The sequence below is a fragment of the Roseovarius sp. A46 genome (genome assembly GCF_004126395.1).
Lineage (GTDB): Bacteria > Pseudomonadota > Alphaproteobacteria > Rhodobacterales > Rhodobacteraceae > Roseovarius > Roseovarius nitratireducens.
In genome coordinates this window covers 1-109,161 of record NZ_PVWS01000003.1, presented here as the reverse complement: position 1 = coordinate 109,161, position 109,161 = coordinate 1, and the positions used below count along the sequence as shown (strand labels likewise).

Sequence of the window (109,161 nt, the reverse complement as noted above, 5' to 3'; positions counted from 1 at the left end):
GATCTTTCCGGCGCGGCGGGCGGCGCGGATGAACCCGGTGGAGGCGCTGCGCTATGAGTGAGCCGATGCTGCGTCTCGAAGGGGTGGAGAAAGGATACAACCGTGGCTGCGTGGGCGAGATCCTCGTGCTTCAGGGCGCGAACCTACAGGTTCGCCGCGGCGAGATGGTGGCGCTGGTGGCCCCCTCGGGGGCGGGCAAGTCGACGCTGCTGCACATCGCCGGGCTGCTCGACACCGCCGACGGCGGCGTGGTCGAAATCGGCGGGCAGACGGCCACCGGACTGGGCGACCGGCGGCGCACGGCGTTGAGGCGGCGCGGGATTGGTTTCGTCTACCAGTTCCACCACCTGCTGCCGGAGTTCTCGGCGCTGGAGAACGTGGTGCTGCCGCAGCTCGCCAATGGCGTGCCGCGCCGCGAGGCCGAGGCACGGGCGCGGGAATTGCTTGACGAAGTGGGCATCGCCGACCGCGCGGATCACCGCCCCGCGGCCATGTCGGGGGGCGAGCAGCAGCGGGTGGCGTTCTGCCGGGCGCTGGCGAACCGGCCCGGCCTGCTTATGGCCGATGAACCCACCGGCAACCTCGATCCCGGCACCGCCGATCAAGTCTTTGCCGCGCTGGAGCGGCTGGTGCGCGACGCGGGGCTGGCGGCGCTCATTGCCACGCACAACCTCGATCTCGCGGCACGGATGGACCGTGTCGTACGGCTCGACAAGGGCCGGGTGGTGACGGAATGAAGTGGCTGGTTGCAACAATGGCAGTCGTGGCTGCGGGCGCATCCGCCGCGCAGGACGTGCGCATCGGCGAGCAACTCTACGCCCGCTATTGCAGCGCCTGCCACGGCGAAACGGGCAAGGGCGACGGCCCGATGAAGCGGGTGCTGACGCCGCACCCGCCAGACCTCACGCGGCTGGCCGCAAAGAATGGCGGGACGTTCCCGCGCCGCAGGGTGATCTGGCGGATCGACGGGCGCGACCCGATCCTCGCGCATGGCAACGAGATGCCCGTCTATGGCGACCTGCTGGCGGGCGACACGCTCGATATCCGCGACGAGACCGGCGAGACGCTCCATAGCACGCAGCCGATGGCCGACCTTCTGGCCTATCTCGAAAGCTTGCAGGGCGGGTAGATCGCACTATCTGCGCCCCAAACAGCGGAGGAGAAACCATGCGTACTGTCATCTTGTCCATCTTGTTGACGATCCTGGCCGCCATGCCGCTCAGGGCCGACGAGAACGCCGCCCGCGATGTCATCTCGGGGCAGATTTCGGCCTTCGGGACCGAAGAGATTGGCCGCGCCTTCGGGTTCGCAAGCCCCTTCATTCAAGAGAAATTCCAGACGCCAGAGACATTCGGCCGGATGGTGCGCGAGGGCTATCCGATGGTGTGGCGGCCCTCGGAGGTGACGTTCCTTGAGGCACGCGAGATCGGTGGCAAGCTGTGGCAGGAGGTATTCCTGCGCGATGCCGCGGGGCGCGGCTGGATCGCCGAATACGAGCTGGTCGAGGTCGACGGCGAGCTGCGCATCAATGGCGTGCGCATCCGCGAGGCCCCAGAACAGAGCGTGTGAGCGCCGCGCGGGGCACCGTCACGGTGGCCTGAGACCCGGTTAACCGGGCGTTGATAGCTCCTTTTCCCGTCACGCGGCCCGCAAGCGGCAGATGGAAAGGGACCCCCATGAACAAGGCAATCACCCAAGGCATCGTCTTCATGCCCCAGCCCTTTGCGGCGGGGCTCGATCAATGGTCGAGCGGCGATGGCCGACCCGGATCCGACACTTACGAGAACGCGCCCAACGCGGCCTTTGTGCCCGCCGATCAGGATTTCGGCGGCGCGCTGGAATTGCAGAAGGTCGAAAGCGTTCAGCGCCTACGCTACATGGGCGAGACGCCGATCCTGCCGGGCTGTTACCTGCGCGTCCGCGCGCGTGTGAAGGCGGTCGCGGGCAACCTCCCGGATGCGCGCATCGCCGCCTTCGCCGGGGATGCGGGCGGCGGGGCGCTGCCCGGCGTGGTGGTGACCGGGCCGCAGGTGACGCTGACCACGTATGGCGAGGTGGTCGAGATCACGGCCATCGTCGGCACCGGGCAGCGCGCTGGCGTGGACATGGTCTGGGGCCCACAGGCCATTTTCGGCCATTTCGGGATCGACCTCACCGGCCCCTCGGGCGGGGTGGTGCGGATCGACGATATCGAGATCGAGGACGTGAGCCGCTTCTTCCTGCGTGACGTGATCGCCACCGTGGACGTGCGCGACTTTGGTGCCATCGGCGACGGGGTAACGGACGATCACGCCGCGTTCGAGGCTGCCGATACGGTGGCGGGCGGCCGAGAGATCATCGTGCCCGCGGGCACCTATTTCCTGGGCCAGAGCACCACGATCCAGAGCCGCATCCGCTTCGAGGGAACGCTGATCATGCCCGACGAGGCGATCCTCGCGCTGACCAAGAATTACGACCTGCCCGCCTATATCGACGCCTTCGGCGACAGCGAACTGGCCTTCAAGAAGGCGTATCAGGCGCTCCTGAACAACGCGGGCCACGTGACGCTCGATCTTGCCGGGCGCAAGATCGCGCTGCGCGAACCGGTGGACATGGCCGCCGCCGTCGGCAACCGCACCACCTACAACCAGCGCCACGTGATCCAGAACGGGCAATTCTCGGTCTTTCCCACGCCCGCCTTCGACACCGAGGTTGTCACCTCGCAGGCGACCTACAATCCCGAAACCGCCGTCAAGGAGCTGACCGGCGTGGTCGACGTGGCCAACGTGCCGGTCGGCGCGCTGGTGGAGGGCAACGGCGTGGGCCGCGAGGTCTATGTCACCGCGCGCAACGTGGCGGCGGGGCGGATCACGCTGAGCCAGCCGCTGTTTGACGCGGCGGGCACGCAGGTCTTCACCTTCCGGCGGTTCAAGTACATGCTGGATTTCAGCGGCTTCCAGGACGTGTCGCGGATGGTGTTCTCGGAAGTGGATTTCCAGTGCACGGGCGATTGCAGCGGCGTGCTGTTACCGCCACAGGGCTCTGCCAACCATTTCCGCGACTGTTTCGTCACGCGACCCAAGGACCGCGGCATCACCAGCCACGGCGAGGGCGACCAGGGCATGATGATCGACCGCTGCCAGTTCATTTCGGACGAGGCCCCGCTGCTGGTGAGCGAGCGGCGCACCATCGGTTTCAACGCCAATGCCAATGACCTCAAGGTGCGCGACAACCGCGCAACCTTCTTCCGGCATTTCGCGGTTCTCGCAGGATCAAGCTCGCTCATCAGCGGCAATCATGTTTTCCAGGGCGATTCCGCCTCGGGTGGGGTGCGCAGCGCGGGCTATGTGCTGACCCGCACCAACAATCGCGGCACGATCACCGGCAACTATATCGACAACTGTTTCATCGAATGGGGCAACGAGCACGATTTTGCCCCCGATTTCGCCAGCGAATTCTCGTTCAGCGCACTGAGCATCACCGGCAACGTGTTTCTCGCCAGCGACATGGCACCGTGGTTTACCTACATCACGGTCAAGCCGCACGGGCCGGGGCATTTCCTCGACGGTATGACGGTGACCGGCAACACGTTCCGCGCCATTGGCTCGATCAGCCGGGTGGAAGCCGTGGATACGAGCTTTGCCGATCTCGATTACGACCGCGTGCGCAACATCACCTTTGCCGAGAACAGCTTCCACAACGTGGATATCCACGCGCAGAGCCCGCTGGTGATGGAGCATGTCGAGGCCAGCGCCGCGGCCACGTGGGTGGTGACACCGGCGCCGCGGCTGCCGTTCGGGGCGTGGGCGCAGGTAGTAGAATCGGTGTTGCCCGAGGGCGCGCTGCGCAACGGTATCGGCGATGCGGTGCATGCCAGCCCCTGGTTCGAGGGGCGGCAGGGGCCGGAGAACGACCGGATCAACCTGCACTGGCCGCAGGCTGTATCGGGCAAGGTGATCCTGAAGGTGCGCATCGACGACGCGCTCTGAGCCGTCAGAAGGTGCGCCACAGGCCAAGCTTGAACCCACGCTCGCCGCCGCCCGTTAGCGGCTCGGTCAGCCCAAGTTCGATTTGCATGCCGGGCCGCGCCTCGTAGACGACGGAGGGGGCGAGGCGCAGGTAGTCGCGCCCCTGTGCCGGCACCCCCGCCTGAAGCTGTACTATCCCCTTGACGCGGTCACCGAGAGACAGCCCGGCGGTAACATCGGTCTCGTAGGCCGTCGTGCCACCCTCGAAAAGGATCGCCCGGGTGTCGGCATTGAGCCAGCCGTGGCGCTCACCGATGGAAATGCCACGCCCGACCGAGAAGACGGGGCGCAAGGCGGCTTCCTGATCCACCTGGCCCGCGCCGACCTCCAACGCCACCCGGAGTTGGCGCTCGGAGCGGCCAAGCGGCCAGCGCAAGAAGGCGATGGCCTTGGACATGCGCCCCGCGTCGCCGCCGAGATCGACCCCCAAAGTAAGCCGCTCGGTGGCCCCATATTCGGCAAAGAGGCTGAAGCTCTGACTGTAGAGGCCGAATTCATCTGGCCCCTCAACCGTCCCGGATGCCGCGAGGAACCCCTCGCCCTCGGCGCGCGGCCATGCCCCACCTTGCACCGCCGTGGCAAGCCACGGCAGCAGCGCGAGAATGGCAAGCAAGCGTCCGGGCATGGCAACCTCCACCTTGACCGTCGTCAAAAAGGGTAAACCGAAGGTTAAGACCGGCGCGGAATTTACCGGCACGCCGGGGCGTGCTACCCAGTCAACAGGAGGACAGCGCCATGCTCACCATCAGTTCCGACAACACCCACCAGACCGTGCTCACCACGTTCGAGGTCACCCCCGGCACCTGCCAGGACCTGCTCGACCTGCTCACCGATGCCTACCGCGAGGTGATCTCGAAACAGCCCGGCTTCATCGCCGCGGCGCTGCACGTGAACGACGCGCAGACCCGCATCGCCAATTATTCCCAATGGCGCGCGCGCGCGGATTTTCAGGCGATGCTGCGCGGCGAGGAGATGCGCAGGCGCAACCGCCACATCAACGAGCTGTGCAAGGGATTCGAACCGGTCATGTATGACGTGGCAGCCGTTTTTTGATGAGCGGACAGCCGCCGGAAAACGACGATCTCACAAGCGAGATCCGCGCCCTGCGCATCGAGCTGGCACGCCTCAACAACCACCGCTTCGTGCGCATCCACAACAACCTGCCGCGCCTGCTCACGTTCAATTTCGCGCGCGGGCTGGCGCTGGGGCTGGGCACTGTGCTGGGCGCGACGGTGCTCTTGTCGGTGGTGGTCTGGTCTCTCAGCCAGATCGAGTTCCTGCCGATCATCGGCGAATGGGCGGCACAGATCGCCGAACAGATGCGCGCGCAAGAGTAAGCGCGCGAGTCGTGATCTGGATCAAGGCGACAAGGCCCCATTCACGCCAGACTGCGGCAAAACAACGCGAAAGGACCAACCCCATGTATTCCCACGTTCTGGTACCCGTTTCCTTCGATGTCGAGCGCGACAGCGCCGGTGCCTTCGCCGTCGCGCGCCTTCTGGCGGACGACAATGGCCATATCAGCCTGCTGCACGTGATCGAGCAGGTGCCCGGCTACGCCGCCGCCTACCTGCCCGCCGGCTACCAGAGCGAGGCGCGCAAAACCATTGAAGCGCGCCTCGCGGAACTGGCCGCCGACCTGCCGAACGCGAGCACCCATGTGATCGAAGGACATTCGGGGCGCACCATCCTGGACTGGGCCGAGAGCCACAAGCCCGATTGCATCGTGATCGCGAGCCACCGCCCCGGCATGCAGGATCTGCTCCTGGGCTCGACAGCGGCCAAGGTCGTCCGTCACGCCGCCTGCGCGGTGCATGTAATCCGCTGACCGGAAAGCTTGCCAAACGACCGCCCGGGCACCATCTGACGTGTTGACCAACACGGACAGGAGGATACCGATGCAATGCCCGATTGACGGAACCGAACTGGTTCTCGCCGAGCGCGCCGGGGTCGAAATCGACTATTGCCCGAAGTGCCGCGGCGTCTGGCTCGACCGGGGCGAGCTTGACAAGATCATCGACCGTTCGGCCGCGGCGGACGCGCCACCGCCACGCGACCACCGCGGCGGCGATTATCGGGACGATCACGGCGGCAAACCGCGCAAGAAACGCGGCGGGTTCCTCGAAGACCTGTTCGACTTCTAATGCCCCGCTTGCCCCGCACGCCGGGGACGACTAGCAAGGCGGTCATGGCCTACGCCCTGACCGCCTTTCTCGTTTTTGTCATCGCACTGCTGACCCTCATTCCGCAGGCCTCGGGGCCCGTGGGTATACCCGGATTCGACAAGATGGCGCATCTCGCAGCCTTTGCCGTGGTGAGCGCGCCGCTCGCATGGCGTTTCCCGCACGTCTGGCGGGGCGTGGCGCTCGCCGCGCTCGCGTATGGCGGGATCATCGAGATCGTGCAGCCGTTCATGGGCCGCGCGGCGTCATGGGGCGATCTGCTGGCCGACGGGGCAGGCGCGTTTGTCGGAGCCTTCATCGCGTCACGGATCGGGAAACGGCGGCGCGCGAGGGCGGGTTTCGCGAAACCGAACAACAGGTGATCCTGTGAACGGACCCGGTCCCTGAGTAACAACACCTGAACCAGAAATGGTGGGGCCTCGGCGTTCGATCCCACGGTTTGATGGTGCGATCCTGTCTCAGGAATGGGAGGAAGCATCATGGGACAGGTTCGCCCCCCATGCGCCCGCCACCGACGCGATACCGACAGGATACCGACGCGCCACAGCCCCGATTTTCACCCGTCCCCCGTCGTCCCCGCACCCGGCACCGGCAGCGCGCTCTCGCTCTCCGGAGCCAGTTCCTCGAAGTCGAAATTATCGAGCCGCCGCGCCCGCCGCCCGGCCTTGTCAGCCGAAATCTTGATCTCCGAGACGTCCTTGGCGTGGCTAACGTTGCTTGTACTGATCGTTCACGTACCTTCTGTTTTTGTGAATTCAGTCGCCGTAAGTCGTCGCGTTTCTTTTTCGATACTCTTCGGAGATCCTATTTCAGTCTGATTGGAAACCACGCCCATGGCTTCGAATTTCCGTGCGGAAGGAAGAATCCGGCCCTCCAAGGACCCAACCGCCCGGTTATAGTTATCTACGGATTGTCCTAGACTTTTCCCGACGCGTTCAAGGTGTTCTGCAAACGTGCTTAGGCGATCGTATAGTTCTTTGGCCAGTCTTTGAACCTCAGCAGCATTTTCGGCCATCTTTTCCTGCTGCCAGCCATAGGCAATAGCCTTGATTAGCGCCATCAGCGTGGTTGGAGATGCGATTAAAATTTTTCTTTCAAAAGCATATTCGATCAATCCTGGGTCGTGCTCCGCGGCAGCCGAGACAAATGTTTCACCGGGAATGAACATAACGACGAAGTCAGGTGTTGTCGGAATGGCGTCCTGATATGCTTTTGAAGCTAGAAGCTTTACATGTTGGCGTACTTGGTTAGCATGTCGTATAAGATGTTCTTGCTGTTGCTCTGGCTTTTCGAGAGCATCAAGATATGCCTCTAATGGAGTTTTTGCATCAATGACGATGCTTTTCCCACCGGGAATCTTCACTATCGCATCCGGGCGACGAAGTCCTTCCTCTGTGCTAACTGATGACTCAGAAACAAAATCAACATTTTCAACCATACCTGCCAATTCAAACACTTGCCTTAATTGCATTTCGCCCCATCGTCCTCGAGTTTTGGGAGCGCGAAGCGCTTGGACGAGCCGTCTAGTTTCCTGACCCAAGTTTTGTTGTCCCTTGGTCAACTCTAACACCTGAGCCTTGATCGCGCCGTAGGCTTCGTTTCGAGCTTTTTCAATTTCATTAATCCGCGTATCAAATTTCCCGAGTTTTTCGCTCAGAGGTTTTACCAACTCTTGTATAGCAGTCTGACGCTTGATCAGGTCTTCTTCAGCAGTTGTTTTGTGTGCTTGAAATCGTTCTGAAACCAGTTCAAGGAAACGCTCGGAATTGGATTTGAGGACGCCGCTAGCAAGATTGGCAAATTTTTCTTCCAGTTCCTTTTTCATTCCATTGATCTCTTCCAAACGTGCTTGGTGGCTGTTCTTCAAGGTTTCCAACTGACCCTTGAGTTCAAAATTCTCGGCGTTTTTACTTTGTATTGTCAGATTTGCGTCTTTGAGCTCCTGCTCGACTATCGGTAACCGCTCGACATTTGATTTTTGAGCGGCAAGTTGCTCCCGAAGTTCAGCAACATTTTCTCTTTGCTTTGCAATTTTTCGAATTGACATTAACAAGAGCACTAAAGTTATCAAGAATATGATAACTGAGATCATTTGTAACGCAAAGGAACTCAAAAACTCGAATGGCAAGATATTTCTCCCGTTGTGGTTGCTATGGTATCATGTGACATCCACAATGAAAGTAAAGGCTCGAAGTCCTGACGTTTGGCTAAAATTATGTTCGCCCGAAAAGCCGTTCGATGTCAGTTAGTTGCAGCTCCACATAGGTGGGCCGCCCATGGTTGCACTGGCCCGAGAGCGGCGTGCGCTCCATCTCGCGCAGGAGTGCGTTCATCTCGTCGCCGCTCATCCGGCGGCCCGAGCGCACCGACCCGTGGCAGGACATGCGCGACAGCACCGCGTCGATCCGCGCGCCGAGCAGACCGCTTGCGCCTCCATCGTGCAACTCGTCGATTATGTCGCGCAATAGCGCCTCGGCGTTCACCTCGCCGAGGATCGCGGGTGTCTCGCGCACAACGATGGCCCCGGGGCCGAAGGGCTCGATCCCGAGGCCGAGCGTGGCGAGATCGCCGGCGTGCTCGCCAAGCAGGGCGCAGTCGGCTTCCGACAATTCCACCACCTCGGGAATGAGCAGCGCCTGCGCGGCGATGCCCCTCTCCGCAGCCTGACCCTTGAGTCGCTCGTAGACCAGCCGTTCGTGGGCGGCGTGCTGATCGACGATGACCATGCCGGTGTCGGTCTGGGCGATGATATAGTTCTCGTGCACCTGCGCGCGCGCGGCCCCCAGCGGGAGGGCGGTGGCGGGCGTGTTATCCGTCGCCGGGGCCGCGTCCTCGATCCGGGCACTCCAGTCCCCGGCCATCTCGGCGAATCCCGGTGCCTGCGCCTGGTAGGCGGCCCCGCGCGCCTGCGGCGAGGGACGATCCATCTGGTAGACGCGCGCGCCCGCCGGTTCGGGCCGCATCGCGCCCAGCGTCGCCCCCGCCACGGTCGAGGACGCCCGGTGTCCTGCCTCGGCCAGCGCGTGCCGCAGCGCCGAGACGACGAGGCCCCGCGCCACCCCCGGCTCGCGGAACCGCACCTCGGCCTTGGCGGGATGCACGTTCACGTCGACCAGCCTTGGCTCGCAGTCGATGAACAGCGCCGCCGCCGGGTGCCGGTCGCGTGCCAGCACATCCTGGTAGCCCGCCCGCAGCGCGCCGATGAGCATCCGGTCGCGCACGGGCCGCCCGTTGACAAAGAGGTACTGCGCCACCGCCGCGCCGCGCGAATAGGTGGGCAGCGCCGCGAATCCCGACAGCCGCAACCCCTCGCGCGTGGCGTCGATGCGGATGGCGTTATCGGCGAACTCGGCCCCGAGGATACGCCGCAGCCGCCCCTCCAGCGCGTCGAAGAGATCGCCCGGCTCAGCGTCGGCGCGAAAGGTCACGCGCCCCTCGCCGCCGCCGGACACGTCGCGCAGCACAAATCCCACCTGCGGTGCGGACATGGCGAGCCGCTTGACGGTGTCGGAAATGGCCTGCGCCTCGGCGCGCTCGGAGCGCAGGAACTTGAGCCGCGCGGGCGTGGCATAGAACAGATCACGCAGCGTGACCGTGGTGCCGCGCCCGCGCGCCGCCGGTTTTACCGCACCCATCCGCCCGCCCGTCACGGCGATCTCGGCCGCATCAAACCCCTCGGCCCGTGCGGCGACACTCAGCCGTCCGACCGCGCCCAGCGAGGGCAGCGCCTCGCCGCGAAAGCCGAAGGAATGGATGTCGAGCAGGTCGGAGCCGTCGATCTTGGACGTGGCGTGGCGTGCCAGCGCGAGGGCCAGGTCATCGGGTGCGATGCCGCAGCCATCGTCGCTCACGCGGATCAGCGTCTTGCCGCCATCGGCCTGCGCGATCTCGATCCGGCGCGCGCCCGCGTCGAGCGCGTTCTCCACCAGTTCCTTGACCGCCGAGGCGGGCCGTTCGATCACTTCGCCCGCGGCGATGCGATTGATCGCGGCCTCGTCGAGCTGGCGAATCGTGGGACGTTGGGCGCTTATATTGGGGTTCGGCCTGTTCATGCCGCAATACTTAGCATGACATCGGGCGATTCTGCCAGCCTGCCGGACACGGAAAAAGGCCCCGGGCGCGAACGCCCGGGGCCGGCTTCTCTCAGGGCTGACAGGGAAGAGGAAGTCTCAGCCCCTGGAGAACTCGGGGTAGGCCTCCATGCCCAGCTCGGCCATGTCGAGACCGTTGATCTCTTCCTCTTCGCCCACGCGGATACCGACGGCAGCCTTCAGGATGAACCACAGGATCAAGCTGGCCACGAAGGTAAACACACCGTAGGCGGCGATGCCCAGAAGCTGCGTCGAGAGGCTGGCATCACCGTTGTAAAAGACCACGGCGATGGTGCCCCAGATGCCCGCGAGCAGGTGCACCGGAATGGCCCCGACCACGTCGTCGATCTTGAGCTTGTCGAGCATCGGCACGGCAAAGACCACGATCACGCCACCCACGGCCCCGATCCACAGCGCGCCAAACAGCGTCGGTGCCAGCGGCTCGGCGGTGATCGACACGAGGCCCGCCAGCGCACCGTTGAGCACCATTGTCAGGTCGGGCTTCTTATACATCACCTGCGTCAGGATCAGCGCGGTCACGGCACCGGCCGCGGCGGCCATGTTCGTGTTGGCAAAGATGCGGCTCACGTCCGAGACGTCACCCACGGTGCCCATCGCCAACTGCGAGCCGCCGTTGAAGCCGAACCAGCCCAGCCACAGGATGAACGTGCCCAGCGTGGCAAGCGCCAGGTTCGAGCCGGGGATCGGGATGACCTTGCCATCCTTGCCGTATTTGCCGATGCGCGGCCCCAGTACGATGGCACCGGCCAGCGCGGCCCAGCCACCCACCGAGTGCACGATGGTCGAGCCGGCGAAGTCCGAGAAGCCCGCTTCGGACAGCCAGCCCCCGCCCCACTGCCACGAGCCCGAGATCGGGTAGAACACGCCGGTCAGCACGACCACGAAGGCCAGGAACGGCCACAACTTGATCCGCTCGGCCAGCGCACCCGACACGATCGAGGCGGTCGCGGCCACGAACACCAGCTGGAAGAAGAAGTCCGAGCCGATCGACGCATAGTCAAGTGCGGCATCGGCGGCGGCCACTCCCACCGGGTCCAGTACCGTCGGCACGAAGAAGCTGCCGACATAGCCGTTGAAGTCGCCCGGATACATCAGGTTGAAGCCCATGAACCAGTACATGATCGCGGCAACCGAATAGAGCGCGATGTTCTTGGTCATCTGCATGGTGACGTTCTTCGAGCGCACCAGTCCGCCCTCGAGCATGGCAAAGCCGCAGGCCATGAAGAACACGAGGAAACCCGCCATGCAGAACAGCAGGGTGGTCATGATATAGGGGCCGATCTCGTCAAACCCCGGTGCGGCCGCCTCTGCCGCCTCCTGTGCGAGCCCCATCGAGGGCAGCGCCAACAGCGTCGCGGCAAGGCCGAATTTCAGTGTCGGTTTCATGTTTATTGTCCTTTCCCTCGCGCGCTCTTAAAGCGCGTCCTCGTTGGTCTCGCCCGTGCGCACGCGCAGGGCCTGCTGAATGTCGAGCACGAAGATCTTGCCGTCGCCGATCTTGCCGGTGCGCGCGGCCTTGGTGATGGTCTCCACGACCTGGTCGGCCATCCCGGCCGACACGGCGACCTCGAGCTTGATCTTGGGCACGAAATTCACGGCATACTCGGCCCCGCGATAGATCTCGGTGTGGCCCGATTGTGCGCCGAAGCCCTTGATCTCGGTGACCATCATGCCGCGGACACCGATGCCGGTGAGCGCCTCGCGGACCTCCTCGAGCTTGAATGGTTTGATCGTTGCGATGATGAGTTTCACGTCTTCCCCTTTCGGTTGGCGCGCGTGATCCGTGCGCTTTGCAGGTGCAGAAAAATCGTTCTGCCCCTGTTTGGGAAAGGGAAATGAGGGATTTCCGGCGCGGGGATGCGCTTGAATTGTTCAAAATTTGGGCGTAATGCATGATATGCTTAATTTTTATGCATAATGAGAACGCACGCAACGCGGGCCGGGGTCTCTACATTCCCGCGCGCGCGCGCTAGAGTGTACGCAGAGAAACGCGGCCGGGCAGGGCAGGCATGGGCAATTCAGGACGACGAAAACCGCCGCTCGCGGCCCCCAAACGCTCACGCGCAGGCGGGGGGCGTGCGCGCAAAAGCACGCGCCGCGCGCCGCGAAGGCGGTCGCGCAACCCGCTGGTGCGGCTGATGCGGACGGTGCTGCGGCTCTTGTGGCGGCTGGTTTGGGGCATCGGCTGGCGCATGGGCGTGGTCGTGCTGCTCGTTACCGGGCTCGCGGTAGCCTATACCTACACCACGCTGCCCGCCTACCAGACCCTGATGGACGGGCGCGCGCGCGGCTCGGTGACACTTCTCGACCGCGATGGCGAGGTGTTCGCTTGGCGCGGGGACCAGTTCGGCGGCGTTGTCACCGTCGACACGGTCAGCCCGCATTTGCGCGATGCCGTCATCGCGACCGAGGACCGCCGCTTTCACTACCACCCCGGCGTCGATCCCATCGGCATCGCCAGCGCCATCCGCATCAACCTGAGCGAGGGGCGGGGGCCGCTCTCCGGCAACGGTGGATCGACCATCACGCAGCAGACCGCCAAGCTGCTGTGCTTCGGCGAGACCTACGACGAGACCCGCTGGAAGAGCGAGGCCGAGTATGTGTCCTACTGCCGGCGCACCTCGATCTGGCGCAAGGTGCGCGAAGCCGTCTACGCGCTGGCGATGGAGGCGAAATACACCAAGGATCAGATACTCACGATCTATCTCAACCGCGCATATCTGGGGGCAGGGGCCTACGGTGCCGAGGCCGCGGCGCAGCGCTATTTCGGCAAGTCCGCGGCCGAGCTGAACCCGTCGGAGGCGGCGATGATCGCGGGGCTTCTGACGGCGCCGTCGGCGCTGGCCCCCACCGCCAATCTGGAACGCTCGCAGGACCGCGCCTCGGTGGTCATCGGGCTGATGCGGGAGCAGGGCTATCTGAGCGCGGACCAGGCCGAGGCGGCGCTGGCCCGCCCCGCGCAACTCTCGGAGGCGGCAGAGCAGCAGGCCGGCGGCTATTTCGCGGACTGGGTGATGGGCTCCGGGCCCGAGTTCCTGACCCGCGACACCACCGAGGATGTCATCATCCGCACCACGCTCGACCAGCGCATCCAGCGCGCCGCCGAAACGGCGATGAAGAGCACCTTCACCGACAAGGTGCGCGAGGAATCAAAGGCGCAGGCGGCCATCGTGGTGATGTCGGCGGACGGCGCGGTGCGCGCGATGGTCGGTGGGCGCGACACGACCGTTATCGGCGCGTTCAACCGTGCCACCATGGCGAAACGCCAGACCGGCTCCGCCTTCAAGCCCTTCGTCTATGCCACGGCGCTCGAGCTGGGGTTCGACCCCAACACCGTGGTGATGGACGAGCCCTACTGCCTCGATATCCCCGGCTCGGGCCGTTGGTGCCCGGAAAACTACAGCCGCGACTACAAGGGCCGGGTGACGCTCACGCAGGCGCTGGCCCAGTCGATCAACGTGCCCGCGGTCAAGATCGCCAGGCGCGCGGGCCTCGACAAGGTGCGCCGCGTGGCGGGCGACTTCGGCATCGAAAGCGATCTCGCGGACGGCCCGGCGCTGGCGCTCGGTGTCTCCGAGAGCACGCTGCTTGAGATGACCGGCGCCTATGCGGGCATCCTCAACGGCGGCTCTTCGGTCACGCCCTATGGCCTGACCGAGCTGCGGCTCATGGGCGAGCAGACACCGTTGATGTCGCGCGAGACCGGGATCGGCGAACGGGTAATCCGCGAGAGCGCGGCGCGCAAACTCGTTTACATGATGAGCCGCGTGGTCGAGGCGGGCACCGGCCAGCGCGCGCGCCTTCCGCGCCGCGAGGTGGCGGGCAAGACCGGCACCACGCAGGCCGCCCGCGATGCGTGGTTCCTGGGCTTCACCGCCGATTACGTGGCGGGCGTATGGATGGGCTATGACGACAACACCCCGCTCACCGGGGTGACGGGCGGCGGACTGCCTGCCGAGATATGGCGCGAGACGATGACGCGCGTCCACGAGGGCCTGCCGCCCAAGCCCCTGCCGATGCAGCGCCCGGCGCCCCGTTCCAGTTCGTCAGAGCCGCTTCCGCAACAGCGCGCGCCTGTAGTCCGTGGCAACCCGATCGAGACCATCCTGCGCAGCCTGTTCGGGAATTAGCGGTCGGGGGGCAGCGAAGGCCGTGTCTGCGCCTGAAGCGAAGGGTCGCGGCTGGTGCCAATGCGCGGCTCATCGCTGCACCCCGCCAGTCCGCTCAAGGCCCCCGTGTCCACGCCACCTTGTTCAGCCCTGCGTGCTGGGCTATCACCGCCACCCGAGCCGACAGGATGGATGCGATGCGCGCCGAGACCCAGACCCTTGTGACCGAGATCGAAAAGTCGCTGGAACTTTTGCGCCAGCGGCTGGGGTGGGAGACCGCGCGCCACCGGCTAGAGGAATTCAACGCCCGGGTCGAGGACCCCACGCTCTGGGACGATCCCGCGCAGGCGCAAAAGCTCATGCGCGACCGGCAGGCGCTGGTGGATGCGCTCACCACGCATGACAACATCAAGCAGGAGCTCGAGGATCAGCTCGGCATGATCGAGCTGGGCGAGGCCGAGGGCGACGAAGAGGTGGTGGCCGAGGCCGAGGAGGCACTGCGCGCGCTCGCGAAAACCGCCGCCGCCAAGGAGCTCGAAGCGCTGCTCGACGGCGAGGCGGATGCCAACGACACTTTTCTCGAGATCAACGCCGGGGCCGGCGGCACCGAGAGTTGCGACTGGGCGGCGATGCTGGCGCGGATGTATGTGCGCTGGGCGGAAAAGCGCGGCTATACCGTCGAATTGCAGTCGGAATCGCCCGGGGAAGAGGCCGGGATCAAGTCCGCCGCCTACAAGATATCGGGCCACAATGCCTATGGCTGGCTCAAGTCCGAATCGGGCGTGCACCGGCTGGTGCGCATTTCGCCCTTCGATTCGGCGGCCAAGCGACACACCTCGTTTTCCTCCGTCTGGGTCTATCCGGTGGTGGACGACAATATCGAGATCGAGGTGAACCCCGCCGATATCCGCATCGACACCTACCGCTCTTCGGGCGCGGGCGGGCAGCACGTCAACACCACCGACTCGGCGGTGCGGATCACCCATATCCCCACCGGTATCGTGGTGACGTCCTCGCAGAAATCCCAGCACCAGAACCGCGACATTGCCATGAAGGCGCTGAAATCGCGGCTCTACCAGCAGGAACTCGACCGCCGCAACGCCGCCATCAACGAGGCCCATGACAGCAAGGGCGACGCGGGTTGGGGCAACCAGATCCGGTCCTACGTGTTGCAGCCCTACCAGATGGTCAAGGATCTGCGCACCGGACACGAGACCTCGGATACCAAGGGCGTGCTCGACGGCGATCTCGACCCGTTCATGGCCGCGACCCTCGCGCTCAACGTTTCGGGCAAGAGCCGCGCCGAGGCACAGGGAGAGGACTGAGCGCCGCGGATTCGTGGAGGCGGACGCCGATTGGTGCTTTCATCCGCCGCAGTGAATGTCTAGATAAGGCCAATGATGTTGCCGGGGGCGCGTCCCCCGTGACTAGGGAGAAGAGAGATGCTCAACAATATCGGCCTTCCTGGCCTTCTGCTCATCGCCGTGGTGGTGCTTGTGCTCTTCGGGCGCGGCAAGATCTCGTCGCTGATGGGTGAGGTCGGCAAGGGGATCACCTCGTTCAAGAAAGGCGTGTCCGAGGGCACCAAGGAGCTCGAGGACGAGACCGAATCCACCGAGACCGCGCGCGACGTGACGCCTGCGGACAAGGGCAAAGAAAAAGACAAGGTCTGATACCCCCATGTTCGACCTGGGCTGGACCGAGCTTTTGCTCATCGGCATCGTCGCGCTGATCGTCGTCGGCCCCAAGGATTTGCCCGGCATGTTCCAGGCCTTGGGCAAGTTCGTGGGCAAGGCCAAGGGCATGGCGCGCGATTTCAGCCGCGCGATGAACGATGCCGCGGATCAATCCGGCGTGGGCGACATCCAGAAATCGTTCAGGGCCGCCTCGAACCCGATGAAGACGGCGATGAACGAGGTCAAGAAGACCACCGACGGCGTGGCCAGCGACATCGACAAGGCCGCCCGCCCGCCGCTCGATCCCGAGCGTCAGGCCGCCGCTGACAAGATTCGCGAGAAATCCACCGAAATGGCCAATGCCCGTCGCGCCGCCGAGGCCGAGGAAAAGGCAAAGGCAGAGGCGCAGGCAGCGCCCGCAGATACTGCGACGGACACCGCCACCGCCGCGCCTGCTGATGACAGCGCCGGCGACAAGGCCGGGAACAAGGCCAAGAACAAGGCATGAGCATGCGCGATGACGAGCTCGAGGACAGCAGCGCCCCGCTGATCGAACACCTGGCCGAGCTGCGCACGCGCCTCATCCACTCGGTGCTGGCCTTCATCGTCGGCATGGTGATCTGTTTCACTATCGCCACCCCGATCTTCAATTTCCTCACCGCGCCGCTGTGCCAGGTGCTGGCCGACCGGGGGCAGGATTGCGACCTGATCTTCATCTCGCCGCAAGAGGGCTTCTTCGTCGCGATCAAGGTCTCGCTTCTGGGCGGGTTCATCCTCGCCTTTCCCTATATCGCCAACCAGATGTGGCGCTTTGTGGCGCCGGGGCTCTACCGCTCGGAAAAGGGCGCGTTCCTGCCGTTCCTCATCGCGTCCCCGTTCATGTTCTTTCTTGGCGCGGCGTTCGCCTTCTACGTCGTCACGCCGCTGGCCTATGACTTCTTCCTCGGCTTCCAGCAATTCGGCGGCGAGGGCGAGGCCGTGGAAGGCGGGCAGAATGCCGCGCCGCTCTCGGTGGTGTTCCAGGGCTCGGCGCAGGAATATCTCAACCTCACGATCAAGTTCATCGTCGCCTTCGGCCTGTGCTTTCAGCTTCCGGTGCTGCTCACGCTGATGGGCAAGGCGGGGCTGGTAAGCGCGCCGGGCCTGCGCTCGGTGCGCAAATACGCGGTTGTGGGCATCCTGCTCCTCGCCGCGCTGGTGACGCCGCCGGATGTCATCACCCAGATCATCCTCTTCGTCGTGGTCTATGGCCTCTACGAGGTGTCGATCCAGCTTGTGCAGCGCGTCGAGAAGAAGCGCGAGGCGGAATTGCGCGAACAGGGCCTTTGGTTCGACGATGACGACGACGAAGATGTCACCGACGATGAGGATGTTGACGACGATCCGCTCGCCGGGACCGACGAGGACAAGGACAAGACCTGAATGACGACCGACCCGCTCGACCGGATCGCCGCGGCGCTGGAACGGATGGCCCCCGCGCCGCTCACCGCACCGGATTTCGACGCGGCCGACGCCTTCGTCTGGCACGTCTCGCCCGACCGGCTGGAGCCCGTCGCGACGGTCAACCGGGTGGACATGTCGCTCCTCGTGGGGATCGACCGGGCGCGCGACACTTTGCTGGAGAACACACGCCAGTTCGCCCGCGGCCTGCCCGCCAACAACGCGCTTCTCTGGGGCGCGCGCGGCATGGGGAAATCGAGCCTCGTCAAGGCCGTGCACGCCGCCGTGCAGGCCGGGGGGCTGCCGCTCAAGATCGTGGAATTGCAGCGCGAGGACTTGCCCTCTGTGGGCCGGTTGCTCAATCTTCTGCGCGGCTCGGATGCACGCTTCCTGCTGTTTTGCGACGATCTCAGCTTCGGTCATGACGACGAGCATTACAAATCATTGAAAGCCGTGCTCGACGGCGGGATCGAGGGACGGCCCGAGAACGTGCTGTTCTACGCCACCTCCAACCGCCGCCACCTGATGCCCCGCGACATGATCGAGAACGAACGCTCCACCGCGATCAACCCCTCCGAGGCGGTCGAGGAAAAGGTGTCGCTGTCGGACCGGTTCGGCCTGTGGCTCGGCTTCCATCCCTGCGATCAGGATGCTTACCTGTCGATGATCCGGGGCTATTGCGACGCCTACGGGGTCGAGATCGACGACGACACCCTGCGCGCCGAGGCGATTGAATGGCAGGCCACCCGCGGCGCGCGCTCGGGCCGCGTGGCGTGGCAGTTCTTCACCGATCTCGCCGGGCGTCGCGGCGTCCGGGTGTGAACCGCGCCAGCACCCCGATCACCAGCACGGTCAGCACGATCCGGTAGATATGGTGCAGCGTGACAAATGCCGGATTGGCGTTGAGGCTCAGCGCCACCAGCGCCATTTCCGTCACGCCCCCGGGTGCGAGGCTGATGACCAGCACATCCACCGCCTCGCCGGTAAGCGCGTGCAGCCCCGCCGCCAGCGCGCCCCCGATCGCCAGCATCGCCCCCACGGCCATGAGCGCAAGCCCCGTCCCGCGCGCCAGCAGCCCCCGGCTCATCCCCGTGAACCGCATCCCCAGCGCCGTGCCCAATACCATCTGTGCCACGTTCACCAGCCATTGCGGCACCTCAAGGCTCAGCCACCCGGTGAGCGACAGCACCGCCGCCAGCGCCATCGGCCCGGTCATCTGCCCGGCGGGCAGGCGCAGCACGCGACCCAGCACCACGCCGCCGAGGACCGCCAGCGCGATCACCGGCAGGTCTGACCAAGGCACATCGCCGCGCGCCAGCGTCACGCCCCCAGCCGAGCCCACGGGACCGCCCAGCCACAGCGACAGGCCCAACGGCAGCACCGTCACCACCACGATGATGCGCAGGAATTGCTGCATCATCAGCCGCGTCACGTCCGCCCCCGCCGCCGCGCCCATCTCGATACTCTCGTAGAGCCCGCCGGGCGCACTCGCGTAAAACGCGGTGACGGGGTCATAGCCGCCGAGGCGGCGGTAGATCGCATAGCCCGACCCGTGCGCCAGCCCCACGAACAGCGTCACAGCCCCGAAGCTCAGCGCATAGTTCCGCGCCTCGGCAAAGAGGGCCGGCGTCACCTGCGCCCCGATCATCAGCCCGATGATCGCGATGAACCCGATCCGCAGCGCTGTCGGGAACCGGTACCCCTCGGGCAGCCTGTGCGGCAGCACCGTGGCAATGAACGCCGCACCCACGAGCGGCCCCAGCATGAAAGGCAGCGGCGTGCCCACCGCCCGCGCCGCCAGCCCCCAGAGGACAGCAAGCGCCAGCAGTGCGAGGGTGGTCAGAATCTGTGGCATGATCCTTTGAACCACCGGCGCGGGGCAGGGGCAAGGGGGCGACGGCGGGCGCGGTGGTTCTGGCCGTGAGGGGACATTCGAGTTAGCCGTGCATTGACGGGCCGCGGCGCGGCGATCCAACGCTCTTGCTGCCGCGCTTAATGGTGGCCAAATCCGAAAAAGAGCCGAGCGGCGCGCAGGTTACAGCCACATCGCCGTGCCGTGGGTGCGGCCCGGCGATGCGCGGCGGCGTGCAAGCACACCTCGATTCCGCGCATTGGCACCTAGCCCCGGTCGGTCCGCTCCAGCGCAAAACAACCCGCGCCCGTCGGCCCGCCCCGTCTCAGCCGACAAACGCCACCTCCCGGTCAAACGGCATCTCGCGCAGCCTCTGCCCCGTGGCGGCAAAGATCGCGTTCGCAAGCGCCGGCGCCGCGGGTGGCACCGGCGGCTCGCCGATCCCGCGGATCTTCCCGGCGGTCTCCAGCCCCCGCACCACGATCTCCGGGCACTCACGGAGCCTCATGGACCGGAACGTGTCGAAATTCTGCTGCTCCACCGCACCATCCGCATAGGTGAGCGCCCCGTGCATCGCGTGGCCGAGGCCCCAGACCACGCCCCCCTGCATCTGCGCCTCGAAATTCACCGGATCGACGATCCGTCCCACGTCGGCGGCCACCCAGACGCGGGCAACCCGCAGGCCCTCGCCTGTCTCGCCTACCTCCACCACCTGCGCGCAGGGCACCCCGAACGACAGGCAGAACCCGATGCCGCGCCCCTGACCGGCGTTCAGCGCGCCGCCCCAGCCCGACATCTCGCCCACCGCCTCCAGCACCGCGCGCGAGGGCGCGTGGCTACACAGCCGCAGCCGCTCTTCCAGCGGGTCGGCCCCGGCGGCGTGGATCAACTCGTCGAGCAGGCAGTCGTGAAAGAACCCGTTGGTGGATGCCCCGACCGACCGCCAGCTTGAGATCGGCGCAAGCGCCGGCGCGCGGTATCCCGTCACCCGGTAATCGGGGATGGCAAAGGGCTGATCCCACGCGCCCGCGACGATCTGCAGATCGGGCCCCGGCGTTGGGATCGCCTGCCGTCCCATCTGCGAGGCGATGATCGAGGGCATGGCGATGCCAAGGTCATAGGCCACAACGCGGCCCCCCGACACGCGCCCGCGCCCCCGCGCCATCGCGATCTGACGGGGAAACTCGTGGCCCATATCCTCCTCGCGCGAATAGGTGAGCTTCACCGGCCGCCCCGGCACCGCCATGGCCAGGTGCGTGGCGTGGCGCACCACCGCGTCCTCCAGCCGATGGCCAAAGCTGCCCCCCGCCACGCGCACATGCACATGCACGTCGTCTGCATCCTGCCCGGTGATCGCGGCAGCATTGTCCTGCACGAAGCGGGGCACCTGCGTGCCCGTCCAGATATCCGTGCGCTCCGGGGTATAGCGGACGGTGGCATTGAGCGGCTCCAGCGGCGCGTGGGCGAGGTAGGGCGCGCGATATTCCACGTCGATATCCGCAGCCCCGTCCAGCGCCGCCTCCATATCGCCGTCGTCGCGCAACCGGCTGTCCTGCCGCTCGGGGGTGAAACCCTCCGCGAGTGCCTGCCAATGGCCCTCCATCCCGACGGGGTAGGGGGCCGGGGCCCAGTCGCATTTGATCGCCCGCGCCGCCTGCATCGCGCGCCAGGTGTTGTCGGCGATCACGCCGACGCCGCCAGGCACCTCGACGATCTTTTCCACGCCGCGCATCGCCTCGGCCTCGCGCGCGTCAAGGCCGCGCAAACCTGCCCCCTGCGCCGGGTTCAGCCGGATCGCGGCATGCAGCATCCCGGGCTGTTCCTCGTCGATGCCATAGGCTTGGCGACCAGTGGATTTAGGCACGATATCAATGCGCTGCACGGGCCGTCCCACCAGTCGCCACGTCGACGGGTCGCGCAGCACCACATCCGTCACCGGCTCGGTCCGCGCGGCCTCGGCGGCGAGGCTTTCGTAGCGCAACCTCGTGCCGTCAGGCAGGATCACTGCGCCGCCTTCTGTGCCGAGCCGGTCAACGGGCAGCCCGTGCAGCCGCGCGGCCGCCGCCTTCAGCGTCTCGCGCGCCACCGCCCCCGCGCGGCGCAGCTTTTCATACCCGTCGGGCACGGTGGTCGAGCCGCCGGTGATCTGCATGCCCAATAGCTTCATCGGCGCGTCCATCACGTCGCGCGCGCTCTCGGCCAGCCAGCCCTGGTCGGTAGACCTGAACGGCACCGCCTCGTCCGACAGGGCGGTGTTCCAGTAGGCGCGGTCGGGCGGTCCGAACTCCGTCGCCACCTGCGCCGGGTCAACGTCCAGCTCCTCGGCGATGAGCATCGCCTGCACCGACACCGCCCCTTGGCCCACATCGGCGCGCGGGGTGATGAGGGTGATCGCGTCCCCGGTGATCCGCACATAGGGCGTCAGCGCCGCCGCCCCCTCGGGCAGATCGGCCATGAGCGGATTGTCATAGGGCGTCCGCATGCGCCAGACGCCAAAGGCGACGCCGCCCGCGACGGCCACCGACCCGACCAGGAATGTCCGCCGCGCGATGGTTTTCGCCCGCCCCATCTCAGGTGCCCTCGCGCATGGCGCGGGCCGCCGCCTTCACCGCCGCGCGGATGCGCGGATAGGTGCCGCAACGACACAGGTTGCCCGACATGGCGTTGTCGATCTCGGCATCGCTCGGCTCCGGCACCTCGGCCAGCAGGCTTGCCGCCTGCATGATCTGCCCCGACTGGCAATATCCGCACTGCGCCACCTGGTGCGCGATCCACGCCGCCTGCACCGGGTGCGGCGCCTCGGGCGTGCCCAGCCCCTCGATGGTGGTCACATCGCCCCAGACATCGCCCACCGGCACCTGGCAGGACCGCACGGCCTGCCCGTCGATATGTACCGTGCAAGCCCCGCATTGCGCGATCCCGCAGCCGTATTTCGGCCCGTGGACGCCCAGCACGTCGCGCAGCGCCCACAGAAGCGGCATCTCCGGCTCCAGCTCGTCGAGCGTGTGATCGGTGCCGTTCACGGTCAGGCGCATGATGCAGGGGTCCTTTCCGGTTCTCTCACGCGAAAGGATAAACCGTTCGGTTCAGGTGTAAAGCGCGACGTGGCGACAGGCGCCCGCCCGCCGTCACGTTCCCGCGAGGCCCCTCAACCGGTGCAGCGCATGACACACCCTTCCACTCCCGGCCGCACGGTGCGGCGCGTCGGGGTCGGGATTATGCAATGCCGGGTTTGCAGGCAGGACAGCGCGCGCGCAAGCGAGGTTTGGCCTTGGCCGGATGATCGGCGAGTTGCCCCGCGCGGAACAAGGTTCTCGCGCGGCCTTTGGCTACCCCGCCTTCTTCAGGTCGGTGATCAGCGCACCGATATCGCCATTTCGGCGGTCGAGCATCGCCCCGATCTCGGTGCGCTCGCTCAGCCGCAGGCTGATGCCCTCGATTACCATGTCGAAGAACAAATCCTGCCCCGAGCGGTCCGACACCAGAAAGCTCACCTCGAAGGGCGATTCCCCGCGCAGGTAGACCATCGAGCGCACCTCGTGCCACGATTTCACCTCGCGCACGTCCTTGACCTCGATCCGCCCGCCCACGAACTCGTTGAAACGCTTGCCGTATTTGCGGGAGATGTAGCTGCGGAACGCATCGGTATAGGCGCGCATCTGTGCCCCGGAGAGGCGGTTGGCATCCGCCCCCAGCGTCGAGCGCGCGATGATTGACACATCTGCATAGCGCGCGAAGATGCGCTCGAAATCCACGATCATCCGCGACAGCGACTGCCCCGAGGCGATCACCCGGTTGATGTCACTTACAACCTGGTCGATGAGCGTGCGGGCGCGCGCTTTGGTCAGGGCGCGGGCGGTGTCGGGCAGCGCGACCAGCCCCATCGCGGCCAGCCCGGCGGACATAAAGAAACGTCGTGTCGGCTTACTCGTCATAAGGATCCTCCAACGGGGTCGAAGCGGCGGCACCGCCACCGGCCGTGCCGTCATAGGGATCGGTATAGGCCGCACCCGTGGTGCCGCCAACCTTGAACCGTCGATTCTGCAGGTAGATCGAGCGCGACAGCGCGTAGCTGTCCTCGCTCTCGTAGAGAATCTGGTCGATCGTTTCCGTGAACCGCTCGCGCCGCGACAGGCCCGAGGCCACGCCCGCCGCGGTGCCGGCGAGGTTCTCGGGGCTGTCCAGCACATAGGTGAGCGGGTTGGTGAACAGGTCCGCGAAAATGCCAAAGGTGTGCCGCGTCGTCGACGGTCCGAGGAACGGCAGCTCGATATAGGCGCCCTCGCGCACGCCCCAGACATGCAGTGTCTCGCCGAAATCGGTGTTGGTGGGCGCGGCCATGCCCATCTCGCTGGCCGGATCGAACACGCCGCCGAGGCCCACGGTGGTGTTGACCACCAGCCGCGCGGTGTCCTGCAACGCGCCGCGCATGTTCAACTGCAGGATGTTGTTCACGATGTCGGCGGGCAGCGACAGGTTCTCGGCGAGCCGGATCACGCCGGTCTCGATATCGTCGGGCACCACGCTGGTATAGCCCTTGGACACGGGCCGCACCAACACCCGGTCAACCCCGCGGTTGAACTCGTGCATGCGCCGGTTCTCGGCCTCGTAGGGGTCGAACACGTCCCGCGTGGCGGCAGGGTCCTGCGCGGCGCAGCCCGCGACGAGCGTCGCGGCCGCCAGGATCAGGGCGGGGATGGCACGGCGGAAGGTGCAAGAAATCGGCGGGGTCACGGCAAAAATCCACGTCCTGAGTCGAATGCTTTGTTACATAACCGATCGCCCGCGCAAACCCACCCCTGACCGACGATCGGTCACATTCCTGTGGCAGAATGGCGACATGCGCCCTGACGTCACGCTAATGCGCCGGTCCGGGCAGGCACGCCTTTCCCATTGAGACCCGCGCCACGCAGCAGACATCCCGAGGGGGCTTTTCATTACCCCGTGCCGCCGCTAGCGTCAGGGCAAATCGCGCCACAGGAGAAAGCGACATGAGCCAGTTCGAAACCAGACTTGCCGAGATGGGCGTGACCCTGCCCGAGGCGCCGATGCCCGCCGCCAATTACGTGCCTTACGTGCAGGTGGGCGAGATGCTCTACGTCTCTGGCCAGATCGCCAAGGACGGCGACCGCCTGCTCACCGGCAAGCTCGGGGCCGACATGGACGTGGCGGCGGGCGCCGAGGCGGCGCGCGTCTGCGCCATCGCCCTCCTGGCACAGGTCAAGGCCGCCTGCGGCGGCGATCTCGACCGGCTGGTGCAGGTGGTGCGGCTCACCGGCTTCGTCAATTCCACCCCGGATTTCACCCAGCAGCCGCAGGTCATCAACGGTGCGTCCGATTTCCTCGGCGAGGCGCTCGGCGAGGCGGGCAAGCACGCCCGCGCCGCCGTCTCTGCCGCGGCTCTGCCCTTCGGCGTCGCGGTCGAGATCGACGGGATATTCCGCGTCCGATGACCCCGCTGCCCGAGGCGTTCCTGGCTGTGCCGCTGGCGCATCGCGGCCTTCATGACCGCGACGCTGGCCGCCCCGAGAACTCGCGCGCCGCGGTCCGCGCGGCGGTTGCGGCAGGCTATGGAATCGAGATCGACCTGCAAGCCAGCCGGGACGGCCAAGCGATGGTGTTCCACGATTACGACCTCGAGCGGCTCACGTCCGAGACGGGCCCTGTGCGCCGGCGCGACGCCGCCCAACTCGCGCAAATCCGCCTCAAGGGCGGCGACGAGGGCATCCCCGACCTGCCCGAGATCCTCGCCCTCGTCGCCGGCCAGGTGCCGCTCCTTGTTGAGCTCAAGGACCAGCATGGCCAGATGGGCGAGACGGACGGTGCGCTCGAGTCCGCCACCGTGGCGGCGCTTACGGATTATGCGGGGCCGGTGGCGGTGATGTCCTTCAACCCGCACATGATGATCGCGATGGCCGCGCGCGCGCCGCAGGTCCCCCGCGGTCTCGTCACCGGCGCCTTCTCCGCCGAAAACTGGCCGCTCCTGCCCGAGGAGACCCGCGCGCGGCTCCGCGCCATCCGCGATTACGACGCGGCGGGCGCGGGTTTCGTCAGTCACGAGGCGGGCGATCTCGACAGCCCGCATCTCGCCCGCCTGCGCGCGCGCGGCGCGCCGATCCTGTGCTGGACCGTGCGCAGCGCCGAGGCCGAGGCGCGCGCGCGCCGCGTGGCCGATACCGTCACCTTCGAGGGATACCTCCCCGATCTGCCCGCTTGATGCGCGCGCCCGATGCGCCAGATACACATGCGTCCGCACGCAACCGGGGACTTGCGAGGATGAGCGAGACCGAGCTGACCGTCACCGCCCATGACAGCATCCACGCCATCGGCGCGGAGGCGTGGGATGCCTGCGCCTGCCCCGAGGCCGAGGGTGGCGACCGCCCCGAGGATCCGTTCACCACCTACCGCTTCCTCGCGGCGCTCGAGGACAGCGGCTCGGTCGGTCCCGGCAGCGGCTGGCATCCGCATCACCTGACGGTGACGCGGGCGGATCAGGTGATCGCCTGTGCGCCGCTCTACCTCAAGGGCCACAGCCAGGGCGAATACATCTTCGACCACGCCTGGGCCCATGCCTACGAGCGCGCGGGCGGGCGCTACTACCCCAAGGCGCAGATCGCCGTGCCCTTCACCCCGGTGACCGGGCGGCGGCTGCTGACCCGCCCGGGGAACGAGGACGAGGGGCGCGCGGCACTCCTGCAAGGTGCCACGGCGCTGGTGGCGCAGAACTGGCTTTCGTCGCTGCACGTCACCTTCTGCACCGATGACGAGGAAGCGGCGGGCGAACGGGCAGGGCTCCTGGCCCGGCAGACACAGCAATACCACTGGCACAACCGTGGCTATCGCGATTTCGACGATTTCCTCGGGCATCTCTCGTCGCGCAAGCGCAAGACCATCCGCAAGGAACGCGCCCGCGCGCTAGCCTTCGGCGGCGAGATCGTCTCGCTCACCGGCGACGATATCCGCCCCGCGCACTGGCAGGCGATGTGGGATTTCTATCAGGACACCGGCGCGCGCAAATGGGGCACGCCCTACCTCACCCGGGCCTTCTTCGATCTCGCACAGGACCGCCTGCGCGACGACGTGCTGTTGGTGCTCGCCCTGCGCGGCGGCCGCCCGGTGGCGGGGGCGATGAACCTGATCGGGCGCTCGGCACTCTTTGGCCGATACTGGGGCTGCGCCGAGGACCACCCCTGCCTTCATTTCGAACTGTGCTATTACCGGGCCATGGATTTCGCCATTGAACACGGGCTGCAAAGGGTAGAGGCTGGCGCGCAGGGCGAGCACAAGCTCGCCCGCGGCTACCTGCCCCGGGCCACTCATTCGCTGCACTGGCTGCGCGACCCGGGCTTCGCCGAGGCGGTGGCACAGTATCTCGATGCCGAGCGCGCCGCCGTCGAGGAAGAGATCGAGATCCTCACCGGCTTCGGCCCCTTCCGCAAGACCTCGATGGAGGACCACGAATGACCGAGAAACTCAGCAACACCGCCCGCAAGACCACCCTCGATCCGCTCCTGGAAAACGGCTGGTCGATGGTCGAGGGGCGCGACGCTATCGCCAAGACCTACAAGTTCGGCGATTTCGTCGAGGCGATGGGCTTCATGACCCGCGCCGCGCTCTGGGCCGAGAAATGGAATCACCACCCGGAATGGTTCAACGTCTACAACCGCGTCGAGGTCACATTATCGACCCACGATGTGGGCGGCCTGAGCGCGCTCGACGTCAAGCTCGCGCGCAAATTCGACGGCCTTGTGGACTGAGACCGGGGGGGTCGAGTATCTGGGCCAGGAAGAAACCCGGCGCGGCTTCATCTTGCTGAAAATATCCCCGGCCTGACGGCACGAGAAGGGGGCGCGGTGCGAGGATCAGCGCCCCCGCACCAGCGCCGGCAGTCACATCGCCGCGAGCAGCGATTCGCCCGCGGTGGCCTCGCAGGTGCCGGGGCTTTCCTCGACATGCAGCACCGTCACGCGGCCGTCCTCGACCGCCATCGCATAGCGCTTCGAGCGCCCGATGAGCCCGGCGGGGGGCGCGTCGAAATCCATGCCGATCGCCTTGGTGAATGCGCCCTGCGGGTCGCCCAGCATGGTGATCCCGGCCTCCGCCGCGCCGGTGGTATCGCCCCAGGCCTTGACCACGAACGGGTCGTTGACGCTCACGCAGACGATCTCGTCCACGCCCTTGGCGTCGAAACCGTCCTTGGTGCGCATGAAGCTCGGGACATGGGCCGAGGAACAGGTGGGGGTGTAGGCACCCGGTACGGCAAAGATCACCACCTTGCGCCCCTTCGTCAGGGCCGACAGGCTCACCGTTTCGGGGCCGCCCTCGCCCAGTTTCAGCAGGTCCGCGTCGGGCAGCTTGTCGCCGGTGGATATGGTCATGGTCGCTTCCTTTCTCCTGTCGCGTTGCCGTTTGATGTAACAATAGGCCGGTGCTAGGCAAGAGGCCACGGCAAAGATAGGCGGGAGACGGGGATGACGCACGTGGTGGTGATCGGGGCCGGGCAGGCCGGGGCGTCGTTGGTGACGCGGCTGCGGACCCAAGGCTTCGACGGTGCGATCACGCTCATCGGGGACGAGCCCGTGCCGCCCTACCAGCGGCCGCCGCTGTCCAAGAAATACCTGCTGGGCGAGATGGCGCTCGAACGCCTCTTCCTGCGCCCCGAGAGCGCCTATGCCGAGGCCGGGATCGACCTGCGCACCGGCACCCGCGTCACCGCCATCGACCGCGCCGCGTGCGAGGTGGTGATGGGCTCCGACCGGCTCGGCTACGACACGCTGGTGCTCGCCACCGGCTCGCGCCCGCGCCGCCTGCCCGCGGCCATCGGCGGCGATCTGGGCGGCGTGCACGTCGTGCGCACGCTGGCGGATGTCGATGCGATGGCGCCGGGGGTGGTGCCGGGGGCGCGGGTGCTGATCGTCGGCGGCGGCTATATCGGGCTCGAGGCGGCGGCGGTGGCGGCAAGCCGCGGCATGTCCGTCACCCTCGTCGAGATGGCCCCGCGCATCCTGCAACGGGTGGCCGCGCCCGAAACCTCGGACTATTTCCGCGCGCTGCACACCCGCCACGGCGTCGATATCCGCGAGGGCGTCGGGTTAGAGCGGCTCGTGGGCGAGGGGCAGGTGACGGGAGCCCGACTCACCGACGGCAGTGCGCTGGAGGTGGACATGGTGATCGTCGGCGTCGGCATCGTGCCCGACACCGCGCTGGCCGAGGACGCGGGGCTCGCCATCGACAATGGCATCGCCGTGGACGCGCAGGGCCGCACCGACGACCCGGCGATCTGGGCCGCGGGCGATTGCGCCTCGTTTCCATACGGGCGCGAACGGCTGCGGCTGGAAAGCGTGCCCAACGCCATCGACATGGCCGAATGCGTGGCCGACAACATCACCGGCGCGGGCCAGGACTACGTGCCCAAACCGTGGTTCTGGTCGGATCAATACGACGTGAAGCTCCAGATCGCCGGGTTAGGCACCGGCTATGACCGGATCGTGACGCGGGCGGTGGGCGATGCGGTGTCCTTCTGGTACTACGCGGGCGACCGGCTGCTCGCGGTGGACGCCATGAACGATCCGCGCGCCTACATGGTGGGCAAGCGGCTGATCGAGGCAGGGCGCAGCGCCGATCCGGACCGCGTCGCCGACCCCATCACCGATCTCAAGGCGCTTCTGAAGTGAGGATCATCGGCGGCGCGCATCGCGGCCGGGCGCTGGCCAGCGTTGGCAAGGGGGATGCGGCGGCGCATCTGCGCCCCACCTCTGACCGGGTGCGCGAGGCGCTCTTCAACGTGCTGGCGGGCGGCTATGGCGATCCCGTCACCGGCGCGCGCGTGCTCGATCTTTTCGCCGGCACCGGCGCGCTCGGGCTCGAGGCGCTGTCGCGCGGCGCGGCACAGGCCAGCTTCGTCGAGAGCGGGCGCAAGGCGCTGTCGGTCCTGCGCGACAACATCGGGCGCTGCGGGGCAGGGGATGCCGCGCGGGTGTTCCCTCTCGATGCACGCAGGCCCGGCCCCAACCCGGACGCCCCCCATGATCTCGTCTTCCTCGACCCCCCCTATGGCAAGGGTCTGGGCGAGGCGGCGCTCGCGGCGGCACTGGCGGGCGGCTGGATCGCTGCCGACGCGCTGATCGTGTGGGAAGAAAGCGCCCCCATCATTCCCCCCGAGGGCCTGCGCCTGATCGAGGAGCGCCGCTACGGCGACACGGTGATCCGGTTTCTTGGCCGGGGCTGAGGGGGTGCAACGCGGTGCGGTGTTGCCAGTGGCAGATTGCGTCGCGCGGCGGGTGATTGGCCTGTTCCTGCCATTCGCCACCCGCCCCGCGCGGGACAAGGCGTGCTTGCACGCCGCCGCGCGAGCGCCCGACCGCCCCCTCGGGCGGGCGCTCCTCGACGCCGCAAATAGCTGTGATCATTGAATTATCTTTCACCATAAATCGCATAACACAAACCGAACTGCGCCCACCCGGCGGCCGGGCGCTCGCGCGGCCCCTCAAGCCTTGCGCTGAAAGTCCCCTGCCGACTGTTCCGACCCGTCATAACCCACACCTTGGCCTTCCACCCCACCATCTGACCGTGTCATACGGGCCTATCGACCCAACACCCTGACCCCTCCTTCCATCCGCCATCCTCTATCAGCCAAACAACACGCGAGCCCCCAACAAAAAACCGGCCCGCACGAGGGCGGGCCGGGACGAGGTGTCGTCATTGCTGACGAGGAGGACACCGGTGCCTTGTCCTCACCAGTCCGTCGGACCTTTCTGGGCGAACTGGTGGACAAGGAAGTCAATAAAGGCGCGCACCTTGGGCTGGGTAAATCGGCCCGGCGGGTAGACGGCATAGATACCCTGCGTCTCCATCGGCAGGTCGGGCATCGCGTCCTCCACCTGGCCCTCGGCCAGCGCCCGGGCATAGAGGAACGACGGAAGATAGGCGATCCCCAGGCCCGAGATCGCGGCGTTGAGCAGCGATTGCCCGTCATTGACGCTCAGGCCGCCCGCGGTACGCACCTGCCGCTTCTCGCCCGAGGGCGCGGTCAGCTTCCACACCGCGTTGCCGCCCTGGCTGGAATAGTGCAACAGCTTGTGCTCGTTGAGATCGTCGATCTTCTGGGGCCGTCCGTATTTCTTGAAATAGGCGGGGCTCGCGATCATGCGGCGGGTGGTGTTCGACAGCTTGCGCGCGCGTAGCGTGCTGTCCTCCAGGTCGCCGATCCGCACCGCCATGTCGAAGCCTTCGGAAATCAGCTCCACATAGCGGTTGTTGAGCACCATGTTGACGGTGATATCCGGGAAATCCTCGAGAAACTGGCCCAGAACCGGGCTCAGGTGATTGACGCCGAAATCGGTGGCCACCGAGATGCGCAACAGCCCCGAGGGGTCCGACTGCATCGAGCTTACCAGCGCATCCGCCTCGCCCGCGTCGTTGAGCACCCTGAGCGCCCGGTCGTAATAGGCCAGCCCGATCTCGGTGGGACTGACCCGCCGCGTGGTGCGGTTGAGAAGCCGTGCACCGAGGCGCGCCTCTAGCGAAGAGACATGCTTGGACACGGCGGATTTCGAAATACCCATCTTGCGGGCCGCGTCGGTAAACCCGCCCTGGTCCACCACCGTGGCAAAGGCCTCCATTTCCGTCAGGCGATCCATACTGCTACCTCATTCTCCGATCACCTGATGGTGTGGCGGAAAAATCAGGCGCAACTGCGGCGCGCGACTGACAATATCGGGGTGTTGTCGGAATTATCGCCGCACCGGAAACACCGAAACACGGCAAATTGAGGCGATGATCTGTCCTGCGGGGTATGCTTTGCCCGAGTTGTGGTCGCATTCAGGGCGGATATGCCATGAAACCGCATATCGTAGTGACATTCGCCGCCGCGCTGTCGGCCAGCGCCTCCACTTTCGCGGGCGACCCCCCCGCGCCGGAGGGGGCCGTTCAGAGCGCCGCGGCCAGCCGTGTGCCCTGGTCTATGGCGCGTTTCGCGTCCAACTCGGCGGCGACATCCGCGCCGCCGATCACGTGGACCGTGACGCCACGGGCCTCCAACGCATCGGCCAGGCTGCGCTCGCTCAACTGCCCGGCGCAGAGCACGATCGTGTCGGCCTCGATCAGCGTCGGGTTTTCCCGCGCCTCGCCGAAACTGATGTGCAGCCCGTCGCCGTCGATCCGCTCGTAATTGACGCCGCTCACCATCTCGACCCCCTTCATCCGGAGCGCCGCGCGGTGAATCCACCCCGTGGTCTTGCCCAGCCGCTTGCCGGGCCGCTCGGCCTTGCGCTGCAACATCGTCACGGCACGCGCGGGCGGCTCGGGCTGCGGCCCTTGCGGGGCCAGCCCGCCACGCACGTCTGCCGGGTCGCCCACCCCCCATTCCTCGCGCCAGAGCGCGATATTCTCGGTCGGGCTCTCGCCCGCGTGGACCAGGAATTCCGCCACGTCGAAGCCGATCCCACCCGCGCCCACCACGGCGACGCGCTTGCCCACCTTTGCCTTTCCGCGCAGCACGTCGATGTAATTCACCACGTTGGGGCCGTCCTGTCCGGGGATGCCCGGGTCGCGCGGGATCACCCCGGTGGCGATGATCACCTCGTCGAAGCCTGCGAGGTCATTTGCGCGCACATCCTGCCCCAGCTTCACCTCGACACCTGCCTCGGCGACCATCACGCCGAACCAGTCCACCAGCCCGTGAAACTCCTCCTTGCCGGGGATCACGCGGGCCATGTTGAGCTGCCCGCCGATCTCGCCCGCGCGGTCAAATAGCGTCACGCCATGCCCGCGCCCCGCCGCCGTGATTGCCGCCGACAGCCCCGCCGGCCCCGCGCCGACCACCGCGATGCGCTTGGGGGCCTCGGTGGGCGCGATCACCAGCTCCGTCTCGTGGCAGGCGCGCGGGTTGACGAGGCAAGAGGTGAGCTTTCCGCTGAACGTGTGATCGAGGCACGCCTGGTTGCAGGCGATACAGGGTGCGATGGTCTTGCTGCGCCCCTCGGCGGCCTTCTTGACGAACTCCGCATCGGCGAGGAAGGGCCGCGCCATGCTCACCATGTCGGCCACGCCCTCCGACAGCAGGCCCTCGGCCACCTCGGGCGTGTTGATCCGGTTCGAGGTGATGACCGGGATACCCACCTTGCCCATCAGCTTTTGCGTGACCCAGGCCCATCCCGCCCGCGGGACGCTCGTGGCAATCGTCGGCACCCGCGCCTCGTGCCAGCCGATCCCGGTGTTGAGGATGGACGCGCCCGCATCCTCCACCGCCTGCGCCAGTTGCACCACCTCTGCATGGGTGCTGCCCTCGGGGACGAGGTCGATCATGCTCAGGCGATAGATCAGGATGGAATCCGGCCCCAGCGCCGCGCGCACCCGGCGCACCACCTCCAGCGGCAGGCGCATCCGGTTCTCGTAAGAGCCGCCCCAGCGATCCGTGCGCTTGTTGGTGTGGGTGACGAGGAACTGGTTGAGGAAATAGCCCTCGCTGCCCATGATCTCGACACCGTCATACCCCGCCTCGCGGGCGCGCTCTGCCGCCGTGACGATATCGGCGATCTGCTTCTCGATCCCCGCCTCGTCCAGCTCCGTGGGCGTGAACGGCGAAATCGGCGACTTGATGGCCGAGGGCGCCACGCATTCCTTGCCATAGGCATAGCGCCCGGCGTGCAGGATCTGCATGGCAATGAGCCCGCCCGCGTCGTGCACCCGGTCGGTGACAATCCGGTGATTGGCGATATCCTCGGGCGTGAACAGGCCCGCTGCCCCGGGAAACACCCCGCCCTCGCGATTGGGCGCCATGCCGCCGGTGACCATCAGCCCCACACCGCCCCGCGCGCGCGCGGCATAGAATTCCGCCACCCGGTTCCAGTCGCGCGTCTCCTCCAGCCCGGTATGCATAGAGCCCATGAGCACGCGGTTCTTCAGCGTGACATGGCCCAGATCGAGGGGCGCGAGAAGATGCGGATAATCGGTCATGGCTCTCTCCCTTGGCTTATCCCCGTGATGCCTCGCCTGCGCGCGCTTGTCACCCGTGAACGCTGCGTTACCGGCGGCGGCGGGTCTGCGCCCCGCCGTGTGGGTATTTGTGCCAAGAAGAAGCCGGGATGGGTGTGACGTCAGTCCTGTTCGTCCGCAAAACTCAGCGCCGCCCAGTTGCGTCGCTCATTCACCACCTGCAGGATCACGACATCCGACCCACCCTGACGGAAGAACACGAGGTGTTGCCCGGTTTTCAGCGATCGTGCACCCGGCACGAAGACGGACCGGTCGCGCCCTGTCCCCGGTGCGGCCACCGCGCGGGCGAAACATTCGAATATCCCGGAGATATAGGCTTCCGCTTGGGCCGGTCCCCATGTTGCGCTTGAATAATCCCAGATGTCATTCAGGTCGGCCATCGCCGCCCGTGTCAGGCGAAATCCCGTCACGCCGATGCTTTGCGCTTGGCAGCGAGGAAGCGTTCGGGATCGACGTCGAGGGTTTCACCGCTCGCCGCCTGCCTGTCGGCCTCCTCAAGGCTGGCCTTCAGTCTGTCGAACTCCAGTTCCGCCTCCTGACGTTCCAGCATCCGCAACCCCGCGCGCACCACGTCGCTGGCCGAGTTGTAGCGGCCGCTTTCCACGGCGCGAGCGATGAACTCGTTGAAGTGGTCGCTGAGCACGACCGAGGTGTTGCGGGGCATGGGGTATCTCCTTTGACCGCAATATACCAATTCCTGGTATCCGGTTCAATCTGCCCGGCCCTCACTCCTCCCCGTCCACGCGCCCGCGCAGCGCCTTGACCTCGCCGCGCTGCTTCTTCGCCGCAACGCGCTTGCGCTTCTGGTTGGCCGAGACCCGCGTCGGGACACGTCGCTTGGGCTTGACCGTGGCTTGCCGGATCAATTCGGCCAACCGGTCACGCACGATCTCGCGGTTGCGGGTCTGGCTGCGGGTCTCGTCGCATTGCAGCACCACCGCGCCTTCCTTGGTCCAGCGCCGCCCCGCCAACCGCCGGAGCCGCGCCTTCACGGGGCCGGGCAGGTTGGGCGAGCGGTCCGCCTCGAAGCGCAGCTCGACCGCGCTCGCTACCTTGTTGACGTTCTGCCCGCCGGGACCCGAGGCGCGGATGAACTGCTCGGTCAGCTCCCAATCCTCGATGGCGATGTCGTCGGTAATCCTCAGCATGGGCAGATCCGGTTAACGCGGCGGTCGCAGGTTGGCGTGAACCGTGCGGTTCGAGCCGCGAACCTACAGGTTGAAAAGGGCCGCCCCGGTTCGGGACGGCCCTCCAGAAGTCACGGAGGCGGGCCGGTCAGGCACGCGCCAATCCGGGTGGCTTTCGCCTCGGGGCTGCCCTAGACGGCGGCCTCCCGGACTGTCCCGACACCTCGCTCCAATACCTCTATAGACACTGGACCACCTCCTTTCGCTTTGTTGAACCTGAGACAAGCGTGCCACAAATTCCGCCCATGTCAAAACAAAATCATGTGGCGGGGGAAAAATCCGACGCAGGATGCTGATTCATTCGGCCTGCAGCACCGCCACGCATTGCCTCGGCAGGTCGGCCATCGTCAATTCGCGCCGGGGCTTGGGCTTGGGCGCGTCCGGGTCGGGCGGCGGCGGGTTCAGGATGTTGCGCACCCATTGTTGCGCCTCGGCACAGCCATCGCCCGGTGGCGGCGCGGCCTGTTCCACGCAACCCCTTGCATTTTCAGGACAATTCAGCCGCACATGGAAATGGTAATGGTGCCCCCACCACGGCCGCACCTTGCGCAGCCAGGCGCGATCCCCGGTTTCATTCTTGCACATCTGCACCTTGGCCCCGGGAAAGATGAAGATGCGCGCGGTGCGCCGATCCTTGGCCGCGGCCTTGACGATCTCGTGATGCGCGCGTGTCCAGTTGCCGTTGGTATAGGCACCATTCTCCCTTCTCATTGAAATCGAAGAGATATTTTCCCGCGCCGCGCGGTTCAGTGCCAGATCGTCGGCGGGCCGTAGCCAGATATCCGCGTCCAGCCCCATCTGGTGACTGCGATGCCCCGACAGCATCGGCCCTCCGCGGGGCTGGCTGATATCGCCGACGTAGAGCCCGTTCCAGCCCGGCTGCTCTGCGGCGTGGCGGGATAATTTTCGAATGAGATCAATGGTTTCAGGGTGACCCCAGTTGCGGTTGCGGCTCAGGCGCATGGCTTGCCAGGTGGGGCCGCTTTCAGGCAGGGCCACTGCCCCGGCGAGACAGCCCTTGGCATAGCTGCCATAGGCGGCCGGCGCATGCTCGCTTCCGCGCGGCTGTGCGCCAAAAAGTTGTTTGGCATGAACCCCTTGCATCGAGGCGGGGATGCTCTGGCTCGACAAGATGCCGGGGGTGGGCGCGCGTTCCTGCGCATCCATGCACCCGCCAAGCGCCAGTGATGCGATGAGTGCGGCGATGCATCTCATGATATGCGATCTCCCTCGGACCTGACCCATCTTAGCAGCAACAACCCGATCACGAAAAGCCCGATGACCGGCGCGATGCCGATCCGCGCGCTGCCTGACATGGTGGTGACGAGGCCGATCAGCGCCGGGGCGAGAAAGGCGGTAGCCCGTCCCGACAGCCCGTAAAGCCCGAAATTCTCGGTCGGGGCGGCGGGATCGGTGTGGCGCACCATGAGGGTCCGGCTTGCCGCCTGAAGCGTGCCGCCCAAGCCCCCGATCAGCACGCCGCAACCAAAGAATACAGCATCCGGAAGGGCCGATCCCTCGGCCAGCGGGACGCCGAATATCTGGCTCCGGTCCATCCCCACGATCGTCACGCAGACCGCGATCAGCCCCCAGATCGCCGCGACAATAACCGGCTTGGGCCCGAAGCGGGCATCCAGCTTGCCGCCCAGCCAGCTGAACAGCGCCGCCGAGATCGCGCCGAGGATTCCGAAGATACCCACCGAGGTGATCGACCAGTTGAGCACGAGAATGGCGTAGGTGCCGCCGAAGCCGTAAAGACCGTTGAGCGCATCGCGGTAGAACATCGACGAGCCGAGATAGGCGCTCAGGCTCAGGCGATGGCGCAAGCCCTTGATCGTGTTGACAAGAAGCTCGAGTGCGTCGCGCATGCCTCGCCCCTGCCGCGGCGGGCCGGTATCGCGCACCCACAGGAAATAGGGCACCATGAAGAGCGCGAACCACAACGCCGTGAACGGCCCGACAAAGCGCGTCCCCTCGCGCGCCGCTGCATCCAGGCCGAAAGCCGGGTCGAGGCCGATCAGGGTCTTGCCGCTCGGCTGTTCGACGAAGAGCGCCAGCATGAGCAAGAGCGATACCACCCCGCCCGCGTAGCCAAAGGCAAAGCCCGAGCCCGAAAGCGCGCCGACCTCTTCCTCGTTACCGAGCGACGGAAGCTGCGAGTTGATGAATATGAGCGCGTATTCCGCCCCGATGAAGCCGACGCCGAAGGCCAGCAGGCCGAACCACAGGTTCGACCCGTCGGGCATCATCCCCCAGATCGACGCGGCCCCGACCACGTACATGAGCGAAAACACCATGATCCACGGCAGCCGCCGTCCCGTGGTGTCGGCGAAGGCGCCCATGATTGGCGCACCAAGCCCGATGATGAGCCCGCTGACCGTCAACCCGGTGGACCACAGCGCCTGCGCGCGCGCGTCCGCCGCGTGCTCGGGCAGGCCGGTATTCATGTAATACTCGGCGGCGACAGAGGCGAAATAGGGGCCGAAAATGAAGGTGATGAGGAGCGTGTGATAAGGCTGGCTCGCCCAGTCGAAGAAAAACCAGCCCCAGATGCGCTTGCGCGTCGAGATCTCCGCCATGCCGTCCCCTGCCCGTTTTCCGCGATAAGACAGGCTCGGGCGCGGGCTGGCAAGCTATTCCTCTATGGGGTCCTGCATCGGCGGCCAGGGGCGCGCGGCATCGGCCTCGATCCACGCTCGGACCCAGCCGGGCAGGGGCGGCGCGGCGAGCCCGGGGTGCCCAAGCGCGTCCAGCACGTCGGCAGGCGGCACGATCCCTTCGCGCCCGGTCATAGCCGCACGGTAGAGGATGTGGTTGGCGCACTCTCCGTCACGCCGCCACATGGATTGCTCAAGATACATGAACCGCGCATCCCACGACAACAGCCGCGATCGCATCTCGATCCGGTCGAACATGCGGACGCGGCGGCGATATCGCACGCTCGCCCCCGCCATCGTCAGCCCCCAGCGTTCGCGCCGCAGCACCGCGATCAGCCCGACGCGCCCGGCAAGCGGGATGCGACCTAGATCGTAGAGCGTGAGCGTGCGCCCATTATTGAGCTCGCGCCACAGGTCGATATCCCAGGGCAGGCAGGTGTGGTGCGAAACATGGGTTCCGGTGACCGGCAGCGGCGGGTCGTTGCGGTGGCGCCAAAGTTGCCAAAACAGGCGTATGACGGGATACATGGGGCGTCTCCGGTGGTTCCGGCGCGGCCTTGGCAGGCGGTTGGCCCGGCGTCAACCGCGACCGCGCGTCAGGCTTGCGCTCGCGCCCGAGCCCGCATAGGTCTTGGGGCGTTCAGACAAGAGGGCCAGGCCACCATGCAATCGCTTTTCCAGATCCTGATGCTGCTGCTCGATGTGCTTTGGTTCTTCGTCATCGCGCACGTCGTCATGTCTTGGCTCATCAATTTCCAGGTGCTGAACCTCCGGCAGCAACTGGTGGCGCAGATCTGGTACGCGCTTAACCGGCTGCTGGAGCCGCTCTATGCTCCGGTGCGTCGCATCCTGCCGAACATGGGGGGCATCGACCTCGCGCCGCTGGTGGTGCTGATCGGGGTCTACGCGCTGCGGATCATCCTGATGAACAATGCGGCGGCGTTTTACTGAGGCAGGGTCTTGTTCACCGAATCTTAGTGTGAAACACTTCCCGTAAGAGCAGATAATAAAATCTTACAGGACTGCCATGCCGAGCGCTGCCACGCTTTTGCGCGATGTCTTCGGGTTCGACGCGTTCCGTCCGGGGCAGGAAGAGATCGTCCACACCGTCGCCACCGGCTGCAACACGCTCGCCATCATGCCCACCGGGGGCGGCAAATCCCTGTGTTTCCAGCTACCTGCGATGATGCGCGAGGGGGTGACGGTGGTCATCTCTCCGCTCATCGCGCTGATGCGCGACCAGGTGCGGGCCTTGCGCGCGGCAGGGGTCGAGGCGGGCGCGCTCACCTCCGGCAATACCGAGGAGGAGACCGCCGAGGTCTGGGCCGCGCTAGAGGAGCGGCGGCTCAAGCTGCTCTACATCGCGCCCGAACGGCTCGCCGCCGGTGCGGCGCTCGGGATGCTGCGGCGCATTGGCGTCAGCCTGATCGCCGTGGACGAGGCGCATTGCGTCAGCCAGTGGGGCCATGATTTCCGCCCCGATTACCTGCGTATCGGAGCGCTTCGGCGCGCGCTCAATGTGCCGCTTGCCGCCTTCACCGCGACCGCCGATGCCGAAACCCGTGACGAGATCGTGGCCAAGCTCTTCGACGGACAGCCGCCGGAGGTCTTCCTGCACGGCTTCGACCGGCCCAACATCCATCTCGCCTTTGCTGCCAAGGACAAGCCGCGCCAGCAGATCCTGAGCTTTGCCGCCGCACGCAAGGGACAATCCGGCATCGTCTATTGCGGCACCCGTGCCAAGACCGAGAGCCTCGCGCAGGCGCTCTCCGAGACCGGGCACAACGCCTGCGCCTATCACGGCGGGATGGAGGCCGATCGGCGCCGCCATGTCGAGCACCGCTTCAACACCGAGGACGGGCTGATCGTGGTGGCCACGGTCGCCTTCGGCATGGGCGTGGACAAGCCCGATATCCGCTGGGTCGCCCATGCCGACCTGCCTAAATCCATCGAGGCCTACTACCAGGAAATCGGGCGCGCCGGGCGCGACGGCGCACCTGCCGAGACGCTCACCCTCTATGGCCCCGACGACATCCGGCTGCGCCGCACGCAAATCGACGAGGGACTCGCCCCGCCTGAACGGCGCGGGGCGGATCACGGGCGGCTCAATGCGCTTCTGGGTCTTGCCGAGACGCTGGAATGTCGCCGGGTAGCGCTGTTGCGCTACTTCGGCGAGCAGGCCGCGCCCTGCGGTCATTGCGACCTGTGCGAGACGCCGCCCGAGACATTCGATGGCACCGAGGCGGTGCAAAAGGCGCTCTCGGCGATCCTGCGCACCGAGGAACGCTTTGGTGCCGGGCATCTGATCGACATTCTGATGGGCAATCCGACGGACAAGGTGCGCGCGCGGGGGCATGACGATCTGCCCACCTTTGGTGTGGGCCGCGACATGGACCGGCGCGGCTGGCAGGGGGTGTTCCGGCAGATGATGGGGCACGATCTGGTACGCCCCGATCCCGAACGGCACGGTGCCCTGGTGATGACCGAGGCCGCCCGCCCGATCCTGCGGGCCGAGATCCCGATCCGTCTGCGCCGCGAGGTAGCGGAGCGCACGCCGCGCCCGGCGGTCAAGGCGCTGGTGTCGGAGGAGGACGCGCCGCTCCTGTCGGCGCTCAAGGCGAAACGCCGCGCGCTGGCCGAGGCGGCGGGCGTGCCCGCCTACATCGTGTTCAACGATCGCACGCTGATCGAGATGGCCGAGACCCGGCCCGCCGATCTCGACGCGATGGCCCGGATCGGGGGCGTGGGCGCGACCAAGCTGGAGCGGTACGGCGCGGCATTTCTCGAGGTCATCAACGGCGCGGTGGAAGAGGTGCATCCGACCCGGCGCAAACTGGCGGGGCGCGCGGCGGGCGAGGTCTATGACCGGCTGATAGAGGTGCAGCGTGACTTGGCGCGCGGCGATTGTGGCACGCTGCGCCCCCTGTCCTGCACCCATTCCACCCTTCGCCAGATCGCCGAGCGGCGGCCTTCGACGCTTGAGGCGTTGGAACGCCTGCCCGGCATGGGTCCGCAAAAGGCCGAACGTTTCGGCCCGGCCTTTCTGGACGTTCTGCGGATGGCGGGCTAACTCACACCCGTTGCCGTCACGAGAGGGATTTCGCGCATGCTGGTTGTCGTCTCACCCGCCAAGAAGATGGACATGAGTCCCGCTCACGGTATCACGCCCACGTGCCCCGCCTTTCGCACCGAGGCCGAAGAACTGGCGCAGGTGGCGCGCGGCCTCGACGCGGGCGAGTTGCAAAAGCTGATGAAGATCAGCGACAGCCTCGCCCGGCTTAACGTTGACCGGTTCTCCGCGTTCGGCACGATGGAGGTGAAGCCCGCCGCGCTCGCCTTTGCCGGTGACACCTACCAAGGGCTGGAGGCCGGCTCGCTGGACCCGGACGAGATGGCCTGGGCACAGGATCATTTCCGTATCCTGTCGGGGCTTTATGGTCTCTTGCGTCCGCTCGATGCCATCGAGCCCTATCGTCTGGAAATGGGCAGCCGTCTCGCGACTGATCGTGGCAAGACGCTTTACGACTACTGGGGTGACAAGATTGCCCGGACGCTCAAGGCGCAGGCCGAGGAGATCGGCACCGATACGCTTGTGGACTGCGCGAGCCAGGAATATTTCGGCGCGGTCGATCTGGCCGCGCTCGGGCTGCGGGTGGTGACGCCGGTTTTCATGGAAGAGCGGGGCGGCGAGCCAAAGATCGTGAGCTTCTATGCCAAGCGCGCGCGCGGCGCGATGGCACGTTTCATCATCCAGAATCGGTTGTGTGACCCGGAGAGCCTCTCTGATTTCGACACCGGTGGCTACCGGCACGCGCCCGCCTTGTCAGCGCCCGACCGGCCCGTGTTCCTGCGCGATCAACCCGCTGCCTGAGCTGCCGTGCCTTCGGGCGGGCGCAACGCCGGGTCTGCCGCCGCGGTGATGTGCTCGACGATGGCCGCGCGCTTGAGCGGCTTGGGCAGGTAGTGATCGAGCCCGGCGGCGAAGATATCGGCATCGTCCCCCGACATTGCATGGGCGGTCATCGCCACAATCGGTACGTGCCCGCCCGTGTTGGCCTCGATCATGCGGATGGCGCGGGTGGCATCCTTGCCGTCCATCTCGGGCATGGATATGTCCATGAACACGATATCGGGCACCACGCTCTGAAAAAGCGCGACCACCTCGCGCCCGTTCTCGGCGAAGGTCAGGTCGATATCGAGCGTCTGAACCATCTTGGAAAAAACGAGGCGGTTGGTCTTGTTGTCCTCGGCGGCGAGCACCCGCATCGCGCGCGGTGTGACGGGGGCGCGGTTCTTGTCGCACCCGTCACCGGCTGACGCGATGACAGGACCCGGCGCGGAGAGCGCGGCAAGCGCGGTGATGAGATCACGCCGCGCCACCGGTTTCTGGAGCACCGCCTGAACGTCGCCATACGCTGGATCCTGGGCGGCGCTGCCGGAATTGGTGCTCAGCACGATGATGTGCATAGCATACCCCCCCGCACGCAGCGCGGTGGCAAGCTCGAACCCGTCCATACCCGGTATGTGGTGGTCGCAGATGACCAGATCGGGCGCGTCGGCGGCGACAAGATCGAGCGCGGCGCGGGCATCCGCACAGGCGGTTACCTGCCGGCCGAGTGCGCCAAGCTGGCGTTCAAGCAGGGCGCGGCAAGTATCGTGCGGCTCGACCACCAGCGCGCGTGTGAGTGCTGGATCGGGGCCTGCGTCCTCGGGCATGGCTACCTCGGCCGAAGGCAGGGGCAGCGAGAACCGAAGGTCGAGCCGCCCCCCTGTTCCGACTCGACCCACAGATCCCCGCCCATCAGCCGCACAAGCTTGCGCGAGATGGCGAGGCCCAGCCCGGTGCCTTCGAACTTGCGGCTCTGCGCGTCGTCTGCCTGGTTGAATTCGCCGAATATGTGATCGAGCTTGTCGGGTGGAATGCCGATGCCGGTATCCTCGATGGCGATGCGAATATCGGCGTCAGCCCCCTCGTCGGCCTGCATGCCGGTGACGCGGATCATCACGTGCCCGGCCTCGGTGAACTTGACCGCGTTGCCCACGAGATTGGTCAGGATCTGGCGGATACGCCCCGGGTCGCCGATGAACTGCGTCGGCAGGAACAGGTCGTAATCCACCAGCAGGTTGATCCCACGATCGCGGGCATGGGCCTGCATCAGCGTGACAAGCTCGTGAATGCAACGCTCCAGGTCGAAGGGCTCGGGATGCAGGACGAGCCTGTCGGCCTCGATCTTGGAATAGTCCAGCACGTCGTTGATGATGACGAGAAGAGCCTCTGCCGAATGCTTGATGGTGTTGACATAGAGCTGCTGCTCGTCGTCGAGCGTGCCCTCCATCAGCAGGTCGGCCATGCCCACAACTCCGTTCATCGGTGTGCGGATTTCGTGGCTCATGTTGGCGAGAAAGGCGGATTTGGCGCGGTTCGCGGCCTCGGCACGGCGGCGGGCCTCTTTCAATTCCTTCTCGTAGCGGATCGTGGCGGTGATGTTCTGCACCAGGCTAACCATGTCGCCGCCTGCGCCGCGCCGGTCGGTGAGGCGGATATAGTGCCCGTTCCACAACCGGATTACTTCGGGCTCGGGGGCGGGACCCTGCCAGCGGTCGAGCATGCGCTCGCGCCAGGCATGCGGACTCATGTCGCCGATATTGACGATGCCCTCCTCGGTGATGACCTGCAAAATCTCAATATAGCTAACGCCTGGCCGAACCGCCTCGACCCCGTCGAACACGGCAAGCCAGGCGTCGTTGGCGGCGATCATCCGGCTATCGGCATCGAAGAAGGCGAAGCCGTCCTCGATGGTCTGGATCGAGTGCCAGAGCCGGCGTTCGGCGATCTCTATCTTCTCATGGGCGACGCTGAGATCGGATTTGACGCGCTGGTTCTCGTTGCGCACGGTCTGGACTTCGGCGCGTGTCTCGGTGATCTCGTGACTGAGCGCGCGGGCGTGCAGCCCGAGCTTGCGGTTGGCGGCGTGCAGTTCCGCCTGTTTCTGTTCCAGCAGACGTTCGGCGGCGAGGCGCGCGCGCCGTTCCTCTGCCAGCTTGTTTGCCAGGCTCATGCCTGCCCTCCGCCGCGCCGGATCGTGGTCATCCCACAATCCGGCATCGTCGTGAACAAGCGGTTAAAGCTAGAAAATAAAGGCTCAGAGCGTCTCGATGGCGAGCGCGATGCCCTGACCGCCGCCGATGCACATGGTGATGAGCGCGCGTTTGCCCCCGGTCCGCTCGAGCTCGTAAAGCGCCTTGACGGTGAGGATTGCCCCGGTGGCGCCGACGGGGTGGCCGAGTGCGATGGCGCCGCCATTCGGGTTAACGCGGGCGGGGTCGAGACCGAGGCCCTTGTTGACCGCAAGTGCCTGGGCTGCAAAGGCTTCGTTGGATTCCACCACGTCGAAATCCGAGGCCGACAGCCCGGTGCGCGCCAGCAGTTTTTCCACCGCCGGGACCGGGCCGATGCCCATTACCTCGGGGCGCACCCCGGCATGGGCATAGCCCAGAACCCGGGCGCGCGGCTTGAGGCCCGCGCCCTCCGCAGCCTCGGCACGGGCAAACACGAGCGCGGCGGCACCGTCGTTGATTCCGCTTGCATTTCCGGCGGTTACGCTGCCGTCCTTCTGGAACACCGGGCGTAGACCGGCGAGCGCCTCGGGCGTCGTGGGCTTGGGGTGCTCGTCGGTGTCGAAGGGGACCATGTCGCGCTTCACGCGCACCTCGACCGGCACGATCTGCGACTTGAACCGCCCCTCTTCGATGGCGAGCGCGGCGCGGCGCTGGCTCTCGAGTGCGAAGGCGTCCTGGTCGGTGCGGCTAACCCCATGTTCCGACGCGACATTTTCTGCCGTCACGCCCATGTGGCCGGTGCCGAACGGACAGTTGAGCGCGCCGAGCATCATGTCGCGCGTTGTTACGTCGCCCATCTTGGCGCCCCAGCGCTGATCGGGGATGATGAAGGGCGAGCGGCTCATGTTCTCGACACCGCCGGCGAGGCCGAAATCGGCATCGCCCAATATAAGGGATTGCACAACGGAAACAATGGCTTGTGCGCCGGAGCCGCAGAGGCGGTTGACGTTCATCGCGGGCGCCGTGTCGGGAATGCCGGCGTCGATGGCGCTGACACGGCTGACATACATGTCGCGCGGCTCGGTGTTGATGACATGGCCGTAGACCACGTGACCGATCTGCCCGCCCTCGACGCCGGATCGCGCAAGTGCTTCTTTTGCAACGATAGTTCCGAGCGTCGTGGGCGGCGTGCCCGCGAGGCTGCCGCCGAACGTGCCGATGGCGGTGCGGCAGCCGTCGAGAATCACGATATCGGTCATGGGGGTCCTCCCTGTCTGGTTGCATGGAGAGTAGCCACAGGGCGGTCGCGAAGGCAACGGTGACATGGGGGCACATCGGGCGAACCTGCAGGTTCAGCGCACGAACCGGGAGGTTCGCGGGGGAAGCGCGCGGCTTGTCAGGGAATGGGTAAGGTGGTTGTCTGGACAACGCCCCGATATCCCCTTGCGCGAGTGACATGTGATGATGATCCGGACCCATGACGACATCGACGCGGCGACACTCACCACCGCGGAGAAAACCCTGCTGGAGAATTGCCGGGCGGGGGAGCCGACAGTTCTGGGGGATGGCAAGCTGCCCGCTGGCCCGAGCGATGCGCGGACCGTCCGGGCCGACATCCTGCGCTATCTGATCTGCGGGGGGTGCGAGACCTGCCCGACGCAGGATGCGGGGGTGGCTCTGATGGGGGCCTATGTGACGGACACGCTCGACCTGGATTTCGCGACTGCAAAGGGGGTGACTGGACTTCTCGCTTGTCGCTTTGAGACCCAGATCGAGGCGCTGCAAGCGCGGTTCGAAATCCTGAACCTTAGCAAAAGCCACCTGCCGGGGCTGAACGCGCAGGGCGCGCGGGTGACGGGTGATGTTTTCCTGCGCGAGGTGACGGCGACCGAGCAGGTGACCCTGGCTGGTGCTGAAATCGGCGGGCAGTTGGCTTGCGATGGTGCGCGGTTCAAGACTGCAAAGGGTAAGGCGCTGAACGCGGAGGGCGCGCGGGTGACGGGCGACGTGTTCCTGCACGGGGTCACGGCGACGGGGAAGGTCAGCCTGTCCGGGGCCGGAATCGGCGGGCAGTTGGCTTGCGAGGGGGCGCGGTTCGAGAACGCGGAGGGCACGGCGCTGAACGCGCAGGGCGCGCGGGTGACGGGCGCCGTGTTCCTGAGCGGGGTCACGGCGACGGGAGAGGTGAGCCTGTCCGGGGCTGAAATCGGCGGGCAGTTGGCTTGCAACGGTGCGCGGTTCGAGGCTGCGGAGGGCGACGCGCTGAACGCGCAGAAGATGGAGGCTGTGGCAGTCATCTGGCGCGAGGTCGAGGCGGTCAGCGGGGCGGTGGGCCTGAACGGGGCCAGGGTCGGGGACCTGGCGGATGACACGGCGAGTTGGGAGAAGATCGGGCACCTCCATCTCAACGGGTTTCGGTATGAGCGTATTCACGGACCAATGGATACCCGGATGCGGTTGAAATGGCTGGCTAAGGATGCCGTTGCTGCCGAAGAGTTTCGCCCGCAGCCCTATGAGCAGCTTGCCCATGTGATGCAAAGCATGGGGCATACAGGCGACGCGCGGCGGGTACGGTTGGAGAAGGAAATCCTGCTCGCGCGAGACTGGAAACGCCGCGCACTTGAGGAACAACGCGACCTACGTGAGCGGCGCGATGCGCAGGTGACGCCGTCAGATCATCACGAGATTCAGAACCGGCTGGCCAGACTTGGGTTGGAACTGCGCATCAGGCCGCTCTGGCATGGAGCGCTGCGCACGATGGTCGGGTATGGTCATGCGCCACAAAGGGTGCTGATTTGGTTGATTGGCACGATTGCCGTGATGGGATCGTTCTATCTCTGGGTCTGGAACTTTGGCGGCATGGTTCCGAATTCCGACATTATCCTCACCTCGCCGCACTGGGCGCAGGCGATGGCGACCAATCCCGACATGCCTGCCTTGGCGTGGGAGGCGTCGGAGGTGGGGCAGCATTACCAGACCTTTGCCGCCGCGACCTATGCGGCGGATGTGTTCATCCCGCTGGTCGATCTGGGGCAGGAGGCGGCCTGGACCGCGACCACGGCGACCGCATGGGGCAGCGTGGCATGGGTGCTTTCGTGGTTTCTCAAGCTGTTCGGCTGGATCGTCACCGCCGTCGGGGCGGCGGCGATCACCGGGATCATCCGGCGGGAGTGAGGGGCACGCGACCGGTGTCGTCCAGAAGCCAGCAGTCGCGACCCTCGAACACCGCGGGCCAGAGCGCGCGGCCAAACCCGGCGCCGCCGTCGAGGTCGATGCGGTTGCCGAAATGGGCGGGGTGGTCGAGCGCGGTGTGGCCGTGGACCACCAGCCACGGGTGCGGGTCGGGGTGGTCGAGAAACCCCGCGCGGATCCACATCAGATCGTCGGGGCCCTGGGCGTCGAGCGCGAAACCGGGGCGGATCCCGGCGTGGACGAAGAGCAGCGGCCCGGCCTTGTACCAGAGCGGCAGGGAGGCAAGCCAGTCGCGATGCGTCTGCGGCACCTCGGTCCGGGCCTCGGCATGGGCCACCTCCGGGTCGGCTGCGGCGACGCCGTAGGAGGCGAGTGTCGCGGCCCCGCCGAGGTGGAAGTGGAGCCACGCAAGTCCCGAGGACACGCGCGGCGAATGCAGTGTCGCGCTGTCGAGGAAGTCCAGGAACATCTGGTCGTGATTGCCGCGCAGCACCGTCCACGGGCGGCCCTCGGCCTGGCCCAGCATCAGCCGCTCGATCACCGCGCGGCTGTCGGGGCCGCGATCCACGAGATCGCCGAGAAACACCACCCGCGCGCCCGGCCCGCCATCGCGGGCGATGCGGTCGAGCGCCTCTTCGAGAAGGGCGTCCTGCCCGTGGATGTCGGGGATTGCATAGATCGGATCGGTCATGGCGGCATGTAGAGCGCGGGTGGGGCGCGATGTCCAGAGGCGCGCCCATTCACGGTGTCACGCTGCCCGATGGCGGGGGGGGATGGGTGACGTGATGAATGGCCTGGAGCGGACCCTCACAGCTTGGTGCCAATGCGCGGAGTAAAGGCGCGTTCACGCGCCGCCGCGCAGCGCCCGACCGCCCCCCGGGCGGGCGCTTTTGTGACGTCTAACTCCGCACAATTGTTGCAGTATTTGGTACCATAAAGCGAGGACCACATCCGGTTGAGCGCCCACCCGCGGTCGGGCGCTGCGCGGCACCTCGACTGTTGCATGGAATGGCAGGAATAGGCCAACCGCCGCCGCCCGGTTCCGCGCGTCAGGTGGCGGCCCTAGCCCAGGAACCGCGCCGCCGCCTCGCCGGAGAGGTAGCTCACCCGCCCGCCGCTGATCGTGGCCGTGACCCGGCGGGTGGCCGGGTCGATCACCGTGAGGTCGGCGCGCAGGTCGGGGCGCAATTCGCCGCGGTCGCCGAGTCCGAGCATCCGCGCGGGCCCGCGTGAGACGAGGGACCATGCCGCCGCGAGGTCGCAGATGCCGGCATCGACGAGGGCAAAGGCCGCGCGGGCGAGCGAGGGCGGGTGGTAGTCCGAGGCGAGCGCGGTGACGAGACCGGCGGCCACCATCTCGCGCGCCCCGGCGTTGCCCTTGTGCGATCCGTCGCGCACGAGGTTGGGTGCCCCCATCACCACCGCGTCTCCCAACTCGCGGGCGGTCTCTGCCGCGGCCACCGTCTCGGGGAACTCTGCGATGCGCGCGCCGCGGGCATGGGCGGCGTGGCGATCCCCGGCGGTGGTGTCATCGTGGCTGCCAAGGCGCACGCCTTGGGCGGTGAGCCGCGCGGCGAGGGCGTCGAGGGCGGCGGGCACCTCGGCGGCGTTGCCGTGCAGGCGCTGCAGGAGCGCGAGATGCGCCTCGGGGCTGCGTCCGGCCTTGAGCGCCTGCCCGGTGAGGCGCGGTGGGCGTTTGTCGGCAGCCAGCGCCGCGTGGGGGACATGGTCGTTGAACACCACGTAGCCGACGCGGTGGCGCGCGACCATTTCCTCGAGCGCAGGGTAGGCATCGAGAAACGCGGTTTCCAGCCGAAGCTGGACGCGCAGGTCGGTGGCGAGCCCGTCGCGCGCATGATCGAGCGCTGAAAGCATCCGGGCGGCGAACTCTGGCCCGCGCATCCCGCCCTCCCAGCTGACGAACTGCGCCAGCATCGCGGTGGAGATGCCGCTTGCCGCCAGCTCGGCCTCGGCGGCGGGCAGGCCGAGGGCGGGCTCGGCGAGGGCGCCGCGGCGCGGGGCGAGGTGATGCTCGAACCCGTCGCCATGCGCGTCCACCATCCCCGGCAGCACGAGAAAGCCTGACAGGTCAACGCGGCGCGGGGCGGGATCGTCGGTTATCAGCCCGTCGCGCAGGCTGAGCGGGCCGGGGCCGGGGCCGTCGGGCCAGAGGAACTCGGCCCCCGTCAGCGTGAGCGCGGGCAGGTTCATTTCTCGTCGCGCCCGAAGATCACGTCGGCAAGTGTCAGGTCGGGATCGAAGCGGCCATGCGCGAGGAACTCTGTCACCTGCGCGATGACCAGCGGGTTGTTCATCATGAAGGTATGCGTGACCGGCAGGGTGATGTGATCGGCCATGCCCTCTACCCGGGTGGAGGCGACCGAGACCTTGCCATCGTCCGGCCCCGCGATCAGCGAGGAGAAATACGGGTTGAGCGAGCGGTTGCCCGCGATCACGCCGAGCTCGAAATCCACCGGCGGCAGGGTCTCGGGCAGGCCCTCGGGCCCGGTTTCAAGCTGCATCCCCGCCGGGCCGTTGAGCCAGCGAAAGAGTTCCAGCCCGCCCAGTTCGTCCACCAGCTGGCTGCCGTGGTTGGGGGGGGCGAGCATCACCACGCGGCCCAGGTTGGCGGGGCGCTGCTCGGCCAGCCAGACGCGGAGCAGGATGCCGCCCATCGAATGGGTGACAACATGGGTGGTGGTGTCGCCGCAGACGCGGAAGGCGAAGGGCAGGATGTCCTCGGCCAGCCGTGCGATGCGGTCCTCGGTGGAGGGGTAGCCGGGGCTGTAGACGTCAAGGCCGCGTGCCTCGAGCGTCTCCTGCATCACGAGGAAGGACGCGTCGCTGCGCGCCAGCCCGTGCAGCAGCACGACGCAATCAGCCCGCGCCGGGGCGGCGGCGAGGGTGAGGGACAGGGAGAGGAGGAGGGCGCGCCCGATCATGGGTTCGAGATAGGGGGAAAGGGGGCAGGAGGGAAGAGTGCACCGAGCCGGTGTGGAGATTTCGGCGGGTGATGGGGCCGGGCACGTGGTGGACAATGAGGCGGTGCGGGGGGACGGAGAATGGCCTGGAGCGGACATTCGAGTTAGCCGTGCATTGACGGGCCGCGGCGCGGCGATCCCACGGTGGTCCTGCCGCGCTTTATGGCAGCCAAATCCGAGAAAGGCCTGAGCGGCGCGCAGGTTGCAGCCATATCGCCGTGCCGTGAGGGCGGCCCGGCGATGCGCGGCGGCGCGCAAGCGCGCCCCTATTCCGCGCATTGGCACCAAGCTGTGAGGGTCCACTCCAGGCCATTCACACCGCTCCCCACGCCCGCATATGGTCGTGCGGGCCGGTAGTCCGTCTCGGGCGGCTGGCGCTACGGCTGTCCTCTCACGCCTTCATCAGTGCGGGCAGGTCGCCGGTGAGGCCCGCCGCCTCGCGGATGAAGCCGCGGCGCAGGGCGGGCATGTGGCCGATGGCGCCCATGCCGAGATCGCGGGCTGCGCGCAGGAGCGGGTTGTCGTTGGAGAAGAGCCGGTTGGTGAGGTCGGTGGCCATCGCCAGCGTGGCCGTGTCGAAGCGCCGCCATTGCTGGTAGCGTCGCAGAACGTCCGCCGCGGCGATATCCTCGCCGCGGCGCGCGGCTTCGGTCAGGACCTGCGCCAGCGCCGCCACATCGCGCAGCCCGGCGTTGAGCCCTTGCCCCGCGATCGGGTGCATCCCGTGCGCCGCGTCGCCCACGAGCGCGAGGCGGGGGGCGATGAAGCTCTGGGCGACGGTGAGCGAGAGCGGGTAGGTGTAGCGCTTGCCACGGAGCCGGATATCGCCGAGGAAATCGCCGAAGCGCGGGCGCAGCACCTCCATGAATTCGGCATCGGAGAGGGCGGCGAAGCGCGCGGCGGTGGCGTCGGTCTCTGACCAGACGATGGAGCTGACATTGCCGGGCAGCGGCAGGATGGCGAGCGGGCCGGGGGGCATGAAGAACTGGTGCGCGATGCCGTGATGGGGCAGCGCGTGCTCGATGGCGGCGACGAGGGCGGTCTGGCCATAGCCCCACCCGGTGCGTTTTATCCCCGCCCGCGCGGCGGTGCCCGAGGCCCGCCCGTCGGCCCCGATGAGCAGACGCCCGCGCAGCGCCTTGCCCGAGGCGAGGGTGACGGACACGCCGGTGGCGTCTACCTCTTGCCCCGTCACCGTGTCATTCGAGACCTGTGCGATGCGGGGCTCCTCGGCCATCGCCTCCATCAGCGCGCGGCGCAGGAAGCGATCCTCGAGCATGTGGCCCATCGGGCCTTCCTCGATCTCGGCATGGTCGAAATGCATGAAGAAGGGCGACGCCCCCTGGTCCGCGCGCCCGTCAGAGACCTTGATTTCCAGCATCGGCTGGGCGTTTTCCGCCACCCGCTCCCAGACCCCGAGATTGCGCAGGAGCCGCACCGAGGCCAGCGCCAGCGCATAGGCGCGCCCGTCGAAGGCGGCGTTCTTGCGCGCGGGTTCGGGCAGGGCGTCGATCACCGTGCTGGAAAGCCCCGCCCGTGCCGCGGCGAGCGCGAGGGCCGGGCCGTTGAGCCCGCCGCCGACGATGAGGAGATCGCTGTCATGGTCCATGCCCCTAAATATGTCGGTGCGCGCGGGATTGTCCATGCGCCGCTCTGCCGCTAGCAAGGAGCGGAGCACGAAAAACGGGAGCGGGCGATGCAGGACTGGCTGATGATGAGCGCGGGCGATCTGGGGCGGGGGATCGGTCGGGGAGAGATCGACGCGGAGGCGCTGTGCGATACCTACCTGGCCGCGATCGCCGCGCATCCCGCGCGCGACCGCATCTACAGCGCGGTGACCGAGGACCGTGCCCGCGCCGAGGCGGCGGCGGCGGGCGCGCGCGCGAAGGCCGGGCAGCGGCGCGGGTCGCTCGATGGGGTGCCGGTGTGCTGGAAGGATCTCTTTGACAGCGCGGGCGTGGCCACCGAGGCGGGATCGGCGCTTCTGAAGGGGCGGGTGCCGGGGCGCGACGCGGAAGTGCTGCGCAACGCCACGGCGGGGGGGCTGGTATGCCTGGGCAAGACGCATATGAGCGAGTTGGCGTTTTCCGGGCTGGGGCTCAACCCGATCACCGCGACGCCGCCCTGCGTCAACGACGCAGAGGCCGTGCCGGGCGGGTCGTCCTCGGGGGCGGCGGCGAGCGTGGCCTTTGGCCTTGCTGCCTGCGGGATCGGCTCTGACACGGGCGGGTCGGTGCGCATCCCCTCGGCATGGAACGACCTGGTGGGGCTAAAGACCACCGCGGGGCGGGTGTCCTGCGAGGGCGTGGTGCCGCTATGCGCGCGTTTCGACACGGTGGGGCCGCTGGCGCGCAATGTCGAGGATGCGGCGCTTGCCCTCGCCGCTATCGAGGGCGGACGGCCCGCCGATTTGCGGGGCGCGTCGCTGAAGGGTGCGCGGTTTGCCGCGCTGCAAACGGTGGTGATGGATGATCTGCGCGAGGGCCCCGAGGCCGCCCACGCCGCTGCCATCGCGACGCTGCGCGAGGCCGGGGCGGTGATCGACGAGATCGCCGCGCCGGAAGTGGCCGAGGCGATGCCCTTGTCACCGGTGCTTTATACGGGCGAGGCCTATGGCCTGTGGCGCGACCAGATCGAGGCCGCACCGGAGAAGATGTTCGCGCCGATTCTCGAACGGTTCCGCGGCGGCAAGGCGTTCTCCGCCGCCGATTACGTGGCCGCGTGGCGCAAGCTCGACAGCTTGCGCGCGGCGTGGCACGCGCGGGTGGCGGGGTATGACGCGGTGCTCATGCCCGCGGCGCCCAACCTGCCGCCCGATCAGGCGCGGCTGATGCGCGACGACGCGTACTATGTCACCGAGAACCTGCTGACGCTGCGCAACACGCGGGTGGGCAACCTGATGGGGCTGTGCGCGGTGACGCTGCCAACGGGGGTGCCAAGCTGTGGCATCATGCTGTGCGGCAAGCCCAATCAGGAGGAGCGGCTGCTGCGCGTCGCTGCGGCGGCGGAGGCGGCGCTTGGCGGCGGCATGGCCGCGGAAAATTGAAAATTTTCCGGTCCGGACTCTTTTCAAGAGTCCGGGGCGCGCGGGCCCTCAGCCGGCCTTGAAATCTGCGGCGATGCGCAATTCGCGCAGCGGGCGCACGCGGGCGATACAGGCGGCATAGACGGGATGCGCCTTGTAGGCGGCGAGCGCCTCTTCGTTGTCGAACTCGGCATAGACGACGAGATCGACCCGGTCGGCGGATATGGCGTCGCTCTGGAGGTTGCGGCCCACCTCGAAATGGCTGGAATGCGGGATATCCGCGAGCATCATCAGCCCCTCGCGGATGTGCTCGACATCCTCCGGGTTGGTGGCGGAAAAGAAGACGATATGGCGGATCATGGGTTCAGTCTCTCGGGCGGGACGCTTTTTCATTCAGGCCGGATGTGCCCTGGCGGCGCGCCAACTCTGTCATCACGTCATCCAGCGCCACCCCGCGCGATTGCAGCATGACGAGCAGGTGAAAGAGGACATCCGCCGCCTCTGCCGTCAGGCCCTCGCGGTCGCCCTTGACCGCCTCGATGATCGCCTCGACGGCCTCCTCGCCGAATTTCTCGGCGCATTTTTCCGGGCCTTTCGCGAGCAGTTTCGCGGTCCAGCTATCGGACGGGTCGGCGCCGGCGCGGTCGGCGATGATGCGGGCGAGATCGTCGAGGGTCATCGCGAAAGCCTCATCGGGATGCCCGCGGCGGCCATGTGGGCCTTGGCTTCGGCGATGGAATAGGTGCCGAAGTGAAAGATCGACGCGGCGAGGACGGCGGAGGCATGGCCCTCGGTCACGCCCTCGACGAGGTGGTCGAGCGTGCCGACGCCGCCGCTTGCGATCACCGGGATGTCCACCGCGTCGGCGATGGCACGGGTGAGGGGAATGTTGAAGCCTTGCTGCGTGCCGTCGCGGTCCATCGAGGTGAGCAGGATTTCGCCTGCGCCCTTGCTTGCGACAAGCCGGGCAAAATCGACCGCGTCGATGCCGGTGGGTTTGCGGCCGCCGTGGGTGAAGATTTCCCACTTGCCGGGCGCGACGGTCTTGGCGTCGATGGCCACCACGATGCACTGGCTGCCAAAGCGGTCGGCGGCGCGGGCCACCACGTCCGGGTCGGCCACGGCGGCCGAGTTGAAGCTGATCTTGTCGGCACCCGCCAGCAGCAGCGCGCGCACGTCCTCGGGGGTGCGCACGCCGCCCCCCACGGTGAGCGGGATGAAGCATTGTTCGGCGGTGCGGCGGACCACGTCGAACATGGTGCCGCGATTCTCGTGCGTGGCGTGGATGTCGAGGAAACACAACTCGTCCGCACCCGCCGCGTCATAGGCGCGCGCGGCATCGACCGGGTCGCCCGCGTCGCGCAAATCGACAAAGTTCACACCCTTGACCACGCGGCCATCGGCGACGTCGAGGCAGGGGATGATCCGGGTCTTGAGCATATTGTTGCCGTTACAGGAATTTCACGGCGTTGTTTATGGGCATTCCGGTCCGGATGCCAGAGGATGCGCGCATTATCTGTTCCGGAATCGAGGGAGTTTATCATGAAGCGTTTTCTTGCGGCGGCGGCGATGGTCATGGCGGGGCTTCCCGCGCTGGCCAGCAGTGACGATATCGTCAAGGTCAAGTCCTTCTCGGACGTGGGCACCACGATGGACCGGCTGGAAGCGGCGGTGACGGGCGCGGGGGCCAACGTATTCGCGCGCGTGGATCACACGGCGGGCGCGGCGTCGGTCGATATGGAGCTTGCGCCCACGCAGGTGCTGATTTTCGGCAACCCCAAGATCGGTACGCAGGCGATGCAGGACGACCCGGTGGCCGGGCTGTTCCTGCCGATGAAGGTGCTGGTCTATCGCGACGGGGCGGGGCAGGTGTGGCTCGCCTACGAGGACCCCAAGGAGATGTTCGACGACCTCGCGATCGACGATGACGCCGAGTATATCAAGATGATGACCGGCGCGCTGGGCAAGCTGACGGCGAAAGCGGCGGGGCAGTAACGTCCTTGCGCCGCGCTCAGCCCTTGAGCGCGGCGAGTGCGGCGCGCAGGTCGAGCGCGCCGTCGTAGAGCGCGCGGCCCGAGATGGCGCCGTTGAGCGATGCGCCGCAATCCCTGAGCGCGATCAGGTCGTCGAGCGAGGACACGCCGCCCGAGGCGATGACGGGGATCGACACGGCGCGGGCAAGCGCTGCTGTCGCCTCGACATTTGGCCCCTGCATGGCGCCGTCGCGCTCGATATCGGTGTAGATGATCGCGGCGACGCCCGCGTCCTCGAATGAGCGCGCGAGGTCGGTGGCGTCGACCTCTGTCACCTCGGCCCATCCCTTGGTGGCGACGCGGCCCGCGCGCGCGTCGATGCCCACGGCGACCTGTCCGGGAAAGGTGCGGGCGGCCTCGCGCACGAGGCTGGGGTTCTCGACCGCGATCGTGCCCAGGATGACCCGCGCGAGCCCCTTGGAAAGCCACGCCTCGATGGTGGCCATGTCGCGGATGCCGCCGCCAAGCTGCGCGGGAACGCGGGCCTCGGCCAGGATCGCCTCGACCGGGGCGGCATTGACCGGCGCGCCGGCGAAGGCGCCGTTGAGATCAACGAGGTGCAGCCATTCGCAGCCCGCCTCGACGAAGGCGCGCGCCTGCGCCGCCGGGTCGTCGTTGAATACGGTGGCGCGGTCCATGTCGCCGCGCAGGAGGCGCACGGCCTGCCCGTCCTTGAGGTCGATGGCGGGGTAGAGGATCATCGGCGGCGCCCTTCGCTGACAGTGTCGGGCGCGCTTATGCAGGCGTGGCGCGGGATTTGCAACGCGACCCGACGTCAGACTTGATTTGGCCCCGGCCTTGGGCTCAGGTTTTGCCCGATATCTCAGGGAGGAGACGAGATGCGTAAACTGGTGATGATGGCGGCCGTTCTGGGCCTTGGTGCGGGAATGGCCTCTGCCGAGCCGCTTCTGGGCATGTGGCAGACGGCCAAGGATGACAACGGGCATTTCGGCCTCATCCAGGTGGCCCCCTGCGGCAACAAGCTGTGCGGCAAGCTGGTGAAGTCCTACGACGAAAACGGCAACGAGACGCAAAGCGACAATATCGGGCGCAATATCATCTCCGAGACAGTCCCCGTGGGCGGCGGCGAATACAAGGGCAAGGTCTACAGCCCCGACCGCGACAAGACCTACAATTCCAAGCTGGAACTGAAGGGCGAGCGCCTCGAGGTCAGTGGCTGCGTGATGTTCATCTGCCGCGACGGGGGCACCTGGCGCAAGATGCAGTGAGCGCCGCGCGGTTTCGCGCGCCGCCGCGCCGCGCTATGATGGCGGCATGAGTGACACCGACCTGCCCGCCGCGCCCGCGCCCGCCATTCTCGAAGCCGCGCTCTATGCCGCCGACCTGGACGCGGCGGAGCGGTTCTATGGCGGGGTGCTGGAGCTGGAACGGGTCGTGCGGGTGGGCGCGCGGCACGTTTTCTATCGCGTGGGCGACGGCGTGCTGCTGATCTTCAACCCCGGAGAGACGTGCAAGCCGCCCTCGAACCCCGACATGCCGGTGCCGCCGCATGGCGCGCAGGGGCCGGGGCATTTCTGTTTTGCGGTGGACGGCGCGGCGCTCGACGCGTGGCGCGCGCGGCTGGAGGCGGCGGGGGTGGAGATCGAGGCGGATTTCCACTGGCCGAATGGCGCGCGCTCGATCTATTTCCGCGATCCGGCGGGGAATTCTCTGGAGATGGCCGAGCCGAAACTGTGGGCGCGGTAGCATGCGGGGGCTGGGTCTGGTCTGTAGCTGCCGTTGCCGTGAGCCGTGTCATTGCATGTCCGCGGGCAGGCGATCCAACGGTTCTTCAGGGCACTTTATTTCTGCTTTCCCGAAAAACATGCAATTGGCGAGCTAGCTTAGCCAAATCGCCTGTCCGGGGGGCGGACATGCGATGGCGCGGCGGCCTTCGGCCTTGATTCCGCGCCGGGACCAGACGGCAACGTCCGCTCAAGGCCATTCGCGACGCGCGCCCAGCCGCATGTCCGCAGCATGTCACGCCCGACCACCACTTGGCACCAGTGTGCCGGGTGTCGGGCACCTGCGGATCAAGGTCCACTCACAGCGTTGCGCGCGGCCTTTCAGACCTCGCCATCCGGGCCGAAGACCGACCAGCCGGTGCGCGCGGCCAGCCGTTCCATCGCCTCTGTGCCGAGGTGGGAATTGCCGTAGTGGTTGAGCCCCGGCGACCACACCGCGACCGAGGCCACCCCCGGCACGATGGTCAGAATCCCGCCGCCTACGCCGCTCTTGCCCGGCAGGCCCACGCGAAAGGCGTAATCGCCCGATCCGTCGTAATGCCCGCAGGTCATCATCAGCGCGTTGATGCGGCGGATGCGGGCCTGTGACACGAGGCGGGGGGCGCCCGCGCCGCCCACCAGAAAGAGCCCGGCATTGGCGAGTTGCGTGCAGGTCATCTCGACCGCGCATTGGTGGAAATAGGTGCCCAATGTCATCTCGGGCGGGTTGCTGAGGTTGCCATGCGAGCGCAGGTAGTGGGCGAGCGCGAAATTGCGGTGGCCGGTGGCGGTCTCGGAGGCGGCGACGCGGTCATTGATATGGATTGCCTCGTCCCCCGCCGCCGCGCGAATGAAGCGCAGGAGCGCGCCCAGCGCCTCGCGCGGGGTGGCGCCTTCGAGCACGGCATCGGTGGTCACGATGGCGCCCGCGTTGATGAACGGGTTGCGCGGGCGGCCCTTCTCCAGCTCCAGCAGCAGCATGGAATCGAAGGAATGGCCCGAGGGCTCGCGCCCGACGCGATTCCACAAACGGTCGCCCAGCCGACCGAGGGCGAGTGCCAGCATGAACAGCTTGGAGACCGACTGGATCGAGAACGGCACAGCCGCGTCGCCCGCCGTCAGCGTGGGCTGTCCGGGCCGCGCGATGGCGATGGCGAATTGATCGGGGTCGATGGCGGCGAGTTCCGGGATGTAGTCGGCCACCTTGCCGCGGTCGCGGCTGGCGCGGGCCTCTGCCGCGATCTCTTGGAGGATCGCGGGGAGTGGGTCTGGTGCCGTGTCCACGGCCATTCAGGGCCGCCAGCGCAGGAAATTGGCGATGAGGCGCAAGCCGGTGGCCTGGCTTTTCTCGGGGTGGAACTGCGTGCCGAGAATGGTGTCGCGCCCGACGATGGCGGTGACGCGCGCGCCATAATCCACATGCGCCACGAGATGGGCGGGGTCGTCCACACGGAAATGGAAGGAATGCACGAAATAGGCGTGATCGCCTGTCGCGATCCCGTCGAGCACCGGGTGGGGGTGGTCGATCACCAGATCGTTCCAGCCCATGTGCGGCACCTTGAGGGCGGGGTCGGCGGGGGTGATCGCCTCGACCGTGCCGCCGATCCAGTCGAAACCGGGGGTTTCGCCGTATTCCATCCCGCGCGTGGCCAGCATCTGCATCCCGATGCAGATGCCGAGGAAGGGGCGGCCCGCCCGCGTGACCGCGTCCTCTATGGCCTCAAAGACGCCGCGATGATCGTAGAGTTCGCGGCGGCAGGCGGGGAAAGCCCCGTCACCGGGCAGCACGATCCGGTCCGCGTGGCGGATGGTGTCGGGGTCGGCGGTGACGATGACCTCGCCCGTCCCCGTTTCGCGCGCCATGCGCTGAAACGCCTTTTGGGCCGAGTGCAGGTTGCCGCTCTCGTAATCGACGATGACGGTGGTCATTATTTACAAGCTGCCCTTGGTGGAGGGGATCGCGTCGGATTTGCGCGGGTCGCTCTCCATCGCGTCGCGCAGGGCGCGGGCGACGGCCTTGAAGGCGGCCTCGGCCATGTGGTGGCTGTTGATCCCCGCGAGCGCCTCGACATGGAGGGTGATGCCGCCATGCGTGCTGAACGCCTGGAAGAATTCGCGCACGAGTTCGCAATCGAACGTGCCGATTTTCGCGGTGGGCAGGTCCATGTTCCACACCAGATAGGGCCGTCCCGACAGGTCGAGCGCGGCACGCACGAGCGCGTCGTCCATCGGCAGCAGGCAAGCCCCGTAGCGGCGGATGCCGCGCTTGTCGCCGATGGCGTGGGAGAGCGCCTGCCCGAGGGCGATGCCGACGTCCTCGACGGTGTGGTGATCGTCGATATGCAGATCGCCCTCGCAAGCCACGGTCATGTCGATCAGCGCGTGGCGCGCCAACTGGTCGAGCATGTGATCGAAGAAGCCGACGCCGGTGCGGTTGTCGTAGCTACCGGTGCCGTCGAGCGCGATCTCGACGGTGATATCGGTTTCGGCGGTCTTTCGGGTGATCCGGGCGTTGCGCATGGGGCCTCCGCTATTGCGTGGATGCTCTATACTGCGGGCCGCGCCCGCGCGAAAGGGGCAAGCGCCGACCGGACAGGGCGGTTCGCCCCGTCAATCCCGTGATGTGGTCTTGGGAAAAATGGAGCGGGCGAAGAGATTCGAACTCTCGACCCTTACCTTGGCAAGGTAATGCTCTACCCCTGAGCTACGCCCGCGTCCTTGGGTGAGGTGGGAGATACAAAGCCTCGGCTGGGGCTGCAAGAGGAAAATTGCAGGCGCGGGGCAGAAAATTCGAAACGCGCCAGCCGCCCGTGCCGCTTGTCAATCCATCGGCCCCGGCGCATTCTGGCACAGGGCAGGGAACCGAGATGGTGAACGATATCGTAACCGGGCTTGGCGGGGTCGGGCTGTTCCTGCTGGGCATGGAAATCATGACTGATGCGCTGCGCCAGGTGGCGGGGCGCGAGTTGCGGCAGGCGCTGGTGCGGCTGACCGCCTCGCCCTTGCGCGGCGTGGCGACGGGGGCGGCGGCCACGGCGGTGATCCAGTCCTCCACCGCCGTCTCGCTCATCACCATTGGCGCGGTCGGCGCGGGTATCCTGAGCTTTGGCGCGTCCCTGGGCGTGCTCTACGGGGCCAATATCGGCACCACGATGACCGGCTGGATCGTCATGGTCCTCGGGCTGAAGCTCAAGCTAGGGACGCTGGCGCTGCCGCTGCTCTTTGTCGCCGCCATGCTGATCCTGCTTGGGCGGGAGCGTGTGGCGCGGGCCGGGCGCGGGCTGGCCGGGTTCTGCCTGTTGTTCATCGGGCTGGACATGATGCAGGCGGCGACGGGCGGGCTCGGCGCGTGGCTGTCGCCGGAGGTGCTGCCGGGGGATGGCTGGGGCGGGCGGCTCCTGCTGGTGCTGATCGGGGCGGGGATCGTGGTGCTGATCCAGTCCTCCTCGACGGCACTGGCGCTGGCGCTGGTGTTGCTGGGCGCGGGGGCGCTGGGCTTTGCGCAGTCGGCGGCGCTGGTGATCGGCTTCAACATGGGCACGACGGCGACGGGGCTGCTGGCCTCGCTGGGCGGCGGGCGCGCGATGCGGATGACGGCGCTGGCGAACCTGCTGTTCAATATCGGCACGGCGGCCTTGGCGTTTCCGCTGCTCGACCTGGTCACGCCGCTGCTGCATGCCGCGTGGCTGGGCGCGGATGACCAGACGGCGCTGGTGCTGTTTCACACCGGGTTCAACCTCGTCGGTGCGGCGGTGTTCCTGCCGCTGACGCAGCACTTTGCCGCGCTGGTGGAGCGGTTGGTGCCGGAGCGCCCGGTGCCGCTGGCCGAGGGGCTGGATCGGCGGCTGCTGGCCGACGAGGGTGCGGCGCTCGATGCCGCGCAGGCGGTGGCCGACCGGCTGCGGCGCAAGCTGTTTGCGGCGCTGGCGGGGGCACTGGGGCCGGAGGGAGACCTGCGGGCGCTGTCGTCGATCACGGTGCAGGGGCGTGACGCGGTGGCTGCGCTTGGCACGTTCCTGTCGCAGGTGCGCATCGCGCCGGACCGCGCCGACGACGCGGCGCGCCACGCCGCACTCCTGCATCAGATCGACCATTTCCAGCGGTTGTTGGGGCGGTGCGGGCAGCGCGATCGTCTCGCCACCCTGCGGCAGGAGACGCGGCTCGCCCGCGAGGTGGCCGTGGTCGCCGCCGCGCTTCGTCAGGACCGGATGCGCGAACGGCTGGTGGACCTTATCGAGCGCCGCGGGCGTCGTTATCGCCGCGGTGTGTTGTTGCAGGAACATGTGGGCCTTGTGGCCGTGGCCGAGGTGTTCGAGCGCACCGATGCGCTGCGCTGGCTGGTGCGCGTGACGCACCACGCGGCCCGGCTGTCACGGCATGCCCGCGAGGGGCGCTGACGGCTGCTCCCCCGGCGCTCTTGGGGAGAAGAGGAAGGCGCCGGGGGGAGGTGGCGGCGCCTCTCAGAGGTTGCCGCGCGACAGCTCACCGGCGATGTGGTCGGCCTGCCGGATGGCGAGGGCGACGATGGTGAGCGTCGGGTTCTCGGCCGCGCCGGTGGTGAATTGCGACCCGTCCGAGACGAAGAGGTTGGGCACGTCGTGGGTCTGTCCCCACTTGTTTACCACCCCGTCGCGCGGGTTCTCGGACATGCGGTTGGTCCCGAGGTTGTGGGTCGAGGGGTAGGGCGGCGTCGGGAAGGTGCGCGTGGCGCCCACCGCGTCATAGATTGCCGCGCCGCGCTCGTAGGCGTGGGTGCGCATCGCGACATCGTTGGGGTGATCGTCGAAATGCACATTCGCCACCGGCAGGCCGTGCTGGTCGGTGACGTCGTGGTTGAGGGTGACGCGGTTGGTTTCCTGCGGCATGTCCTCGCCGACGATCCACATGCCGGCCATATTCTCATACGCGTCGAGCGCGGTGGTGAACTCGCGGCCCCATGCGCCGGGATCGAGGAACGCCGCCATGAAGGGCAGGCCCAGCGACAACGTTTCCAGCTCGTACCCACCGACGAATCCGCGCGAGGGATCGTGGCGCGCCTCGTCCTGGATGATGCCCGCCATCGTGGTGCCGCGCCACATCTTCACCGGCTGTTCGAACACGCCGTAGACCGAGCCGGTCATGTGGCGCATGTAGTTGCGCCCGACCTGGCCCGAGGAATTGGCGAGCCCGTCGGGGAACATCGACGAGGCAGAGTTGAGCAGCAGGCGGGGCGATTCGAAGGAATTGCCCGCGACGCAGACCGCGCGGGCGCGCTGCATCTGGAGATTGCCGTCGGCGTCGAAGTATTCCACGCCCGTGACCTTGCCGCTGTCATCGTGCAGGATGCGTGCGACATGCGCCTTTTCGCGCACTTCGAGATTGCCGGTGGCCTCGCCGCGCGGAATATCGGTGTAGGCCGCCGACCATTTCGCGCCCCATTTGCAGCCCTGGAAGCAGAACCCGGTCTGCTGGCAGGCCATGCGCCCGTCATATTCCTCGGAGTTGATGGCCATGCGGCCGGTATGGACCTCCTTGTAACCGAGCGCCTTGGCGCCCGCCTCGAACACCTTGTAATTGTTGCAGCCGGGCAGGCCGGGCAGCCCGTTGGTGCGGGTCACGCCCAGTTTCTTCTCGGCCTTGTCGTACCAGGGGGCCATCTCGTCGCCGTCGATCGGCCAGTCCGCGAGGTTGGCGCCCTGCACGTCGCCGTAGTTCGTCGCCGCCTTCCATTCATGGTCCTGAAACCGCAGGGACGCGCCCGCCCAGTGGGTGGTGGTGCCGCCCACGGCCTTGACGATCCAGGCCGGAAGCCCCGAGAAATCGCGCGCCACGCGCCAGTCGCCCGAGGTGGTGCGGGGATCGAGCCAGGCGAGTTGCCCGAAGCTTTCCCATTCGTCGTTGACGTAATCCTCGGGCAGGTAGCGCCCGCCCGCCTCGAGCGCCACCACGGACACGCCGCGTTGCGCCAGTTCATTCGATAGCACGCCGCCGCCGGCGCCGGTGCCTATGACGACGATCACATCGTCGTCGTTCATGTCAAAAGGTGCAGCCATAGTCTTTCCTCCCTTGATGGCTATGGCTCAGAGCCAGGTGATGTCGTCGAAGCCGCGGTTGATGTAGCCGCCCTTGGAATAGGACTCGCCCTCGTAGCCGAAGAGGGGCCAGACCGCTTTCTGGTTATAAAGCCCGGTCACGAGCCCGCCGCGCACCTGCTGGAAGAAGGCGCTGTCCTCCATCCCGCGCAGGATGTCGACGCGGTCGCGCTCCCATCCGACGCTGAGATAATCGGCGTGGCCCTTGCCTTGTGCCGCGGCGTCGAGCGCGGCGATGCCCGCCTCGACGGTGTCGGCGACCTCTGCGTCGTCGTAGCCCTTGACCGCGATGGCGTAGTATTCGTCGCCCACGTGATCGTGCGGGTAGATGTCGCGCGCCATCTGGATCAGCGTGGCCATGCTGTGCGGCTGGAGCGCCTTGGTTTCGAGCGCCCATGCGGCATCGGGGCTGGCCACGAAGCCCGCGCCCACCACGAAGCTTGCCCCGGCGGCCATGCTGCGCGAGAGCAGCTCGCGCCGCGTCAGGCCCCTTTGCTGGCTGATATCTTTCATCGTCTTCCTCCCTTGAATGAAACGGGGCGGCCCTCCCCGGCCGCGCCCGCGCCTATTTGAACCGCCCGCCCCGTTGCAGAACCTCGATCTCGTAGCCGTCCGGATCGGCCACGAAGAAGAACTTGCCGACGAGTTTGCCGTCGGGGGCGAATTCCACGATCTTGCGCGGCGCGAGGCCCTCGTCGGTGAAGCGCGCGTGCTCGGATTCCAGATCCTCGACCAGAACGGCTAGGTGGCCATAGCCGTCGCCGAGATCGTAGGGCTCGGTGCGGCCCTTGTTGACGGTCAGCTCCACCTCGAAGGGGCTCTCGTCGTTGGACATGTAGACGAGGGTGAAGTTTTCGAAATCGAGCCGGTCGGCCACCTCGAGCCCGAATGCGCGCTTGTAGAAATCAACCGACCGCGCCTCGTCGAGAACGCGGATCATGCTGTGAATGGCTTTGGCCATCATGCCCTCCGGAACGTTGCAGTTGGTTTGGAAAGTTTACCAACGCGGGCGCGGGGGCGGGTAGTAAGGGGTTACTACAGGGGGAATGGGGCACCGTTGTTGGCGGCCTGAGGGGTCGGGACGCACTGAAAGTCTGGCGGAGCCGGAAGCCGGAACTTTATCCCGGCTCCTCTTCGAAGCTGTTGGCGTCAGCGGGAATCAGGACTCCCGGTAACTTGCTTCGCGTCCAGATGTGAGTGGCGCGTGTGAGATCAATCGGCGGCGAAAGCGAACCGCCTTTGATTGACAAGGTCTGTTCCGCAGGATCGGCGTGCGAAATCCTGCTTCCGCATGTCTCACAGAACGAACACTCGAGTTGGCCCCCGCGTGCGGTGGGGCGCGACCATGTTTTGGTCTTTCCTGCAACAATCCGCACCGCATCGGACGGAACAATGACAGAGATTCCAAACGCCGATGACGATTGCTTGCGGCACTCGGTGCAATGGCAGACGTAAATGTCGATCGGCGTTGCATTAATCTCGTAACGCACGGCCCCACACTGGCACCTTCCCGTGAGCATGCGATCAATCCTCTTCCAGACCCTGGTTGGATGTCACGGTACAGGATATGCGACAATTCCGCGGACTGACCGCAAGGTCCGTCCAGATCCCGGGGGCAAGGAGCCATCCGCCCCGGATCACCCGCAAGCCTGCACCGCGTTCCCGGATGTCATTCTGCCGCGATCTGCTGCGTCCGGGCCTCGGGCGGGGTCTCGCGGTGGACGAGGCAGGTGCAGCGCAAAAGCGAGGTGAAATTGGCGGGCTCGCCGTGCAGCTCGAGCACCTCCGAGTGCAGTCTCGACACGAAGGCGGGGGTGCTCAGACCCTCGCCCGCGGCGATCTCGTCGAGGATTTCCCAGAAGGATTTCTCCAGCCGGATGCTCGTGCTCTGGCCGTTGAGGCGCATGCGGCGGGTTTCCAGCGTGTAGCGGTCCGGGTCCTGCCCGGCAAAGAGTTGGCACATGTCTCGGTCCTCCCTCGTCCGGCGGGCGGTCCCCCTGCGCGCCGGACCTCAGTACCAGATAGCATCATGGCCGATTTTTTCCACGCGGGGAAGCCCGCCGCGCGCTCAGCCCCGTTGCCGCCGCTTCTGGCGGACCAGGTTGAGCGCCTCGACCGCGCCGCCAAAGAGCATCGCGGCGTAGATGAAGCCGCGCTCGACGTGGAAGTGGAAGCCGTCGGCCACCAGCGCCATGCCCACCATCAGCAGGAAGGCGAGCGCCAGCATCTTGGTGGAGGGGTGCGCTTCGATGAAGCGCCCGATCGGGTTGGCGAAGGTCATCATCACCGCGATCGACACCACAATGGCGGCGATCATCACCTCGATGTGATCGGCGATGCCCACGGCGGTGATGACCGAGTCGACGGAGAACACGAGGTCAAGCATCATGATCTGCACGATCACGCCGGTAAAGGCGGCCTTGGCCACGCCTTCCTCGAGTGTGTCGTGATGCTCCTTGCCTTCGACCTCGTCGAAAATCTCGGATGCGCCCTTGTAGAGCAGGAACAGCCCGCCCGCGACCAGGATCACGTCGCGCCACGAGAGGCCGAAGCCCCGGATCGTGGCGAAGGGCTCGGACAGGCCCATGATCCAGGTGATCGAGAAGAGCAGCCCGATGCGCAGTACCAGCGCGCCGGTGAGCCCGAGCATCCGCGCGCGGGCGCGTTGCTCCTTGGGCAGTTTCGCGGCGGCGATGGAGATGAAGATCACGTTGTCGATGCCGAGCACGATCTCGAGCACGGCAAGGGTGAGGAACGAGGCCCAGACGGCCGGGTCGGCGAGCAAGTCGAGCATGATCGTTCCTTCTGGTTCAGGTCAGCGCGTGGCCGAGGCTGGCCAGCGCGGAGATGGCGATCATGGCGAAGGTGAGGATCATGCCCGCGCGGCGCAACAGCATGATCTGCGGTGTGCGCCCCAGCCCGATGGCGTGTATCACCCGCCCCGCGAGCAGCATGACCCCCAGCAGGTGCACCACCCAGAGCGGCGCGCCCTGCAATTCCGCAAGCGCCAGCAGGATCAGCCCCATCGGCGCGTATTCGGCGAAGTTGCCGTGGACGCGGATGCGCTTGGCGAGCATCTTGTCGCCGCCATCGCCGAGCGTCACCCGAGCGGTGAAGCGTGTGGTGATAACCCGGATGCTGAGGATCACGAACAACAGGCCAAGAAGGCCCGCATAGAGCGGTGTGACGGTGAGCGACATGTGCGGCCCTTTTTCTCAGGTGTAGGTTTGCGCCTCGGTTGGGGGCAGGGTGAAATCCTCGCTGTGCACGATCACGCCCTCGTCGGTCAGCAAGAGCAGGCCATAGGCCCCGGGCTCGGCGATCGAGAGACTGGAATCCTGGTAGCCGAGCGCCATCGGCATCTGGTGGCAGGGGCTCTTGAAGATCGCCACCGGGATGCCGCCCGCCGATCCCTGGATCGTGCGGTGGATATGGCCCGAGACGATTTGTGCCACGTTGCCCGCCGTGTTGAGCCGCGCGACGAGGTCGGCGCGGTTCTTGAGCCCGATCCAGTCCATGCCCTTGAAGCCGGTGTCGATGGGTGGGTGATGGGTAAAGACGATCAGGCGGCGGTCGTCCGCCCCGGCGAGTGCCGCGTCGAGCCAGTCGAGCCGTGCCGCGCAGAGCCAGCCGGAATGGGTATCGTCGGCCTCCTCGTTGAGCGTGTCGAGGCAGATCAGGCGATAGCCGGGCAGGTCCGTGACATGCTGGATGTGGCCCGTATCCATCCGGTCGGCATCGGGAAAGGCGCCGAGGAAGGGCGCGCGGCGGTCGTGGTTGCCGAGCATGAGCGAGACGGGCAGGGGGCAGGTGTCGAGGGCGGCGCGCAGGCGGGCGTATTCCGGCGGGGCGGCGTTATGCGAGAGGTCGCCACAGAGCACCACGCGCGCGGCGTCGGGGTGATGGTCGAGCGCGTGGGCCATGCCCTGTGCGAATCTTGCGAGCGGGTCGAGCCCGATGATCGTCTCGCCCTCGGGGACGAGGTGGATATCGGTGAACACGAGGATTTTCTGCATGGGGCGGCCTGTGACGAAAATACTGCACGCAGCATGGCGGAATTCAAGCGGATGCAAAAGCCCGGAAGGCGAGTGCCTTGGGCTTCGTCATCCTCGGGTCAAGCCCGAGGATGACGGGTGCGTCGGTGCCCTAGGCCCTTGGGGTGAGCCCAAGGGTGGCGGCGATTACTCCAGTTCGACCAGCAGGTCCTTGGCGTCGATCTGGCCGCCGGGCTGGACGTGCACGGCCTTTACCACGGCGTCGCGCTCGGCGTGGATGCCGGTCTCCATTTTCATCGCCTCGATGGTCAGCAGAAGGTCGCCCGCCGAGACCTTGCCCCCCGCCTTTGCCACGACGCTCGCGACCACGCCGGGCATCGGCGCGCCGATATGGTTGGGGTTGCCGGGTTCGGCCTTGGGGCGTGCGGCGGTCTGGGATTTCACCAGCCGGTTGGGCACGCGGATCACGCGGGGCTGGCCATTGAGTTCGAAGAACACCTTGACGTCGCCTTCCTCGTTGGTCTCGCCCACGGTCTGCAGGCGGATCTCGAGGATCTTGCCCGGGTCGATCTCGACGCTGATCTCCTCGCCCGGCTCCATCCCGTAGAAGAAGGTGCGGGTGGGCAGGGTGCGCACCGGTCCGTATTGCCGGTGGCGGCCCATGTAATCGAGGAAGACCTTTGGATACATGAGGTAGCCGTTGAGGTCCTCGTTGTCGATTTCCTTGCCTTCGAGTTGGGCCACCACGTCCTTGCGCGTGGCCTTGAGATCGACCGGTTCGAGATGCTTGCCCGGGCGCTCGGTATTGGGGCGCTCGTCCTTGAGCACCTTGCGCAGGATGGTTTCGGGGAAGCCGCCGGGCGGCTGGCCGAGATTGCCGCGCATCATGTCGATGACCGAGTCGGGGAAAGCCAGGTCGGTCCCGGGATCCTCGACATCGGCGCGGGTGAGACCCTGGGAAACCATCATCAGCGCCATGTCGCCTACCACCTTCGACGACGGCGTGACCTTCACGATATCGCCGAACATCTGGTTTACGTCGGCATAGGTGCGGGCCACCTCGGGCCATTTTTCCTCTAGCCCGAGGCTGCGCGCCTGCGCCTTGAGGTTGGTGAACTGTCCACCCGGCATTTCGTGCAGGTAGACCTCGGACGCGGGGGCCTGAAGCCCCGATTCAAACGCCACGTATTGCGCGCGCACCGCCTCCCAGTAGTTGGAAATCTCGCGGATACGGGCGAGCGGCAGCCGCGTGTCGCGGGCCGTGTTGCACAGGGCGGCGACGATGCTCCCGAGGCAGGGTTGCGAGGTGCCGCCAGAGAAGGCGTCCATCGCCGCATCCACGGCATCGACGCCCGCCTCGGCGGCGGCGAGGATGGTGGCGCCCGCGATGCCGCTGGTGTCGTGGGTGTGGAAGTGGACGGGGATGTCCAATTCGTCCTTGAGCGCCTTGACGAGCACCGTTGCCGAGGCCGGTTTCAGCAGCCCGGCCATGTCCTTGAGCCCCAGCACATGCGCGCCGGCGTCCTGAAGCTCGCGGGCCATGCCGACATAGTATTTCAGGTCGTATTTCGCGCGGTTCGGGTCGAGGATGTCGCCGGTATAGCAGATCGTGCCCTCGCAGATCTTTCCGCTCGCGATCACCGCGTCCATCGCGACGCGCATGTTCTCGACCCAGTTGAGGCTGTCGAAGACGCGGAACACGTCGACGCCGGTTTCCGCCGCCTGCCGCACGAATTCCTGCACCACGTTGTCGGGGTAGTTGGTGTAACCCACCCCGTTGGACGCGCGCAGCAGCATCTGCGTGAGCAGGTTGGGCATCTTGGCGCGCAGGTCGCGCAGGCGCTGCCACGGGCATTCCTGAAGGAAGCGGTAGGCCACGTCGAACGTGGCCCCGCCCCAGCATTCGACGCTGAACAGGTCGGGCAGGTTGGCGGCATAGGAGGGCGCCACGCGGATCATGTCGATCGAGCGCATCCGGGTGGCCAGCAGCGACTGGTGTCCATCGCGCATGGTGGTGTCGGTCAGGAGCAGCCGATCCTGCGCCAGCATCCAGTCGGCCACCGCCTTGGCGCCCTTTTCCTCCAGCAGCGTGCGTGTGCCGGGCGCGGGCTCGGCCACGGGCGCGGGGGGGCGCGGCAGCTTTACATCCGCAGGTTTCGCGCGGCCCGTCGTCTCGGGGTGCCCGTTGACGGTGATGTCGGCGATATAGGTCAGCACCTTGGTGCCCCGGTCGCGCCGCTTGGTGAACTTGAAGAGCTCGGGCGTCGTGTCGATGAACTTGGTGGTGTACTCGTTGTTCAGAAATGTCGGGTGTTTCAGCAGGTTCTCGACGAAGGCGATGTTGGTGCTCACGCCGCGGATGCGGAACTCGCGCAGGGCGCGGTCCATCCGGGCGATGGCAGCCTCGGGCGTCGGCGCCCAGGCGGTGACCTTGGTCAGCAGGCTGTCATAGTAGCGGGTGATCACGCCGCCCGAATAGGCGGTGCCGCCGTCGAGGCGGATGCCCATGCCGGTGGCCGAGCGATAGGCGGTGATGCGGCCGTAATCGGGGATGAAATTGTTGAGCGGATCCTCGGTGGTGATCCGGGTCTGGAGCGCGTGGCCGTTGAGCGTGATGTCGTATTGCGACGCCTTGCCGGTGGCCTCGGTCAGGGTCTTGCCCTCGGCGATCTTGATCTGCGCCTGCACGATGTCGATGCCGGTGACCTCTTCGGTCACGGTATGCTCGACCTGCACGCGGGGGTTGACCTCGATGAAGTAGAAGGCGCCGGTATCCATGTCCATCAGGAACTCGACGGTGCCCGCGCATTCGTAGTTGACGTGCTTGCAGATGCGGTGGCCAAGCTGGCATAGTTCCTCGCGCTGCGCCTCTGACAGGTAGGGGGCGGGGGCGCGTTCCACGACTTTCTGGTTGCGGCGCTGGACCGAGCAGTCGCGTTCGTAGAGGTGATACATGTTGCCGTGGCTGTCGCCGAGGATCTGCACCTCGACATGGCGGGCGCGCAGGATCATCTTTTCGAGATAGCCCTCGCCGTTGCCGAATGCCGCTTCGGCCTCGCGCCGACCCTCGAGCACCTTTTCCTCCAGCTCGTCGGCGCTGTTGATCGGGCGCATGCCGCGCCCGCCGCCGCCCCACGACGCCTTGAGCATCAGCGGATAGCCGATCTCGTCGGCGGCCGCGCGGGTGCGCTCCATGTCCTCGTCGAGGACGTGGCTGGCGGGGATGACGGGCACGCCCGCCTCGATGGCGACGTGTCGGGCGCTGGCCTTGTCGCCAAGCGCGCGCATGGTGTCGGCCTTGGGGCCGATGAACGTGATCCCTGCCGCCGCGCAGGCATCGACGAAATCGGGGTTCTCCGACAGAAGGCCATAGCCGGGGTGGATCGCGTCGGCGCCGCACTCGCGGGCCACGCGGATGATTTCCTCGATGCACAGGTAGGCCGCGACCGGCCCCATCCCCTCGCCGATGCGATAGGCTTCGTCTGCCTTGAACCGGTGGAGGCTGAGCTTGTCCTCCTCGGCGAAGACGGCGACGGTGCGCTTGCCAAGCTCGTTGGCCGCGCGCATCACGCGAATTGCGATCTCGCCACGATTGGCGATGAGGATTTTCCGGAATTCGGCCATAGGCGCTCTCCCCCCCGATGGTCTTTGATCCTTTGCCGCGCTGCGGCACGGCGCTGGCGTCTTGTAGGATTTGTGAATGGTTTGCGCAATCCGGCATTCCCGGTATCCGCCGTGCGAGGGTTTTTCCTCACCGTGCGGGTGGGGTGCCCTACCCGGACGGGAGCAGCCGGTCGCGCACATCGGCGAGCCGTCTTGTGCCAAGCTGGCCCATGTTGGCGCGCAGATCCTCGGCGAGGATATCGGCGAAATGCGCGGGGCCGCGCTCGCCAAGCGCGCCGAGCGCGTAATGCCAGGCCCGTCCCATCATCACGAAATCCGCGCCGAGAGCGATGGCGCGCAGGATGTCGAGCCCGCCCTCCACGCCGCCGTCGAGGATCAGTGGCAGCGAGGTGGCGGCGCGGATCGAGGGCAGCGCCTCGATGGTGGCTGGGGCGGCGTCGAACTGGCGGCCTGCGTGATTCGATATCCAGACCGCATCGGCGCCTTCGGCCTCGATCCGTGCGGCGTCGTCGGCGCGCAGCACGCCCTTGACGACGAGCGGCCCGTCCCACGCTTCGCGCAGCCAGCGCAGGTAGTCCCAGTCGGGCGAGGTGCGCAGCAGATAGCCTGCGTGCTTGTTCGACGGAAGCCCCTTGGTCTGCCCGGCGTAATCGTCGATCAGCCGCATCCGCGGCATGCCCATCCGCGCCATGCCCAGCCCCCAGGCAGGGCAGCGCGCCACCTGCGCCATCAGCCGCGGCGTCAGGCGTGGTGGCGTGGTCAGACCCGAGCGCACCTGCCGTTCGCGCCGCGAGCCCACCGGCACATCGACCGTCATCACCAGCACCGAGAACCCGGCGTCGCGCGCGCGTTTCAGCATGTCGGCGCGGATGTTCGGGTCGCGCGGCGGATACATCTGGAACCAGCCCTGACCGTTCAGGTGCGGCGCCACGTCCTCGGGGCGTGTCGTCGCCACGGTCGAGAGCGTGTAGGGAATACCCGTCGCCGTGGCGGCGCGCGCAAGCAACCGCTCGGCATCGGGCCAGACCATCCCCGACATGCCCACCGGCGCGATCCCCACCGGCAGGGCATGGTCATGCCCGAAGAGCGTGGTGCCGATCTCGGGCGTGAACTCGCCGTGCAGGATCGAGGGGCTGAGCATCACCCGGTCGAGCATCAACCGATTGCGTGTCTTGGTGGCCTCGACCCCGGTGCCGCTGTCGAGATATTCCCAGACGAAACGCGGGATGCGGGTGCGCGCGCGGGCGCGCAGGTCGGCGAGGGCGGGGTATCTTGCGTGCAGGCTCATGGTCGGCATTTGTCCGGGTTTTCCCGTGCTTGTCCAGTGCCGTAACGCCTGTGGAACATATCCCGAACACGGGCTTTATCTCGGGGGGTGGGCGCGCTATCAAGGGGCATGAGCAGTTTCGACGAATCCGACGCCTTTGAGGGTGCGAGCCTTGCGGCGCGCGCGATGGCCGCGCGGCCATCGCCCTATCTCGACGATCTGAACCCCGAGCAGCGCCGCGCCGCCGAAACGCTCGACGGCCCGGTGCTGATGCTGGCGGGCGCGGGGACGGGCAAGACCAAGGCGCTCACGACGCGGATCGTGCATCTGCTCAACACCGGGCGCGCGCGGCCCAATGAAATCCTCGCCGTGACCTTCACCAACAAGGCCGCGCGCGAGATGAAAGGGCGCGTGTCGCAACTGATGGGACATAGCGTGGAGGGGATGCCGTGGCTGGGGACGTTCCACGCGATTTGCGTCAAGCTCTTGCGGCGGCACGCGGAACTGGTGGACCTCAAGTCGAATTTCACCATCCTCGACACCGACGACCAGCTACGCCTGCTCAAGCAACTGGTGCAGGCGGCGAATATCGACGACAAGCGCTGGCCCGCGCGGATGCTGGCGGGGATCATCGACCAGTGGAAGAACCGCGCGTGGACGCCTGAAAACCTGCCCGCCTCCGAGGCGTCGGCCTATGACGGCAAGGGCCCAGCACTCTACCGGCTCTACCAGGCGCGGTTGAAGGAGCTGAACGCCGTCGATTTCGGCGACCTGCTGCTGCATGTGGTGACGATCTTTCAGAAACACGACGATGTGCTTGCGCAATACCAGCGCTGGTTCAAATACATCCTCGTGGACGAGTACCAGGATACCAACGTCGCCCAATACCTGTGGCTGCGGCTCTTGGCCGGGGGGCATCGCAACATCTGCTGCGTGGGAGATGACGACCAGTCGATCTATGGCTGGCGCGGGGCCGAGGTGGGCAATATCCTGCGGTTCGAGAAGGATTTTCCCGGAGCGGCGGTGATCCGGCTGGAGCAGAATTATCGCTCGACGCCGCATATTCTTGCTGCGGCGGGCGGGGTGATTTCGGCCAATACCGGGCGGCTGGGCAAGGAATTGTGGACCGAGGCGGAGGCGGGCGAGAAGGTGCGCCTGATCGGCCATTGGGACGGCGAGGAAGAGGCGCGCTGGATCGGCGAGGAAGTGGAGGCGATGCAGCGCGGCACGCGGGGGATGCGGGCGTTCGGCCTTGATGACATGGCCATCCTCGTGCGCGCCTCGCACCAGATGCGCGCCTTCGAGGACCGGTTCCTGACTATCGGCCTGCCGTACCGCGTGATCGGCGGGCCGCGTTTCTACGAGCGGATGGAGATTCGCGATGCCATGGCCTATTTCCGGCTGGTGGTCTCGCCCGCCGACGATCTTGCCTTCGAGCGGATCGTGAACACGCCCAAGCGGGGGCTGGGCGACAAGGCGCAACAGAAAATCCAGGTGACGTCGCGCGAAAACGGCGTGCCGCTGGTCGCGGGCGCGCGGATACTGCTCGATCAGCAGGGCCTCACCGGCAAGGGTGCGGCGGAACTTGGAAAACTGCTCGACAGCCTCGGCCGATGGGGCCGCATGGTGGGCGACGAGGGGATCAGCCATATCGAGCTGGCCGAGATGATCCTCGACGAGAGCGGCTACACCGAGATGTGGCAGAACGACAAGACGCCGGAGGCGCCGGGGCGGCTGGAAAACCTCAAGGAACTGGTCAAGGCACTGGAAGGGTTCGAGAACCTGCAAGGGTTCCTCGAACACGTCTCGCTCATCATGGATAACGAGAGCGATGAGGCGGGCGAGAAGGTCACGCTGATGACGCTGCACGCCGCCAAGGGGCTGGAATTTCCCGCGATCTTCCTGCCGGGCTGGGAGGACGGGCTTTTCCCCTCGCAACGCTCGATGGATGAGAGCGGCACGCGGGGCCTCGAGGAGGAGCGGCGGCTGGCCTATGTCGGGATCACCCGCGCCGAGGAGGTCTGCACCATTTCCTTTGCGGGCAACCGGCGAGTCTATGGCCAGTGGCAATCACAAATGCCCTCGCGCTTCATCGACGAGTTGCCCGAGGCGCATGTCGAGGTGCTGACCCCGCCGGGCCTTTACGGTGGCAATTACGGCGCCTCCGCCGCAGGGATCGAGACCCGCGCCGCCGAGGCCAATGTCTACAACTCGCCCGGCTGGCGACGGCTTCAGGCGCGCGGGGGCGAGCGACCGGTGACCCAGCCGCGCGAGGCGCGGTCGCCGGTGATCGATGCGCAGGCGGTGAGCGCGCACACGGTCGGCGAGCGGGTGTTTCACCAGAAATTCGGCTATGGCGCGATCCTCGGCATCGATGGCGACAAGCTGGAGATCGAGTTCGAGAAGGCGGGCGTCAAGAAGGTGGTCGCGCGCTTTATCACGGGCGCGGACGACGTGCCGTTCTGAAGGGTTCTGACCGTCGGGATCTGGATATATTTGGCAAGATGAAGCGGTATAAGCCCTTCATCTTGCCTTGAATATCCCCGCCGGAGGCTCCCTGTCAGCCGAGTTCAGCGAGCCGGTCGAGCGCCGCGCGCAGCTTGGCCTCCTCGTCCTCGCGCTGGGCGAGGTTGTCGCGGGTCTCCGCGACCACGTCCTCGGGGGCGCTCTCGACGAAGTTCGGATTGCCGAGTCGCCCGCGCAGGCCGGAAAGCTCCTTTTCCAGCTTCGCCAGCGTCTTTTCCAGCCGCGCCTTTTCCTCGGTCACGTCGATGATGTCCGCGAGCGGCAGGCCGAAGGTGCCGCCCTCGACCGCGACGGTGACGCAGCCCTTGGGGAAGCTCTCCACGTCCGTCAGGCTGTCGATCCGGGCGAGGCGCTTGATCATCATCTCGTTGCGCGCCCAGGCCGCGCGGCCTGCGTCGTTCAGGTCGGAGACCAGCAGCGGCACGTAGAGGCCCGCGGGCACGTGCATCTGCGCGCGTGCCGAGCGGATCTGTTCGATGAGCGCGATCACCCAGTTCATCTCGCGGTCGGCGGCGGGGTCGACGAGGGCGGGGCCGTAATCGGGCCAGTCGGCGTGGACGAGCATCTTGGCCCGCTGCCCCAGCGTGCCCCAAAGTTCCTCGGTGACGAAGGGCATGATCGGGTGCAGCAGGATAAGGCACTGGTCGATCACCCAGGCCATGGTCGCCTGTGTCTCGGCCTTGGTCGCGTCGTCGCCATCCATCAGCAGCGGCTTGGAAAACTCCACGTACCAGTCGCAGACCGTGCCCCACACGAAGACATAGAGTGCGTTCGCGGCGTCGTTGAAGCGGAAGCCCTCCAGTGCCTCGTCTACCGCGGCGCGGGTCTTGGCGGTCTCGCCGATGATCCACTTGTTGACCGTCTGTGTCGCGTCGGTAACCTGTCGGTATTGCGTCGGGTCCGCGGCGGCGGCGGTGGCGCCGTTCATCTCGGCGAAGCGGGCGGCATTCCACAGCTTGGTGGTGAAGTTGCGATAGCCCGCCACCCGTTCTTTCGACAGCTTGAGGTCGCGCCCCATCGCCGCCATCGCCGTCAGCGTGAACCGCACCGCATCCGCGCCGTACTCGTCGATCAGGTCGAGCGGGTCGAGCACATTGCCAAGCGACTTGGACATCTTCTTGCCCTTCTCGTCGCGGACGAGGGCGTGGACATAGACGTGGGAGAACGGCTTTTGCCCGACCACGGCGTATTGCATCATCATCATCCGGGCGACCCAGAAGAAGATGATGTCGAAGCCGGTGACGAGCACGGAGGTGGGGAAGTATTTCCGCAACTCCTCGGTATCCTCCTCGGGCCAGCCGAGCGTGCCGATGGGCCACAGACCGGAGGAGAACCACGTATCGAGCACGTCCGGGTCGCGCCAGACGGGGTAGACAAGGTGGGTAGGATCCTGCGTTGCGGTATAGTCGGCCAGCGCAGAGGCGAGCCGATGCAGCGCCTCGTCGCGGCTCTCGACCTCGACCACGGGCATCGCCGCGAGCGGCACCGGCAGATCGGCCAGCCGACCGTGATATGCCTCCGAGATCGCATCGAAATCCTCGCCGCATTCCATGAGCGGGCCGATATGTCCCTCGTTGAGCAGGCGCAGCATTTCGACGAGGTCGAGCGTGCCATCGCCCTCGTCGTCGGCAAAGCCCGGTGCGCTGAGGTCGAAGCCATACCACACCGGGATCTGGTGGCCCCACCAGAGCTGGCGCGAGATGCACCACGGCTCGATATTCTCGAGCCAGTGGAAATACACCTTGCGGTCGGCATCGGGCATGATCGAGACCTCGCCCGTGCGCACGGCGTCGATCGCGGGCTGTACGATCCTGGCGGTATCGACGAACCATTGATCGGTGAGCATCGGCTCGATCACCACCTTGGAGCGGTCTCCGAAGGGCTGCATGATGGGTTTCGATTCGACGAGCGGCTCTTGCGTGCCCTCGTCGTTCAGCACCGTCACCGCGAGACCCTCTGCGGTGATTTCCTCGACCACCTTCCTGCGCGCCTCGAACCGGTCGAGCCCGCGCAGGTGATCGGGCACGAGGTTGAGCGCGTCGATCTCGGTCTCCGACCAGTCCGCGCCCTCGGCGATTGCCTGCGCGCGGGCGGCGGCCTCGGCGTAGGGCGCGCCGTCGTTGCGCATCTGCGCGCGCGTGTCCATCAGGCGGTAGAGCGGGATGCTCCCGCGGCGTGCCACGGCGTAGTCATTGAAATCATGCGCGCCGGTGATCTTGACGGCACCACTGCCGAATTCCGGGTCGGGATACTCGTCCGTGATGATCGGGATCAGGCGCCGGTGCTGTTTTGGCCCAACCGGGATTTCGCAGAGTTTTCCGACGATTGGCGCATAACGTTCATCTGATGGATGAACTGCGACCGCGCCATCACCCAGCATGGTCTCGGGGCGCGTCGTGGCGATGGAGATATAGTCGCGCTCTTCCTCCAGCACCACGGTCCCGTTCTCGTCGCGTTCGACGTAAGAATAGGTCTCGCCCCCGGCCAGCGGGTACTTGAAGTGCCACATGTGACCGGCGACCTCGATGTTCTCGACCTCGAGATCGGAGATCGCGGTCTCGAAATGCGGGTCCCAGTTCACCAGGCGCTTGCCGCGATGGATGAGCCCCTTGTGATACATATCGACGAAGACCTTGATCACCGCATCGTGGAAATTGCCCTCTTCGCCCTCGGGGGCGTTGGGGGCGCCGGACATGGTGAATGCCTCGCGCGACCAGTCGCAGGAGGCGCCGAGGCGCTTCAACTGCCCGATGATCGTGCCGCGTGACTTGATCTTCTGCTGCCACACGCGCCGCTCGAAGGCGTCGCGGCCCATTTCCACGCGGGTCGGCTCGCCGCGCGCGGCCATTTCCTTTTCGGTGACCATCTGCGTCGCGATGCCGGCGTGATCGGTGCCCGGCTGCCACAGCGTGTCGTGCCCGCGCATCCGGTGCCAGCGGGTGAGGATGTCCTGCAACGTGTTGTTGAAGGCGTGGCCCATGTGCAGGCTGCCGGTCACGTTGGGCGGCGGGATCATGATCGAGAAGGCCTCGGCCCCCGGCTGCGCGTTGGCGCCGGCGGCGAACGCCCCGGCCTCTTCCCACGCTTCGTAGATGCGCGCTTCGGCCTCGGCCGCGTTGAATGTCTTGTCCATCGCCATGATGTATCATCCCTGCAAGATCACGGGTTTGAGGTGGCTTAACGAATGTGCGCGAGAAGGAAAAGCCAAAGCGCCGACGAATCTGCGCAGGCGGTGTTTCTTCCTGGCGAAAATACTCCGGGATCCGTGGTGCGTCTCATGCGCCCCGGTCGAGTTTCGTGGCGAGGTGGATGAGGCTTTCCGAGCCGTGCACGCCCTTGGCCTCTCCGATGCGGTCGAGCGTGTCGTCGAGCGCCTCGGTGCTGTCGGCCTCCAGCGTCACGATCATGTCAAAGCGGCCCGAGGTCGTGTGCACGCGCCGCACCCCGGGCAACGAGCGCAGCCGGGCGAGCACGGCGGGCGCGGCACGCGGCTCGATGCTTAGCAGCACGGTGGCGTGCAGCGCCGGGCGCGCGGCCTGTCCGAGGCGCAGCGCGTAGCCCGCGATCACGCCCGCGGATTCCAGCCGGTCGAGGCGCGCCTGCACGGTGGTGCGCGCGAGCCCCATGCGCCGCGCCAGCGTGGCGACGGGCGCACGGGCGTTTTCCTGCAGGAGCGCGATGAGGGCGTGATCGGTTTCGTCTATCTGCATTATATTGTCGTCTATTAGTCAATCATGAACGCCAGATTATACGATATGACACGATGAATCGACAGCTTCATGGGGCAAGCTAAAGAAAAAGCAGCGAAGAGGCCCCCGATGCAGCACACCGAACCCTGGCCCGACCCCGTCTCTCATATTGCGCGCATGGCGCCGGATGGACCGGTGCTCTACTTCTCGCCGGACCGGTTGCAGGCCACGGCGCGCGCCTTTCAGGCGGGTTTTCCCGGGCTGGTGAGCTATGCGGTCAAGGCCAACCCTGGCGAGGAGGTGCTGGCCAACCTCGTGGCGGCGGGGATTGACGCCTTCGACGTGGCGAGCCCCGCAGAGATGCACGCGGTGCGCGCGGTCTCGGGCCGCGCGGTGCTGCATTACCACAACCCGGTGCGCAGCCCCGCCGAGGTGGCCGAGGCGGCGCGGCTGGGCGTGCGTGCCTATTCGGTGGATTGCCCGCGCGAGCTCGACAAGCTGTGCGGGGTGGTGCCCGACGGCGCGGAGATGAGCGTGCGATTGGCGTTGAGGGTCGCGGGTGCGGCCTATGATTTCGGGGCGAAATTCGGGCTGGCTCCGACCGAGGCGGCAGACCTTCTGCGCAGGGTGGCGGCGCGCGGCTACGTGCCGTCGCTGACCTTTCATCCCGGTACGCAGTGTGCCGACCCGGCGGCATGGGGGGCCTATATCCGTGCCGCGGCAGAGGTGGCGGAGATGGCGGGCGTGCGGCTGGCGCGGCTCAACGTTGGCGGCGGGTTTGCCTCGCACCGCACCGGCGCGGCGCCGGACCTGTCGGCGATCTTCGACCATATCGGGGCGGAGGTGGCGCGGCATTTCCCTGCGTGTCCGCCCGCGCTGGTCTGCGAGCCGGGGCGCGCGATGGTGGCCGAGGCGGTCACGCTGGGCCTGCGTGTCAAGACGCTGCGCACGGGCGGCGCGGTGTTTCTCAACGACGGGGTCTATGGCGGGCTGACGGAGATTCGCGATATCGGCGCGCCCGACCGCATCCGGGTGATCGCGCCCGGTGGCAGCGAACGGCGCGGCGCACCGGTCGAGCGGGTCGTGTTCGGCCCGACCTGCGACAGCATCGACCGGCTGCCCGATCCGCTGCCGCTGCCGGGCGATATGGAAGAGGGCGACCACCTGCTGATCGACGGGATGGGGGCGTATACGAGGGCGCTCAGCACGCCGTTCAATGGCTATGGTCTGCGCGACGTTGTGACGGTGGCGCGGCTGTGATGGCGCGATCACGATCAATTTGACGGGAATTCAGGATTTTTTCAGCATGGTTCGCCTATATTGAGGGGGCGCGGGGATGGACCCCGCGCGGCACGGAGACCGGCTAAGCAATGGCCTGGCGCAACTGGACACGGGCGATCTATGACTGGCTGCGCCCCGGCCCGACCGAGGGGCACACCGCCGCCGGGCCGCGGCGCGGGCCGGTCGATCACGTGCTGATTCTGGACGGCACCATGTCCACGCTGGCCACGGGCTGCGAGACGAACGCGGGGCTGACCTACAAGCTGTTGCGCGAGGTGGCGGGGCCGCAGATGTCGCTGTTCTACGAGGCGGGCATCCAATGGCGCGACTGGCGCGCCACCGGCGACATTATCCTCGGGCGCGGCATCAACCGGCAGATCCGGCGCGCCTATGGCTACCTGTCGAGCCGATACCGCCCCGGCGACCGGATTTTCCTGATGGGGTATTCGCGCGGGGCCTACGCCGTGCGCTCGCTGGCCGGTGTGATCGACCGGATCGGCCTGTTGCGATCGGAAATGGCGACCGAGCGCAACGTGCGCGCCGCGTGGCGGCATTACGAATGCGCCCCCGACAATCCCGCCGCGCTCGATTTCGCGCGCGTCCATTGCCTGCCCGACACCCATGTGGAGATGATCGGCGTGTGGGACACGGTGAAGGCGCTGGGGCTGCGTGTGCCGCTCTTGCGGTATTTCCGCGCCGACCGGCACAGTTTTCACAACCATCATCTCGGCCATACCACGCGGCACGGCTATCACGCGCTGGCGCTTGACGAGACGCGGCGCGCCTATACGCCGGTGTTGTGGGAGTGCCCGCCCGGCTTCGGCGGCCACGTGGAGCAGGTCTGGTTCCGTGGCTGCCATTCGGACGTGGGCGGCCAGCTCTGCGGCTTTCTCGCGGCGCGGCCGCTGTCGAACATTCCGCTGGTGTGGATGCTGGAGCGGATGGAGGGCTGTGGGCTGCGCCTGCCCGAGGACTGGCGCGCGCGGTTCCCGCAGGAGGTGGCGGCGCCCTCGGTCGGTACATGGGTGGGCTGGAGCAAGGCGCTGCTGTTTCGCGGGCCGCGCATCGTCGGGCGCGACCCGTCCGAGCGCATCCACGAGAGCGTGGGCGGCCGGGTGCGCACCGGCTGGCGTGGCCCGCGCCTGACGGGGCTGCTCAAGGAGCGTGGCGGGGTGTGAGCGCGAGGGGGGCTGGGGTGAGGTTTGGCATGGAAGGGGCGTTGCAGTGAGCCGCGCCAGCAGCATGTCCGCGGGCAGGCGATCCAAGGGTTTTTCAGGGCACTTTATTTATGCTTTCCCGAAAAACATTTAATCGGCGCGCTAGCTTAGCCAAATCGCCTGTCCGGGGGGCGGACATGCGATGGCGCGGCGGCCTTCGGCCTTGATTCCGCGCCGGGGCCGGGTATCGAACGTCCGCTCCAGGCCAATCGTGTGCCTCCGACGCACCGATATCCTACCCCTCTTCGGGCCGCATGACGAGGCAGGTGGTGGTGCCGGTGGCGTAGAGCCGGTCGTCGTCGCGTCCGCGTAATTCTCCGCGCGCCACGGCGGTGCTGCGGCCGCGGTGCTGCACCTCGCCCACGGCGCGCACAGGGATGCCGAGCGGCAGCGCGCGGGTAATGTTCACCGAGAAATCCAGCGTGGTGTACATCTCGCCCTGTGCGAGGTCGGTCATCACCGCGCATCCCATGCAACTGTCGAGGATGGCCCCGTACCAACCGCCATGCACCCCGCCCATCGGGTTCATCGCATCGAACCGCGCCGCCCCCTCGAAGACCGCGCGACCGCGCGCGGCTTCGGTGGGTGCAAAGCCCAGGGCGACGCCGATGGGCGGTGGCGGCAGGCGTCCTGCGATCATGTCCTCGACGAAGGCGAGGCCCGTCCGTGCGAGGATCGCCGCGCGGTCGGGCAGGTCAGCGGGGGAGGTGGCGGGAATGCGTGGCATGGCGGACTCCGGTCTGGTCCGGCATTGGTAGGGTGCGGCCCCCGCCAAGGCAAGCGCCGCGCGATCCGCCCCGACCGGGGGCCGGGGCGGATCGCGCGTCACAGGTCTGCGTGCACGCGACCGACCGGGGGGCCGGTCAGGCCACGTCGCGCAGCTCCACCCGCGGGGTGACGCCGAGTGCGTGGCACACATCGCGGGTCAGATCGGGGCGGTTGAGCGTGTAGAAATGCAGGTCTTCCACGCCTTCCTCGATCAGGTCGCTGCACAGCTCGGTGGCGATGGCCGTGGCCAGCAGGTCGTGGCGGTCATCGCGGATCGCCTTGGCAAAGGCGTCGTCGAGCCACGCCGGGATCTGCGTGCCACAGGAGACGGCGAACTTGCGCGCGCCGGTCCAGTTCTCGACCGGCAGGACGCCGGGGATGATCGGCGCGTCGATCCCTGCCGCCGCGCAGGCGTCGCGGAAGCGCAGGAAGGTCTCTGCCTCGAAGAAGAATTGCGTGATCGCCTCGGTGGCGCCGGCGTCGATCTTGCGCTTGAGCCAGTCGATATCGGCCTTTTGGTCGGCGGCCTCGGGGTGTTTTTCGGGGTAGGCACCGACGCGGATGGTGAATTTGCCCGTGTCGGCCAGCGCCGAGATCAGCTCGCAGCTATCGGCAAACCCATCGGGGTGGGGGGCAAAGCCATTCGAGCCCTTGGGCGGGTCGCCGCGCAGGGCGACGATTTCGGACACGCCTCCGCGCGCGAACTGATCGGCGATGGCCAGCGTCTCGGCGCGGCTCGCATCGACGCAGGTGAGGTGCGCGGCGACGTTGAGGCCGGTGGCGTTGTGCAGCGCGCCCACGGCCTCGCGCGTCAGCTCGCGCGTGGTGCCGCCCGCGCCGTAGGTGACCGAGACGAAGCGGGGACCAAGCGGCGCGAGGGTATGGATCGTGTCCCACAGGCGGAACGAGGCCTCGAGCGTCTTGGGCGGGAAGAACTCGAAGGAGATGCGCGGCGTTGTCATCGGGTTTATCCTGTCATGCGAAGAACTGTCCCGGCCCTTGTTGCAGGCGGGGCATTGTGAGACAACCTCATTAATTTCATGGTTTGAATGAGGTGCGCTAATAATGCATATCGAGTTTCGCCATCTCCGCACGATCCGCGCGATTCACCATGCGGGGGGATTGGCGCGGGCGGCGGAGATGCTGCACATCACGCAATCGGCGCTCAGCCACCAGATCAAGGGGCTGGAGGACCAGGCCGGGGTGGAGCTTTTCGTGCGCCGGTCCAAGCCCTTGCGGCTGTCGGCGGCGGGGCAGCGCCTGCTGCGACTGGCCGAGAAGATCCTGCCCGAGATCGAGGCGCTGGAGCACGAGTTCGAGGGGCTGCGCGAGGGCAGCGCGGGGCGGATGCACATCGCCATCGAGTGCCACGCCTGTTTCGAGTGGCTGTTTCCGGTGCTGGAGCGGTTTCGCAAGAGTTGGGGCGAGGTGGACGTCGATATCCGGCCCGGGCTCGCGTTTGACGCGTTGCCCGCGCTGCAAAAGGAGGAGGTCGATCTCGTGGTGTCGTCGGACCCCGAGGACCTGCCGGGGATCACGTTCAAGCCGCTGTTCGACTACGAGCCGGTCTTTGTCGCCTCATCGCAGCACCCGCTGGCGAAGAAGGCGTATGTGGAGGCGGCCGATTTTCAGGACGAGGTGCTCATCACCTACCCGGTGGATCGCTCGCGGCTCGACGTGTTCACCGAGTTGCTGACGCCCGCGCGGGTGGAGCCGCGCAGCATAAGGCAGGTGGAGCTGACGGCGGTGATCCTGCTGTTGGTGGCGTCCAATCGCGGGGTGGCGGTGCTGCCCGACTGGGTGGTGCGCGAGGTAAAGACGAGTACGGATTACGTCACACGCCCGCTGACGGCGGAGGGCAAGACCAAGCGGCTCTATGCCGCGATCCGCGAGGTGGACGGCGACAAGCCCTACATGGCGCACCTGATCCGGCTGGCGCGGGAAATCCCGGTGCGGATGCAGCGGGAGTAGAGGCGCGGCCTGACCGTGTGGCCTGACGGGTGCGCGTGTCGGGCCGTCACCGCAGCGCCGCCACCGCGATCACCGAGACCGTGACCAGCGCGATGCCAAGCCCCTCGCGCCGGGTGAGCCGCTCGCCGAAGATCAGGGCCGAGGCCAGCAGCGAGAAGATCACCTCGACCTGCCCCACGGCAAACACCATTGCCGCGCTTTGCAGCGTGAAGGCGGTGAACCAGCAGAGGCTGCCGGCCATGCCCGACAGCCCGATCCACACCGCCACCCGCCGCGCCGCGACGACGCGCCCCAACTGCCCCGGCTCGCGCCATGCCAGCCAGAGCGCCAGCGCCGCCGTCTGCATAAGCGTCACCGCGGCAAGCGTGATGCCCGCGCGCATCAGCGGATCGGCGCTCGCGATTTCAAGCGTCGCACCGCGATAGCCCACGGCCGAGACCGCAAAGAGCGCCCCCGAGCCGAGGCCCAGAAGCGCCGCGCGCGTGCCCAGCCGCCGCCACCAGCGCTCGGCCGTTCCGGGTGTCTGGGACAGGAGCAGTACGCCCGCGAGCCCCAGTAGGATCGCGCCGAAGCCGGCCAGCCCGACCCGGTCGCCCAGCACCACAAGACCCACCAGCGCGGTCTGGACCACCTCGGTCTTCTTGAAGGTGATGCCGACGGCGAAATTGCGCTCGGCAAAAAGGGCGATCACGGCCCAGGTGGCGAGGATCTGCGACAGCCCGCCCGCCACCGCGTAGGCCAAGAAGGCAGGTGTCATGCCGGGCCATGCGGCGCTAGTGGCGACGAGGTAGCCACCTGCAAGCACCACCACGAACGGCGCGGAATAGAGGAACCGCGCGAGCGTCGCGCCGCCCGCGCTGAGCGTGCCCATGCTCAGCCGCTTTTGCAGCACGAAACGCAGCGTCTGAAATGCCGCCGCGGCGATGGAGAGAAGGATCCAGGCGTCCATGGCCTGTCATGCAACGGATTGCAGAGAGAGGCCAGCACCGTTGCAGGGTGGGAGTGTCGGGAGTTGGCCTGGAGGGGATCTTCGGCACCTTGCGATGAGCCGCGCGGGTGCCCGACCGCGGGAGGGCGCACCAACGTATGTGCTGCGCGGTTTATGGTGCAAAATATTTCTTACGCTATAGCTACTTGTAACGTTGCAAAAGCGCCCGCCCCGGGGGCGGTCGGGCGCTCGCGCGGCGGCGTGCAAGCACGCCTTGATTCCGCGCGGGGGCAGGAGGCGAGTGGCAGTTCAAGGCCAAACTTTGCCCCTCACCTCACCCCCGGCGCCACGGCCAGAGCGGATGCGGCACCGGGTCCTTGGCCCGCCACAGGTAGTCGCGGAAGATCGCGCCATAGGAGCGGTAGACATAGCCGCTGTTGCGCCGCTGGTAATGCTCGCGCCGCGCGGCGTAGAGCGCGGGCAGCCGGTACCACGGCACCTCGGGGTGCATGTGGTGCACCGCGTGCAGGTTGTTGTTGAGAAACAAGAGCGCCAGCGGTCCCCGATCCTCGACGATCACGGTGCGCCCGCTCGCGCGCTCGTGTGCGCGGTGCTCGAGGAAGGTGCGGATCTTCAGGAGCGCGATGCCGATCCACACTGCTGCGAGGTAGGCCCAGAGCGGCATCGGCGCATACCACACCCATGCCAGCACCACCGCCACCTGCGGCACATGCCAGACCCATGAGCGCAGCACTGACCGGTCGCCTGCGCGGATGGCCTGCCAATCGGCGCGCAGGAAGGCCACCTGCGCGATGAGTGGCCCGAGAATCAGCCGCCCCGCCAGCGTGTTGTTGGCCCGCAGCACCACGCGCCCCCAGCGCGGCAGGCGGCCCCACACGCCCGGATCGAGATAGTTCGATTCGGGGTCGTCATAGGGGTCGGTTAGGTGCTCTTCTCGGTGGTGCGCGAGGTGGGTGTCGCGGAACCGGCCATAAGGGATGACCAGGCACAGGCAGGGAAAGACCACCGCCTCGTTCCACAGGCGCTGACGGAACGGGTGGCCGTGCAGCGCCTCGTGGCACAGCGAGGAATGCAGCGCGATAGCCACCCCGGTGACGGCAACCCCCAGCGGCAGCCACAGCGCCGCCGCCCATGTGGTGCCGATGATCCAGGCGCCGTAGCAGGCGATCAGCAGCGCCAGCGTTGGCCATTCCACGGCGGGCATACGCAGCTTATCCATGGCTGCGACCCCAGTGGATGCGGGACCAGACGCGCTCGTAGATCACGTAGGTGGCAAAGCCGATCGCGGTGTTGATCGCCGCCATCAGCCCGCCCGCCGTGAGCGAGCCGGTGACGAGCAACCCGACCGTCGCCATGACCGAGAGCCCGAGCAGGTTCCAGATCACCGCCTTCACGATGCTACGCAATCGCGTCTCCATGACACCTCCGATTTGGTTGGACGATGCCTGTAGAATGCTTGCGATTTGATTGATCGGCTATTTCGGAAACGGTTAACATTTCTACGCAAATGTGATTTTAATCACCAAATGACTGAAAAAATCGACAAACGTTTACGCGCCACCCTGTTCCGTAGCCGCCTGGCCGAGGCGATGCGCCTGCGCGACACCAATCAAAGCGCGCTCGCCCGCGCCATCGGGGTGGATCGTTCCACGGTGTCGCAACTGCTCAAGGGGGTGGGCGCGCGCCTGCCCAATGCGCAGGTGGTGGGCGAATGTGCGGGCGCGCTCGGGGTGTCGGCCGATTGGCTTCTGGGACTTACCGACCGGCCAGAGACCGCCGCCGACATGCTGGCCAACACGCTGTCGCTGACCGAGGCGCCGCGCGCGCTGGTCGACGAGCAGATTTTCCAGTGGCACAAGGAGGCAGCGGGCTACAAGATCCGCCACGTGCCTGCCGGTCTGCCCGACATGCTCAAGACCCGCGAGATGCTGGAATGGGAATACGCGCCGCATCTGGGGCGCTCCACCGACCAGGCGATCGGTGCGTCGGAGGACCGCATGACGTGGATGCGCGCCGCGCGCTCGGACTACGAGATCGCGCTGCCGCTCTACGAGGTCGAGAGTTTCGCACGCGGCGAGGGCTATTACCGCGATCTGCCCGACGATGTCCGGCGCGCGCAGCTCGACCATTTCATCGCGGTCACATCACAGCTCTATCCCGGCCTGCGGTTTTACCTGTTCGACGCCCGCCGGCTCTATTCCGCGCCGGTCACGATCTTCGGCCCGTTGCTGGCGGTGCTCTACCTTGGACGCAATTACCTGGTGTTTCGCGATACCGAGCGGGTACAGGCCATGACCCGGCATTTCGACGGGCTGTTGCGCGAGGCCGCGGTCACCGCGCGCGCGTTGCCGGATCACCTGCGCGCGCTGCGGGACGAGACGACGTAGCGCGGCCCCGGCTCAGGCCGACGGCATCCCCTTGAGCCGCAGGAACAGGCTCTCCTCGTCGTCATTGCGGAAGAACGGCACCGAGGCGGGCGGCGTGCGGTCATGGGCGCGCGCGCTCACCTCTGCGAGTACGACTTCGGTGATGAAGGGCAGGTCGTGGCGGCGTGCCTCGGCCAAAGGCACCCATTGCAAGTGGCTCAACTCCTCGCAAGCGGCCGAGAAGTCGTCGGGGTCCCCGGCGATGGCCTCGGCATGGACGAGGAAGAACCGCGCATCGAAGCGGCGCGGGCGGCCCGGCGGGGTGATCGCGCGGAACACGAATTGCAGCGCGTCGGCGCGCGGCACAAGCCCGCGCGCGGCAAAACCTGTCCAGTCGGGCGGTGCCGCGCCGGGCCACGCGCCGGGCGTGCCGAGGGCGAGGCCGGTTTCTTCCCACAACTCGCGGATTGCGGCGGCGGCGAGCGCTTGGCCGAGGTCGCGGTCGCAATCTTCGCGCAGCCGTTCGGCGCAGAGCGGCGGCAGCGGGCGCGCGAGGGGAACAGTGGCGTCGGCCTCATCGACCGCGCCGCCGGGAAACACCACCTTGTTGGGCATGAAGGCCGCAGCGGCGCCGCGCTGCCCCATGAGCACATGCGGCGCGCCTGCGTGCTCGCGCAGCACGATCACCGTGGCGGCGTCGCGCACCGGCACCGACGCTGCGTCTGTCTGCGTGTCAGGCATTCGCCCCTCTTTCCGCGCGGCGGGGCGTCAGTCCTCGCCCCCGAATCCGTGCAATCTCTTGGCCCATTGCAGGCCGACCATGGCCCCCTTGAGGCGCGGCAGAAGGTATAGCGACAGCGCGATGGTGCCAACAGCGAATGTGGTGAACAGCACGAGCGGCTCGGGCCGCCACGTCTCGAACACGAACATCAGGAGGGGTGCCATCAGGTGGCCGACGATCAGGATGGTCAGGTAGGCCGGTCCGTCATCTGCGCGCTGGTGGCTGAGATCCTCGCGGCAGACCGGGCAATGGTCGCGCACCTTGAGATAGCTGCGCAGGAGCGGGCCGCTGCCGCAATTGGGGCACTTGCCGCGGAAGCCGCGCCACATCGCGCGGCGGGCGTCGCGTTCGGTGCTGGTGATCTCGGTGGCGGTGGTGTCGCGCATTGTGTCCTCTCGCGGCTGGTGGCGCGAACATGGCGCGACGCGCGCCGGATTTGAAGGCGACAGCCTGTCCTTGCGGCGCCATGTCGCGTGCCCGCGCGGACCGTCGGCGAAAAAAATCGCCCAGGGCGCGCCGGAACGGCCTGCTTAAGCCGTATCAGGCTATGGGTGCCCGGAAAAGAGGTGGCACCGCAACACCGATCACACGAGGAGAGATCATCATGCGACATATGGGACGTCTGGCGGGGCTCGCGCTCGTCATCGCTCTGGGCGGCGGGCTGAACGCGACGGCCGAGGCGCAACAGCAGGGCGGCATGGGCCAAGGTATGGGCCAAGGTATGGGCATGGGCATGGGCCAAGGTATGGGCATGGGCATGGGCATGCAGGGCGACGGGCCAATGAACATGGCCGAGCGCTTCGGCGAGGCGGATGCAGATGACGACGGCAAGGTCAGCCGCGACGAGATGGTGGCGCGCATGACCGAACAGGCCGCCGAGCGAATCGGTGCGCGTGCAGATCGGATGATCGCCCGGCATGACGGTGACGGCGACGGGATGCTGACGCTGGACGAGCTGCAAGCGGGTCCCGCCGGGCGCATGTTCGGGCGGATCGATGCCGATGGTGACGGAGCCATTTCGCGTGAGGAATTCGCGAACATGCGCGAGATGTATCATGGACCGGAGGGCGGACAGCGCTACGGGCGACATCACGGCGAGCGCCACGGCGACCGCCACGGAGGTGGCGCGGGCATGGGTCATCACGGCGCGCGGCACCACGGCAAGGACGGGAACGGCATGGGGCAGGGTGGCGTCATCATCCACCACCATTACTACTACGGCAACTGAGTCCGTCCGCGCCCGCCGCTTGTGACGCGGTGGGCGCGGCGCTAGCTTCGCGTGATGACCATGCCCCTCGACGCCAGCAGCGACCTGTCCGACGAGGACCTGCTCGACGCCTTCGCGCGCGGCGACCGGGCTGCGGCGCGGGTGCTTACGCTGCGGCTCACTCCGCGGGTGTTGGCCCATGCCGGGCGGCTTCTGGGCAGCCGGGCCGAGGCCGAGGAAGTGGCGCAGGAGGCGATGCTGCGGCTATGGCGGCAGGCTGCGAACTGGCGCGCGGGCGAGGCGCGGCTCACGACCTGGCTCTATCGCGTGGTCGCCAACCTGTGCATCGACCGGCAGCGCCGGGCGCGGGGCGGTACGGTGGCGCTCGATGCCGTGCCCGAGCCGCGCGACCCGGCCCGCGACGCGCCCGCGCGGATGCAGGACCGCGCCCGCGCCGAGGCGTTGCAGGCGGCGCTGGCGCAACTGCCCGCGCGGCAGCGGCAGGCGGTGGTGCTGCGCCATATCGAGGGCTGCGCCAACCCCGAGATCGCCGAGATCATGGAGACTACGGTCGAGGCGGTCGAGAGCCTGACCACGCGCGGACGGCGCGCGCTGACGCGGGCGCTGGCCGCGCGCAAGGAGGAGCTGGGATATGTCGACGAGTGACGAAGACAACTGGCAGGAGGCGGCGCTCGCGCCGTTCTTTGACGCCGCGCGCAGGCAGGCGCCCACGCCGTCCACCGACCTGATGGCACGGGTGCTGGAGGATGCCGAGGCCGCGCAGGTCCGGTACGCGGCGGCAACGCGGCCGGTCGCGCCGCGCGCCGGTCTGTGGGCGCGCATCCGGCAGGGGCTGGGCGGCTGGCCGGCGATGACCGGGCTGGCAGCGGCGGGGCTTGCCGGGGTCTGGATCGGGCTCGCCCTGCCCGAGGTGCTGCCGGGTCTGGAACCGACTGCGGGCGATTACGTGGTCGATATCGCGCCCGACCTGGCGCTGGAGACGGGAGGGGGGTTCTGATGTCTGAGGAGACGGGCGGGCAGGGGCGCGGTTGGCGCATCATCCTCATCGCGTCGCTGGCACTCAATCTGCTGGTCGCGGGCGTGATCGGCGGCTGGGTGTTGCGCCACGGGATCGGGCCGCACCCGGATCACGGGCCGCATTCCGCGCGGCTGGCGCAACTGGGCGGGCCGCTCACCCATGCCCTCGATGCCGAAGGGCGCGTGGCCATCGTGGCGCGGCTGCACGGGGAGCCCGGCGCGCAAGAGGCGCGCCGGGCAGCGTTGCGCGAGAGCTTCGAGGCGCTGCTGGCCGACTTGCGCGCGCAGCCTTTCGACCCGGCGCGGGTGACGGCGCGGCTCGACGCGCAGCGCGCGCAGGTGGCGGACCGGTTCGAGGCCGGGCACGCGGCGCTGGTGGCGCATCTGGCCGCGATGAGCGACGCCGAGCGCGCCGCCTATGCCGACCGGCTGGAAGAAAACGTGCGCCGCTGGCGGCACCACCCGCATCATCGCTAGAGCGTGTCGCGTTCATTCGCATTCATGCGACACGCTCCAACTCGTTGATTTCGCATGTTCAAGGGGCTCAAAACCGGTTCCCACTTTTGAACAACATGCGCTAGGCGGCGTGGACGTAGCGCCACAACAGGTAGAGCAGCACGCCGAAGATCATCAGGTTGAGCACGATCCCGCCCAAGAGCCGCAGGATCGCCGTGTTGCGCCGCTCTCGCGGGTCGATCCGGTCGAGATGGCGGTGCATGTCGGCGAATGCCGCGTCCACGGCGCGGTGGTCGAGCAGGCGGGCAAGGCGGGGGTGGCTCATCCAGTCCTGCGCGCCCAGAAGCGTAGCGGCGGCGCGGCGCTGGCGGCGCGGCAACAGCCGTCCGGCGCGGCGGACCTGCCGTTCCAGCGAGTGGCCGCGCAGCCCCAGCCTTTCCCTGAGCGCGGCTTGCAACACCGTGATCCGGCCGTCGAATTGCTTCGTGTCGATCATCGGCGGGCTGGCCTCCCCCGTGCTGGTCTCGCGCCGGGTGCGGGCCCGGTCCCGAGGGCTGGTCATCGGCGCGGTGCGACGATATGCAGGCCCCCATGTTGAACATGATCGAGCATGGCACCGCCTCTGACAAGCCGGGAGTGTTGATCGCGCACGGGCTCTACGGGTCGGCGCGCAACTGGGGCGTAATCGCCAAGCGGCTGTCGGATACGCGCCGCGTGGTGGCGGTGGACATGCGCAATCACGGCGGCAGCCCGTGGTTCGACACGCATGGCTACCCGGAGATGGCGGAGGATCTGGCCGAGGTGATCGGGAATCTCGGCGGCGCGTGGGACGTGCTGGGCCATTCGATGGGCGGCAAGACGGCGATGGTGCTGGCGCTGAGCCATCCCGATCTGGTCAACAGGCTCGTGGTGGCGGATATCGCGCCGGTGGCCTATGGGCACAGTCAGGTCCAGTATGTCGAGGCGATGAAGGCGGTGGACCTGGACCGGGTTGAGCGGCGCCCGGACGCGGGCGCGCAACTGCTGGAGCGGGTGGACAACCCCGACCTGGTCCCGTTCTTCCTGCAATCGCTTGACGTGAAGGCAAAGCGCTGGTTGCTCAATCTCAACACGCTGGAGCGGGAAATGCCGAAAATCCTCGGCTTTCCCGAGGTGTCGGGTATCTACGAGGGCCGCACGCTGTTCCTGTCCGGGGCGGAGTCGGACTATGTCCGCCCTGAGCACCGCGACCGGATCAAGGCGCTGTTTCCCGCCGCGCGCTTCGCGAAAATTCCCGGGGCGGGGCATTGGCTCCATGCCGAGAAACCGCGCGAGTTCGAGGCGGCGGTGCGCGCGTGGCTCGATAGCTGAGCGCGTCGGTCAGGCGTTTTCGTAGAGCTTCTTGGTCACCATCCAAGTCACCGGAAAAGCCGCAACGAAGCCGAGCGCGGCGGCGATCAGGATTGGCGTGAGCGTGTCGCGGCCAAGGACGAGCGCGGCGATCACGGCAGAGCCCGCGAGGGTGGAGCCGATGAAGAGATGCAGGATGAATCCAAGGCGCAGCATGGGGCCCTCCGGTTTGATGATCGTTGCGGCAGAGATTAGCGGGTGCTTCGGGCGGGCACCTTGATCTGGGTCACGATGGTCTGGATTTACACAAGCGGCCCCTGTGGGGTATCTTCACCCGACAGCCAGCCGCGGGAGACGCGCCATCACCGACAAACGCAACCATGTGGATCGGGTGCTTGAACAGTTGCACTCGACCTCTGCTCCGGCACGATCGCGGGTGGTGGCGTCCTGGCGGCGGTCGATGCTCAAGCATGGGCTGGACCCCGCGGAGCGGCGCGTGCCCGAGCGGGTGGAGGAGGCCGAGTTGCGGCAGCGGCAGGTGGGGCTGGAGCAGTTCCTTCAGGTGGCCGCGCCGAAACTGGATCAGCTGTTCGGTCTGCTGGGCCATTCGGGCTGTGCCGTGCTGTTGACCGATGCCGAGGGCGTGGTGCTGGATCAGCGCTGTGCCGAGGGCGATGCGCCGATATTCGAGGACTGGGGGCTATGGCAGGGGGCCGACTGGTCCGAGGCCGCCGAGGGCACCAACGGGATCGGCACCTGCATCGCCGAGGATCGGCGGGTCATCATCCATCGCGACGAGCACTTCCTGGCGCGTAACACGGCGATGAGCTGCATGGATGCGCCGATCTACGGGGCCAACGGGCGGATCATGGCGGCGCTCGACGTGTCTTCGGCGCGGTCGGATCAGACCGAGGCGTTCAACCGGCTGATTGGCGCGATGGTGGCGCAGACCGCGCGGCAGATCGAGGCCGATAATTTTCGCGCCGCCTATCCGCGTGCGCGCATCATCTATGCCGATCACGACGAGAGCGAGGCGGCGATGCTGCTGGCGGTGGATAGCGACGATATCGTGGTCGGGGCCACGCGGGCGGCGCGCAAGGCGTTCAACCTAGGCAATGAAGCGGTGATCCGCCCGGTGCCCGCAAGCGATCTTTTCGGTCGCGAGGACGGCCCGCGCGGCTTTGAGAAGGCCGAACGCGCGGCGGTGATTCGGGCGCTGGCGCGAGCGGGTGGCAATGTCTCGGAGGCGGCTCGGGCGCTGGGAGTCGGGCGGGCGACGCTCTACCGGCGGATGAATCGGCTGGGTCTCTACGAAAGCACGGGCGATCTGTCTCAGGATTGAGACAGGTTGCCATGCCCGTCCCCGGTGCACGGGGTGACGGGGTGCGCGGTGGCGCGCAGGGTATCCTCATTCCCGGCGGAGGACCGGGAGCAACCGGAGGAAACCCGAATGAACGAGATGACACAGGTCGAAGGCCGCCCCGGCGCGCCCTTCAAAGCCCATTATGACAATTTCATCGGTGGCGCGTTCGTGCCGCCCGTGAACGGGCGCTATTTCGAGAACATCACGCCAATCACCGGCGCGGTCGTGTGCGAGGTGGCGCGCTCGGACGCGGCGGATGTGGAACTGGCGCTCGATGCCGCCCATGCCGCGAAGGAGGGTTGGGGGCGGACCTCGGCCGCCGAGCGCTCCAACATCCTGCTCAAGATCGCCGATGCGATGGAGACCAATCTGGAAATCCTCGCGCAGGCCGAGACATGGGACAACGGCAAGCCCATTCGCGAGACGATGGCCGCCGATATTCCGCTGGCGGTCGACCATTTCCGTTACTTCGCGGGCGTGCTGCGCGGGCAGGAAGGCACCATGTCCGAGATCGACCATGACACGGTCGCCTATCATTTCCATGAGCCGCTGGGCGTCGTGGGGCAGATCATCCCGTGGAATTTCTCGATCCTGATGGCGGCGTGGAAGCTGGCCCCGGCGCTGGCGGCGGGCAATTGCATCGTGCTGAAACCGGCGGAACAGACCCCCGCCGCGATCATGGTGCTGGCAGAGCTGATCGTCGATCTGCTGCCGCCCGGCGTGCTGAACATCGTCAACGGCATGGGCGCCGAGGTTGGCGCACCCTTGGCGAAATCGCCGCGTATCGCCAAGATCGCCTTTACCGGCTCGACCGAGACCGGGCGCAAGATCATGCAGGCCGCGACCGAGAACCTGATCCCTGTCACGCTGGAACTGGGGGGCAAGTCGCCCAACATCTTCTTTTCCGACGTGATGGCAGAAGATGATGCCTTCCTCGACAAGGCCGTCGAAGGTTTCGTCCTCTTCGCTTTTAACCAGGGCGAGGTCTGCACCTGCCCCAGCCGCGCGCTGATCCAGGAGGACATCTACGAGGAATTCATCGCCCGCTGTATCGCCCGGGTGAAGGCGATCAAGCAGGGCGATCCGCGTGATCCCGAGACGATGGTAGGCGCGCAGGCCAGTGCCGAGCAGCAGGACAAGATCATGTCCTATCTCACCATCGGCGTCGAAGAAGGGGCCGAGGTGCTGGTCGGCGGCGATGCTGCGCCGATGGATGGCGACCTGGCGGGGGGCTATTACGTGCAGCCCACGATTCTGAAAGGCCACAACAAGATGCGGGTGTTCCAAGAGGAAATCTTCGGCCCCGTCGTGTCGGTCACGACCTTCAAGGACGAGGCCGAGGCATTGGCCATCGCCAATGACACGATGTACGGCCTCGGGGCCGGTGTCTGGACGCGCGACGGCAGCCGCGCCTATCGCTTTGGCCGCGCGATCGAGGCAGGGCGTGTCTGGGTCAACAACTATCACGCCTATCCGGCGCATGCGGCCTTTGGTGGCTACAAGCAGTCAGGCGTCGGCCGCGAGAACCACAAGATGATGCTTGACCACTATCAGCAGACCAAGAACATGCTGGTCAGCTACAACCCCAACAAGCTCGGCTTTTTCTGAAGGTGAAAGCGTGATGAGCGCGGGCCGTCGGGGAAACCCGGCGGCCTTTTTGGCATCTCTGCGATGGAGTTTGCGGGCAGTCGGCCTGCGCTATATGGATGAGGGGATGAAACAGGAGAACGCGACATGAAACGGACGATGATCGGGCTGCTCGCCTGTATGGCGCTGACGGCGTGTGAGACGGTGCAGGGCGCCGGGCGCGACTTGCAGAATGCCGGGCGCGCGGTGGAACAGGCGGTGGAGTGAAGCGGGCCGGGCCACCCGCTTGAGTCACACTTCCGGTTGCGATGGCCTGGGAACGAGGCCGCCCGCGCGCGTGTGATCGAAATTCGGATCCCGCCGCTTGATGCGCCGGGAGATCACGTAGGCCAGCGGCCACGCGGCAAGCGCGCCCACGGCGGCTGCCCCGCCGATGGCGGGCCACGAGTAGTAGCCAAGGGTCAGAACGGTGATGACGAGCGCGCCCACCGTCATGGGCCCGGTGGCAAGGGTGAGATAGAAGCTCAGACGGTCCATGATGGTCCTCCTTTCGCTGTCGCCTTCGAGGTGGGAACGCGAGAGGGGATGTTTCAAGGGGCGCGCCGTAGGGCAGGCGGCAACCCGCCGTTGCGACAGGTGTGGGGGACGGTGGGTTGGCAACCACCCTGCGGTGGTCCGGGCTTGGCGGGGCGGCATCGGCGACGGGTCGCGATGCCGCCCGTGGCCGGGACTGGCCGGATCACTCGATACCTAGCATGTCCTTGGCCTCGGCAAGCGTGGCGACCGAGGCCGCGTGGTCGCCCGCCTCGTGCTGTTCCTCGCCGAGGGCACGCAATTCCTTGACCTTGGTCATCTCGGCGTCGGAGAGGCTGGCCTCTTCCATGGCTGCGTCGATCTTGGACATATCCATCGGGCACTGCCCGGCGATGGCCGGCACCGCGAAGCTGAGGGAAGCGATAAGGGCGAGATATTTCATGATTTGGTCCTCCTGTTGTGACGTTCAGAAAGAAATAGTGTCGCTTTGGCAGATGTCGAGGTTGGGCCTTGGCGTCGCGCGGCGAAGGGCGGCTGAGAGTGCCCGATCTTGCGAACCGCGCCGGAATCCATCCCGATCCCGCTATTGCGAGCGTGCCTCGGGGGTCATTCCGCCGCGTCGCGCAGGCTCGACATCAAAAGGTGGAACTTCTCGCCCTGAATGGCGACATGGCCGCGCAGCGCCTCTGCAGCACGCTCCGCCTCGCCCGCGCGCAGGGCGGCGACGATTGCCTTATGCTCGGCCATGGATTGCTGCATCCGCCCGCGCAACCGCAGTTGCAACCGGCGAAACGGCTTCAGTCGCCGGTGCAGGCGTAGCGCCTCCTGCTCCAGAAACCCGTTGCCCGCCTGATGATAGACCACGTGGTGGAACTGCTCGTTCTCGCGGTAATAGCCATCCGTATCGCCCGCCTCCACCGCGGCCGTGCAGCGGGCGTTGGCGGCGTCCAGATCCTGCAAGGCGGTTTCGGAAATACGCTGCGCCGCCAGCCGGCCGCAGACCCCCTCGATCTCGGCCATGGTCTCGAACATCTCCATCAGCTCGACCGGGCCGGGCTGACGGATGAACACCCCACGGCGCGGTATCTGTTCAGCGAGGCCCGAGGCCACAAGCCGCTGCAACGCCTCGCGGATTGGCGTGCGCGACACGTCGAACTGCCGCGCCAGCCGGATCTCGTCCAGCCGGTCGCCATCGTTGAAGCCGCCGGTGAAGACAAGCTCCTCCAGCGCATCCGCAATGATATCGGCCCGGCGTTGTGTCATGAAAAAAGTCTAGGCGGCAAAGACTTTGTGCGCAAGATGGAATTTCTTGTATACAAAAATCTTGACTTTGAATTCAAACCACCAAAGACTGCACGCATGCTCGCGGGTCAGACGGCCCCAAGGCAGTAATGGGAGGAAAACATGAAACACACATTCACCGCGGCCATGGCCGCAAGCATGCTGCTTCTGGGGGGAATGGCAAACGCCACCGAACTGCGCCTGTCGCACCAGTGGTCCAACAGCGACGTGCGTCACAAGGTGGCGCAGATGGTTGCCGACGAGGTTGCCGCCGCCGATGTCGATCTGGAGATCAGGATTTTCGGTTCCAAATCGCTGTTCAAGCCGCGCGAGCAATACACCCCGCTCAGCCGTGGCCAGCTCGACATGACGGTTCTGCCGCTGAGCTATGCGGGCGGTCAGCAACCCGCCTACAACCTCACCCTGATGCCGGGCCTCGTGAAGAATCACGATCACGCCGCGCGCCTGTCCGACAGCCCCTTCATGGAGGCGATCGAGGCGAAAATGGCCGAGGATGACGTGATGGTTCTAGTGCATGGCTATCTTGCGGGCGGGTTCGCCGGCAAGGACAAGTGCATCACCAAGCCAGAAGACATCCAGGGCCTTCAGACCCGGGCGGCGGGCAAGGCGTTCGAGCAGATGCTGGCGGGGGCAGGGGCCTCGATCGCGTCGATGGCAAGCTCGGAAATCTACAACGCCATGCAGACCGGCGTTCTGGATGCGGCCAACACCTCGTCCTCGTCCTTCGTCTCTTATCGGATCTACGAGCAGGTGAGCTGCTACACCCCCGCGGGCGACGTGGCGCTGTGGTTCATGTATCAGCCGCTCCTGATGAACAAGACCGCTTTCGACGGTCTGACCGAAGACCAGCAGGCCGCGCTCTTGGCCGGGGCTGAAAAGGCCGAAGCCTATTACCTCGAAGAGGCCAAGAAGCAGGACGCCAACTCGGTCGAGGTATTCGAGAAGGCCGGTGTCGAGATCGCCCACATGACCCAGGAAGAATTCGATGCCTGGCGCGCGATCGCGCAGGAAACCTCTTACAAGGCATTTGTCGAACAGGTGCCCGACGGGCAGGACCTGCTCGACATGGCGCTCGCCGTCGAGTGACGTGACACCCATGCCGCGCCCCACGCTCGGGCGCGGCATCCCTGGACTGAAACCCCGACGACCATCAGGAGTGCCAAATGTCTGGCCAGACCTCGGGCGCCGTCGCGCGCACCGGTAACAATCCATTCCTGCGTGCCGTTGCCGCGATCTCGACTCTCGCTGGCTGGATTTCGGCCGGCATGATCGTCTCGGCAGTGCTGATCACTTGCCAGATGATCTGGATTCGTTTCGTGATGAACGGCTCGACGATCTGGCAGACCGAGGCGGTGATCTACCTCATGATCGCGGCCACGCTTCTGGGTTTGCCCTACGTCCAGCGATTGCGCGGGCATGTGAACGTGGACCTGATCCCGCTCGCCCTGCCGCGCCGCATGCGCAAGGGGCTGGGGATTCTGACGCTGTCGCTCTCCATCCTCGTCGTGGGAAGCATGCTCTGGTACGGCTATGACTTCTGGCATTTCGCCTGGGCGCGCGGATGGACCTCCGACACGGTCTGGGCGGTGCGGCTGTGGATACCCTACCTCGCCATCCCGGTGGGCTTTGGCCTGTTCCTGTTGCAACTGGTGGCCGATCTCGTGGCCCTCATCCTCGATATCGACACCGCTTTCGGACTGGAGGACGCCTGATGGATCCGCTTCTGCTTGGCCTCATCGTCGCCATCGCGACCATCGTCGTGCTGTTCTCCGGTGTTTCGGTCGCGGTCGGTCTGTTGATCGTCGCGGGCGGGTTCCTGATCATTTTTGACGGGATGCGCTCGTTGGAGCTCATGCCCGAGATATTCTTTGGCAAGCTTGACAATTTCGCGCTTCTGTCGATCCCGATGTTCATCATCATGGGTGCCTCCATCGCCTCGACGCGGGCGGGCGCCGACCTTTACGAGGCGCTGGAGCGGTGGCTCACCCGTGTGCCCGGCGGCCTCGTGATCTCCAACCTCGGGGCCTGCGCGCTCTTCTCGGCGATGTCCGGCTCCTCGCCCGCCACCTGTGCCGCCATCGGCAAGATGGGCATCCCCGAGATGCGCAAGCGCGGCTACCCCGATTCCGTCGCCGCAGGCTCCATCGCGGCGGGCGGCACGCTCGGTATTCTGATCCCGCCCTCGGTCACCATGATCGTCTACGGCATCGCCACGGAGACCTCGATTGGCCGGCTCTTTCTTGCGGGGGTCATTCCCGGCTTTCTGCTTGTGGTGCTCTTCATGGCCTGGTCGCTCTACCAGACGTGGCGCTCGGGCGATGTGAACCTGTTGCGCGTGACCCCCTATACCTGGGCGCAGAAATTCGAGATCCTGCCCCGCGTCCTGCCCTTTCTCGCGATCATCCTCGGCGTGCTCTACGCAATGTATGGCGGCATCGCTACGCCGTCCGAGACCGCCGCCGTCGGTGCGCTGCTGTGCCTGGTGATCGCGATGGTGATCTACAAGCTGTGGGATCCCCGCGCGCTCTGGGTGGTGCTGCGCGACAGCACCCGCGAAAGCGTGATGATCCTGTTCATCATCGCGGCGGCGGGGGTGTTCTCCTACATGCTCTCGTCGCTCTTCATCACCCAGTCCATCGCCGAATGGATCGGCACGCTTGACGTCAATCGCTGGGTGCTGATGGGCGCGATCAACGTCTTTCTGCTGATCGCGGGCTTCTTCCTGCCGCCTGTGGCGGTGATCCTGATGGCGGCGCCCATTCTGCTGCCGATCATCACCATCGCCGGGTTTGATCCAATCTGGTTCGCGGTGGTGCTGACCATCAACATGGAAATCGGCCTGATTTCGCCTCCCGTCGGTCTCAACCTCTATGTGATCAACGGCATCGCCCCCGATATCAAGCTCAAGACGATCCTCTACGGCTCGCTGCCTTATGTCGGTTGCATGATCCTTGCGATCATCCTCTTGTGCCTGTTTCCGGGACTGGCCACATGGTTGCCGAATGCAGTGATGGGGATGGGCTGATGAGCGTTCTTGCTGACCTCTTGTCGACGGTGTTCGAGCGCCGCTATCGCGGTGCGTCCGAGCCTGACCGGCAAAATCGAAGCATCGAGGCGCTGTGTCGCGATCTGTTGGGCAGTTCCGGCGAGGTGTCGGGGATGGCGCTTGCGCGGCTGATCCTGGACCGTTACGCGGGCCTCGAGGATGAGGGGAAGCTCGCGTTCTTCGAGTTTCTGACGCAGGATATGGGCGTCGATCCAGAAGCGGTGCGCGACACGCTCAATGCGTTCGAGGCCGCGCCGGACCGCAAGACCTATCGCGCATTCATGAGTGCCGCCGAGCCGCCGCGCCAGGAGTTGGCCCGCCGTCTCAACCAAGTGCCAGGGGCCACGGCGCGGCTTGTGGCGATGCGGGCGGACCTCTTGCGCCTCGCGGACGACAATCCGGCGCTTTCGGTGGTCGATCTCGACCTCAAGCACCTCTTCGCTTCGTGGTTCAATCGCGGCTTTCTGGTCTTGCGCCCGATCAACTGGACCAGTTCGGCGGATGTGCTGGAAAAGATCATCGCCTATGAGGCGGTGCACGCGATTGACAGCTGGGACGACCTGCGCCGTCGTCTGGCGCCGAAGGACCGGCGCTGTTTCGGCTTTTTCCACCCCGCGATGCCCGACGAGCCGCTGATCTTCGTCGAGGTTGCGCTCAGCCGCGGCATTCCCGGTGCAATCCATGACGTGCTGTCGGAGGAACGCGAGGCTATCGCGCCCGACGCGGCGGACACGGCCGTGTTCTACTCGATCTCCAACTGCCAATCGGGGCTCGCGGGTATTTCGTTTGGCAATTCGCTGATCAAGCAGGTGGTGGCCGATCTGTCGCAGGAGCTGCCCAATCTCAAGACCTTCGTCACCCTCTCGCCGATTCCGGGCCTCGCCCGCTGGATGGACGAGACCGGCACCGCGATGCCAGAGACGAAAGACGCCCGCCGCCAGATCGCCGCGCATTACCTGCTGAACGCCAAGCGCGACAAGGGCGGGCCCTACGATCCGGTGGCGCGGTTCCATCTGGGCAACGGGGCCTCTGTCCACGCGATCCACGCGGGCGCGGACCGCTCGCCCAACGGGCAGCGGCAATCGGGCGGCGTGATGGTGAACTACCTCTACGACCTGCGCCAGATTTCGCAGAACCACGAACGATTTGCAGCGTCGGGCGAGATCGCGGCCTCGCCCGATGTCACGGCGCTCGCCGCAGCCTCCGCCAAGACGACGGAGTGAAGGACAAGACCATGGCTAATCCCCTCTACGACACGCTCTTCGGTTGCCATGCGGGCCGCACGGCCCCGTTCCTGCATCTCGCGGATGGCGGCACGCTCAGCTATGACGCCTTTTTGCGGCTGGCCGCCCGCTATGCCCATGCCTTTCGCGCGGCGGGGCTCGAACCTGGCGACCGGCTCGCGGCCCAGATCGAGAAATCGCCCGAGGCGCTTGCCGTCTATGCCGCCTGCGTGCAGGCAGGCATCGTGTTCCTGCCGCTCAATACCGGCTATACCGGGGACGAACTCAAGTATTTCGTGACCGACAGCAGCGCGAAACTTCTATTGTGCGACGGCGCCAGGGCCGATGCGCTGCGCCCCATGGCCGAGGCGGCGGGCGCGGTGCTCATGACGCTCGATGAGGGTGGCAGCGGCACGTTGTCCGACGCGGCCCGGGATATGCCAGAGACCTTCGACACCATCCCGCGCGATGGCGATGATCTTGCGGCGTTTCTCTACACCTCTGGCACGACGGGGCGGTCGAAGGGGGCGATGCTGACGCAGACCAATCTTTTGTCCAATGCAGAGGTTCTGGTCGCGTACTGGCAGTTCAGCGCCGATGATGTGCTGCTGCACGCTCTGCCGATCTTTCACACCCACGGCCTGTTCGTCGCCACCAACATCGTGCTTCTGGCCGGTGGCGCGATGATCTTTCTGCCGAAATTCGATCTCGACCAGGTGATCGCGCACCTGCCGCGCGCCACCACGATGATGGGGGTGCCGACCTTCTACACCCGGCTGCTGGACGATCCGCGCTTTACCCGCGACCTGGTGGCACATATGCGGCTGTTCACCTCCGGTTCGGCCCCGCTGCTGGCGGAAACGCATGTGGCGTTCGAGGCGCGCACCGGGCACCGCATCCTCGAACGCTACGGCATGACCGAGACCAACATGAACACCTCCAACCCCTATGACGGCGAGAGGCGCGCGGGCACGGTGGGGTTCCCGCTGCCGGGGGTGGAGCTGAGGATCACCGATCCCGAGAGTGGCGAGACCTTGCCGCAGGGCGAAATCGGCCTCATCGAGGTGCGCGGACCCAACGTGTTCAAGGGCTATTGGAACATGCCCGAGAAAACGGCGGAGGAACTGCGCGGGAACGGGTTCTTTATCACCGGCGATCTGGGGCTGATCGACGATCGTGGCTATGTCCATATCCTGGGGCGAAGCAAGGATCTGATCATCTCCGGCGGTTACAACATCTATCCCAAGGAAATCGAATTGCTGCTCGACGATCAGCCCGGCGTTCTGGAAAGCGCGGTGGTGGGCGTGCCGCATCCCGATTTCGGCGAAACGGTGGTCGGGTTTCTCGTGCCGCAAACGGGCATGACGCCCGATCTCGACGCGATAGGCGCGGCGGCGGCACGGTCGCTGGCGCGCTTCAAGCACCCGCGCAAGCTTATCATACTCGACGCGCTGCCGCGCAACACGATGGGCAAGGTGCAGAAGAACGTCCTGCGAGACGAATATGGCGGGCTGTTCGCGGGGCCCTGACAGGGTTGGGCAGGCCGGGGGCCTTTTCGCGACCATGCCGATCCGCTGCCGCGCGTATCAAGCCCGCGTTGAACGAAGCTTTGCGCTGGCGGCTGTGACACACCCGATCATTCGCGTTTATCCATCCATCTTCAGCGCCGAGATGAACGCCTCCTGCGGGATTTCCACGCGACCGAACTGGCGCATTTTCTTCTTGCCGGCCTTCTGCTTCTCCAGGAGCTTCTTCTTGCGTGTCGCATCCCCACCGTAGCATTTCGCCGTGACGTCCTTGCGCAGCGCCGAGAGCGTCTCGCGGGCGATGACCTTGCCGCCGATGGCCGCCTGGATCGGAATCTTGAACATGTGGCGGGGGATCAGGTCCTTCAGTTTCTCGCACATCGCGCGGCCGCGCATCTCCGCCCGGTCGCGGTGGACCATCATCGACAGCGCGTCCACCGGCTCGTCATTGACCAGAACCTGCATCTTTACCAGCCGGTCCTCGCGGTAGCCTTCGAGCTGGTAATCAAACGAGGCATAGCCCTTGGTCACCGATTTGAGCCGGTCGTAGAAGTCGAACACCACCTCGTTCAATGGCAGGTCATAGACCACCATTGCGCGGCTGCCCGCGTAGGTGAGGTCGAGTTGCAGGCCGCGACGATCCTGGCACAGCTTGAGCACGTCGCCGAGATATTCGTCGGGCACGAGGATCGTGGCCTTGATGCGCGGCTCCTCGACCCGGTCGACGAGCGAAGGGTCGGGCATGTCGGCGGGGTTGTGCAGGTCCACCCGCTCGCCGTCCTTCATGTAGAGGTGATAGATCACCGACGGCGCGGTGGTGATCAGCTCGATATCGTATTCGCGCTCGATCCGGTCGCGGATCACCTCAAGGTGCAGCAAGCCCAGAAACCCGCAGCGAAAGCCGAAGCCCAAGGCAGCGGAGCTTTCCATCTCGTAGCTGAAGGAGGCGTCGTTGAGGGCGAGCTTCTCGATGGCGTCGCGCAGGTCGTCGAACTGCGCGGAATCCACCGGGAAGAGGCCGCAGAACACCACCGGCACCGAGGGTTTGAAGCCTGGTAGTGCCTTTGCACAGGGGCGTTTTTCATGGGTGATCGTGTCACCGACGCGGGTGTCGCGGACCTGCTTGATCGAGGCGGTGATGAAGCCGATCTCGCCCGGTCCCAATGCGTCCACCACCGTCATCGCCGGGCGGAACACGCCGATGCGCTCGACATTGTAGGTGGCGCCGGTCTGCATCATGCGGATGCGGTCGCCCTTCTTCATCACGCCGTCCATGATCCGCACGAGCACGACGACCCCGAGGTAGAGGTCGTACTTGCTGTCCACGAGCATGGCCTTGAGCGGTGCGTCGGCGTCGCCCGTGGGCGGTGGCAGGTGGGCGATGATCGCCTCGAGCGTCTCGCGGATGCCCTCGCCGGTCTTGGCCGAGACGGCGATCGCGCCGGAAGCGTCGATGCCGATCACCTCCTCGATCTGCTGCGCGGTGCGTTCGAGATCGGAGGCCGGCAGGTCGATCTTGTTGAGCACCGGCACAAGCTCGTGATTGGCGTCGATGGCCTGGTAGACATTGGCCAGCGTCTGCGCCTCGACCCCTTGCGTGCTGTCCACCACCAGGAGCGAGCCCTCGACCGCGCGCATGCTTCGCGACACCTCGTAGGAGAAATCCACGTGGCCGGGCGTGTCGATGAGGTTGAGCACGTATTGCTGGCCGTCATCGGCGGTGTAGTCGATGCGGACGGTGTTGGCCTTGATGGTGATGCCGCGTTCGCGCTCGATATCCATGGAGTCGAGCAACTGTTCCTTCATGTCCCGCTCGGCGACGGTATCCGTCATCTGGATCAGCCGGTCGGCAAGGGTGGATTTGCCGTGGTCGATATGCGCCACGATGGAGAAATTGCGGATTTGCGAGAGCGGTGTCATGGCTGTGGCATATGGCGGGGAAGTGGTGCCCGGTCAAGGCGGATCGTGCTAGGATGGCGGTGCTGGAAAGGGAGGCCAACATGTCTGGGATCAAGGCAGTCGGGGTGCGTGTCGGGGGCCGGGTGCAGGGGGTGAGCTTTCGCGCCTGGGCGCAGGTGGAGGCGCAGGGGCGCGGCCTGTCGGGCTGGGTGCGCAACGAGGCCGACGGGGCCGTGCGCGCGCATCTGGAGGGTCCGGCGCGCGACGTGGATGCGATGCTCGCCGCGCTGCACAAGGGGCCGCCGGCGGCGGTGGTGCGCGAGGTGACGGTGCAGGAGGCGGTGCCGGAGGGGGGCACGCATTTTGACATAAGGCGGTAGTGGGAAAGGGGGCGCGCGGGGGCGTTATGGCCTGTTCCCGCCATTCGCATCCTGCCCTCGCGCGGAATAAAGGCGCGGTTACGCGCCGCCGCGCGAGCGCCCGACCGCCCGCTGCGCGGCTCCTCAACCGGTGCGCTGAATGGTAGCTCAAGGCCGGAGACGCCTGCTCGCGCCCCTCAGCCCCGTGTGCCGGAGAACCGCGCCTGCCAGTCCTCGCGCGCCTCGTCGGATATCTTGGCAAAGAGCACCTCGGGCACCTCGAATCCGTGGCCGGGCGCGAGCGTGTCGAGCGCGGCGGGGACGTCGTCGGGCCAGCTTGTATCGTCGGTTTTCATCGCCGCCAGCATTGCCTGCGCCGCGTCGGGGATGAAGGGCGCGGACAGCACGGCGTAGAGCCGCACGAGGTTGAGCGCGAGCCGGATCTGCACTGCCGCGCGCCCGGGATCTTCCTTGAAGGTGGCCCACGGCGCGGCGTCTTGCAGGTACTCGTTGCCCTCGACCCAGATCGCGCGCAGCGCGCTGGCCGCCTTGCGGATCTCGATCGCCTCCATATGCGCCTCGTAGTCCCCGATCCGTGCCGAGAGCCGGTCGATGAGCGCCTGTTCCTGTGCGCCATACTCGCCGCCCTCGGGCACCTGCTCGCCGAATTTCGAGCGGCAGAACTTGGTCACGCGGGAGACGAAATTACCCAGCACGTCGGCGAGGTCCTTGTTTACCGAGGCCTGGAAATTCTCCCAGGTGAATTCGCTGTCGGAATTCTCGGGCGCATGGCTCAGCAGCCACCAGCGCCAGTAATCGGCCGGCAGGATGTCGAGTGCGTCGTCCATGAACACGCCGCGCCCCTGGCTGGTAGAAAACTGGCCGCCATCATAGTTGAGGTAATTGAACGACTTGATGTAATCGACGAGCTTCCACGGCTCGGACCCGTCATGGTTTGCGCCCATCAGGGTCGCCGGAAAGGAGAGCGTGTGAAATGGGACGTTGTCCTTGCCCATGAACTGGGTGTAGCGCACATCGGCGGCGCCCTTGTCGGTGCGCCACCAGCGCTCCCACGCCTTGGCCTCCAGCCCCTGTGCCTCGGCCCATTCCGCGGCGCAGGCGATGTACTCGATGGGCGCGTCGAACCACACGTAGAAGACCTTGCCCTCCATTCCCGACCACGGCGCGCCCTCGAATTGCACCGGGATGCCCCAGTCGAGATCGCGGGTGATGCCGCGATCCTGCAATCCATCGCCATCGTTGAGCCATTTGCGTGCGATCGAGGTGGTCAGCACCGGCCAGTCGACCTTGGTGTCGATCCAGTCGCTGAGCGCGCGGCGCATCACCGACTGGCGCAGGTAGAGATGGCGGGTCTCGCGCACCTCGAGATCGGTCGCGCCGGAGATGGCCGAGCGTGGGTCGATCAGGTCGGTCGGATCGAGCTGCTTCGTGCAGTTTTCGCATTGATCGCCGCGGGCCTTGTCATAGCCGCAATTGGGGCAGGTGCCCTCGATGTAACGATCCGGCAGGAAGCGGCCATCGGTTGGAGAATAGACCTGTTTCTCACGCACCTCCTCGATCAGCCCGGCCTCGTGCAGGCGGACCGCGAGATGTTGGGTGAGGCGGCAGTTTTGCGGGCTGGAAGAGCGTCCGAAATGATCGAAGCCGAGGCAAAACCCGTCGGAGAGCCGTTTCTGCACCGTCCACATCTCGGCGCAATACTCGTCCACCGGCTTGCCCGCCTTGGCGGCGGCAAGCTCGGCAGGGGTGCCGTGCTCGTCGGTGGCGCAGAGATAGAGCACCTCGTGGCCGCGCCCGCGCAGATAGCGCGCGTAGAGATCGGCGGGCAATTGGCTGCCCACGAGGTTGCCGAGATGCTTGATCCCGTTGATATAGGGGATCGCCGAGGTGATGAGGTGACGTGCCATCGTGCCGGACTGCCTTTGTCGCCTGGAACTGCTTCTCCCGCGTTTAACCGCCCCGTGCCCAAAGGGCCAGAGGCCGCACCCCCGCCTGCCGCATATTTGCGCATGTGCGCGGGCGCACTGCGCACAGGGTCGAATCCGGTTTGACGCGGCCCGTGCGCGGGTGTAGCGGCGCGGGCGAGAAAGGGCCATCAGCCGAGAGGGAATCGCCGCGATGTTCAAGGTTATCGGCTCGGTCTGGGCGCTGCTGCTGGGCATGATGCTGGTCATGATCGGCAACGGGATGCAGGCCACGCTCATGGGTGTGCGCGGCGGCATCGAGGGCTTTGGCACGCTGGAGCTGTCGATCATCACCTCGGCCTATTTCGTGGGCTTTCTCGCCGGCAGCCGTGTGACGCCCGAGATGATCCGCCGGGTGGGGCATGTGCGGGTCTTTGCCGCGCTGGGCTCGTTCCTCTCGGCGGGGCTCATCGCATTCCCCGTGCTGACCGATCCCTATAGCTGGACGGTGATCCGGGTGCTGCTGGGCTTCTGTCTCGCCGGGGTCTACGTCACCGCCGAAAGCTGGCTCAACAACGCCGCCACAAATACCACGCGCGGCAAGATCATCTCGGCCTACATGATCGCCCAGACCTCGGGGATCATCGCGGCGCAGGGGTTGATGAACCTCGGTGACGCCGGGGGCTACCTGCTGTTCGTGGTGCCCTCGATCCTCGTGTCGCTGAGCTTTGCGCCGATCCTGTTGTCGGCCTCGCCGACGCCCGCCTTCGAGACCGACAAGCCGATGACGCTGCGCCAGCTCTATGACAGCTCGCCGCTGGCGAGCGTGGGGATGCTGATCCTCGGTGGCATTTTCGCGGCACAATTCGGCATGGCCTCGGTCTATGGCGCACAGGCGGGGCTGAGCGTGGCGCAGATCAGCGGATTTGTCGCCGCGATCTTTGCCGGGGCGGTGGCGTTCCAGATGCCCATCGGGTGGCTGTCGGACCGGATGGACCGGCGCTGGCTGATCCTCGGGGTGGCGGCGGTGGGTGCAGTGAGTACCGGGGTGGGGGCGTTCCTCGGTGTCGATTTCGAGACGCTGCTGGTGCTGGGCTTCGTCATGGGGGGCATGGCCTCGCCGCTTTATTCATTGTTCATCGCTTATACCAACGACTTCCTCGAGGTCGAGGACATGGCCGCTGCCTCGGGCGGGCTGGTTTTCGTCTACGGGATGGGGGCGATCGCCGGGCCGATGGTGACGGGGCAGCTGATGGATATCGTCGGGCCGCACGGGTTCTGGCTGTTCCTGGCGGCGCTGTTCGCGCTTATCGCCGCCCATGCCACGTGGCGGATGACCTGCCGCCCCGGGGTGCCGGTGGATGAGACGGGGGCCTATGTGGGCGTGTCGCCCACGGGCTCGCCGGTGGCGCTGGCGGCGGCGCAGGAATGGTACGTGGAAACCGCCGAGGAAAGCGCGGCGGAGGACGCGCGCGAGGGTTAGCCGGTCACTTCCGGTCGCGGCTGCGCCCGGTCAGACGCCCGATGAGGAACGAGGTGCGCGGTGCCCAGACATAGGGTGTGCGCGCCTTGGCCGGGGGGCGCGCGAGCATCCGCATGAGACCGAAAAGCACCAGCCCGGCATGCCCGACTGCTATCATGGCGAACATCGCCCCCGGGCCGAACCGCTCGATCAGTGCAGAGGCCATGAGCGGCGCTGCCATTGCCCCCACGGCAAAGAAGAACATCAGCGCCGCCGACAGCTCTACCCGCTCGGAACTGTCAGCGAAATCATGGGCATGGGCCGCGCAGACCGAGTAGATCGGGAAGGTCGTCAGCCCGAAGAAGAAGGCCGTCGCCAGCACGCCCGCGGTGCCCAGATCGTGGGTCATGGCGGTCGTGACGCTTGACACGATGGCCGCCAGTGACAGGCCGATCAGCACCCAGCGGCGGTCGTAGCGGTCGGCGAGCCATCCCACCGGGTATTGCGCGACCGCGCCGCCCAGCACGAAGACCGCGAGGAACCCGGCGATCTGGTCCACGGCGAGGCCGACCTGCTGACCGTAGAGGGGGCCGACCATGCGGAAGGAGGCCGACGAGAGGGCGGCGACCAGAACCCCCGCCGTGGCCAGCGGCGAGCGGGCCACCAGCAGCATCGGGCGCAGGCGCGGGGCGGCGGGTGTCTCGGGCTGGCGCAGGCGCGACAGGGTCAGCGGCAGGAGCGCCGCGCAACACAGTAAGGCCAGGAGATTATAGGAAAAATACGTGGCAGGGGGCAGCACCGAGATGAGCAGCTGGGCGGCCAGCGAGGCGCCCATGTCGACCACCCGGTAGACGCCCATGGTGCGCCCGCGGGTGGCGTTGGTGACCTTGGCCTGAAGCCAGGCCTCGATCACCGTGTAGCACCCCGCCACGCAGAGGCCGGAGGCCACCCGCATGACGGCCCAGGCATAGGGGTCGGTGACCATCATGTGGCCCAAGAGGCCGATGGCCCCGGCGGCGGTGAAGGCGGCGAAGGCGCGGCTGTGCCCGACCGTCCCCATCAGCCGCGGGGCGTACCAACACCCCAGAAAGAAACCGAAAAAATGCGCCGAGCCCAGGAGGCCGATCTGCGCGGTGGTGTAGTCGAGCGCCAGCCCCGAGAGGGCATCCAGCGGCCCGACCCCGCCGGTGGAAAGCTGCAGCAGGACGACCGAGAGGAACAGGGCGGCGAAGGAGATGATCAGGCGCATGGTGCCGCCAGCATCGCAGGTGCCGCCCGGAAGGCCAGCGCGTTTTCGACATGACCGTGTCGGATTCTGGCGAAGGGCGGCGAACCGGGGTTAACGGGCGGAAATCAGGCGATTTTGGCTGTCGGCATCCCGTCGGTATCCTGTCGGTATTGCGTCGGTGGGGTTTGGGGCGCGGGGAGCGGGTTAACGGGGCGTGATCTGTCAGACAGTCGTGCTTCGTCCGATTTCTTTTGAAGAAATCGGGGGGGCGCCGGGGATGAGCCAGCGGATCGGGGCGCGGTTGCAGAAGATGATGATCTGGCCCGAGTTCTCGATCGCCCGATAGCCCCGCCGGTCGATCTCGCGCAGGAAGAGGTCCATGTCGGCGAAGCGCTCAATGTCGCGCGCCTTGCGCCGGATCACGGTGCCCTGTTGGACGGATTTGGAGGTGAAGAGGTCATGCAGCCAGACCTCGGGCGTGAGGGGAGAATTGCGGTTTCGCATGATGTGAGCATGCGGGACGGTGGGTTAAGGGATGTAGGGTGGGGGATGCTCTGCCGATGCGCTGCGGCGCAGGGATGGTGTGTTGGCCATCCACCCCAACGAATACTTCGTTTCTATCAATCATTGCCTTGGTTTATTTGTGCCAACCACCTATTTGAGTATCCACGCCCTGGAGCAAACCCTCCGACTTCCAGTCGGACCTGCTTCAGCGTGAAAGAATCGTGTTATGATCGTACCCTCAGAAAAATGAGCCGCAGCCGGGTCGAAGGCTCATTTTTCTGAGGGTACGATCATGCAATATGACACCGGCAAACACTGCGTCTTCTATCACCGCTACCACATCGTCTGGTCGACCAAATACCGTTACAAGGTGCTGACCGGGGCATTGCGACTGCGGGTGCGCGACATCTGCCGGCAGGTGTGCCGCGAGAACGA

111 protein-coding genes, 1 tRNA gene and 2 pseudogenes (1 of these 114 only partly in view) are annotated in these 109,161 nt (G+C 66.6%); 52 read left to right on the top strand and 62 right to left on the bottom strand.

Features of this window, described 5'->3' with window-relative positions:
* The 5 genes from C6W92_RS03070 to C6W92_RS03050 form a co-directional block, all read left to right on the top strand.
* Window positions 1-61 carry the final stretch of a lipoprotein-releasing ABC transporter permease subunit gene (locus C6W92_RS03070; protein ID WP_129431600.1) on the top strand. It extends 1,229 nt beyond the left edge of the window, so the window shows 61 of its 1,290 coding nt (coding positions 1,230-1,290); its start codon lies beyond the left edge, outside the window; its stop codon occupies window positions 59-61.
* Entirely contained in the window at window positions 54-737 is a 684-nt protein-coding gene (locus C6W92_RS03065) for an ABC transporter ATP-binding protein (RefSeq protein ID WP_129431599.1), read from the top strand. Before C6W92_RS03070 ends, C6W92_RS03065 begins: the two co-directional genes overlap by 8 nt.
* Window positions 738-754: 17 nt before the next feature.
* The gene (locus tag C6W92_RS03060; RefSeq protein ID WP_241691054.1) at window positions 755-1,129 is read left to right on the top strand and encodes a cytochrome c; all 375 of its coding nucleotides are present in this window, start codon (window positions 755-757) and stop codon (window positions 1,127-1,129) included.
* A gap of 38 nt (window positions 1,130-1,167) precedes the next feature.
* Window positions 1,168-1,569, top strand: a complete 402-nt coding sequence (locus C6W92_RS03055; protein WP_129431597.1) for a DUF4864 domain-containing protein — start codon at window positions 1,168-1,170, stop codon at window positions 1,567-1,569.
* A 107-nt stretch (window positions 1,570-1,676) separates the two neighbouring features.
* Entirely contained in the window at window positions 1,677-3,968 is a 2,292-nt protein-coding gene (locus tag C6W92_RS03050) for a glycosyl hydrolase family 28-related protein (protein WP_129431596.1), read from the top strand.
* Window positions 3,969-3,972: 4 nt separating this feature from the next.
* Here C6W92_RS03050 and C6W92_RS03045 read toward each other — a convergent pair whose 3' ends face one another.
* The gene (locus tag C6W92_RS03045; RefSeq protein WP_129431595.1) at window positions 3,973-4,632 is read right to left on the bottom strand and encodes a hypothetical protein; all 660 of its coding nucleotides are present in this window, start codon (window positions 4,630-4,632) and stop codon (window positions 3,973-3,975) included.
* A gap of 110 nt (window positions 4,633-4,742) precedes the next feature.
* Here C6W92_RS03045 and C6W92_RS03040 point away from each other — a divergent pair, with 110 nt between their 5' ends.
* From C6W92_RS03040 to C6W92_RS03020, 5 genes are all read left to right on the top strand, one after another.
* On the top strand, window positions 4,743-5,060 hold the full coding sequence (locus C6W92_RS03040; protein WP_129431594.1) for an antibiotic biosynthesis monooxygenase family protein: 318 nt from the start codon (window positions 4,743-4,745) through the stop codon (window positions 5,058-5,060).
* Entirely contained in the window at window positions 5,060-5,344 is a 285-nt protein-coding gene (locus tag C6W92_RS03035; protein ID WP_129431593.1) for a DUF5665 domain-containing protein, read from the top strand. Before C6W92_RS03040 ends, C6W92_RS03035 begins: the two co-directional genes overlap by 1 nt.
* Window positions 5,345-5,427: 83 nt before the next feature.
* A complete protein-coding gene (locus C6W92_RS03030; protein ID WP_129431592.1) occupies window positions 5,428-5,835 on the top strand; it encodes a universal stress protein in 408 nt (135 codons plus the stop codon).
* 70 nt (window positions 5,836-5,905) lie between these two features.
* Window positions 5,906-6,151: a zf-TFIIB domain-containing protein gene (locus C6W92_RS03025; protein ID WP_129431591.1), complete on the top strand. Its 246-nt coding sequence runs from the start codon at window positions 5,906-5,908 to the stop codon at window positions 6,149-6,151.
* Window positions 6,152-6,195: 44 nt separating this feature from the next.
* Window positions 6,196-6,552, top strand: a complete 357-nt coding sequence (locus C6W92_RS03020) for a VanZ family protein (RefSeq protein ID WP_129431590.1) — start codon at window positions 6,196-6,198, stop codon at window positions 6,550-6,552.
* 194 nt (window positions 6,553-6,746) lie between these two features.
* Here the strand turns inward: C6W92_RS03020 and C6W92_RS17910 are convergent.
* The 5 genes and pseudogenes from C6W92_RS17910 to C6W92_RS02995 all read right to left on the bottom strand — a co-directional run.
* Window positions 6,747-6,893 (bottom strand): annotated as a pseudogene (locus tag C6W92_RS17910) (DNA recombination protein RmuC); the annotation flags it as partial.
* 27 nt (window positions 6,894-6,920) lie between these two features.
* A complete protein-coding gene (gene rmuC / locus C6W92_RS03010; RefSeq protein WP_129431636.1) occupies window positions 6,921-8,282 on the bottom strand; it encodes a DNA recombination protein RmuC in 1,362 nt (453 codons plus the stop codon).
* A gap of 121 nt (window positions 8,283-8,403) precedes the next feature.
* Window positions 8,404-10,242: a DNA mismatch repair endonuclease MutL gene (mutL, locus tag C6W92_RS03005; RefSeq protein WP_129431589.1), complete on the bottom strand. Its 1,839-nt coding sequence runs from the start codon at window positions 10,240-10,242 to the stop codon at window positions 8,404-8,406.
* Window positions 10,243-10,359: 117 nt separating this feature from the next.
* Window positions 10,360-11,688 (bottom strand): ammonium transporter, encoded by a 1,329-nt coding sequence (locus tag C6W92_RS03000; protein ID WP_129431588.1) that lies wholly within the window; start codon window positions 11,686-11,688, stop codon window positions 10,360-10,362.
* A 27-nt stretch (window positions 11,689-11,715) separates the two neighbouring features.
* Window positions 11,716-12,054, bottom strand: a complete 339-nt coding sequence (locus tag C6W92_RS02995; protein WP_104017478.1) for a P-II family nitrogen regulator — start codon at window positions 12,052-12,054, stop codon at window positions 11,716-11,718.
* 257 nt (window positions 12,055-12,311) lie between these two features.
* On the opposite strand from C6W92_RS02995, the gene C6W92_RS02990 reads away from it, so the two are divergent.
* The 6 genes from C6W92_RS02990 (at window position 12,312) to C6W92_RS02965 (ending at window position 18,349) form a co-directional block, all read left to right on the top strand.
* On the top strand, window positions 12,312-14,432 hold the full coding sequence (locus C6W92_RS02990) for a PBP1A family penicillin-binding protein (RefSeq protein ID WP_129431587.1): 2,121 nt from the start codon (window positions 12,312-12,314) through the stop codon (window positions 14,430-14,432).
* Window positions 14,433-14,608: 176 nt separating this feature from the next.
* On the top strand, window positions 14,609-15,736 hold the full coding sequence (gene prfB / locus C6W92_RS02985; RefSeq protein ID WP_129431586.1) for a peptide chain release factor 2: 1,128 nt from the start codon (window positions 14,609-14,611) through the stop codon (window positions 15,734-15,736).
* Window positions 15,737-15,853: 117 nt separating this feature from the next.
* Window positions 15,854-16,084: a twin-arginine translocase TatA/TatE family subunit gene (locus C6W92_RS02980; protein ID WP_129431585.1), complete on the top strand. Its 231-nt coding sequence runs from the start codon at window positions 15,854-15,856 to the stop codon at window positions 16,082-16,084.
* 7 nt (window positions 16,085-16,091) lie between these two features.
* Entirely contained in the window at window positions 16,092-16,595 is a 504-nt protein-coding gene (gene tatB, locus C6W92_RS02975) for a Sec-independent protein translocase protein TatB (protein ID WP_129431584.1), read from the top strand.
* Entirely contained in the window at window positions 16,592-17,509 is a 918-nt protein-coding gene (gene tatC / locus C6W92_RS02970) for a twin-arginine translocase subunit TatC (protein WP_129431583.1), read from the top strand. The genes tatB and tatC overlap by 4 nt, the downstream gene beginning before the upstream one ends.
* The gene (locus C6W92_RS02965; RefSeq protein WP_129431582.1) at window positions 17,510-18,349 is read left to right on the top strand and encodes an ATP-binding protein; all 840 of its coding nucleotides are present in this window, start codon (window positions 17,510-17,512) and stop codon (window positions 18,347-18,349) included. It abuts the gene before it with no gap.
* On the opposite strand, the gene C6W92_RS02960 is transcribed toward C6W92_RS02965, so the two are convergent.
* The 5 genes from C6W92_RS02960 to C6W92_RS02940 all read right to left on the bottom strand — a co-directional run bounded on the left by C6W92_RS02960 (window position 18,312) and on the right by C6W92_RS02940 (window position 24,113).
* Window positions 18,312-19,382, bottom strand: a complete 1,071-nt coding sequence (locus C6W92_RS02960; protein ID WP_129431581.1) for an AbrB family transcriptional regulator — start codon at window positions 19,380-19,382, stop codon at window positions 18,312-18,314. The genes C6W92_RS02965 and C6W92_RS02960 overlap by 38 nt on opposite strands.
* Before the next feature lie 322 nt (window positions 19,383-19,704).
* The gene (locus C6W92_RS02955; protein ID WP_129431580.1) at window positions 19,705-21,948 is read right to left on the bottom strand and encodes a molybdopterin cofactor-binding domain-containing protein; all 2,244 of its coding nucleotides are present in this window, start codon (window positions 21,946-21,948) and stop codon (window positions 19,705-19,707) included.
* A 1-nt stretch (window position 21,949) separates the two neighbouring features.
* Window positions 21,950-22,414, bottom strand: coding sequence for a (2Fe-2S)-binding protein (locus C6W92_RS02950; RefSeq protein WP_129431579.1), 465 nt, complete (start codon window positions 22,412-22,414; stop codon window positions 21,950-21,952).
* A gap of 294 nt (window positions 22,415-22,708) precedes the next feature.
* Window positions 22,709-23,284 carry an ABC transporter substrate-binding protein gene (locus C6W92_RS02945; RefSeq protein ID WP_241691053.1) on the bottom strand — a complete coding sequence of 192 codons (576 nt, stop codon included), beginning with the start codon at window positions 23,282-23,284 and terminating at the stop codon, window positions 22,709-22,711.
* Window positions 23,285-23,303: 19 nt separating this feature from the next.
* The gene (locus C6W92_RS02940; protein WP_241691052.1) at window positions 23,304-24,113 is read right to left on the bottom strand and encodes a VacJ family lipoprotein; all 810 of its coding nucleotides are present in this window, start codon (window positions 24,111-24,113) and stop codon (window positions 23,304-23,306) included.
* A 257-nt stretch (window positions 24,114-24,370) separates the two neighbouring features.
* Between C6W92_RS02940 and C6W92_RS02935 the strand changes: the two genes are divergently transcribed.
* From C6W92_RS02935 to C6W92_RS02920, 4 genes are read left to right on the top strand one after another with little or no spacing between them, the layout of a single operon-like run.
* Entirely contained in the window at window positions 24,371-24,832 is a 462-nt protein-coding gene (locus tag C6W92_RS02935) for a RidA family protein (RefSeq protein WP_129431577.1), read from the top strand.
* On the top strand, window positions 24,829-25,596 hold the full coding sequence (locus C6W92_RS02930) for a glycerophosphodiester phosphodiesterase family protein (protein WP_129431576.1): 768 nt from the start codon (window positions 24,829-24,831) through the stop codon (window positions 25,594-25,596). Before C6W92_RS02935 ends, C6W92_RS02930 begins: the two co-directional genes overlap by 4 nt.
* A gap of 59 nt (window positions 25,597-25,655) precedes the next feature.
* The gene (locus C6W92_RS02925) at window positions 25,656-26,843 is read left to right on the top strand and encodes a GNAT family N-acetyltransferase (protein ID WP_129431575.1); all 1,188 of its coding nucleotides are present in this window, start codon (window positions 25,656-25,658) and stop codon (window positions 26,841-26,843) included.
* The gene (locus tag C6W92_RS02920) at window positions 26,840-27,136 is read left to right on the top strand and encodes a 4a-hydroxytetrahydrobiopterin dehydratase (protein WP_129431574.1); all 297 of its coding nucleotides are present in this window, start codon (window positions 26,840-26,842) and stop codon (window positions 27,134-27,136) included. The genes C6W92_RS02925 and C6W92_RS02920 overlap by 4 nt, the downstream gene beginning before the upstream one ends.
* 132 nt (window positions 27,137-27,268) lie before the next feature.
* Here C6W92_RS02920 and C6W92_RS02915 read toward each other — a convergent pair whose 3' ends face one another.
* Window positions 27,269-27,757, bottom strand: a complete 489-nt coding sequence (locus tag C6W92_RS02915) for a peroxiredoxin (protein ID WP_129431573.1) — start codon at window positions 27,755-27,757, stop codon at window positions 27,269-27,271.
* Between the two features lie 93 nt (window positions 27,758-27,850).
* On the opposite strand from C6W92_RS02915, the gene C6W92_RS02910 reads away from it, so the two are divergent.
* Entirely contained in the window at window positions 27,851-29,053 is a 1,203-nt protein-coding gene (locus C6W92_RS02910) for an FAD-dependent oxidoreductase (RefSeq protein WP_129431572.1), read from the top strand.
* Window positions 29,050-29,607, top strand: coding sequence for a 16S rRNA (guanine(966)-N(2))-methyltransferase RsmD (rsmD, locus tag C6W92_RS02905; protein ID WP_129431571.1), 558 nt, complete (start codon window positions 29,050-29,052; stop codon window positions 29,605-29,607). Before C6W92_RS02910 ends, rsmD begins: the two co-directional genes overlap by 4 nt.
* 505 nt (window positions 29,608-30,112) lie before the next feature.
* Here the strand turns inward: rsmD and C6W92_RS02900 are convergent.
* From C6W92_RS02900 to C6W92_RS02865, 8 genes are all read right to left on the bottom strand, one after another.
* Window positions 30,113-31,018: a LysR family transcriptional regulator gene (locus C6W92_RS02900; RefSeq protein WP_104017496.1), complete on the bottom strand. Its 906-nt coding sequence runs from the start codon at window positions 31,016-31,018 to the stop codon at window positions 30,113-30,115.
* Window positions 31,019-31,307: 289 nt separating this feature from the next.
* Window positions 31,308-33,335, bottom strand: a complete 2,028-nt coding sequence (locus C6W92_RS02895; protein ID WP_129431570.1) for an NADPH-dependent 2,4-dienoyl-CoA reductase — start codon at window positions 33,333-33,335, stop codon at window positions 31,308-31,310.
* Window positions 33,336-33,475: 140 nt separating this feature from the next.
* Window positions 33,476-33,784, bottom strand: a complete 309-nt coding sequence (locus C6W92_RS02890; protein ID WP_129431569.1) for a type II toxin-antitoxin system RelE/ParE family toxin — start codon at window positions 33,782-33,784, stop codon at window positions 33,476-33,478.
* Window positions 33,781-34,038 (bottom strand): type II toxin-antitoxin system ParD family antitoxin, encoded by a 258-nt coding sequence (locus tag C6W92_RS02885; RefSeq protein ID WP_129431568.1) that lies wholly within the window; start codon window positions 34,036-34,038, stop codon window positions 33,781-33,783. Before C6W92_RS02885 ends, C6W92_RS02890 begins: the two co-directional genes overlap by 4 nt.
* A 61-nt stretch (window positions 34,039-34,099) precedes the next feature.
* Window positions 34,100-34,522 (bottom strand): alternative ribosome rescue aminoacyl-tRNA hydrolase ArfB, encoded by a 423-nt coding sequence (gene arfB / locus C6W92_RS02880; protein WP_104017500.1) that lies wholly within the window; start codon window positions 34,520-34,522, stop codon window positions 34,100-34,102.
* Window positions 34,523-34,858: 336 nt separating this feature from the next.
* Window positions 34,859-35,776, bottom strand: a complete 918-nt coding sequence (gene mepA, locus C6W92_RS02875) for a penicillin-insensitive murein endopeptidase (protein ID WP_129431567.1) — start codon at window positions 35,774-35,776, stop codon at window positions 34,859-34,861.
* Complete coding sequence (locus tag C6W92_RS02870) at window positions 35,773-37,140, bottom strand: MFS transporter (protein ID WP_129431566.1); 1,368 nt, start codon at window positions 37,138-37,140, stop codon at window positions 35,773-35,775. The genes mepA and C6W92_RS02870 overlap by 4 nt, the downstream gene beginning before the upstream one ends.
* A 54-nt stretch (window positions 37,141-37,194) precedes the next feature.
* Window positions 37,195-37,746 carry an acyl-CoA thioesterase gene (locus C6W92_RS02865; protein ID WP_129431565.1) on the bottom strand — a complete coding sequence of 184 codons (552 nt, stop codon included), beginning with the start codon at window positions 37,744-37,746 and terminating at the stop codon, window positions 37,195-37,197.
* A gap of 135 nt (window positions 37,747-37,881) precedes the next feature.
* Between C6W92_RS02865 and C6W92_RS02860 the strand changes: the two genes are divergently transcribed.
* The 3 genes from C6W92_RS02860 to yaaA all read left to right on the top strand — a co-directional run bounded on the left by C6W92_RS02860 (window position 37,882) and on the right by yaaA (window position 41,089).
* Complete coding sequence (locus C6W92_RS02860; RefSeq protein WP_129431564.1) at window positions 37,882-38,169, top strand: YggT family protein; 288 nt, start codon at window positions 37,882-37,884, stop codon at window positions 38,167-38,169.
* Between the two features lie 76 nt (window positions 38,170-38,245).
* Window positions 38,246-40,288, top strand: a complete 2,043-nt coding sequence (recQ, locus tag C6W92_RS02855; protein WP_129431563.1) for a DNA helicase RecQ — start codon at window positions 38,246-38,248, stop codon at window positions 40,286-40,288.
* Between the two features lie 36 nt (window positions 40,289-40,324).
* Window positions 40,325-41,089 carry a peroxide stress protein YaaA gene (gene yaaA / locus C6W92_RS02850; RefSeq protein ID WP_129431562.1) on the top strand — a complete coding sequence of 255 codons (765 nt, stop codon included), beginning with the start codon at window positions 40,325-40,327 and terminating at the stop codon, window positions 41,087-41,089.
* On the opposite strand, the pseudogene C6W92_RS02845 reads toward yaaA, so the two are convergent.
* A pseudogene (locus tag C6W92_RS02845) lies at window positions 41,074-43,277 on the bottom strand (response regulator). The gene yaaA and the pseudogene C6W92_RS02845 overlap by 16 nt on opposite strands.
* A gap of 84 nt (window positions 43,278-43,361) precedes the next feature.
* A complete protein-coding gene (locus C6W92_RS02840; RefSeq protein ID WP_129431561.1) occupies window positions 43,362-44,537 on the bottom strand; it encodes an acetyl-CoA C-acyltransferase family protein in 1,176 nt (391 codons plus the stop codon).
* 202 nt (window positions 44,538-44,739) lie between these two features.
* On the opposite strand from C6W92_RS02840, the gene C6W92_RS02835 reads away from it, so the two are divergent.
* Window positions 44,740-46,452 carry a hypothetical protein gene (locus tag C6W92_RS02835; protein ID WP_129431560.1) on the top strand — a complete coding sequence of 571 codons (1,713 nt, stop codon included), beginning with the start codon at window positions 44,740-44,742 and terminating at the stop codon, window positions 46,450-46,452.
* On the opposite strand, the gene C6W92_RS02830 is transcribed toward C6W92_RS02835, so the two are convergent.
* From C6W92_RS02830 to C6W92_RS02815, 4 genes are all read right to left on the bottom strand, one after another.
* Window positions 46,436-47,161, bottom strand: a complete 726-nt coding sequence (locus C6W92_RS02830; RefSeq protein ID WP_129431559.1) for a metallophosphoesterase — start codon at window positions 47,159-47,161, stop codon at window positions 46,436-46,438. The two genes, C6W92_RS02835 and C6W92_RS02830, sit on opposite strands and share 17 nt — an antisense overlap.
* A 371-nt stretch (window positions 47,162-47,532) precedes the next feature.
* Window positions 47,533-48,681, bottom strand: a complete 1,149-nt coding sequence (locus tag C6W92_RS02825) for an alpha-D-ribose 1-methylphosphonate 5-triphosphate diphosphatase (protein WP_129431558.1) — start codon at window positions 48,679-48,681, stop codon at window positions 47,533-47,535.
* The gene (locus C6W92_RS02820; protein WP_129431557.1) at window positions 48,678-49,412 is read right to left on the bottom strand and encodes an alpha/beta fold hydrolase; all 735 of its coding nucleotides are present in this window, start codon (window positions 49,410-49,412) and stop codon (window positions 48,678-48,680) included. The genes C6W92_RS02825 and C6W92_RS02820 overlap by 4 nt, the downstream gene beginning before the upstream one ends.
* Window positions 49,413-49,842: 430 nt before the next feature.
* On the bottom strand, window positions 49,843-51,096 hold the full coding sequence (locus C6W92_RS02815) for an FAD-dependent monooxygenase (protein WP_129431556.1): 1,254 nt from the start codon (window positions 51,094-51,096) through the stop codon (window positions 49,843-49,845).
* Between the two features lie 51 nt (window positions 51,097-51,147).
* Between C6W92_RS02815 and C6W92_RS02810 the strand changes: the two genes are divergently transcribed.
* Window positions 51,148-52,497 carry an amidase family protein gene (locus C6W92_RS02810; protein WP_129431555.1) on the top strand — a complete coding sequence of 450 codons (1,350 nt, stop codon included), beginning with the start codon at window positions 51,148-51,150 and terminating at the stop codon, window positions 52,495-52,497.
* 48 nt (window positions 52,498-52,545) lie between these two features.
* On the opposite strand, the gene C6W92_RS02805 is transcribed toward C6W92_RS02810, so the two are convergent.
* The 3 genes from C6W92_RS02805 to hisF are packed head-to-tail and all read right to left on the bottom strand — an operon-like array spanning window position 52,546 to window position 53,916.
* Window positions 52,546-52,836: a Dabb family protein gene (locus C6W92_RS02805; protein ID WP_104017515.1), complete on the bottom strand. Its 291-nt coding sequence runs from the start codon at window positions 52,834-52,836 to the stop codon at window positions 52,546-52,548.
* A 4-nt stretch (window positions 52,837-52,840) separates the two neighbouring features.
* Window positions 52,841-53,155 carry a phosphoribosyl-ATP diphosphatase gene (locus C6W92_RS02800; protein ID WP_129431554.1) on the bottom strand — a complete coding sequence of 105 codons (315 nt, stop codon included), beginning with the start codon at window positions 53,153-53,155 and terminating at the stop codon, window positions 52,841-52,843.
* Window positions 53,152-53,916 carry an imidazole glycerol phosphate synthase subunit HisF gene (hisF, locus tag C6W92_RS02795; protein ID WP_104017517.1) on the bottom strand — a complete coding sequence of 255 codons (765 nt, stop codon included), beginning with the start codon at window positions 53,914-53,916 and terminating at the stop codon, window positions 53,152-53,154. The genes C6W92_RS02800 and hisF overlap by 4 nt, the downstream gene beginning before the upstream one ends.
* A gap of 102 nt (window positions 53,917-54,018) precedes the next feature.
* Between hisF and C6W92_RS02790 the strand changes: the two genes are divergently transcribed.
* Window positions 54,019-54,471: a DUF302 domain-containing protein gene (locus C6W92_RS02790; protein WP_129431553.1), complete on the top strand. Its 453-nt coding sequence runs from the start codon at window positions 54,019-54,021 to the stop codon at window positions 54,469-54,471.
* 16 nt (window positions 54,472-54,487) lie between these two features.
* On the opposite strand, the gene hisA is transcribed toward C6W92_RS02790, so the two are convergent.
* Complete coding sequence (hisA, locus tag C6W92_RS02785) at window positions 54,488-55,210, bottom strand: 1-(5-phosphoribosyl)-5-[(5-phosphoribosylamino)methylideneamino]imidazole-4-carboxamide isomerase (RefSeq protein ID WP_129431552.1); 723 nt, start codon at window positions 55,208-55,210, stop codon at window positions 54,488-54,490.
* A gap of 138 nt (window positions 55,211-55,348) precedes the next feature.
* Here hisA and C6W92_RS02780 point away from each other — a divergent pair, with 138 nt between their 5' ends.
* Together C6W92_RS02780 and C6W92_RS02775 are read left to right on the top strand one after the other, a co-directional pair.
* Window positions 55,349-55,738, top strand: a complete 390-nt coding sequence (locus C6W92_RS02780) for a DUF2147 domain-containing protein (RefSeq protein ID WP_129431551.1) — start codon at window positions 55,349-55,351, stop codon at window positions 55,736-55,738.
* 46 nt (window positions 55,739-55,784) lie between these two features.
* The gene (locus C6W92_RS02775; RefSeq protein WP_129431550.1) at window positions 55,785-56,216 is read left to right on the top strand and encodes a VOC family protein; all 432 of its coding nucleotides are present in this window, start codon (window positions 55,785-55,787) and stop codon (window positions 56,214-56,216) included.
* Between the two features lie 359 nt (window positions 56,217-56,575).
* Here C6W92_RS02775 and C6W92_RS02770 read toward each other — a convergent pair whose 3' ends face one another.
* From C6W92_RS02770 to C6W92_RS02755, 4 genes are all read right to left on the bottom strand, one after another.
* The gene (locus C6W92_RS02770) at window positions 56,576-57,523 is read right to left on the bottom strand and encodes a glutaminase (RefSeq protein WP_129431549.1); all 948 of its coding nucleotides are present in this window, start codon (window positions 57,521-57,523) and stop codon (window positions 56,576-56,578) included.
* Window positions 57,524-58,162 (bottom strand): imidazole glycerol phosphate synthase subunit HisH, encoded by a 639-nt coding sequence (hisH, locus tag C6W92_RS02765; RefSeq protein WP_129431548.1) that lies wholly within the window; start codon window positions 58,160-58,162, stop codon window positions 57,524-57,526.
* A gap of 3 nt (window positions 58,163-58,165) precedes the next feature.
* Window positions 58,166-58,753, bottom strand: coding sequence for an imidazoleglycerol-phosphate dehydratase HisB (gene hisB / locus C6W92_RS02760; RefSeq protein WP_129431547.1), 588 nt, complete (start codon window positions 58,751-58,753; stop codon window positions 58,166-58,168).
* 119 nt (window positions 58,754-58,872) lie between these two features.
* Window positions 58,873-58,947: transfer RNA gene (locus tag C6W92_RS02755), tRNA-Gly, on the bottom strand.
* Window positions 58,948-59,100: 153 nt separating this feature from the next.
* Here C6W92_RS02755 and C6W92_RS02750 point away from each other — a divergent pair.
* The gene (locus C6W92_RS02750) at window positions 59,101-60,630 is read left to right on the top strand and encodes a Na/Pi symporter (RefSeq protein WP_129431546.1); all 1,530 of its coding nucleotides are present in this window, start codon (window positions 59,101-59,103) and stop codon (window positions 60,628-60,630) included.
* A gap of 63 nt (window positions 60,631-60,693) precedes the next feature.
* Here the strand turns inward: C6W92_RS02750 and C6W92_RS02745 are convergent, their stop codons facing one another.
* The 10 genes from C6W92_RS02745 to C6W92_RS02700 form a co-directional block, all read right to left on the bottom strand.
* Window positions 60,694-62,265 (bottom strand): GMC family oxidoreductase, encoded by a 1,572-nt coding sequence (locus C6W92_RS02745; protein ID WP_129431545.1) that lies wholly within the window; start codon window positions 62,263-62,265, stop codon window positions 60,694-60,696.
* A gap of 27 nt (window positions 62,266-62,292) precedes the next feature.
* Window positions 62,293-62,817, bottom strand: coding sequence for a Twin-arginine translocation pathway signal (locus C6W92_RS02740; protein ID WP_129431544.1), 525 nt, complete (start codon window positions 62,815-62,817; stop codon window positions 62,293-62,295).
* 52 nt (window positions 62,818-62,869) lie between these two features.
* A complete protein-coding gene (locus C6W92_RS02735) occupies window positions 62,870-63,265 on the bottom strand; it encodes a VOC family protein (protein WP_104017528.1) in 396 nt (131 codons plus the stop codon).
* 157 nt (window positions 63,266-63,422) lie between these two features.
* Window positions 63,423-63,824 carry a GFA family protein gene (locus C6W92_RS18125; RefSeq protein WP_129431543.1) on the bottom strand — a complete coding sequence of 134 codons (402 nt, stop codon included), beginning with the start codon at window positions 63,822-63,824 and terminating at the stop codon, window positions 63,423-63,425.
* Window positions 63,825-63,973: 149 nt separating this feature from the next.
* Window positions 63,974-64,267, bottom strand: coding sequence for a ribbon-helix-helix domain-containing protein (locus tag C6W92_RS02725; protein WP_129431542.1), 294 nt, complete (start codon window positions 64,265-64,267; stop codon window positions 63,974-63,976).
* A gap of 105 nt (window positions 64,268-64,372) precedes the next feature.
* On the bottom strand, window positions 64,373-65,098 hold the full coding sequence (locus tag C6W92_RS02720; RefSeq protein WP_129431541.1) for a TerC family protein: 726 nt from the start codon (window positions 65,096-65,098) through the stop codon (window positions 64,373-64,375).
* 16 nt (window positions 65,099-65,114) lie between these two features.
* Window positions 65,115-65,504 carry an MAPEG family protein gene (locus C6W92_RS02715; protein ID WP_129431540.1) on the bottom strand — a complete coding sequence of 130 codons (390 nt, stop codon included), beginning with the start codon at window positions 65,502-65,504 and terminating at the stop codon, window positions 65,115-65,117.
* Window positions 65,505-65,519: 15 nt separating this feature from the next.
* On the bottom strand, window positions 65,520-66,320 hold the full coding sequence (locus C6W92_RS02710; protein WP_129431539.1) for a phosphodiesterase: 801 nt from the start codon (window positions 66,318-66,320) through the stop codon (window positions 65,520-65,522).
* A 165-nt stretch (window positions 66,321-66,485) separates the two neighbouring features.
* Complete coding sequence (locus C6W92_RS02705; RefSeq protein ID WP_129431538.1) at window positions 66,486-69,923, bottom strand: pyruvate carboxylase; 3,438 nt, start codon at window positions 69,921-69,923, stop codon at window positions 66,486-66,488.
* Between the two features lie 148 nt (window positions 69,924-70,071).
* Window positions 70,072-71,211: an alpha-hydroxy acid oxidase gene (locus C6W92_RS02700; RefSeq protein WP_206735492.1), complete on the bottom strand. Its 1,140-nt coding sequence runs from the start codon at window positions 71,209-71,211 to the stop codon at window positions 70,072-70,074.
* 108 nt (window positions 71,212-71,319) lie between these two features.
* Here C6W92_RS02700 and C6W92_RS02695 point away from each other — a divergent pair, with 108 nt between their 5' ends.
* Window positions 71,320-73,656, top strand: coding sequence for a UvrD-helicase domain-containing protein (locus C6W92_RS02695; RefSeq protein ID WP_129431536.1), 2,337 nt, complete (start codon window positions 71,320-71,322; stop codon window positions 73,654-73,656).
* Window positions 73,657-73,750: 94 nt separating this feature from the next.
* Here C6W92_RS02695 and C6W92_RS02690 read toward each other — a convergent pair whose 3' ends face one another.
* On the bottom strand, window positions 73,751-76,855 hold the full coding sequence (locus tag C6W92_RS02690) for a valine--tRNA ligase (protein WP_129431535.1): 3,105 nt from the start codon (window positions 76,853-76,855) through the stop codon (window positions 73,751-73,753).
* A gap of 136 nt (window positions 76,856-76,991) precedes the next feature.
* Complete coding sequence (locus tag C6W92_RS02685; protein WP_129431534.1) at window positions 76,992-77,426, bottom strand: Lrp/AsnC family transcriptional regulator; 435 nt, start codon at window positions 77,424-77,426, stop codon at window positions 76,992-76,994.
* 108 nt (window positions 77,427-77,534) lie between these two features.
* Between C6W92_RS02685 and C6W92_RS02680 the strand changes: the two genes are divergently transcribed.
* Together C6W92_RS02680 and C6W92_RS02675 are read left to right on the top strand one after the other, a co-directional pair.
* Window positions 77,535-78,665: a type III PLP-dependent enzyme gene (locus tag C6W92_RS02680; protein ID WP_129431533.1), complete on the top strand. Its 1,131-nt coding sequence runs from the start codon at window positions 77,535-77,537 to the stop codon at window positions 78,663-78,665.
* 110 nt (window positions 78,666-78,775) lie between these two features.
* The gene (locus C6W92_RS02675; protein WP_129431532.1) at window positions 78,776-79,864 is read left to right on the top strand and encodes a DUF2235 domain-containing protein; all 1,089 of its coding nucleotides are present in this window, start codon (window positions 78,776-78,778) and stop codon (window positions 79,862-79,864) included.
* A 274-nt stretch (window positions 79,865-80,138) separates the two neighbouring features.
* Here C6W92_RS02675 and C6W92_RS02670 read toward each other — a convergent pair whose 3' ends face one another.
* Window positions 80,139-80,630 (bottom strand): PaaI family thioesterase, encoded by a 492-nt coding sequence (locus C6W92_RS02670; RefSeq protein ID WP_129431531.1) that lies wholly within the window; start codon window positions 80,628-80,630, stop codon window positions 80,139-80,141.
* A 136-nt stretch (window positions 80,631-80,766) separates the two neighbouring features.
* Window positions 80,767-81,633, bottom strand: a complete 867-nt coding sequence (metF, locus tag C6W92_RS02665) for a methylenetetrahydrofolate reductase [NAD(P)H] (protein WP_129431530.1) — start codon at window positions 81,631-81,633, stop codon at window positions 80,767-80,769.
* A gap of 103 nt (window positions 81,634-81,736) precedes the next feature.
* Between metF and C6W92_RS02660 the strand changes: the two genes are divergently transcribed.
* Window positions 81,737-82,642 carry a LysR family transcriptional regulator gene (locus tag C6W92_RS02660; protein WP_129431529.1) on the top strand — a complete coding sequence of 302 codons (906 nt, stop codon included), beginning with the start codon at window positions 81,737-81,739 and terminating at the stop codon, window positions 82,640-82,642.
* 46 nt (window positions 82,643-82,688) lie between these two features.
* Here the strand turns inward: C6W92_RS02660 and C6W92_RS02655 are convergent, their stop codons facing one another.
* The 3 genes from C6W92_RS02655 to C6W92_RS02645 form a co-directional block, all read right to left on the bottom strand.
* On the bottom strand, window positions 82,689-83,591 hold the full coding sequence (locus C6W92_RS02655; protein ID WP_129431528.1) for a DMT family transporter: 903 nt from the start codon (window positions 83,589-83,591) through the stop codon (window positions 82,689-82,691).
* Between the two features lie 313 nt (window positions 83,592-83,904).
* Window positions 83,905-84,810, bottom strand: coding sequence for a fatty acid desaturase (locus C6W92_RS02650; RefSeq protein ID WP_241691051.1), 906 nt, complete (start codon window positions 84,808-84,810; stop codon window positions 83,905-83,907).
* The gene (locus tag C6W92_RS02645) at window positions 84,803-85,009 is read right to left on the bottom strand and encodes a DUF2061 domain-containing protein (protein ID WP_129431527.1); all 207 of its coding nucleotides are present in this window, start codon (window positions 85,007-85,009) and stop codon (window positions 84,803-84,805) included. The genes C6W92_RS02650 and C6W92_RS02645 overlap by 8 nt, the downstream gene beginning before the upstream one ends.
* 108 nt (window positions 85,010-85,117) lie before the next feature.
* On the opposite strand from C6W92_RS02645, the gene C6W92_RS02640 reads away from it, so the two are divergent.
* Window positions 85,118-85,978, top strand: a complete 861-nt coding sequence (locus C6W92_RS02640) for a helix-turn-helix transcriptional regulator (RefSeq protein ID WP_129431526.1) — start codon at window positions 85,118-85,120, stop codon at window positions 85,976-85,978.
* Between the two features lie 12 nt (window positions 85,979-85,990).
* On the opposite strand, the gene C6W92_RS02635 is transcribed toward C6W92_RS02640, so the two are convergent.
* Together C6W92_RS02635 and C6W92_RS02630 are read right to left on the bottom strand one after the other, a co-directional pair.
* A complete protein-coding gene (locus tag C6W92_RS02635) occupies window positions 85,991-86,698 on the bottom strand; it encodes an NUDIX domain-containing protein (protein ID WP_129431525.1) in 708 nt (235 codons plus the stop codon).
* A gap of 27 nt (window positions 86,699-86,725) precedes the next feature.
* Window positions 86,726-87,124: a DUF983 domain-containing protein gene (locus C6W92_RS02630; protein WP_129431524.1), complete on the bottom strand. Its 399-nt coding sequence runs from the start codon at window positions 87,122-87,124 to the stop codon at window positions 86,726-86,728.
* A gap of 218 nt (window positions 87,125-87,342) precedes the next feature.
* On the opposite strand from C6W92_RS02630, the gene C6W92_RS02625 reads away from it, so the two are divergent.
* Genes C6W92_RS02625 through C6W92_RS02610 form a run of 4 tightly spaced genes read left to right on the top strand, consistent with a single transcriptional unit; the run spans window position 87,343 to window position 89,460 of the window.
* A complete protein-coding gene (locus C6W92_RS02625; protein WP_241691050.1) occupies window positions 87,343-87,966 on the top strand; it encodes an EF-hand domain-containing protein in 624 nt (207 codons plus the stop codon).
* 54 nt (window positions 87,967-88,020) lie between these two features.
* Window positions 88,021-88,611, top strand: coding sequence for an RNA polymerase sigma factor (locus tag C6W92_RS02620; RefSeq protein ID WP_129431523.1), 591 nt, complete (start codon window positions 88,021-88,023; stop codon window positions 88,609-88,611).
* Window positions 88,598-88,963, top strand: a complete 366-nt coding sequence (locus C6W92_RS02615; protein WP_129431522.1) for a hypothetical protein — start codon at window positions 88,598-88,600, stop codon at window positions 88,961-88,963. Before C6W92_RS02620 ends, C6W92_RS02615 begins: the two co-directional genes overlap by 14 nt.
* Window positions 88,963-89,460 carry a periplasmic heavy metal sensor gene (locus C6W92_RS02610; RefSeq protein WP_129431521.1) on the top strand — a complete coding sequence of 166 codons (498 nt, stop codon included), beginning with the start codon at window positions 88,963-88,965 and terminating at the stop codon, window positions 89,458-89,460. The genes C6W92_RS02615 and C6W92_RS02610 overlap by 1 nt, the downstream gene beginning before the upstream one ends.
* A gap of 100 nt (window positions 89,461-89,560) precedes the next feature.
* Here the strand turns inward: C6W92_RS02610 and C6W92_RS02605 are convergent, their stop codons facing one another.
* A complete protein-coding gene (locus tag C6W92_RS02605) occupies window positions 89,561-90,001 on the bottom strand; it encodes a hypothetical protein (protein ID WP_241691049.1) in 441 nt (146 codons plus the stop codon).
* Between the two features lie 29 nt (window positions 90,002-90,030).
* Here C6W92_RS02605 and C6W92_RS02600 point away from each other — a divergent pair, with 29 nt between their 5' ends.
* Window positions 90,031-90,789, top strand: coding sequence for an alpha/beta fold hydrolase (locus tag C6W92_RS02600; RefSeq protein WP_129431519.1), 759 nt, complete (start codon window positions 90,031-90,033; stop codon window positions 90,787-90,789).
* Window positions 90,790-90,798: 9 nt separating this feature from the next.
* Here C6W92_RS02600 and C6W92_RS02595 read toward each other — a convergent pair whose 3' ends face one another.
* Complete coding sequence (locus tag C6W92_RS02595) at window positions 90,799-90,984, bottom strand: CTP synthetase (protein ID WP_129431518.1); 186 nt, start codon at window positions 90,982-90,984, stop codon at window positions 90,799-90,801.
* A 244-nt stretch (window positions 90,985-91,228) separates the two neighbouring features.
* Between C6W92_RS02595 and C6W92_RS02590 the strand changes: the two genes are divergently transcribed.
* From C6W92_RS02590 to C6W92_RS02580, 3 genes are all read left to right on the top strand, one after another.
* Window positions 91,229-92,110 carry a GAF domain-containing protein gene (locus C6W92_RS02590; RefSeq protein ID WP_129431632.1) on the top strand — a complete coding sequence of 294 codons (882 nt, stop codon included), beginning with the start codon at window positions 91,229-91,231 and terminating at the stop codon, window positions 92,108-92,110.
* 108 nt (window positions 92,111-92,218) lie between these two features.
* Window positions 92,219-93,739, top strand: a complete 1,521-nt coding sequence (gene adh / locus C6W92_RS02585; protein ID WP_129431517.1) for an aldehyde dehydrogenase — start codon at window positions 92,219-92,221, stop codon at window positions 93,737-93,739.
* A gap of 126 nt (window positions 93,740-93,865) precedes the next feature.
* Window positions 93,866-93,985 (top strand): entericidin A/B family lipoprotein, encoded by a 120-nt coding sequence (locus tag C6W92_RS02580; RefSeq protein WP_129431516.1) that lies wholly within the window; start codon window positions 93,866-93,868, stop codon window positions 93,983-93,985.
* Between the two features lie 24 nt (window positions 93,986-94,009).
* Here the strand turns inward: C6W92_RS02580 and C6W92_RS02575 are convergent, their stop codons facing one another.
* From C6W92_RS02575 to C6W92_RS02565, 3 genes are all read right to left on the bottom strand, one after another.
* Window positions 94,010-94,255 carry a hypothetical protein gene (locus C6W92_RS02575; protein WP_129431515.1) on the bottom strand — a complete coding sequence of 82 codons (246 nt, stop codon included), beginning with the start codon at window positions 94,253-94,255 and terminating at the stop codon, window positions 94,010-94,012.
* Between the two features lie 202 nt (window positions 94,256-94,457).
* The gene (locus C6W92_RS02570) at window positions 94,458-94,694 is read right to left on the bottom strand and encodes a hypothetical protein (protein WP_129431514.1); all 237 of its coding nucleotides are present in this window, start codon (window positions 94,692-94,694) and stop codon (window positions 94,458-94,460) included.
* Window positions 94,695-94,858: 164 nt separating this feature from the next.
* The gene (locus C6W92_RS02565; protein WP_129431513.1) at window positions 94,859-95,515 is read right to left on the bottom strand and encodes a GntR family transcriptional regulator; all 657 of its coding nucleotides are present in this window, start codon (window positions 95,513-95,515) and stop codon (window positions 94,859-94,861) included.
* A gap of 141 nt (window positions 95,516-95,656) precedes the next feature.
* On the opposite strand from C6W92_RS02565, the gene dctP reads away from it, so the two are divergent.
* From dctP to C6W92_RS02540, 5 genes are all read left to right on the top strand, one after another.
* A complete protein-coding gene (gene dctP, locus C6W92_RS02560) occupies window positions 95,657-96,640 on the top strand; it encodes a TRAP transporter substrate-binding protein DctP (RefSeq protein WP_129431512.1) in 984 nt (327 codons plus the stop codon).
* Between the two features lie 77 nt (window positions 96,641-96,717).
* Window positions 96,718-97,266, top strand: a complete 549-nt coding sequence (locus tag C6W92_RS02555) for a TRAP transporter small permease (protein WP_129431511.1) — start codon at window positions 96,718-96,720, stop codon at window positions 97,264-97,266.
* Window positions 97,266-98,579 (top strand): TRAP transporter large permease, encoded by a 1,314-nt coding sequence (locus C6W92_RS02550; RefSeq protein ID WP_104017703.1) that lies wholly within the window; start codon window positions 97,266-97,268, stop codon window positions 98,577-98,579. The genes C6W92_RS02555 and C6W92_RS02550 overlap by 1 nt, the downstream gene beginning before the upstream one ends.
* Window positions 98,579-99,823 (top strand): malonyl-CoA decarboxylase, encoded by a 1,245-nt coding sequence (locus C6W92_RS02545; protein ID WP_129431510.1) that lies wholly within the window; start codon window positions 98,579-98,581, stop codon window positions 99,821-99,823. The genes C6W92_RS02550 and C6W92_RS02545 overlap by 1 nt, the downstream gene beginning before the upstream one ends.
* A gap of 11 nt (window positions 99,824-99,834) precedes the next feature.
* Entirely contained in the window at window positions 99,835-101,352 is a 1,518-nt protein-coding gene (locus C6W92_RS02540) for a malonyl-CoA synthase (RefSeq protein ID WP_129431509.1), read from the top strand.
* A gap of 117 nt (window positions 101,353-101,469) precedes the next feature.
* Here C6W92_RS02540 and lepA read toward each other — a convergent pair whose 3' ends face one another.
* Entirely contained in the window at window positions 101,470-103,269 is a 1,800-nt protein-coding gene (gene lepA, locus C6W92_RS02535) for a translation elongation factor 4 (RefSeq protein ID WP_129431508.1), read from the bottom strand.
* A gap of 80 nt (window positions 103,270-103,349) precedes the next feature.
* Between lepA and C6W92_RS02530 the strand changes: the two genes are divergently transcribed.
* Window positions 103,350-103,628: an acylphosphatase gene (locus C6W92_RS02530; protein WP_129431507.1), complete on the top strand. Its 279-nt coding sequence runs from the start codon at window positions 103,350-103,352 to the stop codon at window positions 103,626-103,628.
* Between the two features lie 176 nt (window positions 103,629-103,804).
* Here the strand turns inward: C6W92_RS02530 and metG are convergent, their stop codons facing one another.
* Complete coding sequence (metG, locus tag C6W92_RS02525) at window positions 103,805-105,535, bottom strand: methionine--tRNA ligase (protein WP_129431506.1); 1,731 nt, start codon at window positions 105,533-105,535, stop codon at window positions 103,805-103,807.
* Between the two features lie 211 nt (window positions 105,536-105,746).
* On the opposite strand from metG, the gene C6W92_RS02520 reads away from it, so the two are divergent.
* Window positions 105,747-107,015 (top strand): MFS transporter, encoded by a 1,269-nt coding sequence (locus C6W92_RS02520; protein ID WP_104017698.1) that lies wholly within the window; start codon window positions 105,747-105,749, stop codon window positions 107,013-107,015.
* 4 nt (window positions 107,016-107,019) lie between these two features.
* Here the strand turns inward: C6W92_RS02520 and C6W92_RS02515 are convergent, their stop codons facing one another.
* Together C6W92_RS02515 and C6W92_RS02510 are read right to left on the bottom strand one after the other, a co-directional pair.
* Window positions 107,020-108,243: an MFS transporter gene (locus C6W92_RS02515; RefSeq protein ID WP_129431505.1), complete on the bottom strand. Its 1,224-nt coding sequence runs from the start codon at window positions 108,241-108,243 to the stop codon at window positions 107,020-107,022.
* 201 nt (window positions 108,244-108,444) lie between these two features.
* On the bottom strand, window positions 108,445-108,726 hold the full coding sequence (locus C6W92_RS02510; RefSeq protein ID WP_129431504.1) for an aspartate aminotransferase: 282 nt from the start codon (window positions 108,724-108,726) through the stop codon (window positions 108,445-108,447).
* A gap of 292 nt (window positions 108,727-109,018) precedes the next feature.
* On the opposite strand from C6W92_RS02510, the gene C6W92_RS18120 reads away from it, so the two are divergent.
* Window positions 109,019-109,161: transposase (locus tag C6W92_RS18120; protein ID WP_206735493.1), on the top strand; the 143-nt coding region annotated here is incomplete at its 3' end.

Excerpts from the sequence above, each read along its gene's own strand:
- C6W92_RS03065 (WP_129431599.1), top strand. The coding sequence starts at position 54 with ATGAGTGAGCCGATGCTGCGTCTCGAAGGGGTGGAGAAAGGATACAAC.
- C6W92_RS03060 (WP_241691054.1), top strand. The coding sequence starts at position 755 with ATGGCAGTCGTGGCTGCGGGCGCATCCGCCGCGCAGGACGTGCGCATC.
- C6W92_RS03055 (WP_129431597.1), top strand. The coding sequence starts at position 1,168 with ATGCGTACTGTCATCTTGTCCATCTTGTTGACGATCCTGGCCGCCATG.
- C6W92_RS03050 (WP_129431596.1), top strand. The coding sequence starts at position 1,677 with ATGAACAAGGCAATCACCCAAGGCATCGTCTTCATGCCCCAGCCCTTT.
- C6W92_RS03045 (WP_129431595.1), bottom strand. The coding sequence starts at position 4,632 with ATGCCCGGACGCTTGCTTGCCATTCTCGCGCTGCTGCCGTGGCTTGCC.
- C6W92_RS03040 (WP_129431594.1), top strand. The coding sequence starts at position 4,743 with ATGCTCACCATCAGTTCCGACAACACCCACCAGACCGTGCTCACCACG.
- C6W92_RS03035 (WP_129431593.1), top strand. The coding sequence starts at position 5,060 with ATGAGCGGACAGCCGCCGGAAAACGACGATCTCACAAGCGAGATCCGC.
- C6W92_RS03030 (WP_129431592.1), top strand. The coding sequence starts at position 5,428 with ATGTATTCCCACGTTCTGGTACCCGTTTCCTTCGATGTCGAGCGCGAC.
- C6W92_RS03025 (WP_129431591.1), top strand. The coding sequence starts at position 5,906 with ATGCAATGCCCGATTGACGGAACCGAACTGGTTCTCGCCGAGCGCGCC.
- C6W92_RS03020 (WP_129431590.1), top strand. The coding sequence starts at position 6,196 with ATGGCCTACGCCCTGACCGCCTTTCTCGTTTTTGTCATCGCACTGCTG.
- rmuC (WP_129431636.1), bottom strand. The coding sequence starts at position 8,282 with ATGATCTCAGTTATCATATTCTTGATAACTTTAGTGCTCTTGTTAATG.
- mutL (WP_129431589.1), bottom strand. The coding sequence starts at position 10,242 with ATGAACAGGCCGAACCCCAATATAAGCGCCCAACGTCCCACGATTCGC.
- C6W92_RS03000 (WP_129431588.1), bottom strand. The coding sequence starts at position 11,688 with ATGAAACCGACACTGAAATTCGGCCTTGCCGCGACGCTGTTGGCGCTG.
- C6W92_RS02990 (WP_129431587.1), top strand. The coding sequence starts at position 12,312 with ATGGGCAATTCAGGACGACGAAAACCGCCGCTCGCGGCCCCCAAACGC.
- prfB (WP_129431586.1), top strand. The coding sequence starts at position 14,609 with ATGCGCGCCGAGACCCAGACCCTTGTGACCGAGATCGAAAAGTCGCTG.
- C6W92_RS02980 (WP_129431585.1), top strand. The coding sequence starts at position 15,854 with ATGCTCAACAATATCGGCCTTCCTGGCCTTCTGCTCATCGCCGTGGTG.
- tatB (WP_129431584.1), top strand. The coding sequence starts at position 16,092 with ATGTTCGACCTGGGCTGGACCGAGCTTTTGCTCATCGGCATCGTCGCG.
- tatC (WP_129431583.1), top strand. The coding sequence starts at position 16,592 with ATGAGCATGCGCGATGACGAGCTCGAGGACAGCAGCGCCCCGCTGATC.
- C6W92_RS02965 (WP_129431582.1), top strand. The coding sequence starts at position 17,510 with ATGACGACCGACCCGCTCGACCGGATCGCCGCGGCGCTGGAACGGATG.
- C6W92_RS02960 (WP_129431581.1), bottom strand. The coding sequence starts at position 19,382 with ATGCCACAGATTCTGACCACCCTCGCACTGCTGGCGCTTGCTGTCCTC.
- C6W92_RS02955 (WP_129431580.1), bottom strand. The coding sequence starts at position 21,948 with ATGGGGCGGGCGAAAACCATCGCGCGGCGGACATTCCTGGTCGGGTCG.
- C6W92_RS02950 (WP_129431579.1), bottom strand. The coding sequence starts at position 22,414 with ATGCGCCTGACCGTGAACGGCACCGATCACACGCTCGACGAGCTGGAG.
- C6W92_RS02945 (WP_241691053.1), bottom strand. The coding sequence starts at position 23,284 with ATGTCCGCCGGGCTGGCCGCGATGGGGCTGGTCGCGCTGCCCGACACC.
- C6W92_RS02935 (WP_129431577.1), top strand. The coding sequence starts at position 24,371 with ATGAGCCAGTTCGAAACCAGACTTGCCGAGATGGGCGTGACCCTGCCC.
- C6W92_RS02930 (WP_129431576.1), top strand. The coding sequence starts at position 24,829 with ATGACCCCGCTGCCCGAGGCGTTCCTGGCTGTGCCGCTGGCGCATCGC.
- C6W92_RS02925 (WP_129431575.1), top strand. The coding sequence starts at position 25,656 with ATGAGCGAGACCGAGCTGACCGTCACCGCCCATGACAGCATCCACGCC.
- C6W92_RS02920 (WP_129431574.1), top strand. The coding sequence starts at position 26,840 with ATGACCGAGAAACTCAGCAACACCGCCCGCAAGACCACCCTCGATCCG.
- C6W92_RS02915 (WP_129431573.1), bottom strand. The coding sequence starts at position 27,757 with ATGACCATATCCACCGGCGACAAGCTGCCCGACGCGGACCTGCTGAAA.
- C6W92_RS02910 (WP_129431572.1), top strand. The coding sequence starts at position 27,851 with ATGACGCACGTGGTGGTGATCGGGGCCGGGCAGGCCGGGGCGTCGTTG.
- C6W92_RS02900 (WP_104017496.1), bottom strand. The coding sequence starts at position 31,018 with ATGGATCGCCTGACGGAAATGGAGGCCTTTGCCACGGTGGTGGACCAG.
- C6W92_RS02895 (WP_129431570.1), bottom strand. The coding sequence starts at position 33,335 with ATGACCGATTATCCGCATCTTCTCGCGCCCCTCGATCTGGGCCATGTC.
- C6W92_RS02885 (WP_129431568.1), bottom strand. The coding sequence starts at position 34,038 with ATGCCCCGCAACACCTCGGTCGTGCTCAGCGACCACTTCAACGAGTTC.
- arfB (WP_104017500.1), bottom strand. The coding sequence starts at position 34,522 with ATGCTGAGGATTACCGACGACATCGCCATCGAGGATTGGGAGCTGACC.
- mepA (WP_129431567.1), bottom strand. The coding sequence starts at position 35,776 with ATGAGATGCATCGCCGCACTCATCGCATCACTGGCGCTTGGCGGGTGC.
- C6W92_RS02870 (WP_129431566.1), bottom strand. The coding sequence starts at position 37,140 with ATGGCGGAGATCTCGACGCGCAAGCGCATCTGGGGCTGGTTTTTCTTC.
- C6W92_RS02865 (WP_129431565.1), bottom strand. The coding sequence starts at position 37,746 with ATGTATCCCGTCATACGCCTGTTTTGGCAACTTTGGCGCCACCGCAAC.
- C6W92_RS02860 (WP_129431564.1), top strand. The coding sequence starts at position 37,882 with ATGCAATCGCTTTTCCAGATCCTGATGCTGCTGCTCGATGTGCTTTGG.
- recQ (WP_129431563.1), top strand. The coding sequence starts at position 38,246 with ATGCCGAGCGCTGCCACGCTTTTGCGCGATGTCTTCGGGTTCGACGCG.
- yaaA (WP_129431562.1), top strand. The coding sequence starts at position 40,325 with ATGCTGGTTGTCGTCTCACCCGCCAAGAAGATGGACATGAGTCCCGCT.
- C6W92_RS02840 (WP_129431561.1), bottom strand. The coding sequence starts at position 44,537 with ATGACCGATATCGTGATTCTCGACGGCTGCCGCACCGCCATCGGCACG.
- C6W92_RS02835 (WP_129431560.1), top strand. The coding sequence starts at position 44,740 with ATGATGATCCGGACCCATGACGACATCGACGCGGCGACACTCACCACC.
- C6W92_RS02830 (WP_129431559.1), bottom strand. The coding sequence starts at position 47,161 with ATGACCGATCCGATCTATGCAATCCCCGACATCCACGGGCAGGACGCC.
- C6W92_RS02825 (WP_129431558.1), bottom strand. The coding sequence starts at position 48,681 with ATGAACCTGCCCGCGCTCACGCTGACGGGGGCCGAGTTCCTCTGGCCC.
- C6W92_RS02820 (WP_129431557.1), bottom strand. The coding sequence starts at position 49,412 with ATGATCGGGCGCGCCCTCCTCCTCTCCCTGTCCCTCACCCTCGCCGCC.
- C6W92_RS02815 (WP_129431556.1), bottom strand. The coding sequence starts at position 51,096 with ATGGACAATCCCGCGCGCACCGACATATTTAGGGGCATGGACCATGAC.
- C6W92_RS02810 (WP_129431555.1), top strand. The coding sequence starts at position 51,148 with ATGCAGGACTGGCTGATGATGAGCGCGGGCGATCTGGGGCGGGGGATC.
- C6W92_RS02805 (WP_104017515.1), bottom strand. The coding sequence starts at position 52,836 with ATGATCCGCCATATCGTCTTCTTTTCCGCCACCAACCCGGAGGATGTC.
- C6W92_RS02800 (WP_129431554.1), bottom strand. The coding sequence starts at position 53,155 with ATGACCCTCGACGATCTCGCCCGCATCATCGCCGACCGCGCCGGCGCC.
- hisF (WP_104017517.1), bottom strand. The coding sequence starts at position 53,916 with ATGCTCAAGACCCGGATCATCCCCTGCCTCGACGTCGCCGATGGCCGC.
- C6W92_RS02790 (WP_129431553.1), top strand. The coding sequence starts at position 54,019 with ATGAAGCGTTTTCTTGCGGCGGCGGCGATGGTCATGGCGGGGCTTCCC.
- hisA (WP_129431552.1), bottom strand. The coding sequence starts at position 55,210 with ATGATCCTCTACCCCGCCATCGACCTCAAGGACGGGCAGGCCGTGCGC.
- C6W92_RS02780 (WP_129431551.1), top strand. The coding sequence starts at position 55,349 with ATGCGTAAACTGGTGATGATGGCGGCCGTTCTGGGCCTTGGTGCGGGA.
- C6W92_RS02775 (WP_129431550.1), top strand. The coding sequence starts at position 55,785 with ATGAGTGACACCGACCTGCCCGCCGCGCCCGCGCCCGCCATTCTCGAA.
- C6W92_RS02770 (WP_129431549.1), bottom strand. The coding sequence starts at position 57,523 with ATGGCCGTGGACACGGCACCAGACCCACTCCCCGCGATCCTCCAAGAG.
- hisH (WP_129431548.1), bottom strand. The coding sequence starts at position 58,162 with ATGACCACCGTCATCGTCGATTACGAGAGCGGCAACCTGCACTCGGCC.
- hisB (WP_129431547.1), bottom strand. The coding sequence starts at position 58,753 with ATGCGCAACGCCCGGATCACCCGAAAGACCGCCGAAACCGATATCACC.
- C6W92_RS02750 (WP_129431546.1), top strand. The coding sequence starts at position 59,101 with ATGGTGAACGATATCGTAACCGGGCTTGGCGGGGTCGGGCTGTTCCTG.
- C6W92_RS02745 (WP_129431545.1), bottom strand. The coding sequence starts at position 62,265 with ATGGCTGCACCTTTTGACATGAACGACGACGATGTGATCGTCGTCATA.
- C6W92_RS02740 (WP_129431544.1), bottom strand. The coding sequence starts at position 62,817 with ATGAAAGATATCAGCCAGCAAAGGGGCCTGACGCGGCGCGAGCTGCTC.
- C6W92_RS02735 (WP_104017528.1), bottom strand. The coding sequence starts at position 63,265 with ATGGCCAAAGCCATTCACAGCATGATCCGCGTTCTCGACGAGGCGCGG.
- C6W92_RS18125 (WP_129431543.1), bottom strand. The coding sequence starts at position 63,824 with ATGCTCACGGGAAGGTGCCAGTGTGGGGCCGTGCGTTACGAGATTAAT.
- C6W92_RS02725 (WP_129431542.1), bottom strand. The coding sequence starts at position 64,267 with ATGTGCCAACTCTTTGCCGGGCAGGACCCGGACCGCTACACGCTGGAA.
- C6W92_RS02720 (WP_129431541.1), bottom strand. The coding sequence starts at position 65,098 with ATGCTCGACTTGCTCGCCGACCCGGCCGTCTGGGCCTCGTTCCTCACC.
- C6W92_RS02715 (WP_129431540.1), bottom strand. The coding sequence starts at position 65,504 with ATGTCGCTCACCGTCACACCGCTCTATGCGGGCCTTCTTGGCCTGTTG.
- C6W92_RS02710 (WP_129431539.1), bottom strand. The coding sequence starts at position 66,320 with ATGCAGAAAATCCTCGTGTTCACCGATATCCACCTCGTCCCCGAGGGC.
- C6W92_RS02705 (WP_129431538.1), bottom strand. The coding sequence starts at position 69,923 with ATGGCCGAATTCCGGAAAATCCTCATCGCCAATCGTGGCGAGATCGCA.
- C6W92_RS02700 (WP_206735492.1), bottom strand. The coding sequence starts at position 71,211 with ATGAGCCTGCACGCAAGATACCCCGCCCTCGCCGACCTGCGCGCCCGC.
- C6W92_RS02695 (WP_129431536.1), top strand. The coding sequence starts at position 71,320 with ATGAGCAGTTTCGACGAATCCGACGCCTTTGAGGGTGCGAGCCTTGCG.
- C6W92_RS02690 (WP_129431535.1), bottom strand. The coding sequence starts at position 76,855 with ATGGCGATGGACAAGACATTCAACGCGGCCGAGGCCGAAGCGCGCATC.
- C6W92_RS02685 (WP_129431534.1), bottom strand. The coding sequence starts at position 77,426 with ATGCAGATAGACGAAACCGATCACGCCCTCATCGCGCTCCTGCAGGAA.
- C6W92_RS02680 (WP_129431533.1), top strand. The coding sequence starts at position 77,535 with ATGCAGCACACCGAACCCTGGCCCGACCCCGTCTCTCATATTGCGCGC.
- C6W92_RS02675 (WP_129431532.1), top strand. The coding sequence starts at position 78,776 with ATGGCCTGGCGCAACTGGACACGGGCGATCTATGACTGGCTGCGCCCC.
- C6W92_RS02670 (WP_129431531.1), bottom strand. The coding sequence starts at position 80,630 with ATGCCACGCATTCCCGCCACCTCCCCCGCTGACCTGCCCGACCGCGCG.
- metF (WP_129431530.1), bottom strand. The coding sequence starts at position 81,633 with ATGACAACGCCGCGCATCTCCTTCGAGTTCTTCCCGCCCAAGACGCTC.
- C6W92_RS02660 (WP_129431529.1), top strand. The coding sequence starts at position 81,737 with ATGCATATCGAGTTTCGCCATCTCCGCACGATCCGCGCGATTCACCAT.
- C6W92_RS02655 (WP_129431528.1), bottom strand. The coding sequence starts at position 83,591 with ATGGACGCCTGGATCCTTCTCTCCATCGCCGCGGCGGCATTTCAGACG.
- C6W92_RS02650 (WP_241691051.1), bottom strand. The coding sequence starts at position 84,810 with ATGGATAAGCTGCGTATGCCCGCCGTGGAATGGCCAACGCTGGCGCTG.
- C6W92_RS02645 (WP_129431527.1), bottom strand. The coding sequence starts at position 85,009 with ATGGAGACGCGATTGCGTAGCATCGTGAAGGCGGTGATCTGGAACCTG.
- C6W92_RS02640 (WP_129431526.1), top strand. The coding sequence starts at position 85,118 with ATGACTGAAAAAATCGACAAACGTTTACGCGCCACCCTGTTCCGTAGC.
- C6W92_RS02635 (WP_129431525.1), bottom strand. The coding sequence starts at position 86,698 with ATGCCTGACACGCAGACAGACGCAGCGTCGGTGCCGGTGCGCGACGCC.
- C6W92_RS02630 (WP_129431524.1), bottom strand. The coding sequence starts at position 87,124 with ATGCGCGACACCACCGCCACCGAGATCACCAGCACCGAACGCGACGCC.
- C6W92_RS02625 (WP_241691050.1), top strand. The coding sequence starts at position 87,343 with ATGCGACATATGGGACGTCTGGCGGGGCTCGCGCTCGTCATCGCTCTG.
- C6W92_RS02620 (WP_129431523.1), top strand. The coding sequence starts at position 88,021 with ATGACCATGCCCCTCGACGCCAGCAGCGACCTGTCCGACGAGGACCTG.
- C6W92_RS02615 (WP_129431522.1), top strand. The coding sequence starts at position 88,598 with ATGTCGACGAGTGACGAAGACAACTGGCAGGAGGCGGCGCTCGCGCCG.
- C6W92_RS02610 (WP_129431521.1), top strand. The coding sequence starts at position 88,963 with ATGTCTGAGGAGACGGGCGGGCAGGGGCGCGGTTGGCGCATCATCCTC.
- C6W92_RS02605 (WP_241691049.1), bottom strand. The coding sequence starts at position 90,001 with ATGACCAGCCCTCGGGACCGGGCCCGCACCCGGCGCGAGACCAGCACG.
- C6W92_RS02600 (WP_129431519.1), top strand. The coding sequence starts at position 90,031 with ATGTTGAACATGATCGAGCATGGCACCGCCTCTGACAAGCCGGGAGTG.
- C6W92_RS02595 (WP_129431518.1), bottom strand. The coding sequence starts at position 90,984 with ATGCTGCGCCTTGGATTCATCCTGCATCTCTTCATCGGCTCCACCCTC.
- C6W92_RS02590 (WP_129431632.1), top strand. The coding sequence starts at position 91,229 with ATGCTCAAGCATGGGCTGGACCCCGCGGAGCGGCGCGTGCCCGAGCGG.
- adh (WP_129431517.1), top strand. The coding sequence starts at position 92,219 with ATGAACGAGATGACACAGGTCGAAGGCCGCCCCGGCGCGCCCTTCAAA.
- C6W92_RS02580 (WP_129431516.1), top strand. The coding sequence starts at position 93,866 with ATGAAACGGACGATGATCGGGCTGCTCGCCTGTATGGCGCTGACGGCG.
- C6W92_RS02575 (WP_129431515.1), bottom strand. The coding sequence starts at position 94,255 with ATGGACCGTCTGAGCTTCTATCTCACCCTTGCCACCGGGCCCATGACG.
- C6W92_RS02570 (WP_129431514.1), bottom strand. The coding sequence starts at position 94,694 with ATGAAATATCTCGCCCTTATCGCTTCCCTCAGCTTCGCGGTGCCGGCC.
- C6W92_RS02565 (WP_129431513.1), bottom strand. The coding sequence starts at position 95,515 with ATGACACAACGCCGGGCCGATATCATTGCGGATGCGCTGGAGGAGCTT.
- dctP (WP_129431512.1), top strand. The coding sequence starts at position 95,657 with ATGAAACACACATTCACCGCGGCCATGGCCGCAAGCATGCTGCTTCTG.
- C6W92_RS02555 (WP_129431511.1), top strand. The coding sequence starts at position 96,718 with ATGTCTGGCCAGACCTCGGGCGCCGTCGCGCGCACCGGTAACAATCCA.
- C6W92_RS02550 (WP_104017703.1), top strand. The coding sequence starts at position 97,266 with ATGGATCCGCTTCTGCTTGGCCTCATCGTCGCCATCGCGACCATCGTC.
- C6W92_RS02545 (WP_129431510.1), top strand. The coding sequence starts at position 98,579 with ATGAGCGTTCTTGCTGACCTCTTGTCGACGGTGTTCGAGCGCCGCTAT.
- C6W92_RS02540 (WP_129431509.1), top strand. The coding sequence starts at position 99,835 with ATGGCTAATCCCCTCTACGACACGCTCTTCGGTTGCCATGCGGGCCGC.
- lepA (WP_129431508.1), bottom strand. The coding sequence starts at position 103,269 with ATGACACCGCTCTCGCAAATCCGCAATTTCTCCATCGTGGCGCATATC.
- C6W92_RS02530 (WP_129431507.1), top strand. The coding sequence starts at position 103,350 with ATGTCTGGGATCAAGGCAGTCGGGGTGCGTGTCGGGGGCCGGGTGCAG.
- metG (WP_129431506.1), bottom strand. The coding sequence starts at position 105,535 with ATGGCACGTCACCTCATCACCTCGGCGATCCCCTATATCAACGGGATC.
- C6W92_RS02520 (WP_104017698.1), top strand. The coding sequence starts at position 105,747 with ATGTTCAAGGTTATCGGCTCGGTCTGGGCGCTGCTGCTGGGCATGATG.
- C6W92_RS02515 (WP_129431505.1), bottom strand. The coding sequence starts at position 108,243 with ATGCGCCTGATCATCTCCTTCGCCGCCCTGTTCCTCTCGGTCGTCCTG.
- C6W92_RS02510 (WP_129431504.1), bottom strand. The coding sequence starts at position 108,726 with ATGCGAAACCGCAATTCTCCCCTCACGCCCGAGGTCTGGCTGCATGAC.